Source organism: Nocardia sp. NPDC055053 (assembly GCF_053608285.1).
The window spans coordinates 54,796-145,637 of sequence record NZ_JBSGVD010000018.1; the positions used below are offsets into that span (position 1 = coordinate 54,796).

The following is a 90,842-nucleotide window of genomic DNA, read 5'->3' on the forward strand; positions in this document are numbered from 1 at the left end:
CGCCAGTCGGCGGCATCCGGGTCGGGCAGGTCGATCTCGCCCCACACCTCGTCGACGGCCAGGCGCACGAGGTTGTCCTTGTTCTTCACGTGCCAGTACATGGCGGTCGCGGCGGAGTCCAGGCGCTGGCCGAGGCTGCGCATGTTCAGGCCGTCGAGGCCCTCCTCGTCGAGCAGTTCGATCGCAGAGCCGACGATCTGTTCCCTTGTCAAGGTGTCGCGTGCCATGCCGCCACGATAGGCGCGCGCGACCGACTTTCACAAAGTTCAAGAAGGCGCTTTCACTTAGTTCAAGTCTGACGCTATGGTTCTTTTACTTAGTTCAAGCCGGATCGGAGCAACCCCATGAACACCCTCGTCGCCGCCATCGAGATCGCCATCGCCGCCGCCTTCGTGAGCATGCCGATCGTTCGCCACCGCTACGGCAAGGCCGCCATGGCGACCGCGCAGGCCGAGCTGTCGCGCCAGGGTGTGCGGACAACGGCGCTGCACGAGCACGGCATGCGGTTCGACGCCAGCGGACACGAGAGCGCGGCCCCGCTGAGCATCGCCGCGATCATGCTCACCGCGGCCGGGCTGAACCTGGCCGGCCTCGACATCGCCCGCCCGGTGACCTGGGTGGTGCTGACCCTGGTTTTCCTCGGCAACTGCGTGATCGTCTACAGCAACCACACCGCGGTGCGGTCGGTGACGGCCGCCTTCGCCCGCACCGGCGATCCCGAATTGGCGCGCATCGACGTCCCCGCCCTGCTCGAGCGCGCCGAAGCCGGGTTCCCGGCGTGGACCTGGACCCTCCAGACGGCCCGCAACACCATGGTTTTCGGTGGCGCCGCCATCGGGCTGGCGCTGTCGATCCTCGGCTGAGGCCCCTTCCCCGAAGCCCCGGTTCCGGCCGGGGTTTCGCCATGCGCGGCGTAGGTCAGCCGATCCCGGCGGTGAACTCGGCGAACCGCTCGGCGATGCGGTCGGGGTATTCGCCGTTGATGGCGTGGGAAGCGTCCGGCCACACCTCGACCTGGGCGCCGGGGATCAGCTGGGCGGTGGCGGCGGCCTCGGTCGCGTCGTGCACGATGCTGCGACCGGCGAACACGGCGAGTACGGGTACGGCGAGCGCGCGCAGTTCTTCCTCGGTCGGGCGTGGCAGCAGCGGCTGAGCGTCGCGGTAGTCCTTCATTCCGGAGGCGATCAGCCTGCCCTCGGGGACCGTGTCGTCGACGGGGGCACCGCCGGAGATCCAGCTCAGCAGCCGATTGCGCAGGCGCGCGGGCATCGCGGGGATGGCGCTGCCCAGCGAGACGATGATCATCTTCCAGCTCAACCGGGCGAAGGTGTTCGCCGGATCGAGCAGGGTGATCGAGGCGACGCAGCCGGGGCGGTGCATGGCGGTCTGCATCGCCAGGTTCGCGCCGATGCTCACGCCGAGCAGATGGGCGCGGGGAACACCAAGTCCGGCAATGGTTTCGGAGACCCAGGTGGCCTGATCGAGTCCGTCGATCAGCTCCCTGGTCTGACCGCTCGCGCCCGGCTCGCCGACGCTGTCCACCGACCAGACGGTGTGCCGCGCCCGCAAGCCGGGCAGGTTGACTGCCCACATCGGGGTCGATGCCTGCCTGCCGGACAGCAGGACCACCGGCGTGCCACCGCTGGGACCGAACCGGTAGGCGCGCACCTGCCCGAACGAAGTAGGCACCGCCGCCATCGCGTCGGGCTTCGGTAGTTCGGCCATGCCTGCGCGGTAGGCGGCGGCGAACCGGTGGAAGCTCGCCTGGTCGGTGAAGTACCCGACCTTGTCCGCGGGTCGACCGATCGTGGGATCCAGGAAGAACTCGTCCTCGGCCATGCCGCCGAGGGTAGTCCGCGCACCTGGGCGACTGCGGCAGGCGGGCCGATCAGCGCAGCAAGGCGACGATCGCATCCTGGTCGAGGCGTTCGGCATTCTGGAGTGCGGTGCGACCGTCCGCGTCACGGATCTGCGGGTCGGCGCCCGCCGCGAGCAGCGCGGTGACGGTCTCCTGGTAGCGCTGCGAGCCGTCGCCGTAGACGATCGCTTCCTGCAGTGCGGTCCACCGCGGCTTGTTGACGTGGTTGACGTCGACGCCGGCGGCGATCAGCAGGCGCACGGTGCTCACGTGCCCGTGCTCACTCGCCGGGATGAGCGCGGTGCCGCCGTACCGGTTGACGCTGCGCAGGTCGGCGCCGTGCCGCAGGGTCGGCTCGAGGATCTCGTCGAAGCCCTCCGCGCCCGCGTACAGGTAGGCGGAGTCCCGCAGGTCGTCCTTGGCGTTCACATCGGCGCCCGCCTCGATCAACACCACCGCCGCCTCGCTCGCCCGGTTCTTGGTCGCCGCGACCAGCGGGGTGCGGCCCTTGTCGCCGCGGGTCTCCATGTCGGCGCCGCGGGCGATCAGGTCACGCACCCGGCCCGCGTCGTTGCCCGCGGCGGCGGCGAACAGTTCGTCGTCGAGACTATGGTCGACCTGCCGGGTGGTCTGCGGTGCCTGCGCGGATACCTCGGTGGTCACCGTGGTCTCGGCGGCCTGCGGCACGTCCGGGTCGGCGGAACAGGCGCCGATACCCACCGCGAGCACCGCGAGCGCGAGCACGCTCACGCGGGTGCCACGGACTGTGGGGCGAGCCGGATTCATAGGTTTCTCCTCTGGTCAGGTCCCTTCCACCGTGCCCACCGGACCCCATCGCGTCCAGGACGCAGTGCCGATCGCCCCGATCGACACCGTCTATGGCGAGCTGGTTGATCTACCCGGCTCCGGGTAGCCCTGAGACATGACAACTCACGAGGATCAGCAACTCGACGAGGTCATCGAACGACTGACCATCCGTTACCCCACGATCGCCCCGGCCGAGATCGCCGACATCGCCCGGCAAACCTACGACCACTTCGCGAAGGTGCACGTCCGCGACTTCGTTCCGCTGCTCGTCGAGCATCGTGTGCGGGAAGAGCTGGGCACGCCGACCGGGAAGATCCCACACATCCCGGACTGATCGGGCCGCGGCACCGCTAGCGTTGGCGTAGCACACGCCGACACTGAGGAGTTCCGCATGCCCGAGACCGTCCGTGGAGTCATCGCCCGCGCGCAGGACGCCCCGGTCGAAACGGTCGACATCGTGATCCCCGATCCGGGTCAGCACGATGTGATCGTCCGTGTGCAGGCCTGCGGGGTCTGCCACACCGACCTGCACTACCGCGAGGGCGGGATCAACGACGAGTTCCCGTTCCTGCTCGGTCACGAGGCCGCCGGTGTCGTCGAGACCGTCGGCGCCGCGGTCACCCATGTCGCCGAAGGCGATGTGGTGGTGCTGAACTGGCGCGCGGTCTGCGGCGAATGCCGGGCGTGTCGGCGTGGCCGCCCCTGGTACTGCTTCGACACCCACAACGCGAGCGCCCCCATGACGCTCACCGACGGCACCCCGCTGACCCCCGCGCTCGGCATCGGCGCGTTCGCGGACAAGACCCTCGTGCACGAAAAGCAGTGCACGAAAGTCGATCCCGAGACCGACCCGGCGGTGGCGGGCCTGCTCGGCTGCGGCGTGATGGCAGGTATCGGCGCCGCTGTGAACACCGGCGCGGTCTCGCGCGGCGACAGCGTCGCGGTGATCGGCTGCGGCGGTGTCGGTGACGCCGCGGTCGCGGGCGCCCGCCTCGCCGGGGCGGGCACGATCATCGCGATCGACCGCGACCCGCGAAAGCTGGAGTGGGCGAAGGATTTCGGCGCGACGCACACCATCGACGCGAGCACCGGAGACGTGGTCGAGCAGATCAAGGAGCTCACCGGCGGTTTCGGCGCCGATGTCGTGATCGACGCGGTCGGCAGGCCGGAGACCTGGCAGCAGGCGTTCTACGGTCGCGATCTCGCCGGCACCGTGGTGCTCGTCGGCGTCCCGACACCGGACATGAAGCTCGAGATGCCGCTGATCGACCTGTTCTCGCACGGCGGCTCCCTGAAGTCGTCCTGGTACGGCGACTGCCTGCCCGAACGCGACTTCCCGATGCTCATCGATCTGTATCGCCAGGGCAGGCTGCCGCTGGACCGCTTCGTCACCGAGCGCATCGGCCTCGACGAGGTCGAGCAGGCGTTCACCGCCATGGGCGAGGGCCGGGTGCTGCGTTCGGTGGTGGTGTGGTGAGCGCCCGCATCGAGAAGGTCGTCACCTCAGGCGTTTTCGCGCTCGACGGCGGGACCTGGGAGGTCGACAACAATGTGTGGCTGATCGGCGACGACGACGAGGTACTGATCGTCGACGCCGCCCATGATGCCGACGCCATCGCCGCCGCGGTCGGCTCCCGGCACGTCACCGCGATCCTGTGCACGCACGGCCACAACGACCACGTGACCGTCGCGCCCGAACTCGCCGAACGCCTCGACGCCCCCGTCCTGCTCCACCCCGGCGACGAGCCGCTGTGGCGGATGACCCACCCCGACGCGGGCTACCGCTCGCTGGCCGACACCACCCGGATCACAGTGGCGGGCACCGACATCGACCTCCTGCACACTCCCGGCCACTCCCCCGGCTCGGTCTCGCTGCACCTTCCCGAACTAGCGGCACTGTTCACCGGCGACACCCTGTTCGCGGGCGGACCGGGCGCCACGGGCCGCTCGTTCTCCGATTTCGGCACGATCATCGATTCGATCCGCGACCGATTGTTCGCGCTGCCCGAGGAGACCACCGTCCACACCGGCCACGGCGACACGACCACCATCGGCACCGAGAAACCCGCCCTCGCCGACTGGATCGCCCGCGGCCACTGAGGCCACAATCTGGACGATCGATCACCAGGCTCTGGTGGCAGCAACGCCCGAGAAGGAAAATCCACCAGAGCCTGGTGATCTTGTTCGTGGGTCAGGAGTCGCGGGTCTGGGTGGCCGATCGGCCGATACCCGGCACGAATCTGCCTGTCGTGGCGCAGTAGTCCCGATAGCCTGCGCCGTGGACCCTGGTCAGGTACGGCTCCTCGACCACCCGGACCTGCAGTTCGATCGTCAGGAGAAGAAGCAGGAATGCCGCCAGCGCGACGACGTTCGGGATGATCAACGCGATCCCGGCGCCGAAGACGAGCATGGCGGTGAAGATCGGGTTGCGCACCAGGCCGAACACGCCGGTGCGCACCAATGTCGTTGTCTCACTGGCATCGACACCGATGCGCCAGGATTCGCCCATCTCGTTCTGCGCGTAGAGGGTCGCGGCGATTCCCGCTATCGCCAGGACGAAGCCGGTGGCCTGGATCGGCGCGGCGGTGAGCGCGTCGATCGGGCCGAGTACGCCGCCGAGTTGCAGAGCCACCGCGGCGAGCCCGACGATGATCGCCACGATGAAGCCGACACCGGCCGTCCATTCCAGCGATCCGGGACGTCCGCTGATGCCGCGGAACCCGGTGGAGCCGGTCGCTCGATATTGCCGCCAACTGCGCCAACCGAATCCGAGCGCACCGAAAATCACATACAGGACCAGTGCCGAGACAGCCATGGCCGGTTCCTTTCCTCAGTCGTCGCGGTCGCGCAACAGGTATCGCCCCGCCACGCGTCGCGACCTTCCTTGACCGCGATGACCGCGATCACCAGGGCGGCGATCGGGTCGGCCAACGACCAGCCGAACAGGGCATTGAGCAGCAACCCGGCCAGCAGGACCGCGGACAGGTAGGTGCACAGCAGGGTCTGCTTGGAGTCGGCGACCGCCGAGGCCGAACCGAGTTCGCGACCCGCGCGGCGCTGCGCCGCCGACAGGACCGGCATGATCACCAGACTCGCCGCCGCCAAACCGATTCCGACCGGCGAATGCCGCGCTTCCCCCACCCCGAACAGCGCGCGCACCGCGTCGACGGTGACGTAGGCGGCCAGCGCGAAGAACGAGAACGCGATGATCCGCAGGGCGACCTTCTCCCTGGCTTCCGGGTCGCGCCCGGCGAACTGCCACGCCACCGCCGCCGCGGAGGACACCTCGATCACCGAGTCGAGCCCGAAGCCGATCAATGCCGACGAGGACACCCGGGTGCCCTCGGTCAGCGCGATGATCGCCTCGATCACGTTGTAGCTGATCGTCGCGGCCACCAGCCAGCGGATCCGGGTGGCGAGCACCGCGCGGCGATCCGGAACCACCAGCGGCGCACCGATTTCCGGCATCAGCAGCACTGCTCTGTCGCAGCCGCCGGACAGCAGGCCGGATCGACTTCCAGTACCAGGCCGATGAGGTCGTCGAGTGCCCGGCCGATCCGTGGATCGGCCAGCTCGTAGCGGCTACGCCGGCCTTCCGCGACGGCGACAACCAGCCCACAGCCGCGCAGACAGGCCAGGTGGTTGGACAGGATCTGTCGCGACACCCCGATCTTGTCCGCCAGCTCCGACGGGTACCCGGGCGCGGCGCGCAGGCTCAGCAGGATCTGCGTCCGGGTCGAGTCCGACAGCGCATACCCGAAGCGGGACAGTGCGTCGCCGTGCATCACGGTGTCCATGGTTCCTACTGTACAGCGATTTCTGTATTCAGAAAACCCTGTATGAATACCGCCTAGCGCTCAGCGCCGGAAGAAGCGGCCACGGGCACCCGCCCCTCGTCCGAGCGCCCCATCCAGACGACGAGGGCGATGATCAGGGCGAAGGCAGCCAGCGCGGTTCCGGTGCGCAGGAAGTGGAACGCATCCCAGCGGGCGAGAATCGTGGCGTAGTCCGCCGGAGCTCCCACGACCGCCCACTCGTTGATCCGGTGGTTGATCGGCACATTGCCCAGTCGCGTGATGAGGAACGAGGCGACCACCAGCGCCGTGGCCGCCGCGGCGACGACTCGGTGCCGACCTGTCGAGAACACAGCGGCGGCCAGGCAACTCAGCGCGGCGGCGGCCATCGTGGCCTGCATGCTGATGCTGTTGTTCCGCATGAGTTCGGTGTGGAAATCGAGGCGCATCTGCAGCGGCACCCGGTCGAAGGTGGGGACGAGGTTGGCGGCGCCGTAGCCGAAGGCTCCGGCGAGCAGTCCGGTGGTGAGCAGGGCGAGCGAGCGGATACTTCGGACGAGCACTGGAATCTCCTCGGGCGATCAGGCGGCGGGAACGGTGCGGGTGAGCTGGTCGGCGCGGCGGAGTTTGCCGTCCGGCGTGAATTCACCGAACAGGAAGACCTCCGTGGTGACGGTTCCCGTCGCGCGCATCGTGGCGTGGATGGTCATCCGCACGGCCATCCGATCGCCGTCCGCGATCACCTCCGCGACCTCGAACCGGTAGTCGCGCAGGTTCTTTCGCACGGGACGGAGGTGGGCGACCAGCCGGTCCCGATCCAGCCTGATCCCGTCGGCGACCTGCACGATGTCGGGCGTGTGAAAACGGTCGACGACCTCGGCCGGATCGGCGTCACCGTCCAGCGCGGCGGCGGTGTACTCGGTGAAGAAATCGGCGATGAACTGCTCGGGCGAGCGGGGCGGTGCGGGGTCCATGACACTCCAGCCGTAGAATTCTTACAGTGCTGTAAAGGTTAGGCATAGCCACACAACTTTGACAAGGGTGTAAGATTTTGACCGGATCCGGGGAACCGAAACGACGCGCGGACGCCACCCGCAGCAGGGCGGCCGTGCTCGACGCCGCCACCCGGCTGCTCGCCACCCAGCCGGACGCCGGGATGGCCGCCATCGCCGCGGAGGCAGGCGTGACCAGGCAAACCGTGTACGCGCACTTCGCTTCTCGGGACGACCTGATCAACGCCGTCGTCGATCGCACGACCGGTCAGGCCGCCGAAGCCATGCGGGCGGCCGACCTCGACAGCGGCCCGGCCACCGATGCGCTGGTGCGGATGCTCGATGTGGGCTGGCGGTTCTTCCGGGTCTCCCCGCTCGCCCACCATGTCGGCGCGTTCGCGCGCCAACGCGACGAGGATCGTCAGTTCCCCATCAACGAGCGGCTGCTCCGGCTCGTCACCAGAGGCCAGCGTGCGGGCGAGTTCGACGGGGAGGTGTCACCGCAGTGGCTCGTCACCGCGATCGTCGCGGTCAGCCATGCCGCGGGCGACGAGGTCAGGGCGGGCCGGATGACACAGCCGCAGGCGCAGGCGGTGCTGCGCGACAGCGTCCTGCGACTGGTCGGCGGGAGCGTTCCGTCAGACGATCAGACCGCCACCGGCAGGTCGACCGGATCGCCCGCTTCCGTAGCGGCGCCGCGCACCACCGCGGCCAGCAGGCCGAACAGGACGAACTGATCGCGCGGCAACAGCAGTGCCTCCGGCGCCCAGTTGTGCACGAACCCGACGGCCAGCCCGGACGCGGGATCGGCCCAGCCGCCGGAACCGACGAAGCCGATGTGCCCGAACGCATTTCGCGCGCCCGTCACCGGCATGGAGTGATAACCAAGCCGCCAGCCCATCGGCAGGCACAGGTTGCGGTCGGGCAGCACCGATTGCAGACGCGCCATGGCGCGCACCCTGTTCCGCGAGAACAGCGGCGACTCGGTCGCGATCGCGCTGTAGACGCCGGCGAGGGCGCGCGCGGTGAAAACACCGTTCGCCCCGGGCAATTCGCCACGCAGGATGGCGGGATCCGCGCCGTGGGCCAGCCGGTCGATACCCTGGGTGTAGATCGACCGGAGGAATCCCGCACCGGGCACCAAGGTGCGCGAGGCGAGCCGGATCACCATGTCGGCCTGGGGAATTCCGAGCGGAGTGGTCGACCCGTGCGTCACCGCGACGGTGGTGCGCGCGCCGGGCCCTGGCGCCCCGAGGTGCAGCCCGTCCACGCCGAGTGGTTCGGCCAGTTCCGTGCGGTACAGCTCGCCCATGCTCTTGCCGGTCACCGCCCTGGCGATCCCCGCGATGATGGTTCCGTACGAAATCGCGTGGTAGGCGGGGAAACCGCGGAATCGGTCCGGCGCCGCGGCGGCGAGACGTTCCTCGATCAGCTCATGGTCGGCGAGTTCGTCGGCGGTACGGGCGAAGACACCGATCCGCGACAGCCCCGCCCGATGGCTCATCGCCTCCGCGACGGTGATGCTCGCCTTGCCGTTCGCGCGGAACTCCGGCCAGTACTCCGCGACCGGCGCCCGATAGTCCACCAGCCCGCGCTCGGCCAGCACATGCAGCACCGTGGAGGTGACACCCTTGGAGGTCGAATACGACAACGCCGCCGTGTTCTCCTGCCATGGCACCGCCCCGGCGGCATCCGCGTGCCCGGCCCACACGTCGACAACCCGCCGCCCGTGCTGGTACACGGCCAGCGCGCCCCCGCCTCGCCCACCGTCGAACAACCGCCCGAACCGGTCGATGGCTTCCTGGAACTGGGGTGCGGCGCTCCCCCGGAGGGAAGTGCCCGACGGACCAGGACCGGACGATGCTCCACGCATAAAGAACCTCACATGTCACCATTGACAAACCGCGGCTGCCCGAAAACAGCCGGAGGGTTTACGTTACCGGAGATCAATAGGCATTTCGAGCCCACGACAGTCCCTCGATACCCGTCGGGCCGAATTCATCTCGAACGAAGAAATACATCCGGTGAATTCGTCTCCGAAGACGAACGATCAGCCGATCGGGGTGGGCAGGAGGCCGGCGGCGATGAATCCTTCCACGTAGCGCAGCAGCACGGCGTCGTCGATGCGGGGACACTGCACCCCCAGCTCGGCGAGGACGGCCCTGGTTCCGGTGTCGTCGACGAGCAGGGCATCGCCGCCACCGTTGAGATAGTTCTCGGCGATCAGCGCCGCGCGCATCAGGTCGGGGTGCCGCGACAGCTGACCGGTCAGCTGGTCGGCGGCGGTCTCGACTGTCACCGTCTCGATCGGAAACCCACTGCGGCGCAGGGTGTTCAGAATGTCGCCGACGCCCGTCGGCGCACTGTTGACGAGGTGATAGATCTCCCCTCGGGGCTGCCGGTAGGTCGCCAGCGCGACCAGGGCGCGGGCGACGTAGTCCACCGGGGCCAACGTGACGTCGGCATTCTCGATATCGGGTGCGACACCCAGATGCGCCGCCGACCGGATCAGCGTCCAGAAGGCGTCGTCGGTGCTGATCGCGCCGCTGCCGATCGCCCCGGCGACCAGGCCGGGGCGGTGCACGGCAACCGGCAGCCCACGTTCGGCTGCCGCCACGACGAGCTGTTCGGCCACCCACTTGGTGGCCAGGTACCCGTTGCGCGGAACCTGGTCAACGGTGATCGCCGTGTCCTCGGCGACGACACCGATGTGTCCCGTGGCGACCGCGGCCGACACCGTGGACACGTAGTGCAGGGTCTTCACCCGCGTGTCCACCGCCAGCCGCAGAATGTCCGCGGTTCCGGCGATATTGGCCGCCCGCAGCGTCGCATAGGATTCGAGATGATTGACGCGGGCACCGTTGTGGTAGATCACCTCGATGCGCTCGGCCAGTTCCGCCCAGGCCTCGCCGGTGAGGCCGAACCGCGGCGCGGCCAGGTCACCGGGCACGGCGACGACCCGCTCGAGCCCGTCCCGGTCGAGCCCGTACCGCTCCAGCGTCGCGCCGAGCCTGCGATGCACCCCGTCGGCGTCGTCGGCGCGCACCAGGCACCAGATCCGCGACGAGGTGCGGTCCAGCAGCTCCCGGAGGAGATGAATACCCACGAAACCGGTTGCGCCGGTCAGCAGGACCGCGGCGGGGTCGGTCGGGGCGGGTGTGAACTCCGCGGGGACCGTGATGGCCGGATCCAGGCACGCGTCGGCGGTCAGCGTCGCGATCCAGTGCGCCTCCGTGGCGGCGAGAGACTCCGCCGAGACCGCCGCTGTCACCGCGCGTGGTGTCGGCGCCTCGAACAGGGTTCGCGGGTCGGCATCGATGCCGAGCTGGCTGCGCAGTTCGGCGCGCAGCGTGAACACCAGCAGTGAGGTGCCGCCGAGAGTGAAGAAGTTCTCCTCGACCCCGATCGAGTCACGTTCCAGCACCTGGGCGAACACCCGGGCCACGGCGAGCTCGCGCACGGTGGCGGGCTCGGCGGACTCCGCGGGTAGCGCCGCGTGCTGCGCGGTGTGCTCGGCACTCCGTCCAGGCGTGCCGAACCCGGAGGTGAGCTGCTCGATCGTGGCCTCGGGGTGCGCGACGATCGCGGCGAGGATGTGGTGGAACCGCGCCGCGAAGCTCTCCACCGTTGCCAGGTCGTAGAGGTCGGTGGCGTACTGGAAACCGGCCGCGAGACCACCTGTTTCCGGCTGCTCACGCATCGTCAGCGAGAGATCGAAATGTGTTGTTCGCCAGGCGATGTCGAGCGTGCTCACGTCGACCGCGCCCAAGCGCAGCGACGGCAGCGGCGGCAGGTTCTCATAGGAGAACACAGCCTCGAACAGCGGGTGCGCGGTGTCGTCCCGAGGCGGATTGACCGCCTCGACGATGTGATCGAAGGGCACATCGGCATTGCCGAGCGCGCCGAGGGTGACCTCCCGCGCGCGCGACAGTACGGCGGTGAAGCTCTCCTGCGGGTCGATGGTCAGGCGCAGCGGCAGCGTGTTGACGAACATGCCGACCAGGCGGTCCAGCGCCGGATGACCGCGACCGGCCACCGGGGTTCCGACGGTCACATCGGTCGCACCGGCGAGGTGGCCGAGGAGCACGGTGAATGCCGCGTATCCGGCCATGAACGGCGTCGCGTCGTGGCGCCGGGCCAGGTCGGCCAGCGCCGCGGCGGTCTCCGCCGAGATCTCGAATTCGACCCTCCCGCCTTCGCCACCGCCGGGTCGACCGGCACCGCGGGCGCGGATCCGGTCGGTCGGCAGCGGCAGCCGGGCGGGCGCGCCGCCGAGCGCCCGCACCCAGTGCGCGAGCTGACGCGCGGCCGTCGACTGCGGGTCGCGCCGGTCGCCGAGCCTGTCGTGCTGCCACAGGGCGTAGTCGGCGTATTGCAGGGGCAGCGGGTCCCAGTGCGGCCGGCTACCCGCGGCCCGCGCGGCATAGGCCGCGGACAGGTCGGCGACGAGCGGGCCGTGCGACCAGCCGTCGGCGGCGATGTGATGGGCCACCAACGCCAGCACATGCTCGTCGGCGCCCAGGCGCCACAATGCCAGCCGGATGGGTGCGTCGGTGGTGACGTCGAACGGCGCGGCGATCGTCACCGCGAGTTCGGCGTCCAGCTCCGTCGGCGCGAGGGGGCGTGCACCGAGCGGCGTCTTCGCCAAGGCGTCGTCGGCGGACAGGATGCGCAGCCGCGGTCCGGTGCTGCTGTCGGGGTACACCGTGCGCAGTACCTCGTGCCGCTGCACCACATCCCGTGCCGCGGCATCCAGCGCCGCCTCGTCCAACGGGCCGGACAGGCGCAGCACGATCGGCAGGTGATACGCCGACGAGTCCCGGTACAGCTGATTCAGCAGCCACATCCGCAGCTGCGCGGGCGCGGGGGCGAGGTGTTCGGGACGCGGGCCCGCCACCGGTGCGGGCACGGCGACACGGTCGGGGTCGCCCAGCCGCACGGCCAGCGCCGCGACGGTCGGCGCGTCGAAGACAGCGCGGACATCGACACCGAGCCTGGCCGCGAGCGCGGTGGCGGTGAGCGAGGTGCCGCCCAGCTCGAAGAAGTCGTCGTCGGCACCGGGCGAATCGACCGAAAGTACCTCGGCCACGGCGGCCGCGACGGCCTGCTCCGCGGGCGTGGTAGCGGCCCTGGCGCCGTTGTTGGCGAACACCGGGGCGGGCAACCGCCGGCTGTCGAGCTTGCCGTTGGGTGTCAACGGCAAGGTGTCGAGGACGAGGTAGGCGCTCGGCCGCAGGTACGGGGGCAGGCTTTCGGCGATCCGTGCTCGCACCGCCTCCACGTCGAGCGGCCCATCCGGAACCAGATAGGCCACCAGATGGGTTCCGCGGCCGTCTTCGTGCGCGGTGACGGCCGCGCGGCCGACGCCGGGGAGTCCGGTGAGCGTGGTCTCGATCTCACCCGGCTCGATGCGATGCCCACGGACCTTGATCTGGAAATCACTGCGGCCGTGGTAGATCAGCTCGGGGTCAGGCCCCGCGGTGACGGTGACGAGGTCGCCGGTGCGGTATACCCGGCCGCCGGGCGGGCCGAACGGGTCGGCGACGAACCGGCCCGCGGTGAGCGCGTGCTTGCCGTGATAGCCGCGGGCGAGCGCCGGGCCGCCGATGTAGAGCTCGCCGATCACGCCGGGCGGAACCGGCCGCAACCGGGCGTCGAGCACCAGCGCGTGAAACCCGCGCAGGGGCGCGCCGATGGTGACCGCCCGGTCCGGCTCGAGCTCGGCGATGGTGGCGATGTCGGTGGCTTCGGTGGGGCCGTAACCGTTGCGCATCAGCCGGGTTCGCGACCACGCCGCGACCAGGTCGGGGCGGATCGCCTCGCCGCCGACCCCGAGGACCCGCAGGTCGGGCAGCGTCTCGGGATCCAGGGTGGCCAGCACCGCCGGGGTGATGATGGCGTTGGTCAGTCGTTCGCGCCGGATGAGCTGGGCCAGATCCGGCCCGGCCATCACATAACGCGGCGCCACGACCAGCGTCGCCGCGCCCGCCAGCCCGCACAGGATCTCCCCGACCGCCATGTCGAAGCCGGGGGAGGCATGGTGCAGAGTGCGCGCGCCCGGCCGCAGCGCGTACCGGTCACGGCGTTCGGCCGCGAGGTTCGCCAGCCCGCCGTGGGTCACCAGCACGCCCTTGGGCACGCCGGTCGAGCCGGACGTGTAGATGAGGTAGGCCGGATTTTCGGGGCGGATAGCCGGCCGCGTGCGCGGCGCGGTCGCCGAGGTGTCGTCGTCGGCGGGCCCGGCGACGTCGACGAACGTCCAGCCCACCGAGTCCGGCAGATTCGAGCGCTGCTCGGCGGTGGTCACGCCCAGCGTGGCGCCGCAGTCGCCCAGGATGTGCGCGATGCGCTCGGCGGGGTATCCGGCATCGATCGGGACGAACCCGGCGCCGGTCTTGGCGATGGCCCACACGGCGCCCACCGACGCGGCGGACCGTTCCATGACCATCGCGACCAACGTCTCCGGTCCGGCGCCCGCCGCGTGGAGGGTATCGGCGATGCGGTCGGTCCACGCGTCGAATTCGCGGTAGGTCCAGCGCTTTTCGCCGTAGACGACAGCCGTGCCGTCCGGGTTCTCGGCGACGGCGGCCGCGATCAGCTCGCTCAGTGTCGCCGGCGTCCGCGCCTGCGGACCGCGCCACGGAACCAGCTGCTCCCACTCGGAGCCGGTGAGCACCGGCAATTCGGCGATCGGGACATCGTCGGCCGCCGCGGCGAACGCGGTGAGGAAGCCGACGAAGCGGTCGAGGTGCGCGGTGACCTCCGCACTGGTGTAGCGATGGCGATTGGCTTCGAACTCCACCCGCAACCGGGAACCGTCGACCGGATACACGTTGAGCGCGAGATCGTCGACCGGTCCGGTCGACAGCAGGTGGATCGTGCCGCGCGCCTGCCCCAGCACCTGCTCGGTGTGGAAGTTCATGATGTTGACCGCGGGTCCGAAGCCCAGCGATCGTGCCTGCCGTCCGCTGTCACGAACCATGTCGGCACCGCGGTAGCGCTGATGGCGCAGCGCCCCGCTCAACCCGGCACCGGCACTGGCGATGACGCTGCCGACGGTGTCGCCCGAGCAGCTCAAGGGCACGATGTTCGAGGTCATGCCGCCACATTCGCGCAGCTTGGCGACAATACGCCCGGTGACCGGCAAACTCAGCGTCACCGGATCGGCATCGGTGAGCCGGCCGAGGAACGCGGCGAACGCCGCCACCAGCACCACCGTGTTGCCGGGGAAAGCCCCGCGGTCGCGCAGCTGGGCGACCAGCGACTCCGGGAGTTCGACGCGGGCATGGATCGGCAACGGGTCAGGATCACCGGACCGTGCCGCCAGGCTGACCGGTGCGGGCAGCTCGTCGATCTGCCCGCGCCAGTACTCCCGGTCGGTCACGTACCGCCGGGACGCCCGATAGGTCGCCTCGGCCTCGGCCAGTACCGCCGTCGAATCCACCGGCGCCGAGGGCACCGGCGCCCCGGCCAATGCTGCCTCGTAGTGACGAGCCAGCAACTGCTGCAACCGAATTGCACCGTATCCATCGAGCGCCACGTGGTGCGCCCGCGTGTACAGCAGGTGGCGCTGTTCGCCCAGCCGCAGCACCGTGGTCACGATGGGCGGATCGACGGCGAGATCGAACGGCGCGCACTGATCGGCGCGCATCCACGCCATCGCCGCGGCCCACGGATCTGGTTCGGCCGCGTAGTCCCGGACGACGATGCGATCGTCGATACCGGGATCGAGCACCTGTCCCGGCTCACCGCCGACAGTGGTGAACCGCAGGTAGGCGCCGAGATCGCGCGCGGCGCTGCGGGCCGCGTGCTGATAGATCTCGAGGTCGAGCGGGCCGTTCAGATCCACGTACTGCGCCACGGTCAACGGCACCGGTCCGAGTAGCTGCTGAGCGAACCACACCTCGCGTTGTGCCGCGGTGAGCGGTCGGACAGCAGGGGTCGGATCAGGGTGCGTCATGGTGCCTCTGGTGCTGGGAAGAACGAAAGAACTGGTGGCCACGCGTGCATGGCCACCTCGGGGATGCGACCTCAGGCGGGGTCGTCGGTGAGATAGCCGCCGCGGGCGAAGAATTCGGCGCCGTCGTGTTCGGCGCCGTCGGCGGTCCTGACCCGCGTGATGACCAGCGCCTCGCCGCCGCCGCGGTGTGACTGCGTGCCGCAGACGACCGCGCCGCCGCCTTCTTGAACGATGACCCGCCCCGCGGTGCCGCCGTAGCGAGCTTCGGAGATCCTCGCGTCGAGCACCTCGATACGCTGCCCGCGATAGTGCGAATAGGCGCGCGGGTACGGCGCCGACAGCGCCCGCACGAAGCGTTCCAGGTCGACCGCGTCCCAGGACCAGTCGATCCGGCTGTCACGATCGGAGCGCTTGTGGAAGTAGGTGCGCTCGGTCTTGTCCTGCGGCGTCCATTCCGCGGTGCCGCCGGTCAGGGCGGCGAGGGCCTCGTGTACCGCACCCGGAATCAATTCCATTCCGGCGAGGACGAGTTCGGTGCCGGTGGCGCCGGCGGGGATCGGCAGGCGCTTCTGGATCAGGATGTCGCCGGTGTCGAGCTGCTCGTCCATGCGATGCACAGTGAGGCCGAATTCCTCGGCCCCGCTGATCAGCGCCCACAGCACCGGGGAGAAGCCGGTGAACTTGGGCAGCAGCGAGTCGTGCAGATTCAACGTGCCGTGCGGCGGCAGGTCGTACAGCTCGGCAGGCATCCAGGTGTACCAGCTGTTCACCACGATCACATCGGGTTCGGCCTGCCTGACCAGTTCGATGGTCTCGGCATCCGCGCGCTCGGTCAGATGTACCGGAATGCCGTGCTCGGCGGCCAGTTCCTCGACCGAATCGTTCCAAATCGCCTTGTAGGAGGAATCCGTTGCCGGATGGGTGACCGCGAGGACCACCTCGTGATCGGAATCGATGAGTGCCTGCAGGGTCTTGCGACCCCAAGTCTGAAAGCCGAACGACACGATGCGCATGAACTAGCCTCTCGAATTTGCGTAGGCTTACCTTACATTGCCGTACAGTCGCTGACGACCCCGGTACGTGCCCCCACCTGGACAAATGACCGCTTCCGGTCGGTTTCCGCGAGCAGCACGGCACCCGAAAGCTGACATATCAACCACACCAAGCCATTCCGGCAACGAACGCGAACCGATCCGCGGATTCGAAGGAGGCAGCTATCGTCAGTGCCGGGAGTGGCGGGTGTCGTACCACTGATCACCGGCCGGCTCACCGGCCAGGTTCCAGCTCCAGGACTGCGTCGGCGTGATTCGCAGGTAGTAGCCGGGACCCACGATGCCCGTCCGTTCGACGGGCGGTTCGGCATGACCGTAGACACGCACGCCGCGCGCGATGAACGGGTCGAGCGAGACCAGGTCGTCGATCACCAGCGCCACCTCGGTGTTGCCCGCGGCGACATTGCGTGCCTTGCGGGTACGGGGGAAGGTCGCGGCACCGCCGACCCAGAAGTAGGTGCCGTCGAACTCGTAGGCGACCGGAACGACGTCCGGTTGCCCATCGGCGGCACGGGTGGCGAGGCGGGCCAGCGGCTGCGACCGGAGGTAGTCGAGTTCGGCATCCGTGAAGCTCATGCCATCGCAGTATTCCGCAACAGGCCGGACGTTCCGGGATCGGCTCGATCGCGCCGACCGTGTCGCCCGGAGACCGACGCCGATTCCCAAGCCGATCACCCCCGATGCGCCTCGGCATCGAGGCCTGACGCCGCTCAGCAGGTGCTTGCCGCCGGCTTCGCGGCGAATCGGTCAGCCAGAAAGGTCAGGGCCGCGGACAACCCCACCACGGCTTCGGTGCCGTGCTCGCCGAACGAATGCTCGACTCGCTGCACCGGAATCCCGGCGGCGCAGTATTTCCCGGCCAGCGCCCGCGCCGCGTCCACGGGCGCGAACTCGTCAGCGACCGCGTGGTAGACCAGCACGGGCACGCCGGGTGCGCCCGGACGGAACAACGGACTGGCCCTCCGCACCACCTTGCTCAATTCGGTGTTGTTCGTGATCGATCCAGGCCAGGCTTCCAGCGACGCCGCATCGAGAAAGGGATACGCGAGAGCGGCGTCGAGCAGGCAATCGGCCTGGCTTGCGGCCAACATCGCGCGCCCGGATTCGTTGAGGTACTGAGCCACCTCGGCTTCCGGATAGGACCGATTCAACCCAACCAAGCCGACCACAGCGCCCCCACCGGCGATTCCACCGCTGAAGCCGGACATGGTGGCCTCCAGGTCCGCGACCACCCCGCCCAGCGCCACACCGGTCAATCGCAACTCCGGGGCGTAGGTGCTGTGCGCTTGCGCGGCGATAGCGGTGGCCTGCGCCCCGCCGGAGTATCCCCACATCCCGATCGGCGCCGCGGGGTCGACAGCCGCGGGTGCGAACGCTGTGGCCGCGCGAATACCGTCCAGCACACCGTGGACATACCCGTCGGCACCGAACAAATCGGAGTCAGGCCCCTGATAGTCCGGCACGACCAGAGCCCAACCTTGTTGCAGCGCAAACCGAATCATGCCGGTCTCGGAATACGCGTTGCTCGGGACGCCGCCGATCCCACCGCGCAGCGCATACGAGGGTGCGCATTTCGCGCCGACACCGTCTTCGGCGACCTGATACGACAGCAGCGGACGCGGGCCGGCCCCGGTCCATTCTCCCTGCGGTACAAGAATTGTCGCGATGTAGGCACGGGGTGCCCCATGATTGTCGATCGTCTTGTACTGCACCTGCCACGCGTCCGCGGGCAACGGCTGCAGGAACGACTCCGGTTCGATCACCCGGGACGCGAGCACCGTCCCGTTGGGTAGGTCCGCGAGACCGACAGGCTCGGCGTAGAACGAATCATGTTCCGGCAGCGGTACTGCCATAGCCCAACCCGCGCACGCCGTGACCAGCGCGAACACCGCACAGACTACCGCCGCCCGCAATGTCGCGATCCCCATTGCCCGCATCGCACACCCCCACTCCGAGAACCTGTTCTAGTTCGTGCCCGCGAGCGTAGTGCACCGGCGCGAGCACGTCACCGTTCCGGCACCGTACGATCCGTGATCGGGAGTTCGAATAGCCCGACTTGTCGCCTCGCAGCGGCTCAGGCTTGCCGAGACCGTTGCAGGGATCGCGGGCGATGTCGTCGATCAGGCGATTGATGCGGATTGCGGCGTTTCCTGCATCGGCGTCGCCCTTCTTGCCGGTGATGTGGATCGCGGTGCGGTCGTTGTCGACCTCTTTGCCGGCAGACACGGTACCGGAACGAAAAAAGAGGTCCTCACCTGCGAGAATGTTCGCAGGCAAGAACCTCTTCTACTGCTCCCCCATCTGGACTCGAACCAGAAACCTGCCGATTAACAGTCGGCTGCTCTGCCAATTGAGCTATAGGGGATTGCCCTGAGCCGTTAGACTCAGGCGGTCTGCCTTGGCGGGCTGACCGAGATGAAACTTTAGCGCATGGCGTCGCAGGTTCCCAAATCGGGCTGCTACCTGCGGACATGTGGCGTATAACGATGTGCCGACAACCGGTGGCCGGATCGACAGGGGTGGGGCTGCTGGGGCAGGATGGAGCCCGCACACAGACGTGGGAGGAGCTCCAGGAGATGCTGCGGTTGATCATCGGCGTAGCGGCCGGATATGTGCTGGGCACCAAGGCCGGGCGCGCGCGCTACGAGCAGATCAGTGCGGCGACGCGGGCGGTCACGGGAAGTCCGGTGACGAGGAAGCTGGTCTCGGTGGGCCGGCAGAAGCTGTCGGACAAGTTGAGCACGCAGCCGAAGCTGGAGCCGATGGAGCCGATCGACGAGCGCACCACGGTGCTGATCCCGCACGACCAGCTGCGCAACAACCAGCTGCGCCGCTGACTCAGGCGCCCGCCGCGTAGCCCTCGTTGCCCATCGCCTGGGCGGCGAGGCTCTTGCGGTACTGCTCCAGCGCCACCAGGTCGCCGAACAGGGCCATGTAGGTGTCGGGCTCCTCACTGGCCGACAAGCGCTGCAGCTTCGATTTCAGCTCGGCGATCTGACGGCCGACCCAGGCTTCCTGGGTGCGCGCGAGGATGCCGGTGATGAAGCGCGGGATGTCGTTCTGGGAGCGCACCGGCAACTGCTCGTTGGCCAGTTCGGAGACCAGGGCGCGGATCATCAGGTCGTCGGTGTGGTCGGAGACCGCGGCGACCCATTCGGCGCCGCTGAGCCCGGCCGCGGTGCCGCCCGCCTTCGCGATCATGATGCGCACCGCGACGTAGGCGGGGTGGGTGAACGCGGCGGTGTCGATGGCGTCGAAGGCCGCGCCCGCGATACCGGGGTATTGCAGTGCAGCACTGAGGGATTGACGCTGAGCGAACAGCACCGGGTCGTTCGGGGCAGGCCGGACCGAGGAGCTCTCCGCCACGCGCGGCGCGGGAATCGCCGCGGCGCCGGCCTTTCCGGTGGTGGGCGTGCCACCCATCCGGTTCTTCTTGGCTTCCTCGCCGACCCGGCGCACGACGAGCTGGATATCGTCCCAGCCGACCCAGCCCGCCAGTTTGGTCGCGTACCCCTTGCGGGTCGCGTTGTCCTTGATCTGGGCCACCACGGGCACCGTACGGCGCAACGCCTCGACACGGCCCTCGACGTCGTCGAGGTTGTGTTCGGCCAGCAGACCGCGAATCACGAACTCGTAGAGCGGGGTTCGGCGCGCGACCAGATCGCGGACGGCGGCGTCGCCGGAGTGCTGACGCAGCTCGCACGGGTCCTGGCCGTCGGGAGCGACGGCGATGTAGGTCTGGCCCGCGAGTCGCTGATCACCGCTGAAGGCTTTCAAGGCGGCGGCCTGGCCAGCGGCGTCACCGTCGAAGGTGTAGATGATCTCGCCGCGCCAGAAGTTGTCGTCCATCAGCAGCCTGCGCAGCACTTGCAGGTGCTCCTCGCCGAAGGCGGTGCCGCAGGAGGCGACGGCGGTCTTCACCCCGGCCAGGTGCATGGCCATCACGTCGGTGTAGCCCTCGACGACGACGGCCTGGTGACCCTTGGAGATCTCGCGCTTGGCGTGGTCGAGCCCGAACAGCACCTGAGACTTCTTGTACAGCAACGTCTCCGGCGTGTTCACGTATTTGCCGGGCATGGTGTCGTCGTCGAAGAGCTTGCGCGCGCCGAACCCGATCACCTCGCCACCGAGGTTGCGGATCGGCCACAGCAGCCTGCGATGGAACCGGTCGATCGGACCGCGCTTGCCCTGCTTGGACAACCCGGCCGCTTCCAGCTCCTTGAACTCGAAACCCTTGCGCAGCAGGTGTTTCGTGAGCGCGTCCCAGCCGCCGGGCGCGTAGCCGCAGCCGAACTGCTGAGCGGCGGCGCCGTCGAAGTTGCGGTCGGTCAGGTACTTGCGGGCGGTCTCGGCTTCGGGTTCGCGCAGTTGCGCCATGTAGAACTCGTGCGCGGCGGCGTTGGCGGCGACCAGCCGGGAGCGGGTGCCGCGGTCGCGCTGGACCGAGGTGCCGCCGCCCTCGTAGTTGATCTGGTAGCCGATGCGGTCGGCCATCTGCTCGACGGCCTCGACGAAACCGATGTGCTCGATCTGCTGCAGGAACTTGTAGACGTCACCGCCCTCGCCACAGCCGAAGCAGTGGAACAGGCCGTGGTTGGGCCGCACGTGGAACGAGGGCGACTTCTCGTCGTGGAACGGGCACAGGCCCTTGATCGAGTCGGCGCCCGCGCGCTTGAGCGCGACGTACTCGCCCACCACATCTTCGATCCGGACCCGTTCACGGATCGCCGCGATATCGCGATCTGGGATTCGTCCGGCCACGGTGAGTGAGTCTAGTCGGGTCGGCTCAGCGGCAGTCCAGCGAGGCGGCGACGCGCTCGAAGCGGCTCTCGGTGTAGGAGGCGATCTGGTCGATCACCACGCGCACCCGGGCTGTGTCGTCGGTGGCGGCGTTCCACCAGGGCAGCATCTGGTCGTCCAGGTGGGCGGGCGCGGTGGTGAGCAGGCGGTCGGCGACGGCCTGCACGCGGTCGCGCTGGGTCTGCTGGCGGGCCAGGTGGCCGCGGTCGGAGCGCACGTAGCGCAGGGCGACGGTCTTGAGGACGGCCACCTCGGCGGCCACGATCGGCGGCACGATCAGATCGGACTCGTAGCGGGTCAGCGGGCCGGGCCCGTGGTGATCCTGGGTGGCGGCGATCGCGGCCGTCGCGAACCGGCCGACCAGCTCGCTGGTGAGCCGCTTCAACGCGACCGAGGCGGCGAAGGTGCCGTCGTAGTTCACCGCGTCGGCCACCACGTCGAGTTCGGACAGGCGCTGCGCGGCGGCGGCCAGCGCGTCGATCGACTGGTCGGGGTGCTGGCCGTGGCCCTGCTCGGCGAGGGCGGCCTGCTCGGCCGGGTCGGCCAGGGCTCGCAGGTCGATCCGGCCGACGATCACGCCGTCCTCGACGTCGTGCACCGAGTAGGCGACGTCGTCGGACCAGTCCATGATCTGGCATTCCAGGCTCTGCTTGCGGTCGGGCGCGTCCTTGCGGACCCAGGCCAGGCGCTCGAGGTCGTCCTCGTAGGCGCCGAACTTGGTGCCGGAACCACTTCTCCCCCACGGGTATTTGAGGGTCGCGTCCAAGGCCGCGCGCGTCAGGTTGAGCCCGGCGCTCTCCCCCGCCGGGTCGAGGACCTTCGGTTCGAGGCGGGTCAGGATGCGCAGGTTCTGCGCGTTGCCCTCGAAACCGCCGTATTCGTCGGCGAATTCGTCGAGTGCCCGTTCGCCGTTGTGTCCGTAGGGCGGGTGGCCGATGTCGTGGGCGAGGCCGGCCAGGTCGACGAGGTCAGGGTCGGCGCCGAGACCGTCGGCGATGCTGCGGCCGATCTGGGCGACCTCGAGCGAATGGGTGAGGCGGGTGCGCGGGGTGTCGCCCTCGCGCGGGCCCATGACCTGGGTCTTGTCGGCGAGGCGGCGCAGGGCCGCGGAATGCAGGACGCGAGCGCGGTCGCGGGAGAATTCACTGCGGTGGCCCTTGCCCGCGGCGCCCGGCCAGGCGGTCTTGCCCGGCTCGTGGACCATCCGTTCCCGGTCGTGCGGGATGTAGCTGTCGGTCATCGAGTCTCACTGTCCCGCCGTGTAAGAGAAGTCTGCCGAGAAATGGGTGAGCTGGTACCAGAGCAGCGCGCCGGTCTCGCGGGCGATGCCGTGGAACTGCGACTCCCTGGTGTAGACCGCCGGTCCGGTGCGGGTCGGCGCGGTCCACGCGGCCAGTCCGGCGTCGCGAGCCATCGTCCTGGTCCGTAGTGAATGCCACGGATCGCTGACGAGTACGGCCGATGACATCCCGCGCGACTGCATCTCGGTCGCCACCGCTTCGACGCTGCGCAGGGTGTCCGATCCGGTCTCCACCGCGAGGATGTCCTCGCTCGGCACGCCCTTGTCCTCGAGGTACCACTTGCCCGAGGCGGCCTCGGTGTAGAGGTCGCCGTCCTGCTTGCCGCCGACGGTGATCACCCGCGGCGCCACGCCCGCCTCGTAGAGCCGCCACGCCTGGTACAGCCGCGCCTCGAACACCGACGACGGCGTGCCCGAGTACTGCGCGGCGCCGAGCACCACGATCGCGTCGGCGTTGGAGTGGTCGTCGATCCGCGCGACCTGCCACACCCGGACGGCCGTCCCGGCGACCAGTACCAGCGCCATCAGTACCGCCCCCGCGATCAACCGGCCGATCCAGAGCGAGACCGACGACCCGAGCCCATGGTGTACTTCCGGGGCAGGAGCGGCCGTTCGCGGGAAACCCGATTTCATCCTGATCAGTCTGCCAGGTCGGTCCGACGACCGATCATGCCAGCGGTCACCGCCCGATTCCGGTCCGGTGAACGGTCGGCAGCGGCGACACTGTCCCAGGAAATCGTCGCCGCGATGTCGGTGATCGAGCGGACCAGCGGGCTGTGCCCGGCGCTGTTCCACGCCAGGACAAGGCTGCTCGGCGGCCTGTCGGCGAGCGGGATCACGACGAGGCCGTCAGGCACCGGGTGGCCCAGCGGGGTGAGTCCGACGGTGCCGTTCCACAGGACGGTCTGCTGGCATTCGTGGACGGTGCGCACCACGGGACCGGTGTCCGGGTCGGTGGGGTGCGACCAGTAGCCCCGCCAGACCGGGTCCGCGTCACCGGGTAGCTGGAACCACTGCCGGGCGGTGAGTTCGCGCAGGTACAGGCTCGTGCGGTGGGCCAGGGGGTCGTCGGCACGGAGCACGACGCCGACCGGGTCGGTGCGCAGCACTCGGGTGGTGATACCGGTTTCGTCGAACGGGGTGCGGGTGAGGGCGATATCCACGCGCCCGGCGCGCAACCTCGCGGTGGGGTCGGCGAAGTCGCCCTCTCTGATGTGGACCCGCACGCCGGGGTGCCGGGCGCGGTAGGCCGCGGCGAGTCGCGTGCCCGCCTGTTCGGCGATGGTGCCGATGGTGATCGCGGACACCCCGGCGACCGCCGCGACCCTGGTCCGCAGCTGATCGGCCCGGGCAAGCAGCTCGCGTGCCTCGTCGTAGAGCGCGGACCCGGCGGGTGTGAGCGTCACGCCGGTCGGCGAGCGATGCAGCAGTGCACAGCCGAGATCGGCCTCGAACTGTTTGATCGCCCGGCTCAGCGACGGCTGGGTCTCGGCCTCACCCTCACCGGACCGGTCTTCTGATCCCGTCGCTCGGCAGAGGGCACGCCGATGCGTCGCGCGAAGGCCAAGGCGACCATCGCCTGACCAGGCCCTCGATTCGAGTAGCCGAGGCACTCGACATCACCTTGTCCGAAGGGTGTACTGGGTAGTGGTGCACTGCGACGGCAGGGCGCCACGGAGGGTGGTCCGGGAAACCGGGTATCCCACCCAGGTCGCCTGCACAGCGGGGCAGGCGGCAGCTCAACCGAATTGTTGTTTATCGCGGTTCCTCGAAGGGGGTGCCCAACCGAACAACTAAATCTCCTCGCGGCCTCCGTTCACCATCAGGAGGTCACGTGACCCGAACGCCGGTCTCGTTGATTGCGGCCTCGGGTTGACGGTGTCACAACCGTCGGAGTCGACGGCGTTCGGACCGTCGGAGAACGGCACCTCGGCCCGCGTCTGGTGCCGTTCTTTATTGCGTTGGGACGGGGTTCACCAGCCCCGGTCGCGCCATTCGCCGAGGTGGGGGCGCTCGTCGCCGAGGGTGGTGTCGTCACCGTGGCCCGGGTAGACGACGGTGTCGTCGGGGAAACGGTCGAACAGCTTGGTGCTGACGTCGGTGAGCAGGGTGTCGAAGTCTGCCGGGCTGTGGGTTTTGCCCACTCCGCCGGGGAAGAGAGAGTCGCCGGTGAAGAGGTGGGTTCGGCCTGCGCCGTCGATGAGGGCCAGTGCGACCGAGCCGGGGGTGTGGCCGCGCAGGTGGATCACCTCGAGGACGAGATCCCCGACCTGGATGGTGTCGCCGTCGGCGAGCAGATGCTCGGGGTGCACCGGCAGGATGCCCGCGTCGAGGGGGTGGGCGGCGGTCGGGACGTCGAGTGAGGTGGTGACCTCGGTGAGCGCCTGCCAGTGGTCGGGGTGCTGGTGGGTGGTGACGATCAGCTCGATCTGGCCGGGGGTTTCCTGGCCGATCAGATCGATGATGCGCGCGGCGTCGTTGGCGGCGTCGAGGAGCACCGCGGCGCCGGTGGCCGTGCTCTGCACGAGGTAGGTGTTGTTGTCCATCGGGCCGACGGACATCTTCACGATCCGAGCGCCGGGCACGTCCCGCTGCTGGGCGGCCGCGCCTGCGGTGACATGTCCGGTGTAGAGGCGATCGACTGTGACCATGCGCCGATCGTAGAAGCCGCGCCCCGCGCCGTCGCACCCGCGGTCGCCACGCGCCCGTTAGATTCGACACATGCCGCTGTCGAGGAAGAGTTCGGCCCCACGATCGGTTCCGGTGCGCGCGACGGCCGGCCTGCTCTGCGCGGTGTTCGCCGCGGTGAGCCTGCTCTGCGCGCCGAGCGCGACCGCGGAGCCGCCGTCGCGGATGGGTCCGCGGGTGGTCGACAGCGCGGACGTGCTCAGCGGCGCGGACGAAGCCAGGGTGCTCGAGGCCGTCGACCGGCTCTACCGCGACCACCAGGTCAAGCTCTGGGTGATCTACGTGCGCGATTTCGCCTCGATGGCCCCGCGCGACTGGGCGGCCCGCACCTCCGAGCTGTCCGGTTTCAGCGATCACGATCTGCTGCTCGCGGTCGCCGTGGACGATCGCGGCTACTGGCTCGACGGCATCCTGCCCGACGGTGTCAGCGACGACGAACTGGATTCGCTGCTGGCTGGCACGGTGGAACCCGATCTGCGGGACGGCAAATGGGCGCAGGCCGGTGTCGACACCGCCGACGGCATCGGGTCGGCGATACGCGGCGGCGGGGTGCCGATGGGGTGGCTCGCCGGTATCGGACTGGTGGTCGTTCTCCTGGCTGGTGGCCTGCTCCTGTTCTCCCGCAAGCGCCGTCGCGATCGTGACCGCGCCGAACTGAGCACCGCCCGCGCCGTCGACCCGGGTGATTCGGCCGCGCTGGCGAAATTGTCGCTGCCGACCTTGCAGGCGCTCTCGCGCGAACGGCTCGTCGAGATCGACGACGCGGTGCGCACCAGTTCCGAGGAATTGGCTTTGGCCACCAGCGAATTCGGTGAGACCGCGGTAACACCGTTCCGAACGGCTCTCGATGCGGCCCGTGCCGCCACCGCCAAGGCGTTCACGATCCGCCAGCAGCTCGACGACGCGGTCCCGGAAACTCCCGACCAGCAGCGCAGCATGCTGATCGAGCTGATCTCCACCGCGGGCAAGGCCGACCGCGAACTCGATGCCCAGGTCGCCGATTTCGATGCGATGCGCGATCTGCTCATCGACGCACCGGCCCGGCTGGACGGGCTGACCCGCGACATCGTCGACCTGACCGCGCGCAAACCCGCCTCCGAAGCCGAACTGGCCCGGCTGAATTCGGCCTACCCCGCCTCGGTGCTGGCCCCGATCCACGACAACGTGCGGATGGCGACGGAGCGAATCACCTTCGCCGAGCAGAACGTCGACACCGCCCGCACCGCGCTGACCCGGCCGGTCGGTCAGCAGGGCGGGGCGGTCGCGGCGATCCGCGGTGCCGAGGGCGCGATCGGGCAGGCACGCACCTTGCTCGATGCGGTCGACCAGGCTGCGACGAATATCCAGCAGGCGCGCGACGGGCTGCCCGCTGCCCTCGACGAACTGCGCGCCGATCTCACCGCCGCCTCGGCACTGACCGAATTCGGCGGTCCCGAACTGGCCGCCGCGGTCACCAGGGCGAGCGCCACCGTGAATGCCGCGGCGGCCACCGCCGAATCCGATCCGCTCGGCGCCTTTCACGAGGCGGTGACCGCCGACGCCGAGCTGGATCGCGCGATCGCGGCGGCCTCGGATCGCAAACTGGCCGTGGAGGACTTGCGGCGCAGGCTCGATCGCACGCTCACCGACGCCGCCGTCAGGATCGATGCGGCGTCCTCGTTCATCACCACCCGGCGTGGTGGGGTCGACGCCGAGGCGCGCACGCGGCTGTCCGAGGCGCAGCGTCATCTCGACGAGGCGCGCGGGCTGGCGGGGACCGACCCCGACCGCGCGCTCGTCAGCGCGCAGACCGCCGCCGACCTCGGCGGGCGGGCATTGCAGCAGGCGCAGGCGAGCGTGCGCGCCTGGGAGTCCAGGCAACCGGTGGCGGGCGGCGGATCGCAGGCCGGTGCGGTGCTCGGCGGCATCCTGCTCGACGGTTTCCTGCGCGGCTCGATCGGCGGTGCGACACGGCGCGGTGGTGGCGGATTCGGTGGTGGCGGGTACCGGCCGGGTTCCTATGGCGGATCGTCGGGATCGCGCCGGGTCAGCCGAGGTGGCCGGTTCTGACCGCGGCACCGACCGGGGCGCACTTCCGGCGCGATTGTTCTCCGCTGGAAGCGGGCATGCGTTCGGCTTGACCCTCACACCGTGTGAGGTCGTACACCGGAGGGCGTCATGTTCAGTATCGGAGATTTCGCCAGGCACGGTCAGGTGTCGGTGCGCATGCTGCGCCACTACGACGCCGTGGGATTGTTGCGGCCCGCACGGGTCGACCCGGCCACCGGTTACCGGTTCTATACGGCCGCGCAGCTGGCCAGGCTCAACCGCCTGGTCGCGCTCAAGGAGCTCGGGTTCACGCTGGAACAGGTGGGCCGGATGCTCGATCCGGGTCCCGGCCCGGAGGAACTGCGCGGCATGCTCACGCTGCGCCGGGCCGAGCTGGAGCAGCGGATCGCGGCCGACAACGCCCGGTTGACCGATGTCGAAGCGAGACTCCGCATCATCGAGAAGGAGGGCGTCATGCCCGATCAAGATGTGGTGATCAAGTCGGTGCCCGCGGTGCGGGTGGCCGAATCGACGGGGCGGGCAGCGGGTTTCGAGCCGCAGGCGATCAGCCCGGTGATCCAGCCGCTGTTCGGCGATCTCAGTGATCGGCTGGCACAGGCAGGCATCGCCATCGCCGGACCCGCGATCGCCTACTACGACGCGCGCGAGGACGGGACCGTCGACATCCACGCGTGCGTGCCGGTGAATGTGGAACCCGACGCGGCGCCGGGGTTCTCGATCGTCGATCTGCCCGCGCACGCGAGCGTGGCGACGACCGTCTACCACGGCAATGTCACCGGGATCGGCGCGGCGTGGCAGGCGCTGGGCCGCTGGGTGGAGGACAACGGCTACCGCACCGCGGCGCCGGTGCGTGAGGTGACGCTGGCGTGGACGCCCGATCCCGACGGCTGGGTCACCGAGCTGCAGGAGCCCCTCGCACCGCGCTGACCCGAACCTCGGTATCAGGCGGTCGCGGCCTCGTGGTCGGCCTGCCAGGTGAGCTCGGCGGCTACGGCGGGCAGCAGTTCGGCCGCGCGCACGCCGCCGCCGAGCCTGCCGATGGTCAGCCTGCCCAGGTAGGTGTAGACCAGGAACGTGACCGCCGCCGAGGCCCCCGTCGACGGACGTGGATGCGCGGACAGGTAGACGATCTCGTAGTCGTCGAGGATCAGGCCCGTCGGCGCGCGGAAGGTCGGCACGGTACCGGTATTGGTGAGGGCGATGTGCCCGGCCGTCGAGTGGATGCGGGTGGGGCCGAAGAAGTCGGGGAAGTGCAGTACCGACTGTTCGATCACGCCGGTCGCCAGATCGTCGTGCAGGCTGGTGCCGATCCGCCGGGCCAGGGCGACGATGTCGTCGGTCCCGGCGGAGTCGGTGGTGAAGGCGGCGAGGCCGGAGATGTTCGTGCCCGCCGCTGCCGCGATCGGCGGGTCCAGCCGCCTGCGCATGTCGACCGGGTAGACACAGCCGACCTCGGCCACGTCGTAGACCGACGTGAACGCACGCAGCACCGCCGCGGTGACCAGCCCGTTCACACTCACCGCATGCGTCCGCGCCAGGTCGAGCACCCGTGCGGTCTCGGCGGGGTCCAACTGGATGCGCGCGGGCCTGGCCAGCGCGGCGGTGGCCTGCGGCGACGGCTCGACCACGCCCACCGCGTCGGCGACGACGAGCGGACGGGTCACGGTCTCCAGTCCCGACCGCGGTCCACGCTCGGTCCCCCGCTGCGCCAGCAGCGATTCCAGCGACACCGGATATCCCCGCGACCCGGCCTCGATCGACCCGGTCTCGACGTGATCGGTGTAGTAGTCCCACAGCCGCGCGAACAGCTCGACGCAATGCCCGGCGTCGGCGACGCTGTGGTGCACGAACAGCGTGACCCGCGCCCGATCCTCTTCGGCGAGAACCACATCCAGATACCCGAGCTGATCGGCAGGGTCCATCGATTCGGTGGGGATCCTGACCTCGTCGGGATCACCGAAACTCACCCAGGCGCCGACGGGCTCGATATGCCCGGGGCGCAGCAGGATTCCGTTCTCCTCGACGTCCTCGACGATCCGGCACACCAGGATCGGGAAGGCGCGCTGCAGTGCCGCGAACGCCGCGCCGAGGGCCGCGGCGTCGAGTTCACCGCGAACCGTCACCGAGCGCCCGGTGAAGGTGGCATGCCGGACGAATCGTTGTTCCGACGGGTCGAGCCCCCGCACCACATCTTCCGGTTCCCACAGCACAACGCACAGAGTGAGGCACGAGCCCGGCCGATGCAAACCGTCAGGTACGCACTGTGATCACGTCCACGCCACGCGCACAGCGAAGCCCGCGCCGGATGGGGGCGCGGGCTTCGTCGTGCTGCGTGTCAGGCGCCGATCAGATGGGTGGCGAGGTAAGACTCCACCTTGTCCAGGGCGATGCGTTCCTGCGCCATCGAGTCGCGCTCGCGGATCGTCACGGCCTGGTCGTCGAGGGTGTCGAAGTCGACCGTGATGCAGAACGGGGTGCCGATCTCGTCCTGGCGACGGTAACGGCGGCCGATGGCGCCCGCGTCGTCGAAGTCCACGTTCCAGTTGCGGCGCAGCTGGGCGGCGAGGTCCTTGGCCTTGGGGGTCAGGTCGGCGTTGCGCGAGAGCGGCAGCACCGCGGCCTTGACCGGCGCGAGGCGACGGTCAAGGCGCAGCACCGTGCGCACGTCGACGCCGCCCTTGGCGTTGGGGGCCTCGTCCTCGGCGTAGGCGTCGACCAGGAACGCCATCAGCGAACGGGTCAGACCGGCCGCGGGCTCGATGCAGTACGGGATGTAGCGCTCACCGGAGGCCTGATCGAAGAAGCTCAGGTCGGTGCCGGAGTGCTCCGAGTGCGTCTTGAGGTCGTAGTCGGTGCGGTTGGCGATGCCCTCGAGCTCGCCCCACTCGCTGCCCTGGAAGCGGAAGCGGTACTCGATGTCGGTGGTGCCCGCCGAGTAGTGCGACAGCTTTTCCTTCGGGTGCTCGAACAGGCGCAGGTTCTCCGGGTCGATGCCGAGGTCGGTGTACCAGGCCAGGCGGGTGTCGATCCAGTACTTGTGCCACTCGGCGTCTTCACCGGGCTTGACGAAGAACTCCATCTCCATCTGCTCGAACTCGCGGGTCCGGAAGATGAAGTTGCCTGGGGTGATCTCGTTGCGGAAGCTCTTGCCGATCTGGGCGATGCCGAACGGCGGCTTCTTGCGCGCGGTGGTCTCGACGTTCTTGTAGTTGACGAAGATGCCCTGCGCGGTCTCGGGACGCAGGTAGTGCAGGCCCTCTTCGTCGTCGACCGGACCGAGGAAGGTCTTGAGCAGGCCCGAGAAGTTCTTCGGCTCGGTCCACTTGCCGGGCTGGCCGGTCTCGGGGTCGTTGATGTCGGCCAGGCCGTTGGCGGGCGGGCGGCCGTGCTTCTCCTCGTACGCTTCCAGGAGATGGTCGGCGCGGTAACGCTTGTGCGTGTGCAGCGACTCGACCAGCGGGTCGGAGAAGGTCGCGACGTGGCCGGAGGCCTCCCAGACCTGGCGCGGCAGGATCACCGAGGAGTCGAGGCCGACGACGTCGTCGCGGCTGGTGACCATGGTGCGCCACCACTGCCGCTTGATGTTCTCCTTCAGCTCGACGCCCAGCGGACCGTAGTCCCACGCCGACTTGGTGCCTCCGTAGATCTCACCGCACGGGTAAACCAGGCCCCGGCGCTTGGCGAGGTTGGCAACGGTGTCCACCTTCGACTTGGGTGCCACGCGAGATATCTCCATCCACTGCGAGTCGGAATTGTGCGGTACCTGGCATTGCGGTGCCACGTACCGTACGTATTGGGTCAAGGGTATCGGGAAGCGTCCAGTGAGATTGCAGCAGCCGACCGGTGCCGCCCGGCGCGTCATTTGACATGCGCACCCGTGCATATCAAAATGGAATCGGTTTCCATTAAGGAGTTGGTTGATGACCACCGATGCCGCGGCCGCACACGCGCACAATCCGTATCACTCCCCCGCCCCCGCGGCGGTGCCCGCGCGCCAGGTGCTCGAGGACGCGGGTGAGCTGTTGCGGGCGCTGGCCGCGCCGGTGCGGATCGCGATCGTGCTGCAGTTGCGCGAGTCGCCGCGCTGCGTGCACGAGCTGGTCGACGCACTCGGGGTCACCCAGCCGCTGGTCAGTCAGCACCTGCGCATTCTCAAGTCGGCGGGCGTCGTGCACGGGGAACGCTCGGGCCGCGAGGTGCTCTACGAACTCGTCGACGACCATCTGGCGCACATCGTCGTCGATGCCGTCGCCCACGCCGAGGAAGGGTAATCCGTTGGCAGACAATCCCTCCGGAAAGCAGGTCGGGGTCCGCAGCACGCGTCAGCGCAGCGCCATCTCGGCCCTGCTCAGCGATATCGACGAGTTCCGCTCCGCGCAGGAACTCCACGACGAGCTCCGCAAACGAGGCGAGGGCATCGGCCTGACCACCGTCTACCGGACGCTGCAGTCCCTCGCCGACGCGGGCATGGTCGATGTCCTGCGCACCGATTCCGGCGAATCCGTCTACCGCCAGTGCTCGAGCGGCCACCACCACCACCTGGTGTGCCGCCACTGCGGCCGCACCGTCGAGGTCGAGGGCCCGACGGTCGAGGCATGGGCCGAGACGATCGCGGGCGAGCACGGCTTCACCGAGGTCAGCCACACCCTGGAGATCTTCGGCACCTGCCGCGACTGCGTGCACGATCGCGCCGATGCGGACAAGGACGAGACCGCGACGGTCTAGTTTCTGTGACTCACGTCACATGATGGAACCCCCGGATCGACAGCCCCGTCCAACCTTCACGAAGGGACCGATCCGCACGGTGGTACCGACGGCCTGTGGCCGGCTCGGCGCCGAAGGAGGGGGAATCGTGAGCACGCTGGGTGTCGAACCCGATCAACTGAAATCTCTGGCGACGACGTGGCGGCAGGAGGCCGACGAGGTCGGCAAGCTTCCGTGGTCGGCGATGAACGAGGCGACCGGCGACGGCAGCGATGTCCTTGCCGCCGTCCGCGCGCTGGCCGATCCCGCACAGCAGGCGATGTCCTCGATCGCGACCAGGTTCACCACCCTGGCCGATCTGGTGGACAAGTTCTCGGCAGACATCCAGGCCAAGGATGCCGAGATCGCCGGCGAGATCGGGAAGCTGAGCACCCGCTGATGCGCCCGACGATCACCCAGCTCGACGGCTGGAACCTCGACGGTCTGCATCGCGCCGCCGACGCCGCGCGCGCCAATGCCGATGCGCTGTCGACCTCGGTCGACGACTGCTCTCGTGCCGTCTCCGCCACGGGCAGCTGGCACGGGCAGACCAGGGACGCGGCGAGCCGGCGGATCGACGAGGAGGTCGACCATGGCTACGAAGTACGCACCGTGCTGCTGCGTATCGCCGACGACGCCGAGGATGCCTTCCTCGGACTGAAGCACGCCAGAACGTATGTGCTGGATCAGCGGAATCTCGCTGTCGGACAGGGTTTCTCGGTCGAGCCCGACGGCCGGGTGTCCCATCCCGACCCGGAGAAGGAGGGCGCGGCAGGCGTTTTCCAGCTCAACCTGTTCGGCGGGCTGGACGAGATCGAACGCCTGGACAACCAGTTCGGGACACGCCTGAAGGAATCACTCACCGATCTCACCGCCATTCGCGACGGTCAACCCGACATCACCCTCGCCGACGGGACCATCCGTGACCCCGACGCCGTGGCGATCCAGCTGGCGTCGATGTCGGCCGACGAGCGTGCCAGTTTCCTGGCCGGCCTGAGCCCGGAAGCACAGCGGCAGATCGTGATCGCCGCGCCGGAGAAGCTGGGAAATCTCAACGGGGTTCCCTTCGTGATGCGGATCGAAGCCAACGAGATCAATGTGCGCAATGCGCTGACGGCGGAGAAGACGAAGCCGAATCGGGACGAGTCGCGGGTCGAACAGCTGGAGGCGATGCTCGCGCCGATCCCGAATCCGGAGGGGTCGGGCACGCTCGGCACCGCGCCCGGCTCGACCGGTGACACCGCGACTCCTCGACTGGACATGGTCGATCGCAAGTTCGTCATGTTCAGCACCGAGGGCAACGGCCGGATGATCGAGATGATCGGCGATATGAAGGCCGGTTCGCCCGGGGCCGGGGTGTATGTGCCGGGAACGTCGACCAATCTGAACGGTTCCGGGTCCAATCACGTCGCCGCGTGGAATCTGGCCGACCAGACCGGCGGCCCGATCTTCCTGTACATGGAAGGCGATTTCCCGCAGAGCCTGACCAGCCTGACCGACGGCGCGCCGAGCCCGAAGTTCGCGGCCGACATGGCGCCGAAGCTTGTCGGCTTCGGCCGGGAAGTCGACCGCGAAGTCGCGTCCTCCGCGCCGGGAACACCGGTCTCCTACGTCGGGCATTCCTACGGTGGATCGATCGTCGGTTCCGCCGAGCAGCTGGGCTTGCGGGCCGACCGCATTCTCCATGCGTCGTCGGCGGGTACCGGGGTGTTCGATACCGGATGGAACAATCCGAATCCGGACGTCCAGCGGTATTCGATGACCGCGCCGGGTGATCTGATCGGTGTGGTGCAGTCGTATCCCGAAGGGGGACTTACCATTCCGGGCGGGGTTCGACTACCTGGCAATCCGCATGCGTCCGATGAGCTCGGTGGGGATCCGGACGAGGTTCCCGGAGTGGTCCGGCTCGACACCGGCTACTACAGCGGCACCTCGACCAACCATCCCGGGGAAGTGGTTTTCGGAACCGACGGCCACGGCAAGTACTGGGACGATCCGGGATCGACTGCCTTCCGGAACATCGTCGGTGTGATCGAGGGCTCGTCCGCGACCGCCTACGTCGAGCGCGGCATCGAAACGCCGTTCGTCGATATCGGCTTGGGCGACAATGGGAACGGCGCCAAGGAATCCTTCGACGCCGCCAAGGCCGCCGCGGCCCAACAGGCGGCCGCCGCGTTCGATATCGAGATCGACCCCTACGCCGAACCGCGCGTCACCGACAATCCGGACCCCGGTGTGAAGATCGATATCCGATGAGAATCGCCGCTGTGCTCGCCATGGTGGCGGTCGTCGCGACAGGGTGCGCGACCTTGGACGACAAGGGTCCGACGAACGAGGACATCATGCAGCGCACCGGCCTGACCGTGGGGGCGGCCAGGCCGATCGTCGCGGACAATTTCGAGCTCATCTGGCCGGAGCACCTGTCCGTCGATCCGGAGGCTGTCGATGTGAGCAAAGGCTGCCGGACCAGCATGGCGGCCATCAGCTACGAAGGCCCGCCGTGGCGCCCACGATACGAGCGGGAAGTGGTCAACCCGTCGCAGGAATTCGTCGACCGGGCCATGTCCAAGCTCGAGGCGATGACAGCCCGTGGTTTCACCCTGGCGCCGAGCCAGAATCCGGACCAGGACCCGGTGAGCAGGTACTACCGCGACGCACAGGGATTCTCGGTGTCGTCGTCCCGGATCCGGGTGGGCCAGAACGACGAGGAAGTGCGATTCACCATGGCCGCCGCCTCCCCCTGCGCGGCAGAGTGAGGACCGTGACCGCCCCGTCACACCTCGACGACGGCGATCGTGTCCGGCAGTAGTTGCTCCATGTCGTCGGCATCCGACGTGAACACTGTGACCTGGCCACGCTGTGCTTGCGCGACAACAGCGAGCACCGCATCAATGGCGTACTTGTGCCCATGCAGACCGGCAACTGCCAACATTCGCCTTGCCCGCCGGGCCTCGTCCTTGCCGATGTCGGCCACGACCATACGAGAGAGGACCCAGTCCCAGCGTTGCTCGGTAGTTTTGCCATCGAATGCTTCGACAAGGGTCATCGGAGAAGTGATGACATCGGCCGCGCCCCGGGCAGCGAGGTCCAGCCGAGCAATCATTTTGCGGTCACCACGCACCGCAAGCGACAACGCCTCACTGTCGAAGACGAACGTCCGCAATGGGCTCGTGCGCGACCCACTCGGCTTGCCTTTCATGCAACGTCGCCTTGCGCACGGCGTCGCGAGTGCTCAGCATCCAGCGCCTCCAACTCCCGCAGTGCTTCGGCCTGCTCGGCAGCCGTCACGGGGCCGTGCTCGGCCTGCAACCAATCGACCAGCTCCACCAAGCGATCACGATCTCGCTTGGCGCGCAACGCTTCCGCGACGTAGGAGGACAGGCCCCGCTCCCCTGTCTCAGATCGAATCTCATCGATCAGGTCCGCGGGGATCGTCACCGTCACTTTCCTGGTGTTCGCCATACTTTCAACCATACACTCGGTATAGGGTGCCATACCAGAGCCCAAGTCCTCGTGAGCTGGCGCATCGTGGGCGGAGCAGTGGATTCTGCCTCGGCATGTCGCCATCGCACGGCCGCTGGTCGGCGGCAAGGGATAGGACGACAACGCCCGAGGGATTCGGTTCCGACTAGACTCTGCACAGCCGTGACCGCTCGATGGCGAGAGCGGAGCTGTCTACACCAGGAGGGGATGGTCGAGTCGACAGTGCGAGGCAATGTGGTGAAGGTCGTCGGCGTCGTAGCCGTGGGGATGGTCGTCGTCGGCTGCGGGGATGCCGAGAGTGGTACGACTCCCCCGCCGACGAACAGTGTGAGCGTGGCGGCAAGCCCGACCTCGGTGGATGCCGAGGCGAAGGTGTGGGATCCGTGTTCGCTGCCGGATTCGGCGGTCAGTGGGGTGGGGTTGAACGCCGGCAGCAAGAAGAGCGACGTTGCCGGGGTCGATTTCACAGGATGGAAGACCTGCAGCTGGCAGGACTCTGCCAAGCAGTACACATTCTCCATCCTGTCTTCGGAACACGCACTCGCCGAATCACGTGCGCGAACGGATTTCACCGACTTCACCGAGACGACCGTGGGCTCGCACAAGGCGCTACAGCTCCGTACGACCGGATCGACCTACGATCTCGGTTGCACTGTCGCAGTGGAGATCCCGAATGGGTCGGTCCTGTTCCGATTGCTGAACCGCGTCAGTGCTTCCGCACCGCCCGCGCCCTGTCCTGAGGCGCGCAGGCTCACCGACAGCCTGGCCCAGCACCTTCCCGAGAGCTGAGGGTGACAAATGCACTTCAGCGTCGACCCTGCCCAATGGAACCAGTTGCTCGTCCAGGCAAACGCAGGCGAGCTGTCACTAGATCCCGAGATCGGTAGGGATCTGGACCGAACGTGCGACGACCATCTGGACCGGCTGGAAGAGATCTACGCCCAGGTCGACCAGGTCCGGAACATCTCGGGCTTCGGTACGTTCAACTCCAGCCAAGCGTTGGAGCGGAAGTTTTCACTCACTGCCTCCGGTGGAGATCGCGCGCTCGACGACGTCCTCCGCAAGCACATCGAGACAGTCCAGACCGCGAAAGAGGTTGTCGCGAAGGCGATTGCCAACTTCGTCGCCCAGGACCAATCGACCGGCGCCCAGATCACCGCGGCGGGAGAACCTGGATGACCTACGACGAGTACAAGAGCAAGGTGATCGCCGCGCAGGAGCAGTGGAACACCGAGCGAGCCGGTATCTACAACCGCCAGCAGCAGGGCAACTACTCCACGATCTTCAGCGGCGACACCCAACCGCCGCACATCACCACGCCCGACAGCTACGACAGCATGACGCTCGCGCAGATGCAGGCCGCGGTTGCGGCGATGAAGCCGCAGCTTGTCGACGACGCGGTGACAGCGTGGGCGAATATCGGCATGAACCTGATGGGCACGTTCTACAAGTTCAACCAGGAGTTTGCGCGCACCGTCACCGGCGCGAACGGGCACAGCGGCTGGACGGGTGCGGCGGCGTCCGCGGCGGTGACCGCGGTGAACAACTATGCGGAGCAGTCGATCCCGTTGTCGCAGGCGGCCACGGCGATCAGTTTGAAGCTGTCCGAGATGCGCACAGGCATCGAGGAGACCCAGGCCCTGATGCCCGGCTTGACCGAGCGCGCGAACGTCACCGGCAAGACACTGCCGCAGGACGGCGTGATGAAGGTCGACGAGCACAACCAGAAGGAAGCCGAGGACGAGGGCAGGCGGATCCTGTACTCGGTCTACGGCCAGGTGGCCGCCCAGACCGACAACGGCGTCCCCTATCTGCCGACGGCGCCGTCCATCACCGCAGGCACCGGCGACCCCGGTGCGACGGGCGGTAACGGTGGCACGAATAACGGTGGGACACCAGGACAAACCGCCGACGGCGGTTCGACCACCGACGACCTGGCGACCGACACACCGGACGAGGGCACTCCGACGGAGGACACCCAAGCCTCCCCGACCACCACGCAATCCACCGACACGGGTTCGACCACACAGCAGAGCCCCAGCACCACACCGCAATCCACGACACCGACCGCGACCACGCCGAGTTCGACCGCTCCTGGCACCACAACACCGATCACCCCCGCCACGCCGGGAACCGGCAGCCCCTCGGGCGGCGGTCGCGGTGGAGGTGGCGGCACACCGGGCGGCGGCACCCCCTCCTCCCCCGCTCCAGGCCGCAGCCTGCCCGGCGGCCAATCCCCGGCCGCCGCAGCGGCTGCCGCGGCCAGATCCGGGGCGGCGAGCGGCGGCCGTGGCGCACCAGGCATGGCCGGAATGGGTGCGCCGGGCGCGGGCCGCGGCGGGTCCGACGACGAGCGGACCAAGGGCATCCCCGACTATCTGATCAACCAAGGCAACGGCGAGCTGCTGATCGGCACGGACGGACTCCGGACCGTGCCCCCGGTGATAGGCGGAGACCACGACAGTGCACCGAGCTGAATTCACCGGCATCGAATTCGAGGTCCTGTGGGCAGGCTACGGCCGTGACCGTCTCCCCTACCCCTTGCAATACCGCACCGACATCGCGGACTTCGACGAACTGAAGCGGCATCGGGAAGCGGCGGTCGAGAGCCTGCTCCGCAAATACGATCCCGCGGTCGAGCACGCGCTGACCGTCCTGCTCGACCCGGACGCCAGGGTCGAATCCAAAGGCTTTGTCGGACAAGATACCTCGAACGCGATCCGCTTCCACGGCGCGATCCGCGGCCCCGCGGGGGCGACCCTGACCCAGGCACGCGGCACCGCCGAGGACATCGGCGGCGACGTGGTCATGACCTACTGCCGCGCAGACCAGGTGGCCGCCCTCGCGGTCGCGGCACTGCCCCGCGCGAAGCCGGGCACCAAGCCCCCGGTGGAAGTCCGCCGCGACAAGCTCGCCGCCGAAGAGGAACACTTCGAATACCGCGCGGGCCAACTCAGCTCCGCCGACCAGCTCAACCGCATCTTCCATCGCAAACGCCGCGCCTTCGGCGAAATCTCCACCTTCTCCGGCCCCGCCGTCGACGCCCGCCCCAGCCCCGGCCGCACCTTCTGGTGGATGGACTACGACGACGGCCGCTACTACGTCAAAACCGGCGACCCCATCATCGCCGAACCCCTGGCCCCCGACCGCATGATCGCCGGCATCCGCCGCATGCTCACCCGAGCCCAGCGCTACCACCAAGAATTCGGCGACCCCGACGAACGACTCGCCTGAGCCTCTCACCACCCGCCGTCGAACAACGCCCGCAGCGCAGGAACCGGATCCGCCGCGGTCGTCGTATTCGCCACCACGACAACGAGAAACACCGCCGCCACCGCCACCGCGAGCATCCCGGACCCCGCGAGCACGCGCCGCTCCCCCGACGACCTCCCCGCACGCCGCTTCCACAGCACCACACTCGCCACGGCGAAACCCACCGCGACAACGGCCGCGATCACCGCCATCACCACGTGATAGCGCGTGAAGCCATCAATCATCACGTCGAGCGCGGGCGAAGCACCCGTCCCTGCCGACGCGGCCAACTGCCGACCGACGTCCTCCAATGTCCCCGCCAGTTCCGGCCCCACCGCTTCGTCGAACAGCATCGGCAACACCGACGCGTAAGGCGCCACCGCGCCTTGCACATTCGCCATCACCGCCACCAACGCGACGAGTGCGAACACCGTGACGCCCACACCGGCCGTCCCGAGCACAATCCTGCGCCCTCGCCCCGAATCGCCCTTCCGTCCAACGTCTTTCCACAGCAGCGAGGCCAGCGCGACCAGAACACCCAGCAGCACAACAGCGATCAGCGCTTTGACCACGTGATACCGAAACCAGTACTCCACAACATCATCCAGCGCGGGCGAGAACTCGCCCGCGCCCGAACTCCAGTAACCGACGAACGCCACCCGCAGCGCACCCCGAAGCTCCCCCTCGTCGCCGATCCCGCCCTCGGATCCCCATCCCGCCACCATCCCGGGAACGAGCACGAACGCGACCACGAGCGACACCGCCGCCGCCACGAGCACCGCAACCCCACGCCCGGAAGAACGCGGCCCCCGGGATGTCACCGCCAGACCGTCCACGACGATTCCTCCGATCAGAAACGGCCACCACGACACAGACAGTCGCTCACACCGATGCTAACGAGGTTCGTCCGAACCCCACCGAGGTCAGCCGACTTCTGGCGCGAGGTAGATCGCGATAGAATCCGAAGGTCGTTTTGGGTCGACTCCCGACCGGAGAACAAGGTGACAGAAGCCGACTATGTCGTTGTAGGGGCTGGCAGCGCGGGCTGTGCCGTCGCGCGCCGGCTCGCCGAAAGCGGCGCGTCCGTGGTGCTGCTCGAAGCGGGTGGGGCGGACGACAAGGGCTGGGCCAAGATGCTGTTCCGGATTCCGGGCGCGATCAATGTCATCCACTCGACGCCGCAGCTGAAGAAGCTGTTCGATTGGGGCGACAAGTCGACACCGCAGCGCCATGCGCTCGACCGCACGATCCCCATGGTGCACGGCCGGATACTCGGCGGGTCGAGCTCGGTCAACGGGATGCTTTTCGTCCGGGGTAACCGGAAGAACTTCGACGACTGGGCCGCCGAAGGCTGCCACGGGTGGGCCTACGCGGACGTCCTGCCCTATTTCCGGCGGATGGAGGACTGGGAGGGCGGGGCGAGCGAATTACGTGGGTCCGGCGGTCCGATCAAGGTCACCCGCCAGCACACCATCACCGACGCGGCGCGCGCGTTCATGGACGCCACCGCGACGCGCCTCGGTGTGCCGAAGCTCGACGACTACAACGGCGAGAGCCAGGAGGGTGTCGCGGTTTTTCAGCAGAGCGCCGCGAACGGTGTGCGGTACTCCTCGTCCAAGGGCTACCTGCACGAAGATCCGCTGCCCAATCTCACCGTGCTCACGGGGACGACGGTGACGAAGGTCGTCATCGAAGGATCCCGCGCGACGGGCGTGGAGATCCTGGTCGACGGCGGCAAGCAGGTGATCGGGGCCTCGCGCGAGGTCGTCGTATCGGCCGGCGTGTTCGGGTCGCCGCGGATCTTGCAGCTGTCCGGGATCGGCCCCGCCGCGCATCTGAAAGAGCGGGGTATCGCCGCCAAGGCGGACTTGCCGGTCGGCGACAACCTGCAGGACCACCTTTTCGTCCCCCTCTCCTTCGCGATGAAATCGGCATTGCGCAAGCCGACGACGCCGTATTTCCTGCGCGGGCTGGCGGCGGAACGATGTCGTCCCGGTTCGTCGTGGGCGGCCGGTTCCTCCTTCGAATCCGTCGCGTTCGTGCGCACCTCCCATGCCAGCGAGATCCCCGACCTGCAACTACTCAGCCTCTACTGGGTCTATCCGTCGCCGAATCAAGACTCCGACAAGCGAGTCGTTCCGGCTACCAAAAAACCAGGTCAAAGCATTTTCCCCGCGCTCATCTACCCGGAGAGCCGGGGAACCGTCCGGTTGGCATCGGCGGATCCGACAGCCGCACCACTCATCGATCCGGCGTACCTGACGGCCCCCAAGGACACCGAGGTCCTTCTGGAAGGCATCGACATGGTCCGCGAGATCATGGCGGGAACCGGCGACAACAAGGGCGAAATAGTCCCCGGCGCGAATTTCACCGACGAAGCGGCGATGCGCGAAGAACTGCCGAACCGCATCCACACCGTCTATCACCCGGTCGGCTCGGTCCGCATGGGCGTCGACGAACGCGCGGTCGTGGATCCGCAGCTCCGCGTACGCGGAATCGACGGACTCCGGGTAGCCGACGCATCGATCATGCCGAGCGTGACGGGTGGCAACACCAACGCGCCCACCATCATGATCGGCGAGAAATGCGCGGACCTGATCCTGCACGGCTGAGGTTCAGCGCCCGGCGCGCGAAGACGCTCCGCACGAAAGTTGTTCGTGCGGAGCATCTTCGCGCGGGGGACTTCAGGCGGGAACGGCGACCGGTGCCGGGGTGAGGTCCGGAGCGCCCGAGGGACGAGAGCGCAGGGCGCCAACGCCGAGCAGGACGAGACCGGCCGCCGACCAGGTGAGCAGCACCGCGAGCGGGGCAAGGGCGCCCGCGCCGTCGAAGTAGGCGATCGAGCGGAGCAGGGACGCGGCCGCGCCGGGTGGGCACAGCTGGCCGATCATGCCCCAGGGCTGCGGGAGGAGTTCGGGGGCGGAGGTGGCGGCGGAGAACGGGTTGCCGATCAGGAGCATGGTCATCGCGCCGAGGCCGATGCCGGGGCGGCCGATAGCGGCGGCCAGGCCGACGATGGTGGCGGAGACGGCGAAGGCGGCCAGGCCGGCGACGGCGGCGAGTTCCAGGTAGGAGCCGGGGACGATCGAGAGCCAGGTGTGGAAGACCAGGGTGCTGAGCAGGCCGCCGGCGATGCCGAAGGTGACCAGGCCGGTGAGACGGGCGGCGAAGCCGGGGATCAGCAGGGTGAGCAGGACGCCTGCCGCGATGCCGGACATCACCAGGGGCAGCACCATCGAGCCGAAGCCCGCGCCGCGCGGGTCGTCGGGGTCGGTGGCGACGACGTCCTGGACCGGGGCGGCGGGAGTACCGCTGAGTTGCTGGGCCAGGGCGGTGAGTTGCTGGGCGACGGCGGGTGAGGCGGCCGAGGCGACCATGACCTGCGGTGCGCCGCCGCCGGTGACGATGGCGCCGTAGATCTCGTTGTCGGCGAGCGCGGTGCGGGCGGCGCTCACGTCGGCGAGGGTGGTGATCTCGAAGGAGTCGGGGCTGCGTTGCTGCAGTTGCTGGGTGATCTGCGCGGATTGGGGACCCGTCACCGCGATGGGCAGGTCACGCGGGGACAGGTTGACGGCGGGCCAGGCGAAGGCGATCAGGAGCAGTGCCTGCAGCGCGGTGGCTGCCAGGCCGAGCGCTACTGCTCGTCGGGTGATCGTCATGGCGGTTCTCCCTTAAAAGCGAATGTTCGTTCTTTTTGTAGGTTCTACCGTGACACCACCCACTTCACTTGTCAAGAACGGATATTCGTTTTACTTTGAGACATGCCCCGAGTCAGCGAAGAACACCTCGAACGCCGCAGGCAGCAGATCCTCGACGCCGCGCAGCTCTGCTTCGCCAGGAAGGGCTTCCACGAGACCTCGATGCAGGACGTGTTCGCCGAGGCGGGGTTGTCCGCCGGGGCCGTCTACCGATACTTCACCAGCAAGAACGAGATCATCGCTGCGCTCGTCATGCAGACGATGGTGCCGCTGCGGCTGCGGCTGGCCGAGATCATCCGGGCCGAGACGCCGCCGGTTCCCGCGGAAGTGGTGCGGCTGCTGACTGCCGAGGTGATCAAGCGCAGTGGTCCGGACGGGCCGTTGCGGCTGGCACCGCAGGCCTGGGCGCTGGCGCTGGTGCAGCCCGAGGCGGGCGTGCCCGTGCGCGAGGGCATCGCCGCCATGCGTGAGCTGTGGCGTGAGTACCTGGCGCGGATGCGCGACCTGGGATGGATTCCGGCCGACAGCGATGTGGACGGTCTCGCCAAGACGGTCATCGGCATATTGCCCGGTTTCATCCTGCAGCATCTGCTGCTCGGCGACGTCGATCCCGACGACGTGGCCAAGGGCGTCGAGGTGCTGCTCCCCGTCGCGCGGACCGCGGATCGTTAGAAAGCTCACTGTTACCGGTGACGGCGAACGGGTAGGTTCGGGTGCGGCACCGGAGGGGGTCCCGCGCGCCGGACATTGCTGAACATCGATCCGACCAGGGAGTTTCCTGTGGCATTGCACCGACGAACCCTTCGATCACGCGGCCTGGCCGCCCTCGCGGCCGCGACCGTGGTGGCCGTACTGCCCGCCGCCCTCGCGGGCACCGCGCAGGCGCGCATGATCGGCGAATTCGAGGTGGGCGGCGCGATCGAGACCGAATACGACCAGGCGGGCGGCGCCGCGCTCGGCGACCCCACCTCCCCCGAATCCGATGCGCCCGCGGGCGGCAAGTACCAGACCTTCGCCAACAACGCGGCGATCTACTGGCACCCCGACACCAATGCCAACACCGTCGCCGGGCAGATCCGCGACAAGTTCGCCGAACACGGCAACGAGTCGGGCAAGCTCGGCTACCCGGTCACCCGCGAGCAGTCGACGCCGGGCGGCGCCGGGCGGTTCAACCACTTCCAGAAGGGCTCGATCTACTGGTCCGTCGGCACCGGCGCGCACCAGATCAGCGGCCCGATCCGGGACAAGTGGGCCGCGCTCGGCTGGGAGTCGAGCCCGCTGGGCTTCCCGCTCAGCGACGTGTCCAAGGCGGGCAAGGGCGACGGCCAGTTCTCGATGTTCCCGACCGGCGCCATCTACTGGTCCTCGTCGACCGGCGCGCACGCGGTGTGGGGCAACATCCAGGCGGACTGGATCCGCGCGGGCGCCGAGGGCGGCCGCTACGGCTACCCCACCAGCGACGAATACGACTACCAGGGCGGCAAGGCCCAGGATTTCCAGGGCGGCAAGATCACCTGGAAGCCCTCGAGCTGACGCCTACGGCGCGAGCAGGCCCTGCCTGGCCCTGCTCGCGCCGGACAGGGCGAGCAGCAGCATGGTGGTGAGTGCCTGGTCGTCGAGGCCCTCGGCGGGGAACGTGTAGCGCAGGATGACGTCGCCCAGTTTGCCGCGCCCGATCAGGGTGACCGAGCCGAACTGGATCTCGTTGTTGCGCTCGGCGACGCGCTTGTGCAGCTGTGGCTTGAGCGGGCGGTCCCAGGCCAGCACGCTGGTCAGCGACAGCACGGTCAGGCCGGGCGCCAAGGTGACGGCTCGGATCGAGCACAGCGCGCCGTCGTATTCGAAGCCGAGCGAGCCGTCGGCGTCGACGCGGATATCGATGTCCTGCATCTGCAGACAGGCGCCGGTGCGCGCCTGCAGGTCCAGTTCGGGCGTGACCACCGCGTCCATCTCGGCTCCGTCGCTCATTTGGTGCCGCCGAAGCGACGATCGCGCTTGGCGTATTCCAGGCACGCGTCCCACAGGTTACGCCGATCGAAATCGGGGAAAAGCGTGTCCTGGTAGACGAATTCGGCGTACGCGGCCTGCCAGATGAGGAAGTTCGAGCTGCGGAACTCGCCCGACGGGCGCAGGAACAGGTCGACATCGGGCATGTCGGGTTCGTCGAGGTACCTGGCGACGGTGGCCTCGTCGACCTTCTCCGGATCGATCTCCCCCGCCGCCACGCGGCGCGCGATTTCCCGTGCGGCGTCGGCGATCTCGGCGCGGCCGCCGTAGTTGACGCACATGGTCAGCGTCATCACGTCGTTGTCCTTGGTGAGCTCTTCGGCGATCTCGAGTTCCTTGATCACACTGCGCCACAGGCGCGGTCGGCGACCGGCCCAGCGCACCCGCACCCCCATCTCGTGCATCTCGTCGCGGCGGCGGCGGATCACGTCGCGGTTGAAGCCCATCAGGAAGCGGACCTCGTCGGGGCTGCGCCGCCAGTTCTCGGTGGAGAAGGCGTAGGCCGAGAGCCATTTGACGCCGATCTCGATGGAGCCTTCGACGGCGTCCATGAGCACGGCCTCGCCGCGCTCGTGACCGGCGGTGCGCGGCAGCCCGCGCTCCTGCGCCCAGCGGCCGTTGCCGTCCATCACCAGCGCGACGTGGTTGGGGACCAGCTCCGGCGGGATCGCGGGCGGACGCGCGCCGGAGGGGTGCGCGGACGGCGGGCGCACGGTGCGGGCGGCACCGGTTCCCTGCTTGGCCCCGGCGGAAGAGTCACGACGCAGAATCACGTCTTCTATCCTGCCTGATGCTCACCCTGGCCTGAGTTGCGGGCGGTGCGCTGGACCGAGCGCGGTCAGCCTGCGACGGCCGAAGGGTTTGTCGCCGGGGCGGTGGACCGCTCTACCAGCGGCAATGTGCGCAGCTGGCGTTCCAGGTGCCATTGCAGATGGGCGGCGATCAGACCGCTGGCCTGGCGGCGGACATTGTCGGGGACGCCGGCGATGTAGTCCCACTCCCCCTTCAGCAGGGCGACGAGCAGATCGAGCACACCCGCGGCCGGGGTGCTCGCGCCCGGCGGACGGCAGTGCACGCAGACCGCGCCGCCCGCCGCGACATGGAACGCGCGGTGCGGGCCGGGGGTGGCGCAGCGTGCGCATTCGTCGAGCGCGGGCGCCCAGCCGGCGAAACCCATGGCGCGCAACAGGTATGCGTCGAGGATCAGTTCGTGCGGGCGCTGCTTGGCGGCGATGGCGCGCAGGGCGCTCGCGGTGAGCGCGTGCAGTTTCGGCGCCGGTGCGCGTTCCTCGCCCGCGAGGCGTTCGGCGGTCTCGAGGATCGCGCAGGCGGTGGTGTAGCGGCCGTAGTCGTCGATGATGTCGGCGGCGAAAGCCTCGACCGTGGTCACCTGGGTGACGATGTCGAGTGTGCGGCCGGGATGTAGTTGCACGTCGATGTAGGCGAACGGCTCGAGCCGCGCCCCGAACTTCGACTTGGTGCGCCGCACCCCCTTGGCGACCGCGCGCACCAGACCGTGTTGCCTGGTCAGCAGCGTGACGATGCGATCGGCCTCGCCCAGCTTGTGCTGACGGACCACCACCGCCTCATCCCGATACAACCGCACGGGCCCAGTCTTCCACGTCGACCCGACACCGCGGCCGCGGACACAGACATCAGCTCTGCCGGAGCAAGCCGGCGATGAGGAGCAGCAGCGACTGCTGAGTGTCGAGGCGCGCGCGGGCCGGGTCTTCGGCGTGGGCGACGATGAGCGAGGCTTCGGCGATCGCGCTGAGCAACAGTTGCGCGAGCACCGGGACCGGGGCGGTCGCGATCAGCCCCGCGCTCGTCGCCCGGTCGAGCTGGTCGGTGATGAGGCCGAGGCCGTGGCGGGCCTCGAGTTCGCGCCACGCCTGCCAGCCCAGCACGGTGGGGGCATCGGTCAGGGCGATACGCAGAACTTCGGGGCGGGAACAGATTTCGAGGAAACAGGCCAGGCCCGCGGTCATGCCCGCCACGACGTCACCGGGGTCGGTGGCGTCGAGTACGCGCTGTACCTCGGCGGTGATCTCCTCTTCGAGCTGCTCGAGCACGGCCAGGAACAGGCCGCGCTTGTCGCCGTAGTGGTGGTGCAGGGCGCCCCGGGTGACCCCGGCGGCCGCGACCAGTTGCTCGGCGGAAGTGCCCGCGAAACCGCGCTCGGCGAACAGGTCGCGACCTGCCTGCTCGAGCGCGGCCCTGGTGGTGCGGGAGCGATCCTCCTGACTACGGCGCTGCATGCAGCCGAGTGAACTCCACGATCAGTCCGGTGAGCAACTCCGGCTGGTCCTCTGGCAGGAAGGTGTAGGAATCCTCGACGGTGACCAGCTTCGCCCGTGGCAGATCGCGCACGAGTCGCTGGGCCAGCTCGATCGGGAACAGCTTGTCTTCGCGCGACCAGACGACCAGGACCGGCAGGTCGACCTTCCCGAATTCGGCGGCGGCGGCCAGTGTCGCCCCGTTGTCCACCCCGGCGGCGAAGCGGCGCAGGTCGTCGCGAACGGCGGCCGAGTGCCGCGAGGGCAGCAGGTAGGAGTTCCGGATCTCCTGCGGCACCGGGCGTTTCGCCACCCAGCCGAAGCCGACGGGCAACCCCTGGACGAACCGAAGGCGCAGGGCGGCGGTGGCCGCGCGCACCGCGCCGGGCAGGGCGGCCGCGCGCAGCAGGGTGGCGAACGGGAACGGCGGGAACACCTCGTAGCAGTCGACGGCGGCCAGGACGACGCGGCCGATCCGCTCCGGGCGGCGGGTCATCAGGAGCTGGGTGAGCGCGCCGCCGGTGTCGTTGGCGACGATCGTGACGTCGGTGAGGTCGAGCGCGTCGAGGAACTCGGCGATCAGGTCAGCGATGCCGGTGGGCGTGAGGTCGGCGCCGGGCATCGGGATCGAATGCGAGCCGAGCGGCCAGTCGGGCGTGAGGCAGCGGTGTCCGGCGGCGACGAGGCCGGGTACCACCCCCCGCCAGATGTCGGCGTTGACGAGCAGGCCGTGCACGAACACGACCGGCGATCCGGTGCCGGTGTCGTGATAGCGGATGCGTCCGGACGACAGGGCGATCTCGCGTGCCGGGCCGAGTACTGAGCTGATTCCCATGGGGTCCTCCCCTGGTCGAATGCTGGGCATATCCACTGTTACATACATTCCGTATGTATGTCTATAGCCGAGAAATCCACCCAGGGTATGTGGACGGGTGACCAGCTTCACGCTACGGTCGACCCGATTACCTGCAGAGATGGAGCTCACATGTCCGCGCCCGACAGCGTCGCCCCCTCGGCCGACCTCGGCCTCACCGAACTGTCCGCGGCGATCGCCGACGGCCGCGTCTCCTCGGTCGCGGCCGTCACCGACGCGCTCGACCGGATCGAGGCGTCCCAGCCGACGCTCAACGCCTTCCGTGTCCTCCGCCGCGAGGCCGCGCTCCGGGAGGCCGCCGACGCCGACGCGCGGCTGGCCGCCGGTGCCCGGCTGCCACTGCTCGGCGTGCCGATCGCGGTCAAGGACGACACCGATATCGCCGGTGAGGTCACGGCTTTCGGCTGCGGTGGCGATTTCGCGCCCAAGACCGAGGACGCCGAATCGGTGCGCAGGCTGCGCGCCGCCGGTGCGGTGATCGTGGGCAAGGCCAATACCTGTGAGCTGGGTCAGTTGCCGTTCACCAGCGGTGACGCCTTCGGTCACTCCCGCAATCCGTGGGATCGCACCCGCACCCCCGGTGGTTCGTCGGGTGGTTCGGCGGCGGCGGTCGCGGCCGGATTGGTGCCTGCCGCACTGGGTTCCGACGGTGCCGGCTCGGTGCGTATCCCGGCGTCGTGGACCAATCTGGTCGGGATCAAGCCGCAGCGCGGTCGCATCTCCACCTGGCCGCACGCCGAGGCGTTCTACGGGCTGACCGTCAACGGGCCGCTCGCGCGCACCGTCCGCGACGCGGCGCTGCTGCTCGACGTCGCCGCCGGGCCGCACAGCGGTGACCTGCACACGCCGACGCCCATCGATGCGAGTGCTGCCGTCGGCCGCGATCCCGGCAAGCTCAGAATCGCGCTGTCCCTGCGTATTCCGTTCACCGCGACCAAGACCGCATTGGACCCGGAGATCGCGGTGGCGGTGCACGCGCTGGCGAAGACATTGCGCGCGCTGGGGCACACCGTCACCGTGGCCGACCTGCACTACGGGCTGATGATCGGCGCATCGTTCCTGCCGCGTTCGATGGCCGGTATCCATCTGGTGCACCGGGCGATGCCCGAGGCGATCGTCGACCCGCGGACCACCGCCAACTCCCGCGTCGGCCGGGTCCTCGGTGGACCGGTGCTCGCCGCGGCGCGTCGCCTCGAACCGTTGCTGCACAAGCAGATCGGCTCGTTCTTCGACGACTACGATCTGGTGCTCGCCCCGACCACCGCCACCCCAGCACCCCGCGCCGAGGAGATCGACGGCATCGGCGTCGGCGCGACCAACAACCTGATCACCGGCGCCTGCCCCTACACCTGGCCGTGGAATGTGCTGGGCTGGCCGAGCGTGAACGTCCCCGCCGGCTTCACCGAGACCGGACTGCCGATCGGCGCTCAGCTGATGGGCACCGCGAACAGCGAACCGACGCTGATCTCGCTGGCCGCGCAGCTGGAATCGGAGCTGCGCTGGGAGCGCAACCGCCCTGCACCGTGGTGGTGAGTCACGACAGGTCGAGCACTACCGTCCTGGTTCGACCCACCCTTCGAGATCGCTCTTCGTACCCGACGGACATCCGTCCTGACCGGTCTGGCGCGGGAACATCACCAGGCAGCGCTGGGGTCCGGGGGCGCCGACCGCCGTCGTGACCAGCACCGCGATCGATGACCCGTCGGCGACACGTCGCGTCGAGAAGCCGAGCGTGCCGGTGACACCGCGATAGTCGCTCTCGCGCAATTGCACCGCGATGGCGGTCCGGTTCGGCGGCAGGTCGGCGAGCACACCGCGACTGCTGCGCACGGCCTGCAGGAACAATCCGCTGACATCGAACGCGAGGCCGGTACGGTCGCCCGCCCAGGTCGGCCGGTAGTCGGTGAGTTCCGGGTAGCCGCGCAGATCCTCGATCAGACCGGCCAGTTCGACGCACAGTTGCTCGTGTTCGAACGGCACCGGCTGATTGCCGAGTTTGCCGACGCCGCCGACACAATCGGCCCCGCCGAGCATCACCGGCGCCGCCTTCGACACGTAGCGCACGGTCAGATTCGCGGGCAGGGCGGCCGTGGCCTTCGGGTCGGTGATCAGCCGGGTCACCGCGTCGTTGCCGAGGATCGCCGGGCCCGCTCCGCTCAGGCAGCCACGGCTCACCGACTTGGCGAAGGTCGGGAAATCGTTGTTGCGGCCTGCGAAGAAGAGCAGGGTCCGCCGGTCGAAGCCGTCGGTCTCGCACGGTGCGGGGAACCGGTAGAGCTGCTGTTGCTCGCGCCAGCTCAGACTCTCCTGCGCGACACCGCGGGTGGTGAGCTCGGCCTGCAGGTCGGCGACCAGGCTCGTCACGTACAGATCGTCGGCGGCCTCGGGATGATAGATCGTCACCTTGTCGTAGCGGGGCGCGCCGTTGGCCGCACGCGCGCCCTGCACGTAGTCCGCGATCAGTCGCGCCTGCACGGCATTGCTCGGCGCCGCCTGGAAATACAGCGGCGAGGCGTGCTCGAGCCCGTCGGCGGACAGGGTCGTCGCCACCGCGGGCACGCCGAGTTCGCCGAGCCGGGTGATGGCCCGTCGGGTCTCGTCGGTGCTGCGGTCGATGCCGACCACGCCGAGCACGCTGGGATCGTCGGCGGCCAGCGCGCGCAGCGGGTGGTCGACCACCCAGCCGGCCTGTCGCATATCCGAGCCGCCGTTGGCGATGACGACGCGCAGCAACGGTTCCGATTCGTCGGAGGCCAGCAGCGCGCGGCGCTGCTGCACCGCCAGCCCGGCCAGCTCCTCGACCTGGGCGTGCGGGTAGCGCACATTGGTGTCGGCGTAGCTGAGGCCGGCGAAGTACACCAGCGAGACCAGCGGCCGGTTCGGATTGCTCTCGCGTGCCTCGGCGGCCGCCGCGTTGAGCCGGAACACTTCGCGCTGCATCGCCGTGAGCTCGGGATCGTCGGCGAACAGCTGCGCGGTGTTGTCGCTGTAGCCAACGCATTCGCCGTCGCGCAGGCTCACCGAGACGCCATCGGTCCACGGCCACTGCGAGCACGGCGCGTTGCGCAGCGGCGGGAAGTACATCAGCGCGGCGCCGATGGCGAGCACGATCGGGATCAGCACGCACAGCCCGACGAACCAGCTCCGCGCGGCCATCGGCGGCGCGGGCGGCAATGCCAGCCCACGGAAGCGGGAATCGCTGATCAGCGGCGGCGTTTCGGCGGGCAGCAGCGCGCGCAATGGCAGGAACCAGGCGTCGGTCTGGCGATGGGTGCGCCGGTTGTCGATCTCACGCACCCAGGTTTGCAACGGGTCCGGCGGCTGCGATGACGGCTGCTCGGCGAGGCTCTCCAGGGTGCGCAGCGTGCGCAGTTCACCGATGTGGCCGAGCTCGCCGACCTCGCGGTTCGGGTCCTCATCGCGGAAGGCCACGATCACCAGCGGATCGAAATGGCCCGTCTCGTTCCTGATCTCGTTGACCCAGGTGAGGATTCGCGCGCCGTCACTGCCCTCGGCCAGGCCGCCGAGCAGCGCCACCGGGTAGGCGGTGCGCCGCCAGCTCGACGGCCGCCAGATCCGGCGGCGGTAGGCGTCGCGCAGATCCTCGAGGAACGCGTGGATCAGGAGTTTGGCGACCTGCTCCTCGTTCTCGTCGACCCGGTGCGAAGCTGTCAGCCGGGACGCGAAACCCAGGAAACTGCCCGACAATTCGGGCGCGAGATAGCGCTGGTGCAGGAACCACCTGGTCACCTTCGACATGCCGGGGATGCGACCCGACACCCACAGCCACAACCGCAGCACCGGCCACAGCGCGAGCACACCGAAGACCACCCGCGAGATCGTGTCGCCCGCAACGCCTTCCGCGGTGTCGGAGCGGCTGGTCGGTGAACCGCTGCGCAGCAGCTTGGGCAGCCTGCGGCGCAACTCGTCGGGCGCCTCGGACTCGTCGCTGGTGACCCGTTGGCGCGTCAGCCAATCGGCGGTGCGGTAGCGCGGGAACTTGATCGCGCCCATCGCGGTGTCGTCGGCGGCGAAACCCGCGACCAACTGCTGGACGATCGGCAGACAGTGCCCTGATACCTCCTGCTCGTCGTGCGAGCTGACCGCGGTGAGGTCGGGTGTGAGCATCGTGGGTGGCAGATCGGGCGCGTGCAGATCGATCTTGGCCCGCGGGGTCGCACGCGTGCCACCGGATTCGCCCAGCCAGCTGTAGAGGTCGGCGACCAGCGCGGAATGCCCCTGCACCCCGACCAGTTCGACGATCGGCCGGGGCAGTGTGCGGTGCCCGCGCAGCAGCGTACGCAGCACCCGCGGCTTGGTGTCGGGAATCTCCAGCGCCCGCAGCAGCTCGAGCAGCTTGCCGACATCATTGGCATCGGGCACTTCGACGGCCTCCCCGGGCGATCAGCGAGCACGCCGGGCACTGTCGGCGTATTCGCCGAACGATACCCCCTACCGCCGACGCTCAAACGGTCAAAAGCCCAGCTTCCCCAGCTGTTTCGGGTCGCGCTGCCAATCCTTGGCGACCTTCACGTGCAGATTCAGGTAGATCCGGGTGCCGAGAATGTGCTCGATCTGCTTGCGGGCATTGGTGCCGACCTCCTTGAGGCGGGCACCGCTCTTGCCGATGATGATCGCCTTCTGGCTCGGCCGTTCGACATACAGCAGGGCATGCACTTCGAGCATGTCCTCGTTCGCCTCGTACGGCTGGATCTCCTCGATGACCACGGCCAGCGAGTGCGGCAGTTCGTCGCGCACGCCCTCGAGCGCGGCCTCGCGGATCAGCTCGGCCATGAGGGTTTCCTCTGGCTCGTCGGTGATCTCGCCGTCGGGGTAGAACGCCGGGCCCTCCGGCATCTTCGAGGCGATCACGTCGACGAGCACCTCGACCTGTTCGCCCTTGACCGCCGACACCGGGACGACCTCGGCGTCGGGACCGAGCAGCTTGGAGACCGCCATGAGCTGGTGGGCGACCTGGTCGCGGCTCACCTTGTCGATCTTGGTGACCACGCCGAGGACGGTGGTCTTGGGCGCCATCATCTTGATCTGCTCGACGATCCAGCGGTCACCGGGACCGATCTTCTCGTCGGCCGGGATGCACAGGGCGATCACGTCGACCTCGGAGTAGGTGTCGCGCACGAGGTCGTTGAGGCGCTGGCCGAGCAGAGTCCGCGGGCGGTGCAGGCCGGGGGTGTCGACCAGGATCAGCTGGGCGTGGTCGCGGTGCACGATGCCGCGGATGGTGTGGCGGGTGGTCTGCGGGCGCGAGGAGGTGATCGCGATCTTGGTGCCGACCAGGGCGTTGGTCAGCGTCGACTTGCCGGTGTTCGGGCGGCCGACGAAACAGACGAAGCCGGAACGGAATTCCTTCTCAGCCACCGTGCACCTCGCTCAGGACGGCGCCGCTGCGGTCGGTGCGGATGACCGCGGCCGACGGCGAGACCTCACGCACCGCGGCGATACCGGCGTCGTCGGACTCACCGCCGACGACGACCGCCGCCTCGAAACCCTCGGCGCCGCTGGAGATCGCGGCGGCCACGGCGGCCTGCAACGCGGTCAGGCGCAGCGCGGTCAGCGCTACCTCACCCGCGGCGTAGGTGCGGCCGTCGGTGTCGCGGATCGCGGCGCCGCTCGCGCCCCCGGTGCGGCCCAGCGCGCCACGCGCCAGCACCAGCAGTTTGTTGTCCTCGGCGTCCAGTTCACTCATCGGTTTCTCCGTTGTCGTCGGGCACGGTGACCTCGGCGGACTCGGCGCCCGCCACGGTCTTCTTGTTCTTCTCGGCCGCGCGGCGCACCAGCACGGTGTTCACCCGCATCCGGCCGCGGGCATCGGCGCCGCCCTCGCCGCGCAGGACCAGCCCGTACACGGTCACTTTCGAGCCGGGCAGCGGGACACGACCCAGCTCGTGGGCCAGCAGACCGCCCACCGTGTCGACGTCGGAGTCCTCGATATCGAACCCGTACAGCTCGCCGAGGTCTTCCACCGACAGCCGTGCCGACACCCGGTAGCGGCCGTCACCCAGGTCTTCCACGGGCGGGGTCTCGTCGGTGTCGTATTCGTCGGCGATCTCGCCGACGATCTCCTCGAGCACGTCCTCGATCGTCACCAGACCCGCGATGCCGCCGTACTCGTCGACCAGCAGCGCCATGTGGTTGCGGCGGCGCTGCATCTCGTCGAGCAGATCGTCGAGCGGCTTGGAGTCGGGGATGAACACCGCGGGCCGCATGACCTCGCGCACGGTCACCTTGCGGCTGCGATCGGCATACGGGACAAGGTCTTTCAGATACACGACGCCGAGCACGTCGTCGACGTTCTCACCGACAACGGGGATCCGGGAATGACCGGAGCGCACGGCCAGCGACATCGCCTGGGACGCGGTCTTGTCGGCCTCGATCCACACCATCTCGGTGCGCGGCACCATCACCGCGCGGGCGACGGTGTCGCCGAGTTCGAAGACCGACTGGATCATCCGGCGTTCGTCGTCGGCGACCACGCCACGCTCGCGGGCCATGTCGACCACTTCGCGCAGCTCGATCTCGGACGCGAACGGGCCGTTGCGGAAACCCTTACCCGGGGTGATCGCGTTGCCGAGCAGGATCAGCAGCCTGCTCACCGGGCTCAGCACCGCGCCGATGATCTGCAGCGGCACCGCGGCGCCGAGTGCGATCGAATAGGCGTGCTGGCGGCCGAGCGTGCGCGGGCCGACACCGATCACGACGTAGGAGACGACCACCATCACCGCGGCGGTGACCAGCAGCGCGGTGCCCGCGGTCCACAGTTCCAGGGTCGCCGCGGCGAGCAGGACGGTGGCGGTGATCTCGCACAGAATGCGCAGCAGCACCATGAGATTCACGTACCGCGGACGGTCGTCGACGATCTTGCGCAGCCGCGCGGCGCCGGGTCGTTCCTCCCGGACCATGTCGTCCAGGCGAGCCCGCGACACCGTGTTCAGTGCCGAGTCGACCCCGGCGAACACCCCGCCGAGCCCGATCAGCAGGATCGCGAGCAGGATCTGGGTCAGTGAGGTCACGCGGGGCCCAGTGCGTCACCCGGTGCGGTGAAACCTGCCTTGCCGAGTAGTTGGGCGTCGCGCTCGGCCAATTCGGCGCGGCGCTGTTCCTCGCGCAGGCTCACATACCACTCCTCGAGGAGCTGGGCCTGCAGCGCGAACATCTCCTTCTCCTCCTCCGGCTCGGCATGGTCGTAGCCGAGCAGGTGAAGCACGCCGTGCACGGTGAGCAGGGCCAGCTCGTGATCGAGCGAATGGCCCACCTTCTGGGCCTGGCCCATCGCGAACTCCGGGCACAGCACGATGTCGCCGAGCATCGACGGGCCGGGCTCGGGGCTGTCGGGGCGACCGCCCGGCTCCAGCTCGTCCATCGGGAACGACATCACATCGGTCGGGCCGGGCAGGTCCATCCAGCGCACGTGCAGGTCGGCCATGGTGTCGAGATCGACGAGCACCATCGACAGCTCGGCGGCGGGATGCACGTCCATCCGGCCGATCACGAAACGTGCGACGCTGACCAGGTCTTCTTCGGGGACGTCCATGCCCGATTCGTTGGCGATCTCGATGCTCACCTGTTCAGCCTACGGTGCCGACCCGACGCCGCCGGGAGCGGCATCGGGCCAGCTCTGGTCGTGGCCCGCCCCGATTCTGGACTGACCAGAGGGTGCGACGAAGGAGTGCCCGGCGGGAGGGAAGAATCGGGGCCCGTCAGGGCCACGACCACCGGCCCCGGCCGGCATCGAGCACGGCGTGAGTTACCCGCGGTTCGTGCGACCGGCCGCACGGCGCTGCGCCCGGTTGCCCGGATAGTGCGGACCCGGCACCGCGCGGGTGTCGGACTCGTACCGGTCGTAGGCGTCGACGATGTCGGAGACCAGCCGGTGCCGGACCACATCGGCGCTGGTGAGCTCCGAGAAGTGGATGTCCTCGATGTCGGTGAGGATCTCCGCGGCCGCGCGCAGGCCCGATCGCTGCCCGTTGGGCAGGTCGACCTGCGAGATGTCACCGGTGACGACCATCCGTGAGCCGAAGCCGAGACGGGTCAGGAACATCTTCATCTGCTCGGCCGTGGTGTTCTGCGCCTCGTCGAGAATGATGAACGAGTCGTTGAGGCTGCGGCCACGCATGTACGCCAGCGGCGCGACCTCGATGACACCGGAGGCGAGCAGCTTGGGGATCGCTTCCGGGTCCATCATGTCGTGCAGCGCGTCGTAGAGCGGCCGCAGGTACGGGTCGATCTTGTCGTTGAGCGTGCCGGGCAGGAAGCCGAGCCGCTCACCGGCCTCGACCGCGGGCCTGGTCAGGATGATGCGGGTGACCTGCTTGGACTGCAGGGCCTGCACCGCCTTGGCCATCGCCAGGTAGGTCTTGCCGGTACCGGCGGGACCGATGCCGAACACGATGGTGTTGGCGTCGATCGCGTCGACGTAGTGCTTCTGGTTCAGCGTCTTGGGGCGGATGGTCTTGCCGCGACGGGACAGGATGTCCAGGCTCAGCACTTCGGCCGGGGATTCCGATGAGCCTTCTGTGAGCATCGAGACGGTGTGCCTGACAGCTTCGGGGGTGATCACCCGATTACGGCCGGTCAGCGCGACGAGCTGCTCGATGACGCGCTCTGCCAGCGCCACATCGCCGGCCTTACCGGTGATGGTGACGGTGTTGCCGCGGACATGGATGTCAGCCGGGAGCAGCTTCTCCAGCTGACGAAGATTCTGGTCGGCCGAGCCGAGGAAGGGGAAGACAGACTCCGGGGCGAGTTCGATGCTGGAACGCACGGTGCGCGCCGCGGGACCCGCGTTGTTACCGCCTGCGCCGATGCCTGTTACGGGGTTGGTGGGGTCGCCGATCTCGCCTGAGTTCTTCAAAAGTGCCTATGGCCTGCTTCCGGTCTCGACTGTGTGTTCGATGAGCTCAGTTTAACGCGCGGCACCGACACCGCCCAGCGATATAACGGGAGGATCGGCCGAACCGCGATCGACCGGTGATCGCAGGTCACAGCCGGGTAGGCCGCGCGGGGCCGGAACTACCAGCGTGGGGTCAGCGCGCCGAGGGCACCGAGGGCCACCGCGGCGGCGGTCGAGGTGCGCAGGACCGTCGGGCCGAGTAGCACGATGTCGGCGCCCGCCTCGGCCAGTGCGGACAGTTCGGTGTCGTCCAGGCCGCCTTCGGGACCGACGATCAGGACCACGTCGGTGGTCTGCGCCAGCGGCAGCTCGATGAACTTGCCGGTGCCGGATTCGTGCAACGCGGCGACGATCGCGCCGTCCGCCTTGGCCTTTCGCACCAGCTCGAGCAGATCACGGGTGCGGTGCAGGTCGGCGATCTCGGGGATGTAGGCGCGCCGGGACTGCCTGGCGGCCGCGCGGGCGGCGACCCGCCACTTCTCGATTCCCTTGGCGGCCTTGGCTTCCCAGTTCGCGACGCAGCGCGCGGCCTGCCACGGCACGATGACGTCGGCGCCCGCCTCGGTCATCAGCTCGACGGCCAGCTCGGAGCGATCCGACTTGGGCAGCGCCTGCACCACGGTCACCTGCGGGGTCACCGGGGTGGCGACCCGCCGGGTGCGCACCGCGAGTTCGAGCCGGTCCTTCTGGGCCGCAACGACTTCCGATTCGGCGAGCACACCGTGTCCGTCGGACAGGGTGATCGGCTCGCCGACCTTGATCCGGCGCACGGTCGCCGCGTGGCGGCCCTCCGGACCGTCCAGGACCGCGACGGCGCCCGGTTCGGGTACCTCGTCGAGGTAGAAGACCGTCGCGGCCACCGGGTCAGCGTCCGCTGAAAGAGGCGCGCAGCCGGGCGAACAGGCCGCTGTTGTGCTCGGACTGGGCCGACATCACCTCGGCGCGGTCCTTGTCGCGCATGCCCTTGAACTTGCGCAGCAGATCGGTCTGCTTGCCGTCCAGCTTGGTCGGCACGACGATGTCGAGGTGGGCCAGCAGGTCGCCACGCGCGCCCGAACGCAGCCGCGGCATGCCATGGGCGCGCAGCTGGATGACCTCGCCGGGCTGGGTGCCCGCCGCGATCGTCAGCTCGGTCGGGCCGTCGAGGATGGTGTCGACGACGACCGTGGTACCGAGGATGGCGTCGATCATCGGCACCCGGACGGTGCAGTGCAGGTCGTCGCCGTCGCGGACGAAGGTGTCGTGCGGCTGCTCGACGACCTCGACGTAGAGGTCACCGGCGTGGCCGCCACCGGGGCCGACCTCGCCCTGAGCGGCCAGGCGAACGCGCATGCCGTTGGCGACACCGGCCGGGATCGGCGCGGCGATCTCGCGACGCGCGCGCACGCGGCCGTCGCCACCGCACTTGTGGCAGGGGTCGGGGATGGTCTCACCCGCGCCGCGGCAGGTCGGGCAAGGCCGCGAGGTGAGCACCTGGCCCAGGAACGAGCGCTGCACCGACTGCACTTCACCGGCGCCGTCACAGGTCTCGCAGCGCACCGGCTTGGAGTTGCCGTTGGTGCCCGCGCCCTGGCAGATGTCGCAGAGGATGGCGGTGTCGACGGTCAGGTGCTTGGTGACGCCGACCGCGCATTCGGCCAGGCTCAGCCGGGTGCGGATCAGCGAGTCGGCGCCGGGCTGCACGCGGCCGCGCGGCTTGCGCGCGCCACCGCCCTGGCCGCTCATGCCGCCGAAGAACGCCTCGAAGACGTCGCCGAGACCGCCGAAGCCCGCGCCGCTGAATCCGGCTCCGCCGCCGCCGTTTTCGAGCGGGTCACCGCCGAGGTCGACGATCCGGCGCTTCTCCGGGTCGGTCAGCACCTCGTAGGCGGTGGAGACTTCCTTGAACTTGGCCTGGGCGGCCTCGTCCGGGTTCACGTCGGGGTGGAGTTCGCGGGCCAGCTTGCGGTAGGCGCGCTTGAGCTCCTGGTCGGTGGCGTTCTTGCCGACGCCGAGCAGTCCGTAGTAATCCCGTGCCACTGTGAGTTCTCTAGTCCTTGGTCGCTGTGGTCCAGCCGAGCGCCGGGCGCATCCTTAGTCGAATCCACTCAACTTTACCGGCCGAAGTATCGACCTTAACAGTGCGGGTTGGCCGTTCCCGGCCCGCCGTCACCTTTCCGCCAGTACTTCTCCGATGTAGCGGGCAACGGTGGCCACCGACGCCATGGTTCCCGGGTAGTCCATCCGGGTGGGACCGAGCACACCCATGCCACCAAGGACGGCCCCCGCCGCGCCGTAGCCGGTGGAAACGACCGAGGTGCCGCGCATTTGCTCGACCTGGGTCTCCTCGCCGATCTGCACCATCACCTGGCCGGGCTGCTGCGCCGCGGCGAGCAGTTTCAGCACGATGACCTGCTCCTCGAGCGCCTCCAGCACCGTGCGCAGGGAGCCGGGGAAGCCGAAGTCGGCGACATTGCGGGTGAGGTTGGCGGTACCACCGAGGACGAGCCGTTCCTCGGGATGCTCCACCAGCGTCTCCACCAGCACCGTCGAGACGCGGACGAGCACGTCCTTGATCTTGGTCGGCGCGCGTTCGGGCAGGCCGGCGACCGACGCGCTGGCCACCGACAGCAGCTTGCCGTCCATCGCGCCACCGAGCAGGCCGCGCACCGCGGCGAGATCGTCGTCGGAGATCACCGCGCCGAGGTCGACGATGCGCTGGTCGACCCGGCCGGTGTCGGTGATCACCACCAGCAGCAGGCGGGCCGGATTGAGCGCGACGACCTCGATGTGGCGCACGATCGAGGCCGAGACCGTGGGGTATTGGACGACGGCGACCTGCCTGGTCAGCTGCGCCAGCAGCCGCACACCGCGGCGCAGGACGTCGTCGAGATCGACCCCGGATTCGAGGAACTCCATGATCGCGCGGCGCTCGGCGCCCGAGAGCGGCTTCACCTCGGCGATCCGGTCGACGAACTCGCGATATCCCTTGTCGGTGGGGATGCGGCCGGAGCTGGTGTGCGGCTGGGTGATGTACCCCTCCGCCTCCAGCACGGCCATGTCGTTGCGGATGGTCGCGCTGGATACGCCAAGGCTGTGCCGTTCCACGAGCGACTTGGAGCCGATCGGTTCCTTGGTGGCGACGTAGTCCGCAACGATCGCTCGCAGGACCTCGAACCGCCGATCCTCGGTGCTCGACGCCATCGACCCCACCTCCTCGCTCGTGCCGGGTACGTCATCGGCCCGCGTGTGCTGCTGTGTACGCCGCACAGACTCGCACGCGGACGCTCGGAGCGTCTCGTTGTCCAGTCTAATTGTCCGGTCCCGGCTCGCCCGCTCACATCGCTGCTGTGGGCGGGGTTATCCACAGGACGCGGTTTATCCACAAGTGGGAGACAGGGGCTGGCCGCGCTCTGCGCACCGGCGTACGTTCGGCACTGATTCAACTGTTTACCAGCGGTTTTCAGTGGTCGACGGCGGGTGGGGAGGGGCTTGTGATGCAACAGAACGGGAGTACCGCTGCCACGGTGGTGGCGCTGGATCCGGCGGAGTTCGCCGGGTTCGATCGGGGGTGTGCGGAGTTTCTCCGGGTGATCGACCAGATCAAGGTGCTGGCCGGAGAGATCGGCGATCAGGTGCATTGGGGGCTGGGCGAAGGTGATGCCCGGCTGATATCCGGTGCCACGGTGGTGGCGCGGTTGCGGACGAAGGCCGGCGGCGAGGGGAACAGCATCGATGCGGTGCTGGCGGAGCATGCGCGCGTTGTCGCCGGTATCCGTGCGACACATCGGGTGGTGCTGGATCGGATGATGCTCGCGGACGGGGAGTGGGCGGCGCGGGTCCGGTCGGTGGAATCGGTTGCGGGACACCGTGATCCACTGGAGACGGCGCTGTGACCGCGCATGAGCCGCGTGGCATTCCGGGTGGTGGTGAGAATGCGCGGAGTTGGCGTCATCGGGAGATCGCCGCGGCCTTCGCGCCGCTCGAGGTGACCGATGCCGTCGCGCAGGCGGACAAGTTCGCGCGGATCACCCGCTTGTGGGAGGACGGGGTAGCGGCCTTCGAACGGGCCACGCGCGACTCGGCGGGATGGTGCGGTGCCGCCGCTGCTGCCTCGAGCGCGGCTGTCGGCAGCTATATCGCGGAAGCTCGGGCGCTGACCGCTGTTCTTGACCGGTTCTCCGGCTTGGTTCGGACTGCGGCCGACGCGATCGTGGCGACCAAGTACGCCATCCCAGAACAGATCGTCGCCGAAGTGGGTCCGCCCTTGCTCGCGACGGGACAGCCGGAGTCACATCGCGCGGCAACTGCGGCACTGGAGGACGCGCGTCTCGCGATGCGTGAGCGGTATGTGGTGCCCTTCGGCGAAGTAGACGCCCGGATTCCGGTGTTGCCCATGCCGAGTCGGTGGGCCGTTCCGGATATGGATCCCGGTGATCGGCTGTTGCGCGGAGGCAGGTCGGTCGAGATCTTCGGCGAGCACTCAGGCAGTCGCGTCGAAGCTGGGTTCGCGCAAGCTGAGTCCCTGGACTCACCACACTCGACCCAGGCAGTGAGGCTCAGACCTGCCGCGACCAGCTCGGAAGACGTTGTTCCTGACCTCGCTACGAGTGCGCTGGACGGCGGCTCAGCGATGTCCGATGACCCCTCGGCACGAGGTGGTGACCTGGCGGGAGCGGCCGGCTTGGTGGGACCAGGTGACGGCTCGGCAGCATCGCCTGACTCGGCGGGGCCAGATGGCGACTCGACGAAACCAGGTGACAGCTCAGCGCTGGGCAGCGACCTCGCGGAGCCTGGAAACGACTCGACGGGGCCGGGAGACTCGATGGAACCTGATGGCGGCTCGACGATGCCAGGCGACAGCTCAACGCTAGGCAGCGACCTGGCGGAGCCTGGAAACGACTCAGCGGGGCCACTTGGCGACTCAACGGGGCGGGGCGACCGCTCGGTAGGGGCAAGCGATGCGATGGTGGCCATGGTTGCCACGAGTCCGGCTCTGAATTCGGCGCTGTTCGACGGGCGTGGAATACCGGGTACTGCTGCGGGGGCCGTCGCGTCGGTGGTGGATCCATCCATGACGTCGATGGGCTACAACGGGTCGGCATATCCGGGTGGCGCGCAGCCCGTCTGGGCTGCGGCACCGTCAGCATCGGGCGATCAATCAGCCCGGGGTATTCCGTCTCTGCCGCCGCACGACGCAGAACCGCCGCGGCCCGGTGCCGGGCGAAGTGTGCCGGGCGCGACAGGACCGGTCGGCGGGGCGAACTCACCGACCGCGCCGTCGCCGAACCGCACGCTCGATCGATTGTTCCACTACGCCGTAGCGCCTGGTGCTGGGCAAACACCGGACAGCGACGCGGAGCGTGCACTGCCGGACTATCTGATCACGCAGGCGAATACCGATGCACTACTCGGCAATCCGCGACCGACGGTCAGCGGGGGCGTGATCGGAGGTGGGGACGGTGACCGGCCGGGCACGCAGCACTGAGCTGCGGCAGGCCCGCCAGTACCAGCGAGCCGAGGGCACCGAGCCACACGGTCGATCCGGGCGACCGGCGAGGGCCGCCCGAGGGGGCGGCCCAGACCGGGTCAGCTCCGGGCTGCGGAGGAAGCGGCGCCCACCTGCTTGCCCGCGAGGGCATCCAGGCCGAGCATCGCCAGCAGCGATACGCAATCTTCCGCGTCGTTGGAATGCGACGCGACCGTGCGAGCGGCGACCGCGCACTGCCGCGCGTTCTCCGCCTTCTCCGCAGAGCGCGCTTCAGCGAATTCGCTCTGCTCGTGGACGAGGGTGATGTGCCGTTCGGTGGACATATAGCTCCCTAGGATCGAGTCGAAGCCTACGCCCCCAATCGTTATCTTCGACCCCGAACCCACCGAACCTTCCACTTCGCGACCCCGGTGCGAAGTGCCCTCGGTGAGGTGTGCATCACGTCATCTCATGACGCTGACCGGGCGATCGTCGATGTGGCCCCGAGCACCCGCCGACCCGGAAATCCGGGTCACGAATCGGTGTCAGTCGCCCCGGCACCCACTGCTCGTTGCAACCGCAACTGACCGATCTCGGCCACGTTCTTCATCAGCTCGGCATCGACCCAGGAGACCAGATGAGCGACCGTCAGTCCGGCCTCGACAGGCCACGGATAGGCAGAGCCGGAGTCCAGCGCGGCATCGTCGAGCGTGTCGACGATCTCGACCCAGTCCACCCGCAACGCCCGCAGCCACTCGACGGTGGGCGACCCCGGCCCAGGCCAGGCGATATCGGTCCGCTCGCGCGGCGGCCGGTGCCGCACATGATCGAGGGCAACGCTCCACCACCAGCCGATATGCCAGCTCAGCCAGCCGATCGCCGGAACCGGAATCGGATCGGGTTCGGTGTCCGCCCAGTCCGCGACCCAACCGCCACTGCCGTCCGGGCGCATAGTCCAGCACGACGCGGCCGGTTCCCAGAGGAAATCCTCCGCCGACAACCGCTCCAGATGGAACTCGAACAGCGACCAGACCAGGTCGAACTGCCACCGCACCAGCTCACTTCGCGACGTTGCCACGCGGCGCATCGTGCCACGGTCCGCGCGGCATGGAAACCGGTTTTTCGAGGGTCAGTCGAGCAGGTCGCGGACCACTCCGTCGGCGAGGAGACGGCCACGGTCGGTGAGGACGAGGCGGTCGTCGGCGATGACGGCGAGGCCGTCGGCGAGGATGCGGTCGAGGGCGGGCTGAGCCGACGGCGCGAGGGTCTGGACCGGGAGCCCGGTGCGGAGCCGGACGGTGAGCATAAGGTGCTCGGTGTAGCGCTCGTCGTCGGTGAGGGCTTCCCAGCCCGCGGAGGGAAGGCCGCCGAGTGCGACGCGGTCGGCGTAGCGGGCGGGGTGTTTGACGTTCCACCAGCGGACGCCGCCGACGTGGCTGTGGGCGCCCGGACCCGCGCCGAGCCAGTCGCCGCCGTCCCAGTAGCCGAGGTTGTGGCGGCAGCGGGCGGCATCGTTCGCGGCCCAGTTCGAGACCTCGTACCAGGACAGGCCCGCCTCGGCCAGGCGGGTGTCGATGCGTTCGTAGCGGCCGGCGAGGACATCGTCGTCGGGGGCGGGCAGTTCACCGCGACGGACCTTGCGCGCCAAGGCGGTTCCGTCCTCGACGATCAGGGAGTAGGCCGAGACGTGGTCGACACCGGCAGCCAGCACGGCATCGAGACTCGCGTCGAGATCGGCATCGGTCTCGCCGGGGGTGCCGTAGATGAGGTCCAGGTTGACGTGCTCGAACCCGGCAGCCCTTGCCTCCTTCGCGGCGGCGACCGCGCGCCCCGGCGTGTGGGTGCGATCGAGCACCTTCAGCACATGCTGCGCCGCGGACTGCATGCCCAGCGACACCCGTGTGTATCCGGCAGCCCGGATGCGCTCGAAGAACTCGGGCGAGGTGGATTCCGGGTTGGATTCGGTGGTCACCTCGGCATCGGGCGCCAGGGTGAAGTTGGCGCGCACCGCGTCGAGGACCGAGGCCAGCCCGTCGCCGCCGAGCAGCGACGGCGTCCCGCCGCCGACGAAGATGGTCGACACCGCGGGCGTCTCGCTCGGCAATGCGGCGAACTCGCCCGCCGCGGTCGCCAGCTCACCGCGCAATGCCTCGAGCCACGACTGCGGCGACGCCGAGGTCCCCAGCTCCCCCGCCGTATAGGTGTTGAAGTCGCAATACCCGCATCGCGTCGCGCAGAACGGCACGTGCACGTACACCCCGAACGCGCCGCCCCCGAAATCGCGCAGCACCGGCCGATCGGCATCGGCCGGTGTCACGCCGGGAGCCCCGGGAGCAGCGCTGGTAGTCACCCCTCCAGTCTGCCGGGCCCTGGTGAACCGCCCCGCACGGCCCCTTCGCCCGGCAAGCGACTCAGCGGGTCAGTCCGTCACCACGGGGGTGTTCTGGTTGGCGGTGAGGACCCAGACGCCGTTTTCCTTGGTCATCACGTACATGGGCGTGCCCTGCCCGGACAGCTCGCCGTCGAGGGTGAAATAGCTTTGCCGGATCTTGACGGCGGCGACATCGGGCCGCAGGAACAGCACATGCTCGATCTCGTAGGTCGCCTTTCCGTGCGTGGTCGCTCCGGGCAGCACCTTCGCGGTGAACTCGGCGATCGCGGGCCGCCCGAACAGCCGCTTGCCGTGGCCGGTGGTCCAGATGGCGTCGGCGCGGAAGACTGCCGTGAACTCGTCGATCAGTTCGTTGTCCTGCGCGTGGGCGATGGTGTCGACCACGGCCGTGATGGCCGCGAGTTCGCTGTCGAGCTCGCCGGGGGTCTGGCCTGTCACGGTGACGTCGTTGCTCATGCGACCCACTGTGCAACCTCAACAACACTCCAGGTCAACACGCTGTGCCGCACCGCACACAGAGGCTCCATGACGAATCACCGGTCGCTTCCGGCGGGTGAACTATGACCCCCGTCACAGAACGGGACGACCGTCCAGGGAATTTCCCCCAAAAGTGCGGGAAATATCTCCTTGCGGTCGGAACGACCCGGCTGACATGGCACAATAGCCCCATGCACGCAACTGGAGTACGACTCGTGGCCCGGCGCCACGTCGACTTCCAGCGTGTCTGCAGCGCCTGCTGTCGGCCCGGTTTCCACCGGTAGCGCAGCGGCGTCCACGCCCGGGTATCCCCCGGTGCCATCGACTTCCATCGGCCCGCTGACCACCTGACGCGAGCCAGCCCCTCGCGCCTTCAGCACGGATGTACCACCCACCCCGCAGGAGCGACCCCACATGACGTCGAGCACCGACGCCGCTTCGACCGAACAGTCGACGGCCCGCCCCGAGCGCCCGGCAGCCGAACGCCGCGTGCGGCCAGATCGGCCGCGCAGCGAAGCCCCCGTCGCGCCGCGCGAGCGCACCGGCAAGCCGGTCCGCCGCCGCTCCGAAGGCCAGTGGGCCCTCGGCTACCGCGAGCCGCTGAACCCGAACGAGCAGTCCAAGAAGGACGACAACCCGCTCAACGTGCGCGCGCGGATCGAGAACATCTACGCCAAGGGCGGCTTCGACTCGATCGACAAGGCCGATCTGCGCGGCCGCTTCCGCTGGTGGGGTCTCTACACCCAGCGCGAAGAGGGCTACGACGGCACCTGGACCGACGACGACAACGTCGACATCCTCGAAGCCAAGTACTTCATGATGCGGGTGCGCTGCGACGCGGGCGCGCTCAACGTGGCCCAGCTGCGCACCATCGGCCAGATCTCCACCGAGTTCGGTCGCGACACCGCGGACCTCTCGGACCGCGAGAACGTCCAGTACCACTGGATCGAGGTCGAGAACGTCCCGGAGATCTGGCGGCGGCTGGAATCGGTCGGTCTGCACACCACCGAGGCGTGCGGCGACTGCCCGCGCGTTGTCCTCGGTTCGCCGCTGGCCGGTGAGTCCCTCGACGAGATCATCGACCCGACCTGGGCGATCGACGAGATCGTCAAGCGCTACATCGGGAAGAAGGAGTACTCCAACCTTCCCCGCAAGTTCAAGACCGCGATCTCGGGCCAGCAGGACGTGGTGCACGAGATCAACGACGTCGCCTTCGTCGGCGTGAACCACCCCGAGCACGGCCCCGGCCTGGATCTGTGGGTCGGCGGCGGCCTGTCGACCAACCCGATGCTGGCCAAGCGGGTCGGCGCGTGGGTGCCGCTCGACGAGGTTCCCGACGTGTGGGAGGCCGTTGTCTCGCTGTTCCGCGACTACGGCTACCGCCGCCTGCGCACCAAGGCCCGCCTGAAGTTCCTGATCAAGGACTGGGGCATCGAGAAGTTCCGTCAGGTGCTCGAGGACGAGTACTTGAAGCGCAAGCTGATCGACGGTCCCGCGCCGGAGCAGCCTGCCAAGCCGATCGACCACGTGGGCGTGCAGAAGCTGCGCAACGGTCTCAACGCCGTCGGCTTCTCCCCCATCGCCGGTCGCGTCTCGGGCACCATCCTGAGCAAGGTCGCCGACGCCGCCGCGAAGTACGGCTCGGACCGGATCCGGTTCACCCCGTACCAGAAGCTGATCATCCTCGACATCGCCGACGACCAGGTCGACGCGCTGATCGACGAGCTGGAACCGCTAGGCCTGCAGGCCCGTCCGTCGATCTGGCGGCGAAACCTGCTCGCCTGCAGTGGCATCGAGTTCTGCAAGCTGTCCTTCGTCGAGACCCGCAAGCGCTCGCAGGTGCTGGCGCCGGAGCTCGAGCAGCGCCTGGCCGACATCAATGCCGAGCTCGACGTGCCGATCACCATCAACATCAACGGCTGCCCGAACTCGTGCGGCCGGTCCCAGATCGCCGACATCGGCTTCAAGGGCCAGCTCGTCGACGACGGCAGTGGGAATCAGGTCGAGGGTTTCCAGGTTCACCTGGGTGGCAGCCTCGGCCTGGACAGCGGGTTCGGCCGGAAGCTGCGTCAGCACAAGGTGACCAGCGTCGAGCTCGGCGACTACATCGATCGCGTCGTCCGCAACTTCGTCAAGAACCGGGAATCCGGTGAACGTTTCGCGGTGTGGGCAGTGCGCGCCGACGAGGCCGACCTCCGATAGTCGATGAGGAGATCCCCACAGTGACAACGAATCTCGCCGCGAAGCTGTCCGAAGACGAGCTGCGCGCCATCGCCGAGCAGGGCGCGGCCGAACTGGGCACCGAGGCTTCGGCCGCCGACCTGATCGCCTGGACCGACCGCACGTTCGGCAACAACTACATCGTCGCCTCGAACATGCAGGACGGTGTGCTGGTGCACCTGGCCGCGCAGACCCGTCCCGGCGTCGACGTGCTGTTCCTCGACACCGGCTACCACTTCGCCGAGACCATCGGCACCCGCGACGCGGTCGAGGCCGTGTACGGGGTGAACGTGGTGAACGTGCGGCCCGAGCACAGCGTCGCCGAGCAGGACGAGCTGCTGGGCAAGGATCTGTTCGCCCGTGACGCCGCCGAATGCTGCCGCCTGCGCAAGGTCGTCCCGCTGAAGAAGTCGCTGGCCGGCTACAACGCGTGGATCACCGGCATCCGCCGGGTCGAGGCGCCCACCCGCGCCAACGCGCCGCTGATCTCCTTCGACGAAGCCTTCGGCCTGGTGAAGATCAACCCGATCGCACCCTGGTCCGACGACGAGATGCAGGCCTACATCGAGGCCAACGGCATTCTCGTCAATCCCCTGGTGGAGGAGGGTTACCCGTCCATCGGCTGCGCGCCGTGCACGCGCAAGCCCGAACCGGGGTCCGATCCGCGCAGTGGCCGCTGGGCCGGCCTCGCCAAGACCGAATGCGGATTGCACCAATCATGACCATCACCACCACCGGGAGTGAGCCTGTGAGTACCGACACCACCGAACGCGAGCTCGGCCTGACCGAGTTCGACACCCTCGCGGCGCTGGAGTCCGAGGCGATCCACATCTTCCGTGAGGTCGCGGGCGAGTTCGAGCGGCCGGTGATCCTGTTCTCCGGCGGCAAGGACTCCACGGTGCTGCTGCATCTGGCGCTCAAGGCCTTCTGGCCCGCGCCGCTGCCGTTCGCGCTGCTGCACGTCGACACCGGGCACAACCTGGACGAGGTGCTCGAGTTCCGCGACAAGGTGGTGGACAAGTACGGCCTGCGCCTGCACGTGGCCTCGGTCGAGGAGTACCTGGCCGACGGCCGCCTCACCGAGCGTCCCGACGGCATCCGCAACCCGCTGCAGACCGTCCCGCTGCTCGACGCCATCACCGAGCACCGTTTCGACGCGGTCTTCGGCGGCGGCAGGCGCGACGAGGAGCGTTCGCGTGCCAAGGAGCGGATCTTCTCGCTGCGCAACGCCTTCGGTCAGTGGGATCCGAAGCGTCAGCGTCCCGAGCTGTGGAACCTCTACAACGGCAAGCACGCGCCGGGTGAGCACGTGCGCGTGTTCCCGCTGAGCAACTGGACCGAGCTCGACATCTGGCGCTACATCGCCCGCGAGAACATCGATCTGGCCAGCATCTACTACGCCCACGAGCGCCCGGTGTACCAGCGCGACGGCATGTGGATGACCCCCGGCGTGTGGGGCGGCCCGAACGACAACGAGGTGCTCGAGACCCGGTCTGTGCGCTACCGCACCGTCGGCGACGGCTCGACGACCGGCGCCATCATCTCCGACGCCGCCGACAACGAGGCCATCCTGGCCGAGGTCGCCGCGTCCCGACTGACCGAACGTGGTGCGACCCGTGGCGACGACCGCGTGTCGGAAGCAGCCATGGAGGACCGCAAACGGGAGGGCTACTTCTGATGCGCTCCGTGCAACTCACCAGACCGAACGTGGAGCACAGTGCTCGATCCTGGGTGAGCGACGACCGCGTGTCCGAGGCCGCCATGGAAGACCGCAAGCGAGAGGGTTATTTCTGATGTCCGACCTATTGAGGCTGGCCACCGCCGGTTCTGTCGACGACGGCAAGTCCACCTTGGTCGGACGGCTGCTCTACGACACGAAGTCCGTGCTGGCCGATCAGATCGACGCCGTCACCCGCGCCTCGGTCGACAAGGGTCTGTCTACCCCCGACTTGTCGCTGCTGGTCGACGGTCTGCGCGCCGAGCGTGAGCAGGGCATCACCATCGACGTGGCGTACCGCTACTTCGCCACGCCCAAGCGCTCTTTCGTGCTCGCCGACACCCCGGGACACGTGCAGTACACCCGCAACACGGTCTCCGGCGCGTCCACCGCGCAGCTGGTGATCCTGCTGGTCGACGCGCGCAAGGGCGTCATCGAGCAGACCCGCCGCCACGCCGCGGTGCTGGCGCTGCTGGGCGTGCCGAAGCTGGTGCTGGCCGTGAACAAGATCGACCTGGTCGACAACCCGGCCGAGGTGTTCGCCGAGATCTCGTCCGAGTTCAACACACTCACCTCCAAGCTGGGCTGGGCCGACGAGGACGTCCTCGAGATCCCGGTGTCCGCACTGCACGGTGACAACATCGCGAGCCGGTCGGACAACACCCCGTACTACGACGGTCCCTCGCTCATCGAGCACCTGGAATCGGTTCCGGTGGACGCGGATTCGACCGGCACGCACGCGCTGGGCCTGCGTTTCCCGGTGCAGTACGTGATCCGTCCCCGCACCGCCGAGTACCCCGACTACCGCGGCTACGCGGGTCAGATCGCGGCCGGTTCGGTTTCCCCCGGCGACGAGATCGTGGTGCTGCCCTCCGGCAAGCGCACCACCGTCGAGCGCGTCGACACCCCCGATGGTGAGCTGGCGGTCGCGCAGGTGGGTCGTAGTGTCACGCTGCTGCTCGCCGACGAGGTCGACATCTCGCGCGGCGACATCATCGCCTCTCCCGCCGACGCGCCGGAGCCGATCGACACCTTCGACGCGACCGTCTGCTGGCTCGGCGACAAGGCGCTGCGCCCCGGCGCGCGGCTGCTGCTCAAGCACGGCGCCAAGACCACCCAGGCCATCGTCGGCGCGCTCGTCGAGCGCTTCGACGAGCAGACCCTGACCGCGCAGGAGAGCCCGGAGTCGTTGGAGCTCAACGACATCGGCCGGGTCTCGCTGCGGCTGGCCGAGCCGATCCCGGCCGACGACTACCGCACCAACCGGCACACCGGGTCGTTCCTGCTGATCGACCCCGCCGGTGGCAACACCCTCGCCGCCGGCCTGGTCGGCGATGTGCTGACCTCCGTCGAGGTCGGTACCGCGGTCTGATGAATCGCACGCTCGCCCCGCTGCGCGGCCCCGCTGTGGCGCCGCGCGGCGGTGGCGAGCCCGCGCTGATCGCGGTCGCCCACGGCAGCCGCGATCCGCGTTCGGCGGCGACGATGGCGGCCGCGGTCGCCGAAATCGCCGCTGCCCGACCGGATCTCACCGTCCGGCTCGCGTTCCTCGATCTGAGCGCGCCCTCGGTGGACCAGGTCGTCGACGACCTCGCCGCCCAGGGACATACCGAGGCGATCGTCGTTCCCCTCTTGCTCGGCAACGCCTTTCACGCCCGCGTCGACCTGCCCGCGCTGCTCGCCGACGCTGGTCGCCGTCATCCCCGGCTGCGGCTCACGCAGGCCGACGTTCTCGGTGCCGACCCGCGGCTGATCGACGCGCTGGCCGACCGGGTCGTCGAGGCCACGTCCTCCCGACCATTCGCAGACAGGGTCGTCGCGGCCACATCCGCCCAACCGGTTGCGGACCGGGTCGTCGAGGCCACATCTGCCCTACCGTTCGCGGACCGGGTCGTCGAGGCCACCTCCGCCGTACCGTTCGCGGACCGGATGTCGGCGCAAATCTCCGGCATAACCGGCTGGCCCCCAAGGGGTCCCGGCCCGACGGAGGGACACACGGGAGCGCTGGGCGTGGCGGTCGCCGCCGTCGGATCGCGTGATGCGGCCGCCAATCGGCGGACCGCCGCGGTGGCTCGACGATTGGCGGCGCGCACCGGAGTCCGCACCGAAATGTGCTTCGCGACAGTAGAACCCGGCATCAACGGCGCCATCGACCGGCTGCGCGCCCGTGGCGCCGAGCAGATCGTGGTGGCGCCGTGGTTCCTCGCGCCCGGGCTGCTCACCGATCGGCTCGTCGCCGCGGCACCCGAGGTCGAGCACGCGGGCGTCATCGGGGCGCACTCCGCGCTGACCGAGGTGGTCTGGGCGCGCTACGACAGCTCGATCGCGGCGGAGCTCGAACTCACCGCCTGAGTTTCGGTGGCCGCACTACAGTGGGCCGACCATGCCCGATCTTCTCGGAATCAATCACCTGACGCTCGCCACCCCCGACCTCGACCGGCTCGTGGCCTTCTACACCGACTCGCTCGGGGCGGTACTCGCCTTCGAACGCGCGGCGACTCCGTCCGATCCCCGGATAGCGGTGGTCGACGTCGGCGGCGACGACCACCTGATGATCGTCGAAACCGCGACCCTTCCGCGCACCGACACCGACCCGCTGGGCCGGGCAGGCTGGGGGCTGCGAGTGGGGACTCATGCCCAACTGTGCGCGGTCCGCGATCGAATCCTGGCGGCCGGATGGCCGGTGGGACCGATCGAGACGCTGCCCACGCAATGGACGATGACGGCTCACGATCCGGATGGGCGTCCCGTGGACGTTCGTGCGCATCGCCCGCGTCCCACGTCGTCGGAATAGTCCCCGCCGCTGAGCGACACCTCAGGCTCACCCCATGCGTGATCCAGCTCACAGGTCATCACCTTTACTGTATACCCCCCGGGGGTATAGATTTCTATCAGAAGCACAGCGAACTGAGAGGCGAAACCGATGACCACCAACGCCCACGCCGGACACCACACCCACGCCGGTCACGCTGACACCGCGACCCAGCCCTCGCACGCGGGACACCAGGACAACCACGCCGGCCACGAGATCGATACCAACGGCCATGCGGCACACCAGCAGCACGGCGGGCATGCCGCACCCGCCGCGCAGCCCGCCCCTGTCGACGAGCACGCAGGTCACGCCGACCCCCACGCGAGCCACACCGCACCCGCGCAGACGGCACACGCAGGGCACGCAGGTCATGGCGACGCCCACGCAGGCCACGGTGACGCCCACGCAGGTCACGCCGCGGGAGCACCCGGCGGCCTGCTGGTCACCCAGGACGGGTACACCCTCGATCTCGCGACCACGATCGCCGAGCCGGGCGGTATCGACTTCCGGTTCCGGATCCTCGGGCCGGACGGGACCGCGGTCACCGAGTTCGATCCGATTCACGATCGCGAGCTGCATCTGATCGTCGCGCGGCGGGAGCTGACCGGGTTCTGGCACGTCCATCCGGTACGCGAGGCCGACGGCACCTGGGTGATCCGCCTCGATCTCCCGGAGGCGGGCGCCTACCGCGTGTTCACCGATATCGCGCCGCGCGCACTCGGCCGGACGATCACCCTCGGCGCCGATCTCGCCATCGCGGGACACTATGTACCGCAGCCGGTTCCGGCGGTCGGTCGGACCGCGGAGGTCGACGGCTACGAGGTGACCGTCGACGGTGAGTTGCGCACCGAAGGTGACCTGCTGACGCTGACCGTACGCAAAGACGGTGTGCCGGTGACGGATCTGCAGCCCTACCTGGCCGCCTTCGGCCACCTCGTGATCCTGCGGGCAGGCGATCTCGCCTACGTGCACGTGCACCCCAATGGCGAACCGGGCGACGGGATCACCCCGGCGGGACCGGAGATCACCTTCCACACAGCGGTTCCCGGTCCGGGGACCTACCGGTTGTTCCTCGATTTCCGGCACGGCGACGTCGTCCGCACCGCCGCGTTCACCCTGACCGCGGGTTTCACCGAGCCGCAGCACGCATACCACCACTGAACAACGCCCCTGCACGACGGCGTCGCTACCCGAAATGGGTAGCGACGCCGTCCACATTTGGATCTGGGCAGATGATCACCAGGCTCTCCGGTCAGCATCGCCCGAGAGGGAAAAACCACCAGAGCCTGTTGATCTTGATCCGGGGGATCGCCCGACCTAATCGGTGCTGGCCGGCCCCGCGGACAGCAATCGCGTCGCGATGGCGCGCGCGGCATCGACTCGCGCCGAATCACCGATCTGGCGGGCGATATTGGCGGCACTGACGACCGCGTCGAGCTCGAAAACCAGGAGCTCGGCGTCGACCCCGCCGAAATCGCCGACCTCCTGGGCCTTGCGGATCTCCTCGGCCAGGATCGCGAGCCACTCGTCGTGGTCGGCGACCACGGCGTCGCGGACGGGGCCCGACTTACTGCTGAATTCGGTCAGCGTGGCGACGCGGAAGCAGCCGCCGGGAAAGGGGGGCTGCTCGATGTGGGTGAACCAGCGCTCGATCAGGGCCCGTACCCGGCCCGCTCCGCGCGGTTCGCGCAGACTCGGCGCGATCACCCGCTCGACGAACACCTCACGGGCGGTCTGCACGGCGGCCAGCTGGAGCGCTTCCTTGGTGCCGAACAGGGTGGCGATACCGCTCTTGCTGATGCCGAGATCGGTGGCGAGCATGCCGATGCTGAGTCCGTCCAGGCCTTCGACGGAGGCGAGCTCCGCGGCGCGGCGGGCGATGGTCGCCCTGGCCCTGGCGCCCTTGGCCAGTCGTTGATCGCCGGGCTCGGTCTGGGTCATGGCTGCCATTGTTCCACCACCTCTTGCCTAGGAGAACGATCGGTCGTACTTTAATGTACGAACGATCGTACGTTCTTATTCTCCTCTGCGAAGGAATCCCTCCATGACCGATGTTTCCGCGCGGCCCGAAGGTTCGCCGACCAGCACGGGCACCGACGCCGCGGGCCGCACACTGGCCGTGGCGATCGGCGCCTCGTTCATCGCCCTGCTCGATCTGTCCGTGGTCAATATCGCCTTCCCGACCATCGCCACCACCTATCCCGGCACCCCGACCAGCACCCTGACCTGGATCGTCAGCGGATACGCGGTCGCCTTCGCCGCGCTGCTCACCCCCGCGGGCCGCCTCGCCGATGTGCTCGGCCGGCGCAGGCTGTTCGCGGTGTCGCTGGCGGGTTTCGCCGTCACCTCGCTGCTGTGCGGGCTCGCGCCCAGCGCGGAATGGCTCATCGCCGGGCGCATTCTGCAGGGCATGACGGCGGCGTTCATGGTGCCGGCCGCGCTCGGCCTCGTCCTGGCGGCCACGCCGCGGGAGAAGATCGGCGCGGCCATCGGCGCGTGGTCCGCGGCGGGCGGATTCGCCGCGGTGGTCGGTCCGGCGATCGGTGGCGGGCTCGTCGAGAGCCTGGGCTGGCGGGCGATCTTCCTCGTCAACGTGCCGATCGCGATCGCGTTGATCGTGCCGGGTCTGCGCCTGCCGGTGGCCGAGGACACCCGTCGCGACTCCGCGCTGCCCGATCCGGTCGGCATCCTCGCCGTCGCGCTCGGCCTCGGCGCTGTCGTCGCGGCCGTTACCGAGGGCCAGAGCTGGGGATGGACCGCCCCGGGCACGCTGATCGCGTTGATCGGCGGCACCGTGCTCGTCGTGTACGCGCTGGCTCGCTCGCTGCGACACCCGGATCCCGCCGTGGCCGTATCACTCTGGCGCAACCGGCAATTCGCGCTCGCCAACGCGGGCTCGTTCCTGTTCGGTGCGACGATGTTCGCCTGGCTGCTGGCCGGGCCGATGTTCCTCGACGAGGTCTGGGGCTACTCCGTGCTCCAGTCGGCGGCGGCGCTCACGGTCGGCGCCGCTGCCTCGATGGTCGCCTCGATGATCACGGGGCGGATCACCACGGCGTCGGGTCAGCGCTGGGCCGGTGTGCTCGGCGCACTGATGTACACCGCCGGGCTGGGGTGGATGAGTACCGACGCGTTCGGGCCGGAACCGGCGCTGTGGTCGGCGTGGATTCCGGCCGGGCTGCTCAGTGGCGGCGGCGTCGGCATCGTCATCACCGTGCTCGGCACCGCGGCCGCGAGTTCGGTTCCCCCGCAGCAGTTCGCGGCGGGCATCGGCATGAACACGACCGCCCGGCAGGTCGGTGGCGCGCTCGGCGTCGCGATGCTCGCCGCCGTTCTCACCGCCGTGTCCGGCGACGCGGTGCGTGCCTTCCACACCGTGTTCGCCGTGGGTGCGGTGCTCGGTATCGCGTCCGCCGTCTTGCTGGCCGTGCCCGCATTCACCCGTTCCATCCCACAGGATTAGGAGTTCGAGATGTCTTCCACCGCACCGTTGTCCGAACGATTCACCGAGGCCGACGACCCGCTGTTGCTCGCCGCCGATCAGGCGGTCGCCCTGCTGCGTGACGCGCCGTGGCGGCGCTTCGCCGTGCTGGGCGATTCGATCGCCGCGGGCACCGGCGACCCGAGCCCCGGCTATACGGCCACCGGCTGGGCCGACCGGGTCGCGGCCACCTTGTCCGCGGTGAATCCCGCACTGGCCTATCGCAATACCGGGCGCGTCGGCGCAACCAGCAGCCAGGTTCGCGAGCGGCAGTTGCCCGGGATCCTGGAATTCGCACCGGATCTCGTGCACGTCAGCTGCGGGGGCAACGACCTGTTCGAGGCGGGTGGTGACCTCGGCCTGCTGCGGGAGAATCTGTCCGCGATGTTCGCCGCGCTGACGGAGGCGGGGGCGCTGGTGTCGGTGTTCACGGTGGCCGACGTCTGGGGCATCGAGCGGATGGCGCCGATGCGGGCGATGCGGCCGCGGATGGCCGCGATGAACGACGTGATCCGCTCGGTCGCCGCCGAATACGACGCGGTACTCACCGAGTTCTGGGAGCACCCGGTGCGGACGCGAGCGACTCTGATGAGTGCCGACCTCATCCACTTCACGACCAGTGGGCACGCGGTGGTGGCGAGTGAGGTCGTTCGCGCGTTGGCCAGGCGGCTCGACCGCGCCTAGGGCCTGTTCGAAGTCCGCCGACTGCGCTGGGCACGCGGTCAGCTGTTGCCGCGCACCAGCTCGGTGCCCAGGGTGACGAGTTCCGCCCGGACTTCCGGCGGCCCGACTACTTCCACGTCGGCGCCCCAGCCCGCCAGTTGCCGAGCGACCATCTTCGCGGTGTCGGCCGTGATCTCGGCGCGGACCCGGCCGTCGTCCGCGGGTCCGAGCAGGGTGCAGTTGCGGCCCTGCTGATCGGCCAGGATCGGGGCCAGCGTGGCGGAGACGAGGACCGTGGCGGCCACGGCGGCGCGACGCTCCTCCATCCGGGTGACGATCTGCGACCACTCGGCCTGGAGGTCGAAATCGGCGGGGCGGTCAACTGTTTCGTCGAGGAGGGTGACCTCGCCGATCCGGTCGAGGCGGAAGGTCCGGCGGCCAGGGTCGGTGCCCGCGATCAGGTACCAGACCGTTTCCTTCTCCACCAGGCCCCAGGGGCTCACCGTGCGGACGGTGCGCTCCCCCGACCGCACATACTCGATGCGCGCCCGGCGGCGATCCACCACCGCCTGCTGCAGTAGTGACAGTGCGGCAGGCGGTTCCGGATCCGGGCGGCCCCAGCGGGCGGGGTCGACGACGACCGCATCGGCCGCGGCGGCCGCGTCCTCCCGGAAGGTGTGCGGCAGGGCGCGCACCAGTTTGCGCAGTGCGGACTTCAGCTCGGGTGCGGCCTGCGCCGCGGGGCCTGCCAGCAGGAACAGTGCCCGCGTCTCGCCCGCTGTCAGCCCGGACAGGTCGGTGCGGGCGCCGCCGATCAGCGACCACCCGCCACCGCGCCCGGCCTGGGGATACACCGGGATGCCCGCCGCCGACAATGCCTCCAGGTCGCGGCGCGCGGTCGCGACCGACACCTCGAGTTCGGTGGCGACCTCGGCGGCCGTCACCCGGCCACGCGCCTGCATCAACAGCAGGGTGGCTACCAATCTGTCCGCTCGCATACTCGCTGATTCTGCCGAACAAAGTGCTCATTCGGTGAGCACTTTGGCTGGCAGAGTTGTTCTCACCACAACGACGACACAGGAGCAGACATGCTGCGCGGAATGGCCACCACCACGTACTACGCCGACGACCTCACCGCCGCCAAGGACTGGTACGCCGAATTCCTCGGCATCGCACCGTATTACGAGGTGCCGGGCGGCTACTACGAGTTCCGGGTCGGGCCGATGCAGGCCGAGCTCGGCATCATCAATCGCGCCTACGCTCCCGCGGGGGCGCGCAACGCTCCCGGTGGCGGCGGTGTCGTGTTCTGGCATGTCGAGGACCTGGCCGCCACCTTCGCCCGCCTGCTCGAGCTGGGCGCCACCGAGTACGAGCCGATCACCGAGCGCGGTGAGGGTGCGGGATTCGCGACCGCGGCGGTGCTCGATCCGTTCGGCAATGTCCTCGGGGTCATGAGCAACCCGCATTTCGTCGCGATGACCGCCGACCGGGATGCGGCAGCCTCGGCCTGAGGGTTCAGGCGGCGAACCAGCGTTCGAGGACGGTGGCGACACCGTCCTCGGCGACGTCGCCGGTCACCTCGTCGGCCAGGGCGAGCACCGCGTCGGGCGAGCCGGCCATCGCGACCGAATGCGCTGCCCAGCGCAGCATCTCGCGATCGTTGAAGCCGTCGCCGATGGCCAGTGTCGCCTCCGGTTCGACGCCGAGGGAGCGCCGGAGTCGTTCGAGCGCCCAGCCTTTGGAGACCCCACGCCGTGACACGGTGAGCCACGGGCCGAATTCGCCGTGCACCCACGAGGTGTCGGGTACCACCAGCGAGGCGAGCAAGCGCACCATCTCCTCGGCGCTCCCACCGGGCCACCAGCCGTTGAGCCGTGGCGTCGGCGCACTGCTCAGCATGTGATGATCGACCAGCTGGAACTCGCCGATGGAGAACTCCCCCGGTCCGTGGCCGGTCGCCCAGACGCCCTCGCCCACCCGTTCGGCCGCGAAGACCATGTCGGGAAACAGCGCGCGCAAGGCCAGTACGGCCGGCCCCGGATCGAACGACTGCACCGCGACTGGTTCACCGCGCGCGACGTCGACGTGCACGGCACCGTTGGAACACAACGCGTGGCCTTCGGTGAGCCCCAATTCCTTCAGCACCGGCCGCGTCGTCAGCACGGTGCGGCCGGTCGTCACCACGACATGCGCTCCCGCCGCCACCGCGGCCCCCACCGCCGCCGCGACCCGCGCACTGATCGCGAACCCTGTCGCCAACAGAGTTCCGTCCACATCGAGCGCAATCAATTTCGGCGCTCCCCCGAGTCCTGCCATCAGCCTATTGTGCCTGGTCCCACCGACAACCACGCGAAATTCACCACCGCCACCAGCGATAAACGCCAGGGTACGACGATCAATCCGCCAGGTCCGCCGCCACGGCGTGGACAGCGTGCGATGCGTATCGCCTGGACACGGGACGACGCCACGATTGCGCCGCCACCGGTGTGGCTCGGCCCATTCCGTCAACGAGGTGAAGGCGAGCGGACGCCACGGTCCGGAAAGATGTTCCAGCGGACAGGGACTGGCCACTCAGCGGCGGGAACCATCCCGCCGCCTCCGCCAGCACCTGCCCCGCAAGCAGTGGGGCAGGTGCTGGTCGACTCACGCCACATCGGGACGAACGCGACGCGAGCAGCTGCCGTTCGCCGGGCACAGTTCCACTCAGCGCGAGCCGCCACCGTCCCCTCCTCGCCGCCTTTGGAGCCGTCGGCCGACTCGCCCGTCATCGATTCGAGCGCGAGCGGCTGCCGTCCGACGTGTGGTTTTCCCGCTGAAGGGGGCTGGGCACTCAGCGGCGGGCACCGCCGCCGAAACCGCCCCCGCCGCCGAAACCGCCACCCTTGGAGCCGCCGGACAACGCGCCACCGGACGAGGCGCCGCCCGAGGCACCGCCGCCGAACGCGCCGCCGCCCGAGGCGCCACCGCCCAAAGCACCACCGCCGGAAGCACCACCACCCGAGGCACCACCACCCGAGGCACCACCACCGGACGCACCGCCACCCGAGGCACCACCACCGGACGCACCGCCACCCGAGGCACCACCACCGGACGCACCGCCACCCGAGGCACCACCACCTGAGGCACCAACACCGGAAGCACCACCGCCCGAGTCACTTCCGCCGGACGCGCCGCCACCCGAGGCACCGCCGCCAGATGCGCCACCACCCGACGCACCACCGCCGGACGCGCCGCCACCCGAGGCACCGCCGCCGGACGCGCCACCACCCGACGCACCACCGCCAGATGCGCCGCCACCCGAGTCACCACCGCCGGACGCGCCACCACCCGACGCACCACCGCCGGACGCGCCACCACCCGACGCACCACCGCCAGATGCGCCGCCACCCGAGTCACCACCACTCGAAGCACCACCGCCCGAGTCACTTCCGCCCGAAGCACCACCGCCAGATGCTCCACCAGCGGAAGCACCGCTGTCCGATCCGCCGCTCGATGCGCCGCCGCCGGTCTCACCGCCCGACGCGCCGCCGGAGGTGCCGCCGGACGCACCGCCGGAGGTGCCGCCCGACGCGCCGCCGGGGGAGGTCTCGGTGCCACCCGTTGTGCCACCGCTTGGGGTGCCGGTTGTTCCGCCGGGCGAGGTACCCCCGGGGGTCGTGCCGCTGGTTTCGGTGCCGCCGGTCGTGGCGGACGGGGCTGTGCCCGTGCCGATTCCGCCGACGGATCCCGAGGTGTCGGTGGAGGGCGCTGTCGTGCCGCCCGTTGGCGAGGTGGGGGCGGGCGCCGTGCCGGGAGTCGTGGCACCGGGTTCGGTGGGTGTGCCCGGCGTGGGGATCGAAGGGGTGCCCGAGCCGGGGCCGGTGACCGGTCCCGGGTGCCCGGGAGTGCCCGGGTCGGTCGGGGCGTTCGGGGAGGGCGTCCCGAGGTAGAAGGGCAGGGGGTTGATGAAGCGGGCTGGGTCGCCGTAGGTGGTCCTGGCCATCAGGGGTGAACGACAGTCGTCGCTGTGGCTGGGGCCGCCGCGCTCGCCGCCGGTGCGGGTCGTGTCTCGTCCGGCGGTCGCGGGGGCGACGATCATTTCGTAGGCCGTCTGCGCGGCGACGGCGGCCGCGCCTGCGACGCGGACCCGGCCGGTGACTGGGTCGACGGCGCCGAGCAGACCGGAGTTCTGGGCGGCGACGAGGTCGGCGCTCATGTCGTAGAGCAGCGCTTCGGCGGGGGCGCCGAGGGCGGGGAAACGGTCGAGGACCGGGGTCAGGCCGGGGTCGAAGGGGCTGCCGAACACCGTCATCGCCGACATGGCGAGCGCGGAGACAACTGCCGCGCTGGAGAACACGGCCACGTGCGGCGCCGAGGCACCACCCTGCTGCACGGGGGCGAACGTCCGGGCCGCCAAGGCTGCCGCGCCCGAGGCGACCACCTGGCCGGGGTCGGCGACGGTGACCAGCGGGACGCCGAGTTCGGCGAGTGTGCGCGCGACCTCGGGCGGACGCGACGCCCCGCCGACGACCAGGATGCGCGAGAGATCGGCCAGGCGCAGGCCCGCGCCGGCCACGCTCTTGCTGACCAGCGGGAAGGTGTCGCGGATGTGCTCGGAGCGCAGCGCGTCGATGTTCACCATCGAGGTGAGCGTCTGCGTGGCACGGCTCGACCGGGGCGAACCGGCGTAGCGGGCGACCATCTCACCCAGCCGCTTGCCACCGAAGTCGGTGGAGCGCATCGGAGTTCCGACCATCGGATGGTGCGGCCAGTCCGGTCCGACGCGCAGAACGGTGAGGTCGAGACTGTTCGCGCCCAGGTCGTAGACGAGGACGAAACCCGGAGCCAACGGCCCCCGGTCGGCCTCGAGCCACTCCGCGGCGGCGACCGGTTCCGGCACGAGCAGCACCTGCCCGGCGCCTGCCAGATGCAGTGCCTGTCCGAGCAGTCCGACCTGTTTGTCGGAATACACTGCCGGATAGGTCAATACGGCACCGGCGGCCGGCTCGGCCAGCTCGATGAGCCCCGTGACCACCGCGGCGATCAGGTTGGTCGCCGAGTAGAACCGGCCACCGATCACCATCGGCTCCGGATCGCGGCCCAGGTCCGCGAAATCCGTGACCGCCGACGCGAATTCGTTGATCGCTCCGATGCGGGGCCGACCCGCTTCGTCGAAAGTGAGTGCGGTACGCCGTGTGCGCACCGCCGGTTTGGCCGGATCATCGGCTACTGCCGCCGTAATCGCATTGACCGTACCGATGCTGAAGCCCAGACCTCTGGTCATGTATTTGCTATCCCGTCAACGCACCGTGACCACGTCCAGCACGCGAGCGCACCATGTGGCCGCGGTCGTCTTCCAAACAGCTCGCACAGATTAACCGGCGCAAAGCCGAATTGCTGCCTGATTGATACGAAACGGGTGACCTTTGACCCTTGTCGAATTGTTTTCGCAGGTGAATAGGGATGCGGACAAGCGTCCAGTCCCCTGAACGGCCCCGAATCGACCGACAGACTCCGAGAGCCAGCTACTTGCGAGTAATCGACTAGAGCCCCTATCGAATACATTCTTGCGGTCTGTTCTGGCGGTCAATTAATGCACTTACCGACCGGTAATCAATTCAATTACTGCCTATCGGATTTCGAATATCGCCGCATTGCAGTGCCACATATCGAAGCACCCGCCGAAACTTATGACGCGTCAACGTCACGGCTGATATCCGCCAGCACAGCCCTGCCAGCCGCGGTTGACTCGAAGCACGGAGAGACGTCGAGTCGTGCTCCGAATAGCAAGGGAGAGAAGGGAATAACTATGTCCACTCGTTTCGCCGACCAGGTCGTCCTCGTCACCGGCGCCGGTTCCGGCATCGGCAAGGCGGTCGCGCAGCGGGTCGCGTCCGAGGGCGCCGCCGTCGTCCTCGGGTCACGTGGCAAGGATCAGGGCGAGCGGGTCGCCGAGGAGATCCGCGCGGCGGGCGGACGCGCGCTGTTCGTTCCCACCGACGTCACGGTCGACGCCGATGCCGAACGCCTCACCCAGGCCGCGCTCACCGAGTACGGCAGGCTCGACGCGGCGTTCAACAACGCGGGCGCGGTAACCGCGTTCGGCTCGGTCGCCGAGATCGACGACGCGGCGTGGCGCGCCGAGCTCGACCTGAACCTGACCGGGGTGTTCCACGGGCTGCGGCACCAGGTGCCCGCGATCATCGGCTCCGGCGGCGGCACGATCCTGAACAATGCGTCCAACCTCGGCGTCGTCGGCATGGCGTCGGTGGCGCCGTATGTGGCGGCCAAGCACGGCGTCGTCGGGCTCACCAGGTCGGTGGCGCTGGAGACCGCGGCGGCGGGCCTCCGGGTCAACGCGCTCGTCTCCGGCGCGGTCGACACTCCGGCGTTCCGCGCGTCGATGGGAGCCACCCCGGAGGGCGAGGCGGCGATCGCGGCGCTGCACCCGATCGGGCGGATAGCCCAGCCCGCGGAGATCGCGGCGCTGTGCGCGTTCCTGCTCAGCGACGAGGCGTCCTTCGTCACCGGAGCCGCGGTCACGGTGGACGGCGGCTTCACCGCGCAGTGAACGCCGAAGGCCCGCTACGTCGCATGCGGACGACGTAGCGGGCCTTCGGTTTCGCGCGAATCAGCCGCGAGCGAGCAGCCGCCGGAGCGCGCGCTCGTGCGGTGCCGCGGCACCGCCGGCGCGCGCCTGGGGTCGGCGGGCGCGCACCAGACGATCGAACTCCCGCGCGTCACGAGCGGGCTGGCGCAGCTTGCCGGTGTTGAAATCCTCGGCGAGCTGCTGCACGGTCTCTTGCGCGCAGGACTTGTTGGTCCCGATGAAGCCGGTCGGGCCGCGCTTGATCCAGCCGGTCACATACGTGCCGGTGACGACCTCGCCGGCCGCGGCGGTGAGCACCCGGCCCTGCTCGTTCGGGATGACGCCACGCGCGTCGTCGAACGGCAGATCCTTGGTCGGCACCCCGCGGTAGCCGACCGAGGTGAGCACGACGCCCGCCTCGAGCAGATCGGTGTCGCCGGTCGGTACCGCGCTGGTGCGGCCATCGGCGTCGGTGACCAGCTCGTTGCGCTCGACCCGCACACCCGTCACCGTGTCGGTGCCGACGATTTCCACCGGCGAGGACAGGTAGCGGAACACGATGCGCCTGCGCTCGCCGAACGGGCGATTCGCGACGCTGTGCAGCAGGCGCAGCTTCTGCTCGATCTTGTACGGCAGCTCGGGGGTGACCTCGGGCAGCTCGCCATCGATCGCGATGTCGATGTCGGCGGCCAGCAGGCCGACGAACTCGGGCACCGTGAACGCCGACTCGGCGGGGCCACGACGACCCAGGATCACGACCTCTTCGATCTTGCTCTCCCGCAACGCCTTCAGCGCGTGCGGCGCGATGTCGGTGCCTGCCAGCGTGGCCGGATCGACGGTCAGGATACGGGCGACATCGAGGGCGACGTTGCCGTTGCCGACGATCACCACACGCTTCTGGTTCAGATCGAACTGGTCGTCGACGTGCTCGGGATGGCCGTTGTACCAGGCGACGAAATCGGTGGCCGACACATTGCCGGCCAGACCCTCACCCGGGATGCCCAGCTTGCGATCCGAGGACGCGCCGACGGCGTAGATCACGCCGTGGAAGTGCTCGAGCAGATCGGCGTGGCTGATGTGCTTGCCGATCTCCACGTCGAGGTAGGTACCGAAGTCCTCCTGCTTCGACATCACGTCGAACAGGTCGGCGACCTGGCGGGTGCGCTTGTGGTCGGGCGCGACGCCGAGCCGGGCCAGACCGTAGGCCTGCGGCAGCCGGTCGAACATGGTGACCGCGACGCCGGGCTGGGTCAGCAGCTCGTCGGCGGCGTACATCGCCGACGGACCGGAGCCGACGATGGCCACACGCAGCGGCGAACGCTTGGTGTCGATCGCGGGCGGCATCACGGGCCTGGCCAGGGTCGGCCGGTCGCGCTGGATGCGGTAGAAGTCGGCGTTGATCTCGATGAAGGGCTTCTGCTCTTCGGCGAGCTTCTTCGACGAGGTGATGGCGTCGACGGGGCACGCGGTGGCGCAGGCGCCACAGTCCACACAGGCCGCCGGGTCGACGTAGAGCATCTCCGCGGTGAGGAAGTCCGGCTCGTCCGGGGTCGGATGAATGCAGTTGACCGGGCATGCGTAGACGCACGAGGCGTCGCTACAGCACGACTGGGTGACGACGTAGGGCATGGTCGCTACCGCGTCTCAGGCCGCGTGCTTGGCGGAGCGCTTGGGCTCCGAGCGGTACCGGCTCGACGGGCCGTCGATGCCGAGCAGCTTCCATACCTTCTTGGCGATCGGGTTCATCAGGCCGATCTCCTCGGCGAGCGCGCGCACGTCGATGAAGTAGTCGGCGAAGACCTGCTTGGCCTCCTTGGAACCGTAGAACAGCTCCTTGCGGACATCGGCCGGCATGTCGAACTGCTTGAAGAAGGTCTTCGGCGGGGTCGCGATGGCACGGCCGAGCACGAACATGATGATCGGCATGGCGACCGAGAGCACGAACCTGTTGAACGCGGGCTGAGCCGGCACGTTCTTCTTCAGGAATTCGTGGGCGAAGGAGATGTGGCGAGCTTCCTCGGCCACGTGGATCGCCATCACGCCGCGCATGATCGGGTGGATGTCGTCACCCGAGCGCAGGATGTCCTTCTGGATGTGGTCGATCGGCTCTTCGCCGGCGAGCACGGCCATGAAGAAGAAGTTCGGGAGCAGCGCGCCCGCCGGGGCGGCCAGGTGACGCAGCTGACGCACGAGCGGGTTCATGCCCGGCACGTCGGCGACGCGGTTGACCATCTCCTGGAACATCAGAGTGTGGTTGTGCTCTTCGATCATCTCGTGCGAGCAGTACCGGAACTCCGGGTCGTTGTTCTTCAGGTTGAAGATGTGCTGCATCATGCCGATGATCAGGATGGCCTCGAACTGCAGGCCGACCTTGGCGACATTGGCCTGGCGGACCTTGCCGATCTCGATCTTCTTGTCCAGCGGCAGCGCCTGGTACCAGGCGTGGCGGCCGATCGGGTCGGCGGAGGTGACCAGGACCCAGCGCTCGGGCTTGTAGTCCGGATCGAACTCGGGGTTGTCCCAGTCGATGTCCTCGAACGGGTCGAAGTGGCGGTTGACCGATGCCTCCGACAGCATCAGCAACTTCTCGGCGTACGCCTGAGCCTCCGCGACTACGGGATCGACGTCAGGGGTGGTGGGCGCAGACATCGTCGTCACTGCCTCTCCTCGAGGGACGTTTACTGTTTCCAATAGTTACACCTACGAGAAGTCACGTCAACTCTGCGAGGGTCCCGATTTCGCGTGTTCGGCGCGTCGAAACGCCTGGACGAAAAGCTACTCACCAGTAAAAGTGGTTCTACCTGTGACACTGCGTCATGCACAGTCGCGCGGAGCCGGTCGGCCTGCCCGGAAAATAAGTTCGCGCCGAGCGCGCCGTTCCGCCGAACGGACCGCCGGTACCGGTTACCCGGCGCTGACCCGGCGCGGTGCGGTGACGTGGACGCTCAGCGAACAGCTCGACAACTCAGCAGGCATCTCGGAGACCAGTTCCCAGGCCGGGGCCGGGGTGAGTGCGCGTAGCGGGGCCACCACGTCGGCGAGATCGTCGGCCGTGCCGTCATCGGCGCTGCCGACCACGAAGCCGGGCCCGCCCGCGCCGTTCCGGAACGAACGGCGCGGGCGGGCCCGTCCCACCGGGTGACCCCGGGCAACAGCGGCGCGGGATCTCAGCTCTGCGGCAGATCCGGGATCCGGGTGGCGCGGGCGTAGACCGTCTCGCCCTCGCTCAGATGCAGGGCCGCTGCGTCACCGCGGGTGACCTGCGCGGCGAACTGATCGCCGGTCGCGGCATTGCGCAGTTCCAGGCGCACCTCGAAACCGAGCCGGACGATGCGTTCGACCGTGGCCCTGGTGACGCCGGCGGACTCCGCGGTGCCCTCGTGCTCGGCCATCGCCATGCTCGGATCCCGGCCGACGCGGATGTCGTGCGGGCGCACGAGGTGACCGTTGAGCCTGGCCACCGCGCCGAGGAACGACATGACGAACTCGTTGGCGGGGCGGTCGTAGACGTCCTCGGGCGAGCCGATCTGTTCGATGCGGCCCTTGTTCATCACCGCGATCCGGTCGGCGACGTCGAGCGCTTCTTCCTGGTCGTGGGTGACCAGGACGGTCGTCACGTGGACCTCGTCGTGCAGCCGGCGCAGCCATTTCCGCAGGTCGGTGCGGACCTTCGCGTCGAGGGCGCCGAACGGCTCGTCGAGCAGCAGCACCTGCGGGTCGACGGCGAGTGCGCGCGCAAGGGCCATGCGCTGGCGCTGGCCACCGGACAGCTGCGCCGGGTAGCGATGCTGGAAACCGTCGAGGCCGACGATGCCGAGCAGCTCGTCGACGCGCTTGTCGATCTCCTTCTTCGGCCGCTTGCGGATGGTCAGACCGAAGGCGACGTTGTCACGCACCGTCATGTGCTTGAACGCGGCGTAGTGCTGGAACACGAAGCCGATGTCGCGCTTCTGCGGCGCCACGTGGGTGACGTCGTTGCCCGCGATCGAGACGATGCCCGAGTCCAGCGACTCCAGGCCGGCGATCGAGCGCAGCAGCGTCGACTTGCCCGAACCGGACGGGCCGAGCAGGGCGGTCAGCTCACCCGAGGTGATGTCGATGCTGACGTCGTCGAGAGCGGCGAAGGAACCGTAGTTCTTGCGCGCGTTGGTCACGGTGATCATTCGGGGCCCCGCTTGCGTTCGAGGAGAGTCATCAGGAGAAGTACCACCAGGGCCATGCCCATCAGCAGGGTGGCGGCGCAGTAGGCGCCGAAGGTGTTGTGGTCGTTGATGTAGCGACCGTGCACCAGCAGGGTCAGCGTCTGCGACTTGCCGGGCAGCGCGGTCGAGACCATGATCACCGCGCCGAACTCGCCGAGTGAACGAGCGACGGTGAGCACGACGCCGTAGGTCAGACCCCAGCGAATGGCGGGCAGGGTGATCCGCCAGAAGGTCTGCCAGCGGTTGGCGCCGAGAGTCGCGGCGGCCATCTCCTGGTCCTCACCGATCTCGTGCAGCACCGGTTCGACCTCGCGCACCACGAACGGCAACGTGACGAAGATCGTCGCGATCACCATGCCCGGCAAACTGAAGATCACCTTGAAGCCGAGGTTCTCGATCGCGCCGAACCAGCCGCCCGCACCCCAGAGCAGGATCAGCGAGACACCGACCACGACCGGCGACGTCGCGATCGGCAGGTCGACGATGCCCTGGACCAGATTGCGGCCGGGGAACTTGCTGCGGACAAGTGCCAGCGCGGTGATGACGCCGAAGATCACGTTCAGCGGAACGACGATGGCCACGATGAGCATCGAGAGCTGGAATGCCGAGATCGCCGCGGGCGTGGTGATCGAATCGATGAACGCGCCGATCCCCCGCTCGAACGTGCGGAACAGAATGATCCCCAGCGGCAGCACCAGCAGGATCAGCAGATAGCCCAGCGCCACGGTGCGCAGCGACAGGCGAGTGAACACGGAAAGCTTCATTCGGCTGCCCGCTCCTTCCTGGACGCACGCTCAGCCAGCAACCGCAGCACGAACAGCGTGGCGAAGGAGATGACGAGCAGCGCCACCGAGACGGCCGCCGCGTTCAGCGGACGGTCGACCTCGATCTGCTGCTGGATGTATTGCGAGGTCACCTGCGTCTCACGCGGAATGTTGCCGCCGATCAGCACCACCGAGCCGAACTCGCCGATCGCCCTGGCGAAGGCGAGCCCGCCGCCGGAGATGATCGCCGGAGTCAACGTCGGCAGCACAATGCGGCGGAACGTGATCCAGTTGCTCGCGCCGAGCGACAGCGCGGCCTGTTCGACTTCCTTGTCGACCTCGATCAGCACCGGCTGCACCGACCGCACCACGAACGGCAGCGTGACGAACGCCAACGCGACGACCAGACCGGGCTGGGTGGCGTTGAGGTGGATGTCGACCGGACTGTTCGGGCCGTACAGCGCGAGCAGCACGATCGAGGCGACGATCGTCGGGAGCGCGAACGGCAGATCGATCAGCGCGTTGACGACACCCTTGCCGGGGAACTCGTCACGCACCAGCACCCAGGCGATGAGGGTGCCCATCACCACGTTGAGCACGGCGACGACGATGGAAACGCCGATCGTCACCCGCAGCGAATCCAGGGCCGACGGCGCGGTGACCGCGTCCCAGAAAGCCGACCAGCCGCCCTCGAGCGAGCTGACGGTCAGCGCTGCCAGCGGCAGCAGCACGATGATGCTGAGCCAGAGCACGGTAATGGCGAGGCCGAGCGGACCCACCGAGCCGGTGACGCGCAGCCACGACCAGCGTGGTCCGCGCGGGGCCTGCGGCGATTTCTCCAGTTTCACGGCGACGCCGGGATCGGGGGTTGTCCCGGTCCCGGCGTGCCCACTGCTGTCAGTCACAGTTGTCCAGTATCGCGTGTGCGCTGGGTCACGACCTACTTGGTGGCCTGGTCGTAGATGACCGCGACCTTGCCGGTGCCCTGTGCGAACAGCTCCTTGTCGACGGCCTTCCAGCCACCGAGGTCATCGATGGTCCACAGCTTGGCCGGGGTCGGGAAGTCGGCGGCGAACTCGGCGGCGACCTTCGGGTCGACCGGACGGAAGCCGGCCTGCGCCCACGCCTTCTGGCCCTCGGGGGTGAACAGGAAGTCGCGGAACGCGGTGGCCTTGGCCAGGTTCTTGGAGTTCTTCAGCACCGCGACCGGGTTCTCGATCTTGAAGGTGGTCGGCGGGTTGACGTGCTCGATCGGGTCGCCGTTGCGCTCGGAGAAGATGGCCTCGTTCTCGTAGCTCAGCAGCACGTCACCGGTGCCCTGCAGGAAGGTCTCGGTGGCTTCACGGCCCGACTTGGGCTGCACCTTGACGTGCTCGGGCGAGATCAGCTGCGACAGGTAGTCGAGGCCCGCCTGCTGGTTCTTGCCGCCGTCGCTCTTGGCGGCGTAGGGGGCGAGCAGGTTCCACTTGGCCGAGCCCGAGCTGAACGGGTTCGGGGTGACGACCTCGACACCGGGCTTGATCAGGTCGTCCCAGTCCTTGATGCCCTTGGGGTTGCCCTTGCGCACGACCAGGGTGACGACCGAGCCGAACGGGATGCCCTTGCTCGCGTCGGCGTTCCAGTTCGACTCGACCAGGCCCGCGTCGACGAGGCGGGTGATGTCGGGCTCGACAGAGAAGTTCACGACGTCGGCCTCGGCGCCGTCCTTGACCTTGCGCGACTGGTCACCCGAGGCGCCGTAGGAGGCCTGGATCTGGACGCCCTTGCCCGCCTCGGTCTTGTTGAACTCGGGCACGACCTTGTCGAAGCCCGGCTTCGGGACGGCGTAGGCGTAGAGGTTGAGGGTGCCCCCGCTGCCGTCGGCTCCCGCGGCGCCGTCGGTCGAGTCGCTGGCGCCACCGCCGCAGGCGGCCAGGGTGACCGCGGCGACAGCAGTGAGGGCGACAGCGGCGGCACGGCGGCGCGAGCCGATCCAGGTGTTGCGAGACATCGGGTGAACCTTTCGGAAAGGACCTGCCGGACAACGTCTTTCGTTGCGGCAGGAGTACGCTCATCGATCGGTAGACCTGTCGTGCGATGGACACACGACAGTTGGCGCGACTCGGGTCCATTGACCCCCGGAGTGACGGACTACGACTGCGAAAGAAAAAGCGCGCGCCAGTCTACTGGGCAAGAACGCGCAGACGTGTCCGGTGGCCGATCACCGACAGAGGATGTCCGCGACGGCGAGGTTGCCGACAGCGATCAACGCCAGTTCATGGCGGATCTGCGGGGCGACACTCGACGACACAGGCAGACTGTAGCAGATTGCGACATGATGATTCGAATCGACGAGAGTTCCACACCGAGGGGGGATTTCATCCTATGACCATGGCTCCTGACCGCGTCCGGGTGCGTTTGCCGGAAATCAGCACGCGCGCCTGGGAACACCCCGCCGACCGCACCGCGCTCGTGGCGCTGCGCTCGCTGAGCGGCTTCGACACTGTGCTGAAGGCACTGTCGAGCCTGCTGCGGGAACGTCAGCACCGGCTGATGTACCTGGCGACCGCCGTGCGGGTCGACGACCGCCAGTTCCGCACCCTGCACGAGCTGCGTGCCGACTGCGTCGGCGTACTCGACGCGCAGGCAACGCCCGAGATGTACGTCCTGCAGGACCCGTCGGTCAACGCCTTCACCATCGGCATGGACCGGCCGTTCATCGTGCTCACCACCGGCCTGCTCGAACTGATGGACACCGAGGAACTGCGGTTCGTCATCGGCCACGAGCTCGGGCACGCGCTGTCCGGGCACGCGGTGTACCGCACGATGCTCATGCACCTGATGCGGCTGTCGGCCTCGGTCGGCTGGCTGCCGGTCGGCGGCTGGGCGCTGCGCGCGATCGTGGCGGCGCTGATGGAGTGGAGCCGCAAGTCGGAGCTGTCCGGCGACCGGGCCGGGCTGCTGTGCTGCCAGGACGTGGAGGCCTCGGTGCGGGTGCACATGAAGACCGCCGGTGGCGCCTGGCTGCACGAGATGAACCACGGCGCGTTCCTCGACCAGGCCGACGACTACCTGCGCTCGGGTGACCTGCGCGACGGTGTCCTCAAGCTGCTCAACCTGGAATTGCAGTCGCACCCGTTCTCGGTGCTGCGCGCCGCCGAACTGCGCCGCTGGATCCAGTCCGGCGACTACGAGCGGGTCCTCGGCGGCAGCTACCCGCGCCGCGAGCACGACAAGAACGCGCGGATCAGCGAGGAGGTCAAGGAGGCGGCACGCAGCTACCGCGAGTCGTTCGACCAGTCCGAGGACATGTTCGTGCGCACCGTGCGTGACCTGGGCAAGGACGTGGGATCGGCGGTGAACACCGTGGGCCAGGAGGTCGGCCGAACGGTCGCCGACCTGGGCAAGCGCTTCGACGACTGGCGCAAGAACTAGACCCAGCCCCGACGACCCGACCTCGAGGAGGGTCCGCCGCGCAGCGGCGGTCGCGGCCGTCCCGCCGATCAGGCGCCGCGCAGGCGACGAAGGAGCAAACCAACGGGCCGTGTAGGCGGGACCGGCGGGGCCGCGC

At 68.8% G+C, this 90,842-nt stretch carries 90 protein-coding genes and 1 tRNA gene (1 of these 91 running past the window's edge); 35 read left to right on the forward strand and 56 right to left on the reverse strand.

All coding sequences use genetic code 11. The features are described from left to right. Nucleotides 1–227 carry the start of a TetR/AcrR family transcriptional regulator C-terminal domain-containing protein gene (locus tag ACWF82_RS19990; RefSeq protein ID WP_452503154.1) on the reverse strand. It extends 448 nt beyond the left edge of the window, so the window shows 227 of its 675 coding nt (coding positions 1–227); its start codon is at nt 225–227; its stop codon lies beyond the left edge, outside the window. Nucleotides 228–344: 117 nt separating this feature from the next. Between ACWF82_RS19990 and ACWF82_RS19995 the strand changes: the two genes are divergently transcribed. Then, nucleotides 345–863 (forward strand): hypothetical protein, encoded by a 519-nt coding sequence (locus tag ACWF82_RS19995; RefSeq protein ID WP_452503156.1) that lies wholly within the window; start codon nt 345–347, stop codon nt 861–863. Between the two features lie 55 nt (nt 864–918). On the opposite strand, the gene ACWF82_RS20000 is transcribed toward ACWF82_RS19995, so the two are convergent. Continuing rightward, entirely contained in the window at nt 919–1,839 is a 921-nt protein-coding gene (locus ACWF82_RS20000; protein WP_452503158.1) for an alpha/beta fold hydrolase, read from the reverse strand. Nucleotides 1,840–1,888: 49 nt separating this feature from the next. Beyond that, on the reverse strand, nt 1,889–2,644 hold the full coding sequence (locus ACWF82_RS20005; RefSeq protein ID WP_452503159.1) for an ankyrin repeat domain-containing protein: 756 nt from the start codon (nt 2,642–2,644) through the stop codon (nt 1,889–1,891). A gap of 136 nt (nt 2,645–2,780) precedes the next feature. Between ACWF82_RS20005 and ACWF82_RS20010 the strand changes: the two genes are divergently transcribed. The 3 genes from ACWF82_RS20010 to ACWF82_RS20020 are packed head-to-tail and all read left to right on the forward strand — an operon-like array spanning nt 2,781 to nt 4,765. Then, a complete protein-coding gene (locus tag ACWF82_RS20010) occupies nt 2,781–2,999 on the forward strand; it encodes a three-helix bundle dimerization domain-containing protein (protein ID WP_452503161.1) in 219 nt (72 codons plus the stop codon). Between the two features lie 57 nt (nt 3,000–3,056). Then, nucleotides 3,057–4,142, forward strand: a complete 1,086-nt coding sequence (locus ACWF82_RS20015) for an S-(hydroxymethyl)mycothiol dehydrogenase (protein ID WP_452503163.1) — start codon at nt 3,057–3,059, stop codon at nt 4,140–4,142. Continuing rightward, on the forward strand, nt 4,139–4,765 hold the full coding sequence (locus ACWF82_RS20020; RefSeq protein ID WP_452503164.1) for an MBL fold metallo-hydrolase: 627 nt from the start codon (nt 4,139–4,141) through the stop codon (nt 4,763–4,765). Before ACWF82_RS20015 ends, ACWF82_RS20020 begins: the two co-directional genes overlap by 4 nt. A 91-nt stretch (nt 4,766–4,856) precedes the next feature. Here ACWF82_RS20020 and ACWF82_RS20025 read toward each other — a convergent pair whose 3' ends face one another. The 5 genes from ACWF82_RS20025 to ACWF82_RS20045 are packed head-to-tail and all read right to left on the reverse strand — an operon-like array spanning nt 4,857 to nt 7,433. Next, the gene (locus ACWF82_RS20025; RefSeq protein WP_452503165.1) at nt 4,857–5,480 is read right to left on the reverse strand and encodes a methyltransferase family protein; all 624 of its coding nucleotides are present in this window, start codon (nt 5,478–5,480) and stop codon (nt 4,857–4,859) included. Beyond that, a complete protein-coding gene (locus ACWF82_RS20030) occupies nt 5,450–6,133 on the reverse strand; it encodes a cation transporter (RefSeq protein ID WP_452503167.1) in 684 nt (227 codons plus the stop codon). Before ACWF82_RS20030 ends, ACWF82_RS20025 begins: the two co-directional genes overlap by 31 nt. Then, nucleotides 6,133–6,462 carry an ArsR/SmtB family transcription factor gene (locus ACWF82_RS20035; protein ID WP_452503169.1) on the reverse strand — a complete coding sequence of 110 codons (330 nt, stop codon included), beginning with the start codon at nt 6,460–6,462 and terminating at the stop codon, nt 6,133–6,135. The genes ACWF82_RS20030 and ACWF82_RS20035 overlap by 1 nt, the downstream gene beginning before the upstream one ends. Nucleotides 6,463–6,515: 53 nt before the next feature. Beyond that, complete coding sequence (locus tag ACWF82_RS20040) at nt 6,516–7,022, reverse strand: anthrone oxygenase family protein (protein WP_452503171.1); 507 nt, start codon at nt 7,020–7,022, stop codon at nt 6,516–6,518. 18 nt (nt 7,023–7,040) lie between these two features. Beyond that, nucleotides 7,041–7,433 carry a nuclear transport factor 2 family protein gene (locus ACWF82_RS20045; RefSeq protein WP_452503173.1) on the reverse strand — a complete coding sequence of 131 codons (393 nt, stop codon included), beginning with the start codon at nt 7,431–7,433 and terminating at the stop codon, nt 7,041–7,043. A 77-nt stretch (nt 7,434–7,510) separates the two neighbouring features. Between ACWF82_RS20045 and ACWF82_RS20050 the strand changes: the two genes are divergently transcribed. Continuing rightward, complete coding sequence (locus ACWF82_RS20050; RefSeq protein WP_452503175.1) at nt 7,511–8,188, forward strand: TetR/AcrR family transcriptional regulator; 678 nt, start codon at nt 7,511–7,513, stop codon at nt 8,186–8,188. Here the strand turns inward: ACWF82_RS20050 and ACWF82_RS20055 are convergent. The 7 genes from ACWF82_RS20055 to ACWF82_RS20085 all read right to left on the reverse strand — a co-directional run bounded on the left by ACWF82_RS20055 (nt 8,098) and on the right by ACWF82_RS20085 (nt 18,828). Further along, nucleotides 8,098–9,324 (reverse strand): serine hydrolase domain-containing protein, encoded by a 1,227-nt coding sequence (locus ACWF82_RS20055; RefSeq protein WP_452503177.1) that lies wholly within the window; start codon nt 9,322–9,324, stop codon nt 8,098–8,100. The two genes, ACWF82_RS20050 and ACWF82_RS20055, sit on opposite strands and share 91 nt — an antisense overlap. Before the next feature lie 177 nt (nt 9,325–9,501). Further along, nucleotides 9,502–15,411, reverse strand: coding sequence for an amino acid adenylation domain-containing protein (locus ACWF82_RS20060; protein WP_452503179.1), 5,910 nt, complete (start codon nt 15,409–15,411; stop codon nt 9,502–9,504). Between the two features lie 71 nt (nt 15,412–15,482). Then, nucleotides 15,483–16,424, reverse strand: coding sequence for a methionyl-tRNA formyltransferase (locus tag ACWF82_RS20065; RefSeq protein ID WP_452503181.1), 942 nt, complete (start codon nt 16,422–16,424; stop codon nt 15,483–15,485). A 207-nt stretch (nt 16,425–16,631) separates the two neighbouring features. Further along, a complete protein-coding gene (locus tag ACWF82_RS20070) occupies nt 16,632–17,039 on the reverse strand; it encodes a PPOX class F420-dependent oxidoreductase (RefSeq protein ID WP_452503182.1) in 408 nt (135 codons plus the stop codon). 134 nt (nt 17,040–17,173) lie between these two features. After that, a complete protein-coding gene (locus ACWF82_RS20075) occupies nt 17,174–18,175 on the reverse strand; it encodes a lipase family protein (protein ID WP_452503184.1) in 1,002 nt (333 codons plus the stop codon). A 115-nt stretch (nt 18,176–18,290) separates the two neighbouring features. Further along, nucleotides 18,291–18,740 (reverse strand): type II toxin-antitoxin system YoeB family toxin, encoded by a 450-nt coding sequence (locus ACWF82_RS20080; RefSeq protein WP_452503185.1) that lies wholly within the window; start codon nt 18,738–18,740, stop codon nt 18,291–18,293. A 15-nt stretch (nt 18,741–18,755) separates the two neighbouring features. After that, nucleotides 18,756–18,828, reverse strand: a tRNA-Asn gene (locus ACWF82_RS20085). Nucleotides 18,829–19,039: 211 nt separating this feature from the next. On the opposite strand from ACWF82_RS20085, the gene ACWF82_RS20090 reads away from it, so the two are divergent. Further along, nucleotides 19,040–19,300 carry a hypothetical protein gene (locus tag ACWF82_RS20090; protein ID WP_452503187.1) on the forward strand — a complete coding sequence of 87 codons (261 nt, stop codon included), beginning with the start codon at nt 19,040–19,042 and terminating at the stop codon, nt 19,298–19,300. 1 nt (nt 19,301) lies between these two features. On the opposite strand, the gene dnaG is transcribed toward ACWF82_RS20090, so the two are convergent. From dnaG to ACWF82_RS20115, 5 genes are all read right to left on the reverse strand, one after another. Then, nucleotides 19,302–21,224, reverse strand: coding sequence for a DNA primase (dnaG, locus tag ACWF82_RS20095; RefSeq protein ID WP_452503188.1), 1,923 nt, complete (start codon nt 21,222–21,224; stop codon nt 19,302–19,304). Between the two features lie 25 nt (nt 21,225–21,249). After that, on the reverse strand, nt 21,250–22,503 hold the full coding sequence (locus tag ACWF82_RS20100; protein WP_452503190.1) for a deoxyguanosinetriphosphate triphosphohydrolase: 1,254 nt from the start codon (nt 22,501–22,503) through the stop codon (nt 21,250–21,252). A gap of 6 nt (nt 22,504–22,509) precedes the next feature. Continuing rightward, nucleotides 22,510–23,196, reverse strand: coding sequence for a YdcF family protein (locus tag ACWF82_RS20105; RefSeq protein WP_452503192.1), 687 nt, complete (start codon nt 23,194–23,196; stop codon nt 22,510–22,512). 5 nt (nt 23,197–23,201) lie between these two features. After that, the gene (locus ACWF82_RS20110) at nt 23,202–24,176 is read right to left on the reverse strand and encodes a LysR substrate-binding domain-containing protein (RefSeq protein ID WP_452503194.1); all 975 of its coding nucleotides are present in this window, start codon (nt 24,174–24,176) and stop codon (nt 23,202–23,204) included. Between the two features lie 360 nt (nt 24,177–24,536). After that, nucleotides 24,537–25,214: an MBL fold metallo-hydrolase gene (locus ACWF82_RS20115; RefSeq protein ID WP_452503196.1), complete on the reverse strand. Its 678-nt coding sequence runs from the start codon at nt 25,212–25,214 to the stop codon at nt 24,537–24,539. 70 nt (nt 25,215–25,284) lie between these two features. Between ACWF82_RS20115 and ACWF82_RS20120 the strand changes: the two genes are divergently transcribed. Continuing rightward, on the forward strand, nt 25,285–27,300 hold the full coding sequence (locus ACWF82_RS20120) for a TPM domain-containing protein (RefSeq protein ID WP_452503197.1): 2,016 nt from the start codon (nt 25,285–25,287) through the stop codon (nt 27,298–27,300). Nucleotides 27,301–27,408: 108 nt separating this feature from the next. Beyond that, nucleotides 27,409–28,227 carry a MerR family transcriptional regulator gene (locus ACWF82_RS20125; RefSeq protein ID WP_452503199.1) on the forward strand — a complete coding sequence of 273 codons (819 nt, stop codon included), beginning with the start codon at nt 27,409–27,411 and terminating at the stop codon, nt 28,225–28,227. Nucleotides 28,228–28,241: 14 nt separating this feature from the next. Here the strand turns inward: ACWF82_RS20125 and ACWF82_RS20130 are convergent, their stop codons facing one another. Then, nucleotides 28,242–29,510 (reverse strand): phthiocerol/phthiodiolone dimycocerosyl transferase family protein, encoded by a 1,269-nt coding sequence (locus ACWF82_RS20130; RefSeq protein WP_452503201.1) that lies wholly within the window; start codon nt 29,508–29,510, stop codon nt 28,242–28,244. 125 nt (nt 29,511–29,635) lie between these two features. Beyond that, nucleotides 29,636–31,036, reverse strand: coding sequence for a glycine--tRNA ligase (locus tag ACWF82_RS20135; RefSeq protein WP_373291762.1), 1,401 nt, complete (start codon nt 31,034–31,036; stop codon nt 29,636–29,638). Nucleotides 31,037–31,220: 184 nt separating this feature from the next. Between ACWF82_RS20135 and ACWF82_RS20140 the strand changes: the two genes are divergently transcribed. The 5 genes from ACWF82_RS20140 to ACWF82_RS20160 all read left to right on the forward strand — a co-directional run bounded on the left by ACWF82_RS20140 (nt 31,221) and on the right by ACWF82_RS20160 (nt 34,799). Then, the gene (locus tag ACWF82_RS20140; RefSeq protein ID WP_378855702.1) at nt 31,221–31,571 is read left to right on the forward strand and encodes an ArsR/SmtB family transcription factor; all 351 of its coding nucleotides are present in this window, start codon (nt 31,221–31,223) and stop codon (nt 31,569–31,571) included. Then, a complete protein-coding gene (locus ACWF82_RS20145; protein WP_452503203.1) occupies nt 31,543–32,025 on the forward strand; it encodes a Fur family transcriptional regulator in 483 nt (160 codons plus the stop codon). Before ACWF82_RS20140 ends, ACWF82_RS20145 begins: the two co-directional genes overlap by 29 nt. 127 nt (nt 32,026–32,152) lie before the next feature. Continuing rightward, nucleotides 32,153–32,443 (forward strand): type VII secretion target, encoded by a 291-nt coding sequence (locus tag ACWF82_RS20150; RefSeq protein WP_452503205.1) that lies wholly within the window; start codon nt 32,153–32,155, stop codon nt 32,441–32,443. Beyond that, the gene (locus tag ACWF82_RS20155) at nt 32,443–34,299 is read left to right on the forward strand and encodes an alpha/beta hydrolase (RefSeq protein WP_452503207.1); all 1,857 of its coding nucleotides are present in this window, start codon (nt 32,443–32,445) and stop codon (nt 34,297–34,299) included. The genes ACWF82_RS20150 and ACWF82_RS20155 overlap by 1 nt, the downstream gene beginning before the upstream one ends. Beyond that, the gene (locus ACWF82_RS20160; protein WP_452503209.1) at nt 34,296–34,799 is read left to right on the forward strand and encodes a hypothetical protein; all 504 of its coding nucleotides are present in this window, start codon (nt 34,296–34,298) and stop codon (nt 34,797–34,799) included. The genes ACWF82_RS20155 and ACWF82_RS20160 overlap by 4 nt, the downstream gene beginning before the upstream one ends. Before the next feature lie 17 nt (nt 34,800–34,816). On the opposite strand, the gene ACWF82_RS20165 is transcribed toward ACWF82_RS20160, so the two are convergent. Continuing rightward, complete coding sequence (locus ACWF82_RS20165) at nt 34,817–35,242, reverse strand: DNA-binding protein (RefSeq protein WP_452503211.1); 426 nt, start codon at nt 35,240–35,242, stop codon at nt 34,817–34,819. Further along, nucleotides 35,239–35,505 carry a hypothetical protein gene (locus tag ACWF82_RS20170; protein ID WP_452503212.1) on the reverse strand — a complete coding sequence of 89 codons (267 nt, stop codon included), beginning with the start codon at nt 35,503–35,505 and terminating at the stop codon, nt 35,239–35,241. Before ACWF82_RS20170 ends, ACWF82_RS20165 begins: the two co-directional genes overlap by 4 nt. A 258-nt stretch (nt 35,506–35,763) precedes the next feature. On the opposite strand from ACWF82_RS20170, the gene ACWF82_RS20175 reads away from it, so the two are divergent. The 4 genes from ACWF82_RS20175 to ACWF82_RS20190 are packed head-to-tail and all read left to right on the forward strand — an operon-like array spanning nt 35,764 to nt 38,760. Further along, nucleotides 35,764–36,315, forward strand: coding sequence for a DUF3558 domain-containing protein (locus ACWF82_RS20175; protein ID WP_452503214.1), 552 nt, complete (start codon nt 35,764–35,766; stop codon nt 36,313–36,315). A gap of 9 nt (nt 36,316–36,324) precedes the next feature. Then, nucleotides 36,325–36,705, forward strand: coding sequence for a hypothetical protein (locus ACWF82_RS20180; RefSeq protein WP_452503216.1), 381 nt, complete (start codon nt 36,325–36,327; stop codon nt 36,703–36,705). Continuing rightward, nucleotides 36,702–38,003, forward strand: a complete 1,302-nt coding sequence (locus ACWF82_RS20185) for a hypothetical protein (protein ID WP_452503218.1) — start codon at nt 36,702–36,704, stop codon at nt 38,001–38,003. Before ACWF82_RS20180 ends, ACWF82_RS20185 begins: the two co-directional genes overlap by 4 nt. After that, the gene (locus tag ACWF82_RS20190) at nt 37,990–38,760 is read left to right on the forward strand and encodes an ESX secretion-associated protein EspG (protein ID WP_452503220.1); all 771 of its coding nucleotides are present in this window, start codon (nt 37,990–37,992) and stop codon (nt 38,758–38,760) included. The genes ACWF82_RS20185 and ACWF82_RS20190 overlap by 14 nt, the downstream gene beginning before the upstream one ends. A gap of 5 nt (nt 38,761–38,765) precedes the next feature. Here ACWF82_RS20190 and ACWF82_RS20195 read toward each other — a convergent pair whose 3' ends face one another. Further along, a complete protein-coding gene (locus tag ACWF82_RS20195; RefSeq protein ID WP_452503222.1) occupies nt 38,766–39,614 on the reverse strand; it encodes a hypothetical protein in 849 nt (282 codons plus the stop codon). A gap of 54 nt (nt 39,615–39,668) precedes the next feature. Between ACWF82_RS20195 and ACWF82_RS20200 the strand changes: the two genes are divergently transcribed. After that, nucleotides 39,669–41,390, forward strand: a complete 1,722-nt coding sequence (locus ACWF82_RS20200; protein ID WP_452503224.1) for a GMC family oxidoreductase — start codon at nt 39,669–39,671, stop codon at nt 41,388–41,390. A gap of 72 nt (nt 41,391–41,462) precedes the next feature. On the opposite strand, the gene ACWF82_RS20205 is transcribed toward ACWF82_RS20200, so the two are convergent. Continuing rightward, nucleotides 41,463–42,437: a hypothetical protein gene (locus tag ACWF82_RS20205; RefSeq protein WP_452503225.1), complete on the reverse strand. Its 975-nt coding sequence runs from the start codon at nt 42,435–42,437 to the stop codon at nt 41,463–41,465. Nucleotides 42,438–42,539: 102 nt separating this feature from the next. Between ACWF82_RS20205 and ACWF82_RS20210 the strand changes: the two genes are divergently transcribed. Together ACWF82_RS20210 and ACWF82_RS20215 are read left to right on the forward strand one after the other, a co-directional pair. Next, complete coding sequence (locus ACWF82_RS20210) at nt 42,540–43,148, forward strand: TetR/AcrR family transcriptional regulator (RefSeq protein ID WP_452503227.1); 609 nt, start codon at nt 42,540–42,542, stop codon at nt 43,146–43,148. Between the two features lie 108 nt (nt 43,149–43,256). Next, nucleotides 43,257–44,009, forward strand: a complete 753-nt coding sequence (locus ACWF82_RS20215; RefSeq protein ID WP_452503229.1) for an LGFP repeat-containing protein — start codon at nt 43,257–43,259, stop codon at nt 44,007–44,009. A 3-nt stretch (nt 44,010–44,012) separates the two neighbouring features. On the opposite strand, the gene ACWF82_RS20220 is transcribed toward ACWF82_RS20215, so the two are convergent. The 5 genes from ACWF82_RS20220 to ACWF82_RS20240 form a co-directional block, all read right to left on the reverse strand. Further along, a complete protein-coding gene (locus ACWF82_RS20220) occupies nt 44,013–44,366 on the reverse strand; it encodes a YbjN domain-containing protein (RefSeq protein WP_229740157.1) in 354 nt (117 codons plus the stop codon). A 74-nt stretch (nt 44,367–44,440) separates the two neighbouring features. After that, nucleotides 44,441–45,256: an isoprenyl transferase gene (locus ACWF82_RS20225; RefSeq protein WP_452503230.1), complete on the reverse strand. Its 816-nt coding sequence runs from the start codon at nt 45,254–45,256 to the stop codon at nt 44,441–44,443. Between the two features lie 65 nt (nt 45,257–45,321). Then, on the reverse strand, nt 45,322–46,089 hold the full coding sequence (recO, locus tag ACWF82_RS20230; protein WP_452503232.1) for a DNA repair protein RecO: 768 nt from the start codon (nt 46,087–46,089) through the stop codon (nt 45,322–45,324). A 49-nt stretch (nt 46,090–46,138) separates the two neighbouring features. Further along, the gene (locus ACWF82_RS20235; protein WP_452503234.1) at nt 46,139–46,741 is read right to left on the reverse strand and encodes a TetR/AcrR family transcriptional regulator; all 603 of its coding nucleotides are present in this window, start codon (nt 46,739–46,741) and stop codon (nt 46,139–46,141) included. Beyond that, nucleotides 46,728–47,594 (reverse strand): alpha/beta fold hydrolase, encoded by an 867-nt coding sequence (locus ACWF82_RS20240; RefSeq protein ID WP_452503235.1) that lies wholly within the window; start codon nt 47,592–47,594, stop codon nt 46,728–46,730. The genes ACWF82_RS20235 and ACWF82_RS20240 overlap by 14 nt, the downstream gene beginning before the upstream one ends. A 150-nt stretch (nt 47,595–47,744) precedes the next feature. Here ACWF82_RS20240 and ACWF82_RS20245 point away from each other — a divergent pair, with 150 nt between their 5' ends. After that, nucleotides 47,745–49,166: an amidase gene (locus ACWF82_RS20245; protein ID WP_452503237.1), complete on the forward strand. Its 1,422-nt coding sequence runs from the start codon at nt 47,745–47,747 to the stop codon at nt 49,164–49,166. An 18-nt stretch (nt 49,167–49,184) separates the two neighbouring features. Here the strand turns inward: ACWF82_RS20245 and ACWF82_RS20250 are convergent, their stop codons facing one another. From ACWF82_RS20250 to hrcA, 9 genes are all read right to left on the reverse strand, one after another. Beyond that, nucleotides 49,185–52,016, reverse strand: a complete 2,832-nt coding sequence (locus ACWF82_RS20250; RefSeq protein ID WP_452503239.1) for an ABC transporter substrate-binding protein — start codon at nt 52,014–52,016, stop codon at nt 49,185–49,187. Between the two features lie 90 nt (nt 52,017–52,106). Then, complete coding sequence (gene era / locus ACWF82_RS20255) at nt 52,107–53,012, reverse strand: GTPase Era (RefSeq protein ID WP_452503241.1); 906 nt, start codon at nt 53,010–53,012, stop codon at nt 52,107–52,109. Further along, entirely contained in the window at nt 53,005–53,340 is a 336-nt protein-coding gene (locus tag ACWF82_RS20260; protein WP_365042915.1) for a cytidine deaminase, read from the reverse strand. Before ACWF82_RS20260 ends, era begins: the two co-directional genes overlap by 8 nt. Then, nucleotides 53,333–54,664 carry a hemolysin family protein gene (locus ACWF82_RS20265; protein ID WP_452503243.1) on the reverse strand — a complete coding sequence of 444 codons (1,332 nt, stop codon included), beginning with the start codon at nt 54,662–54,664 and terminating at the stop codon, nt 53,333–53,335. The genes ACWF82_RS20260 and ACWF82_RS20265 overlap by 8 nt, the downstream gene beginning before the upstream one ends. Next, nucleotides 54,661–55,215 (reverse strand): rRNA maturation RNase YbeY, encoded by a 555-nt coding sequence (gene ybeY / locus ACWF82_RS20270; protein ID WP_379038254.1) that lies wholly within the window; start codon nt 55,213–55,215, stop codon nt 54,661–54,663. Before ybeY ends, ACWF82_RS20265 begins: the two co-directional genes overlap by 4 nt. A gap of 183 nt (nt 55,216–55,398) precedes the next feature. Continuing rightward, on the reverse strand, nt 55,399–56,460 hold the full coding sequence (locus ACWF82_RS20275; protein WP_452503298.1) for a PhoH family protein: 1,062 nt from the start codon (nt 56,458–56,460) through the stop codon (nt 55,399–55,401). Nucleotides 56,461–56,666: 206 nt separating this feature from the next. After that, entirely contained in the window at nt 56,667–57,407 is a 741-nt protein-coding gene (locus ACWF82_RS20280) for a 16S rRNA (uracil(1498)-N(3))-methyltransferase (protein ID WP_452503245.1), read from the reverse strand. Nucleotides 57,408–57,411: 4 nt separating this feature from the next. Continuing rightward, entirely contained in the window at nt 57,412–58,566 is a 1,155-nt protein-coding gene (gene dnaJ / locus ACWF82_RS20285; protein ID WP_452503247.1) for a molecular chaperone DnaJ, read from the reverse strand. Between the two features lie 129 nt (nt 58,567–58,695). Further along, nucleotides 58,696–59,730, reverse strand: coding sequence for a heat-inducible transcriptional repressor HrcA (gene hrcA / locus ACWF82_RS20290; RefSeq protein WP_452503249.1), 1,035 nt, complete (start codon nt 59,728–59,730; stop codon nt 58,696–58,698). A 323-nt stretch (nt 59,731–60,053) separates the two neighbouring features. Between hrcA and ACWF82_RS20295 the strand changes: the two genes are divergently transcribed. After that, nucleotides 60,054–60,422, forward strand: a complete 369-nt coding sequence (locus tag ACWF82_RS20295; RefSeq protein ID WP_452503251.1) for a hypothetical protein — start codon at nt 60,054–60,056, stop codon at nt 60,420–60,422. Further along, nucleotides 60,419–62,014 carry a hypothetical protein gene (locus ACWF82_RS20300; RefSeq protein ID WP_452503253.1) on the forward strand — a complete coding sequence of 532 codons (1,596 nt, stop codon included), beginning with the start codon at nt 60,419–60,421 and terminating at the stop codon, nt 62,012–62,014. Before ACWF82_RS20295 ends, ACWF82_RS20300 begins: the two co-directional genes overlap by 4 nt. 101 nt (nt 62,015–62,115) lie before the next feature. Here the strand turns inward: ACWF82_RS20300 and ACWF82_RS20305 are convergent, their stop codons facing one another. From ACWF82_RS20305 to ACWF82_RS20320, 4 genes are all read right to left on the reverse strand, one after another. Further along, nucleotides 62,116–62,340, reverse strand: coding sequence for a hypothetical protein (locus tag ACWF82_RS20305; protein ID WP_189033064.1), 225 nt, complete (start codon nt 62,338–62,340; stop codon nt 62,116–62,118). A gap of 188 nt (nt 62,341–62,528) precedes the next feature. Next, nucleotides 62,529–63,083, reverse strand: coding sequence for a DinB family protein (locus ACWF82_RS20310; protein ID WP_452503255.1), 555 nt, complete (start codon nt 63,081–63,083; stop codon nt 62,529–62,531). Nucleotides 63,084–63,125: 42 nt separating this feature from the next. Next, nucleotides 63,126–64,313: a radical SAM family heme chaperone HemW gene (hemW, locus tag ACWF82_RS20315; protein ID WP_452503299.1), complete on the reverse strand. Its 1,188-nt coding sequence runs from the start codon at nt 64,311–64,313 to the stop codon at nt 63,126–63,128. 102 nt (nt 64,314–64,415) lie between these two features. Continuing rightward, nucleotides 64,416–64,844: an SgcJ/EcaC family oxidoreductase gene (locus ACWF82_RS20320; protein ID WP_452503256.1), complete on the reverse strand. Its 429-nt coding sequence runs from the start codon at nt 64,842–64,844 to the stop codon at nt 64,416–64,418. Nucleotides 64,845–65,279: 435 nt separating this feature from the next. Here ACWF82_RS20320 and ACWF82_RS20325 point away from each other — a divergent pair, with 435 nt between their 5' ends. The 7 genes from ACWF82_RS20325 to ACWF82_RS20355 all read left to right on the forward strand — a co-directional run bounded on the left by ACWF82_RS20325 (nt 65,280) and on the right by ACWF82_RS20355 (nt 72,775). Beyond that, nucleotides 65,280–67,067: a nitrite/sulfite reductase gene (locus ACWF82_RS20325; protein ID WP_452503258.1), complete on the forward strand. Its 1,788-nt coding sequence runs from the start codon at nt 65,280–65,282 to the stop codon at nt 67,065–67,067. 20 nt (nt 67,068–67,087) lie between these two features. After that, nucleotides 67,088–67,807 (forward strand): phosphoadenylyl-sulfate reductase, encoded by a 720-nt coding sequence (locus ACWF82_RS20330; protein WP_379308617.1) that lies wholly within the window; start codon nt 67,088–67,090, stop codon nt 67,805–67,807. After that, complete coding sequence (cysD, locus tag ACWF82_RS20335; RefSeq protein WP_452503260.1) at nt 67,804–68,763, forward strand: sulfate adenylyltransferase subunit CysD; 960 nt, start codon at nt 67,804–67,806, stop codon at nt 68,761–68,763. Before ACWF82_RS20330 ends, cysD begins: the two co-directional genes overlap by 4 nt. A 115-nt stretch (nt 68,764–68,878) precedes the next feature. Beyond that, the gene (locus ACWF82_RS20340; protein ID WP_452503262.1) at nt 68,879–70,174 is read left to right on the forward strand and encodes a sulfate adenylyltransferase subunit 1; all 1,296 of its coding nucleotides are present in this window, start codon (nt 68,879–68,881) and stop codon (nt 70,172–70,174) included. Further along, the gene (locus tag ACWF82_RS20345) at nt 70,174–71,154 is read left to right on the forward strand and encodes a sirohydrochlorin chelatase (protein ID WP_452503264.1); all 981 of its coding nucleotides are present in this window, start codon (nt 70,174–70,176) and stop codon (nt 71,152–71,154) included. The genes ACWF82_RS20340 and ACWF82_RS20345 overlap by 1 nt, the downstream gene beginning before the upstream one ends. Before the next feature lie 31 nt (nt 71,155–71,185). Beyond that, nucleotides 71,186–71,596, forward strand: coding sequence for a VOC family protein (locus ACWF82_RS20350; RefSeq protein ID WP_452503266.1), 411 nt, complete (start codon nt 71,186–71,188; stop codon nt 71,594–71,596). A 129-nt stretch (nt 71,597–71,725) separates the two neighbouring features. After that, entirely contained in the window at nt 71,726–72,775 is a 1,050-nt protein-coding gene (locus ACWF82_RS20355; protein WP_452503268.1) for a hypothetical protein, read from the forward strand. Between the two features lie 156 nt (nt 72,776–72,931). Here ACWF82_RS20355 and ACWF82_RS20360 read toward each other — a convergent pair whose 3' ends face one another. Further along, on the reverse strand, nt 72,932–73,555 hold the full coding sequence (locus ACWF82_RS20360; protein ID WP_452503270.1) for a TetR/AcrR family transcriptional regulator: 624 nt from the start codon (nt 73,553–73,555) through the stop codon (nt 72,932–72,934). Nucleotides 73,556–73,658: 103 nt separating this feature from the next. Here ACWF82_RS20360 and ACWF82_RS20365 point away from each other — a divergent pair, with 103 nt between their 5' ends. Next, nucleotides 73,659–75,077, forward strand: coding sequence for a DHA2 family efflux MFS transporter permease subunit (locus ACWF82_RS20365; protein WP_452503272.1), 1,419 nt, complete (start codon nt 73,659–73,661; stop codon nt 75,075–75,077). A 9-nt stretch (nt 75,078–75,086) separates the two neighbouring features. Continuing rightward, nucleotides 75,087–75,779 carry an SGNH/GDSL hydrolase family protein gene (locus ACWF82_RS20370; RefSeq protein ID WP_452503274.1) on the forward strand — a complete coding sequence of 231 codons (693 nt, stop codon included), beginning with the start codon at nt 75,087–75,089 and terminating at the stop codon, nt 75,777–75,779. A gap of 38 nt (nt 75,780–75,817) precedes the next feature. Here the strand turns inward: ACWF82_RS20370 and ACWF82_RS20375 are convergent, their stop codons facing one another. Continuing rightward, nucleotides 75,818–76,756: a helix-turn-helix transcriptional regulator gene (locus ACWF82_RS20375; RefSeq protein ID WP_452503276.1), complete on the reverse strand. Its 939-nt coding sequence runs from the start codon at nt 76,754–76,756 to the stop codon at nt 75,818–75,820. Between the two features lie 90 nt (nt 76,757–76,846). Between ACWF82_RS20375 and ACWF82_RS20380 the strand changes: the two genes are divergently transcribed. Further along, the gene (locus tag ACWF82_RS20380; RefSeq protein ID WP_452503277.1) at nt 76,847–77,269 is read left to right on the forward strand and encodes a VOC family protein; all 423 of its coding nucleotides are present in this window, start codon (nt 76,847–76,849) and stop codon (nt 77,267–77,269) included. A 4-nt stretch (nt 77,270–77,273) separates the two neighbouring features. Here ACWF82_RS20380 and ACWF82_RS20385 read toward each other — a convergent pair whose 3' ends face one another. Beyond that, nucleotides 77,274–78,074, reverse strand: coding sequence for an HAD family hydrolase (locus tag ACWF82_RS20385; RefSeq protein ID WP_452503279.1), 801 nt, complete (start codon nt 78,072–78,074; stop codon nt 77,274–77,276). A gap of 514 nt (nt 78,075–78,588) precedes the next feature. Beyond that, on the reverse strand, nt 78,589–81,021 hold the full coding sequence (locus ACWF82_RS20390) for an Hsp70 family protein (protein ID WP_452503281.1): 2,433 nt from the start codon (nt 81,019–81,021) through the stop codon (nt 78,589–78,591). Between the two features lie 525 nt (nt 81,022–81,546). Here ACWF82_RS20390 and ACWF82_RS20395 point away from each other — a divergent pair. Further along, nucleotides 81,547–82,308: an SDR family NAD(P)-dependent oxidoreductase gene (locus ACWF82_RS20395; protein ID WP_452503283.1), complete on the forward strand. Its 762-nt coding sequence runs from the start codon at nt 81,547–81,549 to the stop codon at nt 82,306–82,308. A gap of 60 nt (nt 82,309–82,368) precedes the next feature. On the opposite strand, the gene ACWF82_RS20400 is transcribed toward ACWF82_RS20395, so the two are convergent. The 8 genes from ACWF82_RS20400 to ACWF82_RS20435 all read right to left on the reverse strand — a co-directional run bounded on the left by ACWF82_RS20400 (nt 82,369) and on the right by ACWF82_RS20435 (nt 89,582). Continuing rightward, nucleotides 82,369–83,955, reverse strand: a complete 1,587-nt coding sequence (locus ACWF82_RS20400; RefSeq protein WP_452503284.1) for an FAD-dependent oxidoreductase — start codon at nt 83,953–83,955, stop codon at nt 82,369–82,371. 15 nt (nt 83,956–83,970) lie between these two features. Further along, the gene (locus tag ACWF82_RS20405; protein ID WP_452503301.1) at nt 83,971–84,975 is read right to left on the reverse strand and encodes an AurF N-oxygenase family protein; all 1,005 of its coding nucleotides are present in this window, start codon (nt 84,973–84,975) and stop codon (nt 83,971–83,973) included. Between the two features lie 255 nt (nt 84,976–85,230). Continuing rightward, nucleotides 85,231–85,461, reverse strand: a complete 231-nt coding sequence (locus ACWF82_RS20410; RefSeq protein WP_452503286.1) for a hypothetical protein — start codon at nt 85,459–85,461, stop codon at nt 85,231–85,233. A gap of 32 nt (nt 85,462–85,493) precedes the next feature. Next, the gene (locus ACWF82_RS20415) at nt 85,494–86,489 is read right to left on the reverse strand and encodes a sulfate/molybdate ABC transporter ATP-binding protein (RefSeq protein ID WP_452503288.1); all 996 of its coding nucleotides are present in this window, start codon (nt 86,487–86,489) and stop codon (nt 85,494–85,496) included. Further along, nucleotides 86,486–87,292 (reverse strand): sulfate ABC transporter permease subunit CysW, encoded by an 807-nt coding sequence (cysW, locus tag ACWF82_RS20420; protein WP_452503290.1) that lies wholly within the window; start codon nt 87,290–87,292, stop codon nt 86,486–86,488. The genes ACWF82_RS20415 and cysW overlap by 4 nt, the downstream gene beginning before the upstream one ends. Then, a complete protein-coding gene (cysT, locus tag ACWF82_RS20425; RefSeq protein WP_452503303.1) occupies nt 87,289–88,140 on the reverse strand; it encodes a sulfate ABC transporter permease subunit CysT in 852 nt (283 codons plus the stop codon). Before cysT ends, cysW begins: the two co-directional genes overlap by 4 nt. 92 nt (nt 88,141–88,232) lie before the next feature. Beyond that, complete coding sequence (locus tag ACWF82_RS20430) at nt 88,233–89,282, reverse strand: sulfate ABC transporter substrate-binding protein (protein WP_452503292.1); 1,050 nt, start codon at nt 89,280–89,282, stop codon at nt 88,233–88,235. A gap of 210 nt (nt 89,283–89,492) precedes the next feature. After that, nucleotides 89,493–89,582: an Ms4533A family Cys-rich leader peptide gene (locus ACWF82_RS20435; protein ID WP_019045829.1), complete on the reverse strand. Its 90-nt coding sequence runs from the start codon at nt 89,580–89,582 to the stop codon at nt 89,493–89,495. Nucleotides 89,583–89,656: 74 nt separating this feature from the next. Between ACWF82_RS20435 and ACWF82_RS20440 the strand changes: the two genes are divergently transcribed. Next, complete coding sequence (locus tag ACWF82_RS20440; RefSeq protein ID WP_452503294.1) at nt 89,657–90,706, forward strand: M48 family metallopeptidase; 1,050 nt, start codon at nt 89,657–89,659, stop codon at nt 90,704–90,706. The last annotated feature ends 136 nt before the right edge of the window (nt 90,707–90,842 follow it).

What these genes read in the sequence shown, in the direction of transcription:
- ACWF82_RS19995 (WP_452503156.1), top strand. Translation starts at nt 345, where the DNA reads ATGAACACCCTCGTCGCCGCCATCGAGATCGCCATCGCCGCCGCCTTC.
- ACWF82_RS20000 (WP_452503158.1), bottom strand. Translation starts at nt 1,839, where the DNA reads ATGGCCGAGGACGAGTTCTTCCTGGATCCCACGATCGGTCGACCCGCG.
- ACWF82_RS20005 (WP_452503159.1), bottom strand. Translation starts at nt 2,644, where the DNA reads ATGAATCCGGCTCGCCCCACAGTCCGTGGCACCCGCGTGAGCGTGCTC.
- ACWF82_RS20010 (WP_452503161.1), top strand. Translation starts at nt 2,781, where the DNA reads ATGACAACTCACGAGGATCAGCAACTCGACGAGGTCATCGAACGACTG.
- ACWF82_RS20015 (WP_452503163.1), top strand. Translation starts at nt 3,057, where the DNA reads ATGCCCGAGACCGTCCGTGGAGTCATCGCCCGCGCGCAGGACGCCCCG.
- ACWF82_RS20025 (WP_452503165.1), bottom strand. Translation starts at nt 5,480, where the DNA reads ATGGCTGTCTCGGCACTGGTCCTGTATGTGATTTTCGGTGCGCTCGGA.
- ACWF82_RS20030 (WP_452503167.1), bottom strand. Translation starts at nt 6,133, where the DNA reads ATGCCGGAAATCGGTGCGCCGCTGGTGGTTCCGGATCGCCGCGCGGTG.
- ACWF82_RS20035 (WP_452503169.1), bottom strand. Translation starts at nt 6,462, where the DNA reads ATGGACACCGTGATGCACGGCGACGCACTGTCCCGCTTCGGGTATGCG.
- ACWF82_RS20045 (WP_452503173.1), bottom strand. Translation starts at nt 7,433, where the DNA reads ATGGACCCCGCACCGCCCCGCTCGCCCGAGCAGTTCATCGCCGATTTC.
- ACWF82_RS20055 (WP_452503177.1), bottom strand. Translation starts at nt 9,324, where the DNA reads ATGCGTGGAGCATCGTCCGGTCCTGGTCCGTCGGGCACTTCCCTCCGG.
- ACWF82_RS20060 (WP_452503179.1), bottom strand. Translation starts at nt 15,411, where the DNA reads ATGACGCACCCTGATCCGACCCCTGCTGTCCGACCGCTCACCGCGGCA.
- ACWF82_RS20065 (WP_452503181.1), bottom strand. Translation starts at nt 16,424, where the DNA reads ATGCGCATCGTGTCGTTCGGCTTTCAGACTTGGGGTCGCAAGACCCTG.
- ACWF82_RS20070 (WP_452503182.1), bottom strand. Translation starts at nt 17,039, where the DNA reads ATGAGCTTCACGGATGCCGAACTCGACTACCTCCGGTCGCAGCCGCTG.
- ACWF82_RS20090 (WP_452503187.1), top strand. Translation starts at nt 19,040, where the DNA reads ATGCTGCGGTTGATCATCGGCGTAGCGGCCGGATATGTGCTGGGCACC.
- ACWF82_RS20100 (WP_452503190.1), bottom strand. Translation starts at nt 22,503, where the DNA reads ATGACCGACAGCTACATCCCGCACGACCGGGAACGGATGGTCCACGAG.
- ACWF82_RS20105 (WP_452503192.1), bottom strand. Translation starts at nt 23,196, where the DNA reads ATGAAATCGGGTTTCCCGCGAACGGCCGCTCCTGCCCCGGAAGTACAC.
- ACWF82_RS20115 (WP_452503196.1), bottom strand. Translation starts at nt 25,214, where the DNA reads ATGGTCACAGTCGATCGCCTCTACACCGGACATGTCACCGCAGGCGCG.
- ACWF82_RS20120 (WP_452503197.1), top strand. Translation starts at nt 25,285, where the DNA reads ATGCCGCTGTCGAGGAAGAGTTCGGCCCCACGATCGGTTCCGGTGCGC.
- ACWF82_RS20125 (WP_452503199.1), top strand. Translation starts at nt 27,409, where the DNA reads ATGTTCAGTATCGGAGATTTCGCCAGGCACGGTCAGGTGTCGGTGCGC.
- ACWF82_RS20135 (WP_373291762.1), bottom strand. Translation starts at nt 31,036, where the DNA reads ATGGAGATATCTCGCGTGGCACCCAAGTCGAAGGTGGACACCGTTGCC.
- ACWF82_RS20140 (WP_378855702.1), top strand. Translation starts at nt 31,221, where the DNA reads ATGACCACCGATGCCGCGGCCGCACACGCGCACAATCCGTATCACTCC.
- ACWF82_RS20145 (WP_452503203.1), top strand. Translation starts at nt 31,543, where the DNA reads ATGCCGTCGCCCACGCCGAGGAAGGGTAATCCGTTGGCAGACAATCCC.
- ACWF82_RS20155 (WP_452503207.1), top strand. Translation starts at nt 32,443, where the DNA reads ATGCGCCCGACGATCACCCAGCTCGACGGCTGGAACCTCGACGGTCTG.
- ACWF82_RS20160 (WP_452503209.1), top strand. Translation starts at nt 34,296, where the DNA reads ATGAGAATCGCCGCTGTGCTCGCCATGGTGGCGGTCGTCGCGACAGGG.
- ACWF82_RS20165 (WP_452503211.1), bottom strand. Translation starts at nt 35,242, where the DNA reads ATGAAAGGCAAGCCGAGTGGGTCGCGCACGAGCCCATTGCGGACGTTC.
- ACWF82_RS20170 (WP_452503212.1), bottom strand. Translation starts at nt 35,505, where the DNA reads ATGGCGAACACCAGGAAAGTGACGGTGACGATCCCCGCGGACCTGATC.
- ACWF82_RS20180 (WP_452503216.1), top strand. Translation starts at nt 36,325, where the DNA reads ATGCACTTCAGCGTCGACCCTGCCCAATGGAACCAGTTGCTCGTCCAG.
- ACWF82_RS20185 (WP_452503218.1), top strand. Translation starts at nt 36,702, where the DNA reads ATGACCTACGACGAGTACAAGAGCAAGGTGATCGCCGCGCAGGAGCAG.
- ACWF82_RS20200 (WP_452503224.1), top strand. Translation starts at nt 39,669, where the DNA reads ATGCTAACGAGGTTCGTCCGAACCCCACCGAGGTCAGCCGACTTCTGG.
- ACWF82_RS20205 (WP_452503225.1), bottom strand. Translation starts at nt 42,437, where the DNA reads ATGACGATCACCCGACGAGCAGTAGCGCTCGGCCTGGCAGCCACCGCG.
- ACWF82_RS20210 (WP_452503227.1), top strand. Translation starts at nt 42,540, where the DNA reads ATGCCCCGAGTCAGCGAAGAACACCTCGAACGCCGCAGGCAGCAGATC.
- ACWF82_RS20220 (WP_229740157.1), bottom strand. Translation starts at nt 44,366, where the DNA reads ATGCAGGACATCGATATCCGCGTCGACGCCGACGGCTCGCTCGGCTTC.
- ACWF82_RS20235 (WP_452503234.1), bottom strand. Translation starts at nt 46,741, where the DNA reads ATGCAGCGCCGTAGTCAGGAGGATCGCTCCCGCACCACCAGGGCCGCG.
- ACWF82_RS20240 (WP_452503235.1), bottom strand. Translation starts at nt 47,594, where the DNA reads ATGGGAATCAGCTCAGTACTCGGCCCGGCACGCGAGATCGCCCTGTCG.
- ACWF82_RS20245 (WP_452503237.1), top strand. Translation starts at nt 47,745, where the DNA reads ATGTCCGCGCCCGACAGCGTCGCCCCCTCGGCCGACCTCGGCCTCACC.
- ACWF82_RS20260 (WP_365042915.1), bottom strand. Translation starts at nt 53,340, where the DNA reads ATGAGTGAACTGGACGCCGAGGACAACAAACTGCTGGTGCTGGCGCGT.
- hrcA (WP_452503249.1), bottom strand. Translation starts at nt 59,730, where the DNA reads ATGGCGTCGAGCACCGAGGATCGGCGGTTCGAGGTCCTGCGAGCGATC.
- ACWF82_RS20305 (WP_189033064.1), bottom strand. Translation starts at nt 62,340, where the DNA reads ATGTCCACCGAACGGCACATCACCCTCGTCCACGAGCAGAGCGAATTC.
- ACWF82_RS20310 (WP_452503255.1), bottom strand. Translation starts at nt 63,083, where the DNA reads ATGCGCCGCGTGGCAACGTCGCGAAGTGAGCTGGTGCGGTGGCAGTTC.
- ACWF82_RS20320 (WP_452503256.1), bottom strand. Translation starts at nt 64,844, where the DNA reads ATGAGCAACGACGTCACCGTGACAGGCCAGACCCCCGGCGAGCTCGAC.
- ACWF82_RS20325 (WP_452503258.1), top strand. Translation starts at nt 65,280, where the DNA reads ATGACGTCGAGCACCGACGCCGCTTCGACCGAACAGTCGACGGCCCGC.
- cysD (WP_452503260.1), top strand. Translation starts at nt 67,804, where the DNA reads ATGACCATCACCACCACCGGGAGTGAGCCTGTGAGTACCGACACCACC.
- ACWF82_RS20340 (WP_452503262.1), top strand. Translation starts at nt 68,879, where the DNA reads ATGTCCGACCTATTGAGGCTGGCCACCGCCGGTTCTGTCGACGACGGC.
- ACWF82_RS20345 (WP_452503264.1), top strand. Translation starts at nt 70,174, where the DNA reads ATGAATCGCACGCTCGCCCCGCTGCGCGGCCCCGCTGTGGCGCCGCGC.
- ACWF82_RS20350 (WP_452503266.1), top strand. Translation starts at nt 71,186, where the DNA reads ATGCCCGATCTTCTCGGAATCAATCACCTGACGCTCGCCACCCCCGAC.
- ACWF82_RS20355 (WP_452503268.1), top strand. Translation starts at nt 71,726, where the DNA reads ATGACCACCAACGCCCACGCCGGACACCACACCCACGCCGGTCACGCT.
- ACWF82_RS20360 (WP_452503270.1), bottom strand. Translation starts at nt 73,555, where the DNA reads ATGACCCAGACCGAGCCCGGCGATCAACGACTGGCCAAGGGCGCCAGG.
- ACWF82_RS20365 (WP_452503272.1), top strand. Translation starts at nt 73,659, where the DNA reads ATGACCGATGTTTCCGCGCGGCCCGAAGGTTCGCCGACCAGCACGGGC.
- ACWF82_RS20370 (WP_452503274.1), top strand. Translation starts at nt 75,087, where the DNA reads ATGTCTTCCACCGCACCGTTGTCCGAACGATTCACCGAGGCCGACGAC.
- ACWF82_RS20375 (WP_452503276.1), bottom strand. Translation starts at nt 76,756, where the DNA reads ATGCGAGCGGACAGATTGGTAGCCACCCTGCTGTTGATGCAGGCGCGT.
- ACWF82_RS20380 (WP_452503277.1), top strand. Translation starts at nt 76,847, where the DNA reads ATGCTGCGCGGAATGGCCACCACCACGTACTACGCCGACGACCTCACC.
- ACWF82_RS20385 (WP_452503279.1), bottom strand. Translation starts at nt 78,074, where the DNA reads ATGGCAGGACTCGGGGGAGCGCCGAAATTGATTGCGCTCGATGTGGAC.
- ACWF82_RS20390 (WP_452503281.1), bottom strand. Translation starts at nt 81,021, where the DNA reads ATGACCAGAGGTCTGGGCTTCAGCATCGGTACGGTCAATGCGATTACG.
- ACWF82_RS20395 (WP_452503283.1), top strand. Translation starts at nt 81,547, where the DNA reads ATGTCCACTCGTTTCGCCGACCAGGTCGTCCTCGTCACCGGCGCCGGT.
- ACWF82_RS20400 (WP_452503284.1), bottom strand. Translation starts at nt 83,955, where the DNA reads ATGCCCTACGTCGTCACCCAGTCGTGCTGTAGCGACGCCTCGTGCGTC.
- ACWF82_RS20405 (WP_452503301.1), bottom strand. Translation starts at nt 84,975, where the DNA reads ATGTCTGCGCCCACCACCCCTGACGTCGATCCCGTAGTCGCGGAGGCT.
- ACWF82_RS20415 (WP_452503288.1), bottom strand. Translation starts at nt 86,489, where the DNA reads ATGATCACCGTGACCAACGCGCGCAAGAACTACGGTTCCTTCGCCGCT.
- cysW (WP_452503290.1), bottom strand. Translation starts at nt 87,292, where the DNA reads ATGAAGCTTTCCGTGTTCACTCGCCTGTCGCTGCGCACCGTGGCGCTG.
- ACWF82_RS20430 (WP_452503292.1), bottom strand. Translation starts at nt 89,282, where the DNA reads ATGTCTCGCAACACCTGGATCGGCTCGCGCCGCCGTGCCGCCGCTGTC.
- ACWF82_RS20440 (WP_452503294.1), top strand. Translation starts at nt 89,657, where the DNA reads ATGACCATGGCTCCTGACCGCGTCCGGGTGCGTTTGCCGGAAATCAGC.